The sequence below is a fragment of the Pseudomonas peli genome (genome assembly GCF_050563605.1).
GTDB classification, from domain to species: Bacteria; Pseudomonadota; Gammaproteobacteria; order Pseudomonadales; family Pseudomonadaceae; genus Aquipseudomonas; species Aquipseudomonas peli_A.
Window position 1 is genome coordinate 55,368 of record NZ_JBNXUH010000011.1, and the last position, 115,343, is coordinate 170,710.

The following is a 115,343-nucleotide window of genomic DNA, read 5'->3' on the forward strand; positions in this document are numbered from 1 at the left end:
ACTACGTGCAGCAAAAACTCGCCGAGCGCGCACGCTTGATGACCCTGCGCCAGCAGCTGGGCGAACTGATGAACAGCTTCAAAACCTGGATCGAGGACGGTTCGCCAGCCGATCAGCTGCCACAACCGCACGCCTACCCCTGGCTGCTGCGCATCTACCAATGCGACCGCCACGGCACCCAGCTGACCGCCAACCTGGAATGGCGCGAGCATAGCTGGCACAGCGATGCCCGCTATGTCGGGCATAACTGGTCCTGGCGGCCGTACTTCTATCAGCTGCTGGCCGAAGGCTGGGAAGAACGCCGGCTGATTCTCTCCAGCACCTACCGCGATGCCACCACCAACCAGTACTGCCTGACCGCTGGGCAATTTATCGATAACGGCAAACGGCTGCTGCTGATCGATATCGACGCTGCCGGTTTCTAGGCTCGCGCGAGCATCCCAGGGCATTGACGAATGCCCTGGCGTGGCCACAATCAAGGAAGGACATGCAACGCAGAGTGCAGCCCATTGAGGCTGCCGGGTGTTCCACCGCCCACGGCGACTCAGCATCATGCAAGCGGCCATCTCCAGCTTACTGCTTGTACTCATACTGCTGCCCCAGACGCTCAAGGCCGAGGGGCCATCGGTTTTGCGCCTGTGCTACCAGCTGCAGGATCACCCGCCGTTCACCCTCCCCGCGAACAACGCACAAGCGCCTGGCCCCGGCATTCTGCTGGAGCTTATTCAGGCTGCCGCGACCCAGACCGGGCTGACCATCGACTGGCAACGCCAGCCCTGGAAACGCTGCATCCTTGCCCTGCAAAAAGGCGAAGTGGATGGCATCTTCCCGGCCATCTGGCAGGCAGAACGCGACACCTGGGGCCAGTTCCCCGGCCGCGACCCGCAACGTGGCCAGCCAGTGCAGCGGGAGTATCGGCTCTGGCAGGTCGACTACCCGATTGCCTCCCGCCGCGACACGCGCCTGAGCTGGGATGGCCAGCGCTTCGCCAACCTCAAGTACGGCCTGAGCTCGCCGCTGGGTTATCTAACCCACCAGCGCTTGGCCGATCTGGGCGCCCTTAACAGCGTTTCACTGCAACCCGACAAAGCCCTGCTACTGGTAGCCAGCGGGCGACTGGATGGTTTCGTGATCGAACGCAATATCAGCCTGGCGCTGATCGCCGAACTGCAGCTGCAAGAACAGCTGCAGTTTCTCCCGCACCCCTTGCTCCAAGCGGACTGGCACCTGCCGCTGTCACAGCCGTTCTACCAACGCCACCCGCAGCTAGCCATGCGCTTCTGGCAGGCCCTTGGCCAACAGCGCGAAGCGCGTGAAGCCGAATTGCGTCAGCGTTATATGCCTTAGGTAACGGCAGCAAAATGGCGGGCCTCGTCAGGGTATAAATCGCTCAACTGCCTACGGCGTGCCTTGCATCATCGACATAGAACCCCGAAGCTAGCCGGCAAAAGCCAGGTAACGGCGAGGATCTATCTTGGATTGGCAAACCCTGCTCAACCGTGAACGACTCGGCAAGCCGACGCACAGCGTCGCCGAACTGGGCCGCACCCCGTTTCATAAAGACCATGACCGCATCATCTTCTCCGGCGCCTTCCGCCGCCTGGGGCGCAAGACCCAGGTGCATCCGGTGTCGAGCAACGACCATATCCACACCCGCCTGACCCATTCGCTGGAAGTCAGCTGCGTTGGCCGTTCCCTGGGTATGCGCGTCGGCGAGATGATTCGCGATGCCCTGCCGGACTGGTGCGAGCCGAGCGACCTGGGCATGGTCGTGCAGTCCGCCTGCCTGGCCCACGACATCGGCAATCCACCCTTTGGCCATTCCGGTGAAGACGCCATTCGCCACTGGTTTCAGCAGGCCGCCGGGCGCGGCTGGCTGGATTCGATGAGCGCCGCCGAGCGCGGTGACTTTCTCAGCTTCGAAGGCAATGCCCAGGGCTTTCGCGTGCTGACCCAGCTGGAATACCACCAGTTCGACGGCGGCACCCGGCTGACCTACGCAACCCTCGGCACCTACCTCAAGTACCCCTGGACCGCGCGTCACGCCGAAGCCCTGGGCTACAAGAAGCACAAGTTCGGCTGCTACCAGAGCGAGCTGCCGCTGCTTGAGCAGATCGCCGGCAAACTCGGCCTGCCGCAGCTGGAAGAACAGCGCTGGGCGCGTCACCCGTTGGTCTACCTGATGGAAGCGGCGGATGACATCTGCTACGGCCTGATCGACCTGGAAGACGGCCTGGAAATGGAGCTGCTCGATTACAGCGAAGTCGAGGCACTGTTGCTTGATCTGGTCGGCGATGACCTGCCGGAAACCTACCGTCAGCTCGGCCCAGACGACTCCAAGCGGCGCAAGCTAGCGATCCTGCGCGGCAAAGCCATCGAACACCTGACCAATGCCGCCGCCGAGGCCTTTGTCGAGCAGCAGGATGCCTTGCTCGCCGGCACCTTGCAGGGCGATCTGGTCGAGCATATGCACGGCACCGCCAAGCGCTGCGTACAAAGCGCCAAGGACATGGCCCGGCAGAAGATCTTCCAGGACAAGCGCAAGACCCTGCACGAGATCGGCGCCTACACCACCCTGGAAATTCTGCTCAATGCCTTCTGTGGCGCGGCGCTGGAACAGCATGGTGGGCGTACGCCGTCCTTCAAGAACCGGCGTATTCTCGACCTGCTCGGCAATAACGCACCCGACCCCAACTGGCCGCTGTACCGCTCATTCCTGCGCATGATCGATTTTATCGCCGGCATGACTGACAGCTACGCTACTGAAATGGCCCGCGAGATGACGGGCCGTTCAAGCCCGGTATAAGTCATGAATAGCCTACTGCGACAAACCTTCAGCTGGCATGCCGGCCCGCCCGCCTGGGGCCCGGCGATGGTCGCCGGCTTCGGCTGCGCACTGCCGTTGCTGCTTGGGCTGTTCAGCGCTCATCCGGGCTTTCTCTGGGCTTCGGCAGGCGCCTTTCAGGCGGCCCAGGCCAACCCACTGCACCGCCTGGGCATGCTGCGCATGCTGATGCTCTGCGGCCTGGGTGCCTGCAGCGCTGGATTGGGCTTCTGGTCCGCCAGCCATCCCTATGCCAGCTTTCTGATCTTCGCGGTATTCGGCTTTCTGCTCGCCTGGCTGCAGCGCTTTGGCAGCGAAGCCGGCAAGCTGGGCATCGGCCTGGCCATCTGCCTGTGCCTGGGCCAAGGCCAGCAGGGCCTGGGCTCGCTGAACAACCCCTACGCCATCGCCATGCTGTTTATCCTCGGTGGGCTGTGGGTGATGCTGCTGGCCTTCGGCCTACGCGGCATGCATGGCCTGCGCATGTGGCCGTACATGCCGCGCTTTATCAGCATCTTCAAGGTACTCAAACGCCACGCCAAACGCCTACCGCAACAGAAATGGCGACTGCATGCGCTGGGCTGCACCCTGGCCTTCGCCCTCTCCGGCTTGATCGTCAACCTGGCCGAACTGCACCGCGGCTATTGGCTGACGCTGACCGTGGTTACCACCTTGCAGCTGGATTTTCAGGGCAGCCTGGTGCGCGCCGTGCAATCAATCCTCGCCAGCCTGGGTGCGGCGGGGCTGCTGATTCTGCTTGGGCATAGCATGCAGAATCCGGCGCTGATGGTCGCCACATTACTACCACTGATCGCCCTTAGCCGCGCCCTGCAAGCCAACCATTACGGCCTGTTTGTGCTACAGACCACGGTGTGTTTCGTGTTGCTGGCCGAAAGCCTGGCGCATGACTGGCAACTGCCACAGGTGCGCCTGCTCAATAGCCTGATTGGCGTGGTGCTGGCCTTGCTGGTAGCCCTACTGGTGTATGGCCTGGAGCGCTGGCTGGAGCACCGGCACAACCTGCAAAAAGCCAAGCACGGCGCAGACCCAATTTAGAGCTGCTGCAGCGCAAAAAACCTGCATCCGCGCAACGGCAAAGCGCATAAGGCTCCACTATGCTTTGCGCTTAGTCAGGGCATACAAGGGCATGTGCGGATGCAGCAGACAGCAAGGTCTAAGGAACGACGTTTTTCGCTCCATATCCATATCAGCGTGCTGTTCACCCTGCTGCTGCTGGGCTCAGGGGTGGTGCTGGGGTACTTCAATTACCAGCAGACCAGCAACATCATCCTCAGCAGCAGCGACCAGCTGTTCACCCAAATGCGCAAGGAAGTCCAGGCCGATCTGCGCAATACCTACCAACCGATTCGCTACATGATCAACCTGCTGGCGCGTAACGAGCAGATCAACGGCCGTGACCGCCATGAACGAATGATCATGCTGCCGATTTTCAGCCAGGCCCTGCGCGATAACCCCAAGCTGGCATCGATCTATGTCGGTTATGGCGATGGCAGCTTCTTTATGGTGCGGCCGCTGCGCAGCGAGAAACTCCGGCAGATCTTCTTTGCCCCCGACAATGCCGCGTATCAGGTGTGGAGCATCGACCGCATCAGCGAGCAACGTCTGGATTCCGAATACCTGTTCTTCGACGCACAACTGCAACCCATCAGCCGCAGGCAGAACCTCAAGGAAACCTACGACCCGCGCAGCCGTCCCTGGTACAACAGCGCGCTGCAGAGCCAGAAGCACTTCACCACCGCGCCCTATGCCTTCTTCTCCACCCAGGAAATCGGCACCACCATCGCCCGCAAGAGCAGCGAAACTACGGTGGTGGCCGCCGACCTGACTCTCGACGACCTCTCCGCTACCCTGGCCGAACACCGCCTGACGCCCTCCACCGAAGTGGTGCTGTACAGCCCCGATGGCAGCGCGGTTGCCTATCCAGACAGCTCGCGCCTGATTATTCCGGGGGAAAAGCTGCAACTGGCGCAGGTCAAGGATCTCAGCCCGGTGCTCGCCGACTTTCTCAGCCTCGGCCTCGATGAGGATCGTCAGGGCGCCGTACGCCTGAACAAGCAGCGTTGGCAAATTTCTTACAGCCAGTTCAGCGAGGGCGGCCCGCAAGGGCTGCGCCTGGCCCTGCTGGCTCCGGAAAGCGAGCTGCTGGCCGATGCTTACCGCATCCGCTGGCAGGGCGCGATATTGACCCTGGGCATCCTGCTGCTGTGCATCCCAATTGGCTGGCTGCTCTCCAATATCCTGGTCAAACCACTGCGTCTGCTGGTGGGTGAAGCCGAAGCCATCCGCAGCTTCAATTTCGATTACCCAGCCAGCGGCCGCTCCTTCGTCAAGGAAGTCGATCAGCTGGCGGTGTCGATGGGACGGATGAAGGACACCATCTCCAGCTTCCTCGATATTGCCGCCACACTCTCGGCGGAAACCCGCTTCGATGCCCTGCTGCGCCGGGTGCTGCGCGAAACCGTCGACCTCAGCGAAGCCAGCGGCGGCCTGCTCTATCTGCGTGACAGCAGCAGCGGCCGCCTCGAACCGCACGGCCTGTTTATCAACGAGCTGCAGCACAATCTGGAAGAGCATCGCATCCCTAGCTTCGACCCGAATGACCCAGCCCTGCCCAGCTGGCTAGCGCAAACGGCAACCGGCGGCTCCAGCGTCACCGTGGCGCTCGGCTTCGAGCATGCCCAGGGCTTCCAGAGTTTGCTGCACACCCTCGACAGCCCGCGCGCGCACCTGGTCTGTACCGGCTTGCATAACCGCCAGGGCCAGACCCTCGGCGTGCTGGTGCTGCTGCACCGCGACACCGGTGATGAAGCCGATCTGGCCATGCTGCGTCCCGAGCGCATCGCCTATGTCGAGGCGGTATCCGGCGTTGCGGCGCTGTGCATCGAGAGCCAGCGCCTGCTCGATCAACAGAAGAAACTGCTCGACGCCTTTATCCAGCTGATCGCTGGCGCCATCGATGCCAAGAGTCCCTATACCGGCGGCCACTGCCAGCGCGTACCGGAGGTCACCCTGATGCTCGCCCGCGCTGCTGCGGCAAGCAACGAAGCGCCGTTCCGCGATTACCAGCCCACTGACGAGGAATGGGAAGCCCTGCATATCGCCGCCTGGCTGCATGACTGCGGCAAGGTCACCGTGCCCGAGTACGTGGTGGACAAGGCCACCAAGCTGGAAACCATCTGCGACCGCATCCATGAAGTGCGCATGCGCTTCGAAGTGCTCAAGCGCGACGCCTGGATCAGTTACTGGGAAAACCTCAGCCAGGGCGGCGAATCGTCCAACCTGGCTCAGGTGCGCGATGAGCTGCTCGCCACCCTGGATGATGAGTTCACCTTTATCGCCCGCTGCAACCTGGGCGGCGAGGCAATGGCCGAAGCTGATCTGCAGCGCCTGCGCAGCATCGCCGCGCGCACCTGGACGCGTACCCTGGATGATCGCATAGGGGTGTCCTGGGAAGAGAACCTGCGCCAATCGCGCACCCCGGCGCAGCCGCTACCGGTGCAGGAAACGCTGCTCAGCGACAAAGCCGAACACCTGATCGAGCGCCCCGAAAGCGAGCTGATCGCCGAGGACAACCCCTGGGGCTTCAAGCTGGAAGTGCCGCATTACAAACACAACCGCGGCGAGGTCTATAACCTCGGCATCGGCCGCGGCACCCTGACCAACGAAGAGCGCTTTATCATCAACGGCCATATGGTGCAGACCATCCGCATGCTCAGCCACCTGCCCTTCCCCGCGCACCTGGCCAACGTTGCCGAGATTGCCGGCGGTCACCATGAAAAAATGGACGGCACTGGCTACCCGAAACGCCTGAAGCGTGAGGACATGAGCCTGCCGGCCAGGATGATGGCGATTGCCGATATCTTCGAAGCGTTGACCGCCGTGGACCGCCCCTACAAGAAGGGCAAGCTTTTGTCCGAATCACTCAACATCATGGCCGGCATGTGCAAAGGCGCGCACATCGACCCCGAGCTGTTTGGGCTGTTTGTGCGGGAAAAGATCTACCTCAGCTACGCCGAACGCTTTCTACGTCGTGAGCAGATTGATCAGGTCGATAACGATGCGCTGCTGGCCAAGGCTGGTCTGAGCGGCTAGAGGAGTTATTGCGGAGGGAACAACAGCGGGACATGCGCGATGCATGCCCCGCTTGGAGCATCAGGCCTGATTGATCGAGTTGTCTGGGTACCAGACGTCGATCAGCGGGCTAGCGGTGAAATCCACCAGCTCGTCACGGCCTTTCAGCCAGGCTTCAACGGCAGCGCGCTGCTCTTCGTTGACCGAGCCACGCTTGGACAGGCATACCAGACCGAAGTCATCGCCGCCGACATAGCCCAGGCCGTTAACGGTCATGGCGTCACGCAGGAACTGCTCAAGAAAGCTGTCGATGGCCTCATCAGCCAGGTCTTGCTTGAAGTTCAGGTTCAGCTCAAAACCCAGCTCCTGGAATTCATCCACGCAGAGTTTTTTGCGCAGACGGCGGGAACGGTTAGTAGCCATGGAACAATCCTCAAAAGTGATAACGCGCGGCACTCTAGCAGTTTCGCGCCCTGCGCGCCCGCTTCGAAGACGACAGGTCGCTCGATTGCCCGCAGAAAAGCCCTGCCAATGGCATTTACTGCCACTCAGCCGGCCCTGTATTGGGGCATAATTGCCAACATCTTCTCAATCCGCGATGGAACCTCTTTACATGCCTCGCGTCACCTTTGTCCCTCAGCTGGAGGGTAGCCGCCCATGATCAAAACCCTACGCCAACTGGCCATCGCCGGCCTGCTGCTGCCTGTTTGCCTGCCGCTGGCAGCCGCCACGAGCGGTATTTCAAACAAGGTTCAGCAATCGCTGAAAGCCAACAAGATCAGCAGCCAATCGCTGTCGGTAGTCACCGTGCCGCTCAATGGCCCCGGCAATAGCACCTTTTTCAATGCCGATATCTCGGTCAACCCGGCCTCCACCATGAAGCTGGTCACCACCTACGCAGCGCTTGAGCTGCTCGGCCCGACCCACCAGTGGAAAACCGAATTCTTCACCGACGGCCAACTGAAGAACGGCGTGCTTAACGGCAACCTGTACCTCAAGGGCGGCGGCGACCCCAAGCTGAACATGGAAAAGCTCTGGCTGATGATGCGCGACCTGCGCGCCAACGGCGTGCTGCAAGTCAACGGCGATCTGGTGCTCGACCGCAGCCACTTCGTGCAGCCGCAACTACCCAGCTTTAACGACGATGGCGGCGACGCCAACAAGCCGTTCCTGGTGGCCCCCGACTCGCTGCTGGTCAACCTCAAGGCGCTGCGTTTTATCGCCCGCACCGAGGGCGGCAAGGTGCATATCGCCGCCGAGCCACCGATTGCCAATATCCGCATCGACAACCGCGTCAAAGCCCTGCCTGCAGCCAAATGCCCAGGCTGGCCGGATGTGCGCTACAACCCGGTGACCGAATTCGACGGCACCACGGTGATTGTCAGCGGCAAGCTGGCCGAGGGCTGCAGCTCGCAGACCTACCTGTCGCTGCTCGACCACCCGAGTTACGCCGCCGGTGCCATCCGCGCCATCTGGCAGGAACTGGGCGGCAGCATCATGGGCAAGGACCGCCTCGCGCCAGTGCCAGAGAAAGCCCGTCTGCTGGCCCGCGCCTATTCGCCGGACCTGACCGAGATCATCCGCGACATCAACAAATACAGTAACAACACCATGGCCCGGCAGCTGTTCTTGAGCCTCGGCGCGCAGTTTCGCAACTCCGCCGACCAGGACGACAGCAAGGCAGCACAGCGGGTAATCCGCAGCTGGCTGGCGCGCAAAGGCATCACCGCGCCGCACCTGGTGATGGAAAACGGCTCCGGGCTGTCGCGTGCCGAGCGCGTCAGCGCGCGGGAAATGGCCACCCTGCTGCAGGCGGCCTGGAAGAGCCCTTATGCGGCCGAATTTATGGCCTCACTGCCGCTGGTGGCGATGGACGGCACCATGCGCAAACGCCTGCACCGCACCCCGCTGGTGGGCGAGGCGCGAATCAAGACCGGTACATTGAACAATGTGCGCGCCATCGCCGGCTTTAGCCGCGACAGCAACGGCAACAGCTGGGCCGTAGTGGCCATCCTCAACGACCCACGCCCGTGGGGCGCCTCGTCGATTCTCGATCAGGTGCTGATCGATCTGTACAAGCAGCCCAAGCTCAGCGCCCAGCGCTAAGCCGGCGGCGCCGCGTCGACCTGGCGCGGCGTTTTATTCCATATCCCCACATAGCTGCGCCGCGCGTAACAACGCGGCGGTCAGGCTGTGGCGCTCCCACTCCTCCAAACCGGCAAAGCGCGCGACAAACTCCGGCGGCAGCAGGCTCGGCGCCTGTTGCAGCAGGGTGCGGCCCTGCTCGCTGAGTAGCAGCCATTGACGACGCCGATCCTGATCATCGCGCTGGCGTTGCAGCAGGCCGCGCTCCTCCAGCCGATCGAGCATCCCCGACAAAGTGGCGGCAGTGAGGCTGACACGGCCACTGAGGTCGCTGGCCGTCAGACGAGTCTCTCCCGCCAACACCTGCAGAATCATCAATTGCATCGGCGTCAGCCCACCAAAGCGACCGAGCCGTTTGGCATGTACTTCCCCGGCCTGCTGCAAACGCCGCAAGGCCTGAAACAGCGGCAGTTCGAAGGCCGAAACAGATGACAAATCTATTTCAGTAGAAACCTTTTTATCGACCATATACGCCTTTTAATTCGATATAAAACTTTGACATGAAAGCATTATTTTGTTTTGGTGTAAAAGGTTCGGCAACCCCGAACCACTCCCCAACGGCCATACCGGTAAGGAATTATGTGCGCAATCGCTGGAGAATTACGTTTTGATCAACGACCGGCCGACCTGGCTGCAGTCGAGCGAATCACCCACCACATGGCCGCCCGCGGCCCCGATGCCCACGGTTTCTTCAGCCAGGGTCCGTTAGCCCTCGGCCATCGCCGGCTGAAAATCATGGACCTGGCCGAAGCGTCCGGCCAGCCGATGATCGACAGCGATCTGGGCCTGACAATGGTGTTCAACGGCGCCATCTACAACTACCCGGAACTGCGCGAGGAGCTGAAAGCCCTCGGCTATCGCTTCTTCTCAGATGGCGACACCGAGGTGCTGCTCAAGGGCTATCACGCCTGGGGAACCGACCTGCTGCCCAAGCTCAATGGCATGTTCGCTTTTGCCATCTGGGAGCGTGACAGCCAGCAGCTGTTCATCGCCCGCGACCGTCTCGGGGTCAAGCCGCTGTACTTGTCACGCACTGGCGAACGCCTGCGCTTTGCATCCAGCCTACCGGCGCTGCTGGCCGGCGGTGATATTGGCAAGACCCTCGATCCCGTCGCCCTCAACCACTACCTGAACTTCCACGCCGTGGTGCCCGCGCCGCGCACCCTGCTGGCCGGGGTAGAGAAACTGCCGCCCGCCAGTTGGATGCGCATCGACGCCCAGGGCAACTGTGAGCAGCAGACCTGGTGGAACCTGACATTCGGCCCGATGCGCGAGGAAATCGCCTTCGGTCTGGAAGAATGGCAAGAGCGCGTGCTCGACGGCATGCGCGAGGCGGTATCGATCCGCCAGCGCGCCGCCGTGGATGTCGGCGTGCTGCTTTCCGGCGGAGTCGACTCAAGCATGCTGGTCGGTCTGCTGCGTGAAGCCGGGGTGGAAAACCTGTCGACCTTCTCCATCGGCTTTCAGGATGCCGGCGGCGAGCGCGGCGACGAGTTCCAGTATTCCGACCTGATCGCCGAGCACTTCGCCACCCGCCACCATCAGCTGCGTATCGGTGAGCACGAGATTCTCGAACAGCTGCCCGCGGCCTTTCGCGCCATGAGCGAGCCGATGGTCAGCCACGACTGCATCGCTTTCTACCTGCTGTCACGCGAGGTGGCCAAGCACTGCAAGGTGGTGCAGAGCGGCCAGGGCGCCGATGAGCTGTTCGCCGGCTACCACTGGTATCCGCAGGTGGACGCCGCCGAGGATGCCTTCGACGCTTACCGCGCTGCGTTCTTCGACCGTGATTACGAGGAATACGCCGCCTGCGTGCAGCCCGCCTGGCTGACCGGCGACATGGCCGGCGACTTCGTCCGTGAGCATTTCGCCCAGCCCGGCGCCGTGGCCGCTGTGGACAAGGCGCTGCGCCTGGACAGCACGGTGATGCTGGTCGATGACCCGGTCAAACGGGTCGACAACATGACCATGGCCTGGGGCTTGGAGGCACGCACGCCGTTCCTCGACTACCGCCTGGCCGAACTCTCGGCGCGCATTCCTGGGCGTTTCAAGTTACCGGATGGTGGCAAGCATGTGCTCAAGGAAGCCGCGCGCCAGGTGATCCCCAGCGCGGTGATCGACCGGCCCAAGGGTTACTTCCCGGTGCCTGGCCTCAAGCACCTGCAAGGTGCAACTCTGGGCTGGGTACGCGATCTACTGCTTGACCCGAGCCAGGATCGCGGCCTGTTCAACCCGGCCATGCTCGACCGCCTGCTGAGTGATCCGCACGGCCAGCTGACGCCTTTGCGCGGCTCCAAGTTGTGGCAACTGGCGGCGCTCAACCTGTGGCTCAACGAACACGGCCTATAGACCGCTGCGGTGGATGAGCACAGGCCCATCCACCGCCGTGTTTGAACCCTGAAATACGCAATCTGCTCACGGCAAAGGAAACTCTCCAATGCGTGCCACTGCCTTTAACCAACGCCTGCTGCGCGGCCAAGCCCCCTCCTACGAGCGCCTGCAGGCGCGCCTGGCCGAGGACCACAACGCCCCGCGCAGCGAGCCGCAAGCCGTGCACTGCGGCTGGGGCCGCCTGCTACTCGGCCACACCTACCCGGATGCCGCCGCCCTGGCCAGCGACCTGCTGACCGAGCAGCCCGGGGAACGCGATATCGCCCTGTATGTGGCCGCGCCGCATCAGGTGCTGGCGCAGGCGCCGCAGCAGTTGTTTCTCGACCCGTCCGATACGCTGCGCCTGTGGTTTACCGACTACCGCCCAGCGCGCCGCGGTTTTCGCGGTTACCGAGTGCGCCGCGCGCAGAATGCCGAGGACTGGCAGGCGATCAATGAGCTGTATCAACTGCGCGGCATGCTGCCGATCGACCCTGGCAAACTCACTCCGCGCCACCTGGGCGGGCCGGTGTATTGGCTGGCCGAGGATGAAGACAGCGGCGCGGTGATCGGCAGCGTCATGGGCCTCAACCACCACAAGGCCTATCAGGACCCGGACCACGGCAGCAGCCTGTGGTGCCTGGCGGTCGACCCACGCTGCAGCCGGCCAGGCGTCGGCGAAGTGTTGGTGCGCCACCTGATCGAACACTTTATGAGCCGCGGCCTGAGCTACCTGGACCTGTCCGTGCTGCACGACAACGCACAGGCCAAGGGGCTGTACGCCAAACTGGGCTTTCGCGAGCTGCAGACCTTTAGCATCAAGCGCAAGAACGGCATCAATGAAGCGCTGTTCCTCGGCCCTGGCCCGCATACACCGATGAACCCTTATGCGCGGATCATCGTCGATGAAGCGCTCCGCCGCGGCATCGAAGTGCAGGTCGACGACGCCGACGCCGGGCTGTTCACCCTGAGCAACGGCGGCCGACGTATCCGCTGCCGGGAATCGCTGAGCGACCTGACCAGCGCGGTCAGCATGACCCTGTGTCAAGACAAGCGCCTGACCCATCGCGCCCTGGCCCGCGCCGGCTTGCACCTGCCAGCCCAGCGCCTTGCAGGCAGCGCCGAGGACAACGCTGCGTTTCTCGCCGAGCACGGCAGCCTGGTGGTCAAGCCGGTGGACGGTGAACAGGGCCAGGGCGTGGCGGTAGATCTGCGCACGCCGCTGGATGTGCAGGACGCCATCGAACGCGCCAGCACCTTCGACAGCCGCGTACTGCTTGAGAGTTTTCACCCAGGCCATGACCTGCGCATTCTGGTGATCGGCTTTTCCGTGGTCGCCGCCGCCATTCGCCGCCCGGCCGAAGTGATCGGTGATGGTCAGCACAGTATTGGTGAGCTGATCGATGCGCAAAGCCGCCGCCGGCAAGCCGCCACCGAAGGCGAAAGCCGCATCCCCAAGGACGCGGAAACCCTGCGCACCTTGCACGCCGCCGGCGTCGACTACAGCAGCGTGATGCCGGCCGGCCAGCGCCTGGCCGTGCGCAAAACCGCCAACCTGCACACCGGTGGCAGCCTGGAAGACGTCACCGAGATACTCCACCCAGTGCTGGCCGATGCCGCAGTAAAAGCCGCCCGCGCCCTGGATATCCCGGTAGTCGGCCTCGACCTGCTGGTGCCCGCTGCTGATCAACCCGAGTACGTGTTTATCGAAGCCAACGAGCGCGCCGGCCTGGCCAATCACCAGCCGCAACCCACCGCCGAGCGCTTTATCGACCTGCTGTTCCCCTTGAGCCAGACACCTAGCTAACCCTTTCCCAGCCCCTCCCCGGTTACGGCCGAGGGGCGCAATCGCCGTAGAGGAGACTCCATGCAGCAACTCCCCGAACCCGACCTCGTCTATCTGCAGAAAGTGCTGCTGGAAATGCTCGCCATTCCCAGCCCCACCGGCTTTACCGACACCATCGTGCGCTACGTCGCCGAGCGCCTGGAGGAGATCGGCATTCCCTTCGAGATGACCCGGCGCGGCACCATTCGCGGCACCCTCAAAGGCAAGCAGAGCAGCCCAGATCGCGCGGTCTCGGCGCACCTGGACACCATCGGCGCGATCGTCCGCGAGCTGCAGGACAACGGCCGCCTTGGCCTGGCCGCAGTCGGCTGCTGGTCGAGCCGTTTCGCCGAAGGCAGCCGCGTCAGCGTGTTTACCGATCACGGTGTGATTCGCGGCAGCGTACTGCCGCTGATGGCTTCAGGGCACGCCTTCAACACCGCCGTGGACCAGCTGCCGATCAGTTGGGACCATGTCGAACTGCGCCTGGATGCTTACTGCAGCACCCGCGCCGACTGCGAGTCGCTGGGCATCTCGGTGGGCGATTTTGTCGCCTTCGACCCGCTACCCGAGTTCACCGAAAGCGGCCATATCAGCGCGCGTCATCTGGACGACAAGGCTGGCGTCGCTGCCTTGCTTACCGCGCTCAAGGCCATTAAAGAAAGCGGCCTGGAACCGGAAATCGACTGCCATCCGCTGTTCACTATCACTGAAGAAGTCGGCTCAGGCGCTGCAGCCGCGCTGCCCTGGGATGTCAGCGAATTTGTCGGTATCGACATCGCTCCGGTTGCCCCGGGCCAGCAGTCCAGCGAACACACCGTCAGCGTGGCCATGCAGGATTCCGGCGGGCCTTACGACTATCACCTGTCACGCCAACTGCTGCGCCTGGCCAGCGAAAATGAAATCCCGGTACGCCGCGACCTGTTCCGCTACTACCACAGCGATGCACAGTCGGCGGTCACCGCCGGCCACGATATCCGCACCGCCCTACTGGCCTTCGGCTGCGACGCCACCCACGGCTATGAACGCACGCATATCGACAGCCTCAAGTCTCTCAGCCGTTTGCTTGCCGCTTACGTGCTCAGCCCACCGGTATTCTCCAGCGATGCCCAGCCTGCGCAGGGCTCGCTAGAGCGCTTCAGCCACCAACTGGAGCACGATGCGCAGATGGAAAGTGATACCCGCGTCCCGACTGTAGATAGCCTGCTACGCCCACGCGATCAGGACGCTTGAAGGGCCGCGCGCATCCGGGCAAAGTGACGGCATGACGCGGGGCTGGATCAGGCCTCAGATAATAATATTGAGGTCGGTGAATGCCTCGGATTTGGCTGGCGGTGGTGCTGTTCTGGCTGTGCGGGCCGGCGTGGGCGCTGCTGCCTGCAACGCTGGACAACGCCGACCTGCGCCTGTCACTCGGCCCATCCATGGCCTACCTGGAAGACCCGCAGGGCGAACTGAGCATCGAGCAAGTCGGCGCCCTGAGCGATGAGCGCTTTACCCCAGTTAAGGGCGAGCACGCCAACCTCGGCAAGAATGATTCGGTCTGGTGGTTCAAGGTACGCCTGAACAACAGCCTGACGCAGAATCTGGCCGGCTACCTGGAGGTCAACTACCCACTGCTCGACCATCTGCAGGTATTTCTGGCCAGCGCCGATGGCCAGTGGCAGATGCAGGAAAGCGGTGATCGCTACGCCTTCTCCCAGCGCCCGGTACAAGTGCGCAACTTCTGGTTTCCACTTGAGCTAACACCCGGCGAAAGCACCCTGCTGGTGCGGGTCGAGACCACCAGTACGATCTTTATGCCGCTGTTCTTCAGCACCTACCAGGCCAGCGCCGCCGCCCAGGAAAACCTTATGGGCTTCAATGGCGCGTTCTACGGCGTGCTGTTTGCGATGTTCTGCTACAACCTGTTCCTGTTTATCTCCCTGCGCGAATCCGCCTACCTCTGGTACCTGGCCTACAACCTCAACGTCGGCCTACTGGCCGCCTGTTTCGACGGCATGCTGTTCAAGCTGCTACCCGAACATGTGGCGCTGCAGTCGGTGAGTATCTACATCCTGATGTACCTGCACTGCCTGACGGCCATTCAGTTCAGCCGGCATTTCCTGCATGCGCCGCAGTACTTTCCGCGCCTGGATACCGGCCTGCGCTTACTGATGCTGGCCTGCGCCGGCTGCCTGCTGTCGGTGCCGCTGATCGGCTTCAACGCCTGGAATATCCTGGCCAGCGTCACCGTCTCGCTGGTTTCCCTGGCACTGCTGCTCACCGGTCTCTACGTTTGGCGCCGCGGGGTGCGCTACGGCTCCTACTACACCCTGGCCTGGGCTATCTTGCTGTTCGCCTTTATCCAGGCCACCACCGGCTCGCTGGGGCTGGAAGTCTTTGGGGTGTTCGGCGCAACGGTGGTGAAGATCGGCGTAACCATCGAGTTGATTACCCTGTCTATCGGCCTGGCCGACCGCATCAACCTGCTCAAGGAAGAAGGCTTCCAGTCGCGCCGCGCCGCCGAGCAGGCGGAAATCGAGAACCAGGCCAAGAGCCGCTTTCTGGCCAAGATGAGCCACGAGATCCGCACCCCGCTCAACGGCGTGCTGGGCATGCTGCAGCTGCTCAAGGAAACCCCGCTGGACCGCAGCCAGCGCTTCTACGTCGACACCATTGCCAGCTCCGGCAGTTCGCTGATGGCGGTGATCAACGACATCCTCGATTACGCGCGCATCGAATCCGGCAAGCTCAGCCTGGAACATATCGAGTTCGATCTGGAAGAGCTGATTTCCGACACCCTCAGCCTGTTCACCGGGCAAGCCCTGGACAAGCGCCTGCGCCTCTACGTCAGCCTGGAAAGTGGCGTACCGCGCCGCGCCCAGGGCGACCCGACGCGGCTCAAGCAGGTGCTGATGAACCTGCTCAGCAATGCCCTGAAATTCACTGCCGAAGGCCATGTGGCGCTAAACGTCTGCCGGCGCAATGACTCGCAAGGCAAACCGCATCTGGTGTTCGCCATCAGCGACAGCGGTATCGGCATCAGTGACAAGGGCCTGACTCAGCTGTTCGAATCCTTCGCTCAGGGCGACTCCAGCACCACCCGCCGTTACGGCGGCAGCGGCCTGGGCCTGGCGATCAGCAAGGAGCTGGTGGAAATGATGGGCGGGCGTATCGAAGTACAAAGCACGCCAGGCCAGGGCACACGCTTCGCTTTCGATATTCCACAAGGGGATGACGCCCTGCCAGTCGACCCGCTGCACGAACTGCTCAAGGGGCGTACCGCCCTGCTCACCTCCCTCGACGGCCTCGGTCTGGATGCCCTCAGCCGCTTACTCGGCCGCTGGGGTATGCGCACCGAGCGCTGCCAAAACCCGGAAACCCTGCTCGGCTATCTGGAAGATTTCGCCGCCCCGCCGCTGCTGGTACTGATGGCGCCGTGGCCGGGCAGCATTCAGCACTGGCTGGACTCGCTGCGCCCGCTGCTGCAACCCGGGCAACGCGTGCTACTGCTCTGCGCGCCGGAGCAATGCCAGCAACTGCCCAGCTCCGCCGGCCTGCGCTTGCTCGGCCTGCCGCAGCCGCTGGCGATCAATGCGCTGCGCAGTGCACTGTTGGAACTCTACGAAGAGCCGCGCGTTGCGGAAATCAAACCGCTGCCGAAAACTCACACCGACACCGGTAACGCACCGTGCATCCTAGTGGCCGAAGACAACCCGGTGAATCAGTTGGTGGTGCAGGGCTTCTTGAAGAAGCGCGGCTATAACGTGCGCCTGGTGACTAATGGCCTAGCCGCCCTCAATGAATACCAGCGCGACCCAGGCGCAACACAACTTATCCTGATGGACTGCGAAATGCCGGAGATGGATGGCTTCGAAGCCACACGGCAGATCCGCCGCCTGGAACGTCAGCACAACCTGCCGGCCGTGCCGATCATCGCCCTGACCGCGCACATCCTCGATGAGCACCGCCAGCACGGGGTCGAGTCCGGTATGAATGACTTCCTCGGCAAACCCCTGGACAGCGCCAAGCTGTACAGCACCCTGGAAATCTACCTGCAGCCGGCAGAACCGCCCGCGCAGTAACGGCGCAGCAAACATGGCAAGCCAGGCAAGACAAGGCCCTACGGACTGTAAATGAGCATGACTCGTTTCACTCGCCCTCCGGGTCGCGCTAAAGCGCGTTAGCCGCAAGCGGCTTTCCGAGACCGTTTTTACGCAGTATTGCCGACGTAGGTAATTGTTCAACGGCCTGCTAGCATCCGCGCTGCGCTCTGGAGGCCTTACCGTGCTGATTCCTTATCACCTGCTCGAAGCTGAAACCCTGACCCGCCTGATCGAAGATTTCGTCACCCGCGACGGCACCGACAACGGCGACGAAACCCCACTGGATACGCGTATCGAACGGGTACGCCACGCGCTGAGCAAAGGCCAGGCAGTGATTGTCTTCGATGCGGAAAGCCAGCAATGCCAGCTGGCGCTGAAACGCGACGTGCCAAAAGAGTGGCTGGATGCGCTTGAGGGGCTCGAGGATTAAGGGACCGGCTAACCGCGCAGGCCGCCTTCGCGCTCCCAGGCGCAGCGCACGCGCAACTCACCTTCCTGCGGGCTGTGAAAGCCGTTATCCGACTCCCAGCGAAAGGTGTGCGTGCCGTTCAGCTCGGTTTCCAGATGCACCACCGCGCTGGCCCAGTACAGGCGCTTAAGCAACGCCTCGAACTGCTTGATCCACAGGCTCCACTCATACTCCACCGTGCGGTAGCTGGCGCCGAAGTGGATCACCTGCGTCTGGTACAGGCCGTCGCCCGGCTGCTCGCAACAGGCAAACATCTCCCGCCCAAGAAAACTCCAGGCATCGCCTGCCGGTAGCTCATCGAGCACCTGCCGGTTGATTTCGCGACGCAAACGGCTCTCCGCCGGACTGTCCGACGGCCAGTCACGGATGCAACCATAAACGATGGATTCGGACTCCACGCAGGCACTCCAGCAAATCAAGGCTGCCTTCTATCACAGCCGTCCTGGCCAAGGAAGGAACTGCTGCCAAATAAGAGTCAGCTGCGCGCGCGCTTCGGTCCGCGGCGCATCATCCAGGCCAGCAGCGTCATCAGCACCGCAAGCCCGGTCAGCACCATAAACGGCAACTGATAGTTACCCGCCAGGTCGCGCGCCAACCCGGTCAATACCGGCGTCAGACAGCCAATGCTGTAACCCATGCACAACATCATCGCCGTCCAGCGACTGACCGCCAGCGGCGAGCCTGCCTCGTACAACGGCAGCACCAGCGACAAGGCAAAGGAGCCGCCCAGACCAAAACCGATGGTGACCGCCCACAGTTCGGGTAGCACGGAGGGCTGAAAGGTGATCATCGCCAGGCTGATCGACGACAACAGCCCGCAGCCCACCAGCAGCAGGTAGCGGTTCTTGAAACGCTGCGCCAACCAGGGCAGCAAAAATGCGCTAGGCAGGCCCATGAGCATCGACACGCTGAACAGGCTGTTGCTGTGCATCAGACTCAGCCCCGCTTCGTGATAACGCGCCACAGCCCAGGTGGCGAGCGCGTAGAACAAGCCGGCCTGAATGGCAAAGAACGCACTGATCAACCAGGCACGCGGCTGCCGCCAGGGTAGGCCCATGCCGCCCTCCTCACTCTCGGTTTCGGCGCGGTTGGGCAGGCACAGCCAGAGCAGCAGCCCGACTACCGCCGGCAGCGCCCAGATGGCCAGACCGTAGGTCCAGTCATCACCCAGCCACTGTGTGGCCGGTACCGTGAGTACCGCACCACCGGCGCCACCAATCGCCATGCTCAGCGAATACCAGCCCACCACACTGCCCATGCGCCCGGCAAAATGGCGTTTGATAAAACCCGACAGCAAAGGTCCGGCAACCGCGATGGCAGCGCCCAACAGCACTGCACTGCCAATCAGAATCGCACTGGCATGCCCCACCGCGCGCAGCAGCAGCGCCACCGCGATGACCGCCATGCACAGGGCGATAGTGCGCTCCAGCCCCAGACGCATCGCCAAGCGCGGCGCAAACGGCGCCAACAGGCCCATGCACAACACGGGCAACGCAGTGGTAAGGCTGATCAGGCTGCGGCTCAAGGCCAGCTCTTCGGCAATCCGCTCGATCAGCGGCGCCAGGGAGGTGATGCCTGGCCGCAAGTTGATTGCAGCCAGGATCAGGGCCAGCAACAGCATGGCCCGCGGGAAAGGTTTCACAGTAAATCCATCAGTTTCGCGGCCATGCCGACATGACCGCAAACCTTAGAGCGCAAGCTCATCGCAGACAACCCCGAACGGCGATTAAGTTGACCGATAAATCAACTAATCCACATCACCCACGACCTGTCACTTGGCGCGCGGCGCACGCATCTTGTCAGCCATGGTGGTCATTTCGTTGTACAGCAACTGCGGGTTCTTCTGCTTCAAGGCCCAGGCCATGCGGCCCTGTTCGTGGGGCAGAATCATAAATTCGCCTTTGCCGATCTCCTGATAAATGTAGTCAGCAATATCCGCCGCGCTGATCGGTGAGCTTTCCAGCAGCTTACCGACCTGCGCCTTCATCGCTGGCGTCGGGCCGCGGAAGGAGTCCAGCAGGTTGGTCTGGAAGAACGATGGGCACACCACATGCACACCCACTTCATACATCTTCAACTCGATCAGCAGGCTTTCCGACAGCGCCACTACGCCGGCCTTGGCCACGTTGTAGTTGCTCATCGCTGGCCCCTGCATCAAGGCCGCCATGGAGGCGATATTGACGATCTTACCTTTGCTCTTTTCCAGCAGCGGCAGGAAGGCCTTGCAGCCCTTGACCACACCCATCAGGTTGATCCCGATCTGCCAATCCCAATCCTCCAGCGACAGCTCGCTGAAGAAGCCGCCGGAAGCAACACCGGCGTTGTTGACGATCACATCGATGCCGCCGAGCTTCTCCTCACAGGCCTGGGCAAAGGCCGTCAACTGACTGTAATCACGCACATCGCAGCGCTGGGTGAAACCATCACCGCCAGCCTCGCGAACCATCTGCAGGGTTTCCGCCAGGCCCGGCTCGTTGACATCCGACAGCGCCAACTGCCAGCCCTCACGCGCCCAACGCAGGGCAATCTCACGCCCCAAACCCGAACCCGCGCCGGTAATCATCATGCGATTTTGCATAGGAAAGCTGCCTTGTGATGCTGTGATAGATGGAGCCAGTGTAGCCGGGGAAATTATCTTGCCCGCATACCATCATCCGTCTGAATAAGGCGGCCTAAGCTCAACTCACGGCCGCCGCCAGCGCTGCCAAAGCAACACGCCATAAATCAGCGCATTGAGCAGCAGAACAAACACTCCCAAGCCAATCTGAATCTGCGGCGTCAATCCAGCCGGATAGATGATCGGCAGCAGATAGTGCTCAACGAAACCCCCGCTATAGCCCGCCTGCCCAGCAGCCAGACGCAAGCTGTGCTCCAACGGCGTCAGCGGGCAGGGCCAACGCATCAACTCCACCAATACACCCCACAAGGCCGCGGGCACATGCAGCCAGGCCAACCCGCGCCAACGCCACACCAGCAAGCCACCCAATACCGCAAATAGAATAAACAGCAGATGCACAACCACCACCGCATCTGCCGCCATCGCCAACCAAAACATAAAACGCCTCGCTGTTAATCCTCGCCCCTGTTTCCACCACTAACACGCAAATAGTATTAAAAACATGATCGCCAGAAAGCAAAAAGGCCGGTTAATAACCGGCCTTAATTAAAACAACTGAACGCGTCAGTTAATACTCAACTTGTCGCGATTCTTCTCCAGCGTTGCTTCGCCAATACCCTTAACTTCCAGCAACTCATCCACCGAAGCGAAGTCGCCATGCTCATCACGATAAGCAACAATCGCCTGCGCCTTGACCTCACCAATTCCCAGCAACTCACGTTGCAGAGTGGCAGCATCAGCAGTATTGAGATTGATCTTACCGACCGGGGCCACTTCAGCTGTTTCAACAACAGGTGCTGGCTGGGTCTGCGTTTCAGCGGCGAAAACCGCCAGGGACATAGAAGCAAGCAGAGCAAACAACAGAGACGACAGTTTGGCTTTTAGCATGTAGTGCATCCTTTCGTTAGTTTTCATCGACGTGGGATTTCCTCTCCACGCTCTGAAAACTAGCTGCTGCCATGCACTTGTCAAATAACTCTATGCATCACTGAATAGATCAGCACCAACCTGCTACTCATACCCCGCTCAACAAGGCTTTACGGCATGACTCTACGGCTCCAGCCGACGCTTCATATGTATCCAGTCAACGATCTCACCTTCCGGTTTGTAGCCGCTAACCGTCTCACGCAACAACTGGCGCACACATTCATAGTCATCACGTTCAACAGCATCCAGCAACTCGCTCAAACGCATCTTGAATTGCTCCCACGGTAGGTGCTCCTCATTGGCTCGCATGATCATGGGATGCTCCGTCGGGCTGACGTTATCGCCAATCAGCAACTCCTCGTAAAGCTTCTCGCCAGGCCGCAAACCGGAAAACTCGATGGCAATATCACCTTGCAGATTCTTCTCAGAGCGGACGCTCAAGCCACTCAAATTAATCATCTTCTCAGCCAATTCGGCGATTTTTACCGGCCGCCCCATATCTAGTACAAAAACATCTCCACCCTGCCCCATGGCACCGGCCTGAATCACCAACTGAGCGGCTTCAGGAATAGTCATGAAATAACGGGTAATGTTGGGGTGAGTCACCGTAACTGGGCCACCGCGACGAATCTGCTCATGAAACAGCGGGATAACCGAACCGGAAGAACCCAATACATTGCCGAAACGCACCATGGTGAACCGTGTTTTATTGACCTGATGAACACCTTCGTCATCCAGCAATACAGGCGCTTGCTCAGCACTCAACGCTTGCAACACCATCTCTGCCAAACGTTTGGTACTACCCATCACATTGGTAGGACGCACCGCCTTGTCAGTAGAAATAAGCACAAAATGCTCAACTCCCGCCTTCACTGCCGCTTGAGCGGTGAATGTTGTGCCCAACACATTATTCAGCACACCTTCGGCAATATTGTGCTCAACCATGGGAACGTGCTTGTAGGCCGCCGCGTGATAAACCGTATTGACGCTCCAGGTGCGCATCACATCGAACAGGCGCTCAGGATTTCGGATTGATCCCAAAATCGGCACCAACCGCACAGACAGCGAATCACGGCGAACACGCTGCTCCAGCTCGCGGTGAATGCTGTACAGGTTGTACTCACTGTGTTCGAACAGCAGGAGCGTAGTCGCACCGCTCGTGATGATCTGACGGCATAACTCAGAGCCAATAGACCCGCCAGCGCCGGTCACCGCCACCACTTGACCACGGATACAGCGCTCAAACAGGCCCTGTTGCGGTGGAACCGGATCGCGTCCAAGAAGATCACCAACATCCACTTCTTGGACATCCTCTACCTTTACACGGCCACTGGCCAGATCCATAAAGCCGGGCACAGTCCGAACATGCAGCGAATATTGCTCCAATGTCTCCAGTACTTGTCTTCTGCGCGCGCGGCTCACGGATGGCAAGGCCAGGAGAATTTCCACCACCCCAGTCTCATCGATCATCTGCTGGATGTGCTTGGGCGAGTACACACGAAGACCCGCGATCACCCGGTTAGAAATATTGTGGTCATCGTCGATGAAGGCAACAGGACGCATGCCCCGCCCCATGCGCAGAGCGGCTGCCAATTGATTACCAGCAGCCCCTGCACCGTAGATGGCCACCTGCGGCAACCGGCTATCACTCCCACCAAATCTCGATGACTGTTCAGGGAAAAACCAGCCCCCCGCAAAGTAGTGGCGCATGCACAGGCGCAAGCCACCGATCAACATGATGCTCAGCCACCAATAATTGAATACCATGGATCGAGGAATCATCGCGGGAGTATCGCGATACCAGTACACCGCCAGTGCCAGAACCAAGGTCGCCAAACTGACAGCTTTGACAATTGCTATAAGTGCATCGCTACCCAGATAACGCATAACCGCACGGTACATACCAAAGCAGGTAAATAGTGGAATAGAGACTAGCGGTGCGGCGATGAACAACCAGAGATGCCCGCTAAGTGGATGGACGCCATCAATACTCCCCAGACGCACCACGAACGCCAACCACAGAGCAGCCCATAGCAACACGATATCCATAGCTATCTGGATCAGCCGCTTATAGCGCCGTGGAAGACGCACCAAGCGCGCTCTGAGTTTGTCAGCTAACCTCAACACAACAACGACTCCTCTATCCTTTGAATGGCTAAAACCGTGAGAACATGTATCAAGCAAACATCGTCCACATAAGAATCTTAATTACGTCTTGGCACATGCCATACAAGACGAAAAGCCCAAATAGGGTTGAGAATCAGAACCTTCGAAAAACAACAAAGCAAAAGCCTGTTTATTTTCAAAACCTTGCAAATATTTCATTAAAGGCTTTTATAACGCGATTCTGCTCTCGCTCGCTCAAATTGGATCCGGAGGGCAGGCAAATACCATGAGCAAAAATCCGATCACTGACTGAATTCTCTTCCTCATGAGGGAAGTAAGGGCAATCTTCGAAGAGGGGCTGGAGGTGCAGCGGCTTCCATATCCGGCGGGCCTCGATGCGGTGCTCGGCCATCCGCTCGATGAAGCGCTGAGCATCGACTGCCCCTCCAGCATCGAAAACACCGCAGCTGAGCCAACGCGTCGAACGCCCCCAAGAAGCCTCTGGCATCCACCTGAAGTTTTCGCCACCTATGCCACTATCACGATAGCGCTCGAATACAGCACGTCTTTGATCAACTCGCTCTTCCAAAACCCGCAACTGGCCACGGCCAATGCCAGCCAATACGTTACTCATACGGTAGTTGAAGCCGATATTCGTATGCTGATACCAAGGTGCAGGATCTCTGGCCTGCGTCGCATAGAAACGCGCTTTCTCGATAAGGGCAGCGTCATTCGATACCAGCATGCCACCACCGGATGTAGTGATGATTTTGTTGCCGTTGAAGGAGTAGATGCCAAGTTTACCAAAGGTACCACTGGCTCGACCTTTGTAGGTGGCCCCTAAAGACTCGGCAGCATCTTCAATCAGCGGCACATTGTACTTTTCACAGATAGCGACGATAGGATCGAAATCCGAGCTCTGACCATACAGGTTGACGACGATTACGGCCTTAGGAAGGCATCCATCCCGAGCCGCACTCTCGAGGCCCCGCTGCAATGCGGCAGGCGACATATTCCAGGTTTCCGGCTCGGAGTCGATGAAAACCGGTACCGCCTTTTGATAGAGGATAGGGTTGGCGCTTGCAACAAAAGTCAGGCTGGAACAGAAAACCTTGTCCCCCTCTTTCACACCCAGAAGAATAAGCGCAAGGTGTATGGCTGCAGTACCTGAACTCAGTGCCGCCGCATGACCAATACCTACCTTTTCTGCCAGCTCTCGCTCAAAGGCATCGACATTGGGACCAAGGGGTGCGATCCAGTTGGTATCGAAGGCCTGATTGATGAACGACAACTCCTGATCACCCATATGGGGTGTAGACAGAAGAATAGGCAACTCAAGATCACGAGCGCGCACAAGCTTAACCGGGCGCCCCGTGTTGTCGAGCACTGGGATGTGGCTCACATCGTGCTGCTTCATAAGATCGAGAATCAGCTCTCGATCCGCCCCCTCGAGCACAGTAGTCGGCGCCTTCTCCGGCAGTTCAAGCTTCACTTCCTCCAGTGCCACCCCTGCGAGCAGTAAGCGGCGAAGATCACCATCGGTAATGGTTCGGACCAGGCGACCGTTTTCATCCACCAATAATAGAATTTCGGCACTGCCTTCATCCATCCGGGCAAGCAACTCTCGCAGACAAAGCCCTTGGCGAATAATGATGCGTTGTAGTTCAATCATCAAAAAGAAACCTTAGCTGGAACACCAATCAAAGTAGCGTCGGCAGGTGGACTACCCCCGCTCCGGCAGACATTTCCCGACCTTATAATGAGGCACGTTCAAATGCCTCAGGACTGACGCCACCCAAGTGACTGTGGCGGCGGGTTCGGTTGTAAAACACTTCGATGTAATCGAACACATCAGCCCTGGCCATGTCGCGGTTTTTGTAGATGCGCTTGCGGATGCGTTCTTTCTTCAAGCTGCTGAAAAAGGACTCGGCCACAGCGTTATCCCAGCAATTGCCCCGCCGACTCATACTCGGCTCTAGGTTGTTGGCGGCGCAGAAGCGTTTCCAGTCATCACTGCCGTACTGGCTCCCTTGGTCTGAATGGACGATAACTCTGCCTTTGGGTTTGCGCTGCCAAAGCGCCATGAGCAGTGCATCCAGCGCCAGCTCACGAGCCAGTGTCGGCTTCATCGACCAGCCAACCACCTTCCGCGCATAAAGATCCACCACCACGGCCAAGTACAGCCATCCCTGCCAGGTACGAATATAGGTGATGTCGGTCACCCAGGCCTTATTGGGGGCCTCGACAGTGAACTCTCGATTGAGATGGTTCGGTGCGATGATCGAAGGCCGCCCCGCGATTGGACGTGGCGCTTTATAGCCCCGTAGCGCCTTGATCTTGTGGGCACGCATCAGGCGGGCGACACGATGTTTACCGCAGCTTTCACCGGCTTCCCGTAGGTCACCAAAAACTCGGCGCGCACCGTAAACACCCCGGCTGGCGGCATAGGAGTCACGGATCAGCCGCCGCAATCGGTTATTTTCTTGCTCACGGTCAGAGATTGGCTTGTGCAACCACTGGTAGAACCCGGCACGAGCAACCTGCAATACCCGGCACATCGAGGTAATTGCATATTGATGGCGATGCTCGTTCATGAAGCGGTACTTCACCAGGGCTCCCTGGCAAAGTACCGCGCGGCTTTTTTAAAAATATCCCGCTCTTCTTCAAGGCGGCGCATCTGGGCTCGCAGTCGTAAGATTTCACTCTTGGCTTCAAGTAACTCACTGGCCTGCCTCTCGGACTTATCAGGGGGACGGCCTTCACCCATTTGTAGAGGCTGTGGGTAGATACTCCGAGGCGCGCGGCAATCTCTGCTACTGAATATCCTCGGTCAACGACCTGCCTGACAGCTTCAGCCTTGAATTCCGGGGTAAATCGTTGGGTGCTCATGACTTCCTCCTATGCTCAAAGCATAGGCCGGGGATGTCTACCAGAGCGGGGGTAGTCCAATTGGCTTTATCGGGAAAACCAGGCCGCATAGCTCCCGAATCATCAACACAATACGTCCAGTACGGATGCTGCTCGGCAACACTCACCCCAACTACGGCAGGCGAACCAAAATCCAGTAGCCTTTGAGCCTCTCGCCAACGACTCATCCGCCTAAAGGAAGTAGTAGGTTGTAGAACCGCCACTCGCTCGAAAAATTGCCCCCTTGCCTGACATTCCGACAGGCATGCAATACCACATCAACAGTCCTTGCCTCATCGGCCGCAAGTTCCGGTGACCTCATCTACGGCAAGGGCTTACCGCAGGTTTTAGCGACTCGGGCCACTTCCTGGCAATCTGTAGAAATCAATACCTCATCGAAACCCGGATAAGCACAGGCAAACTCGAGTGTCCACTGTATCAGCGACTTACCCGCAAAAACGCGGGTATTTTTTCCTAGTACTCTTTTCGAGCCTGCGCTTGCAGGAATGACGGCGAGTGTTCGGCTCATAAAACACAGAAACTCTTTACAACTTCAAGGCCGACAGCACCACTACGCTCGGGATGGAATTGAGTCGCCATAACGTTCTGGTGCTGCACTGCAGCGCAGAGCGCATGCCCGCCATAATCACACTCGGCCAACAGATCAACTTCACGCCCTGGTGTGGCGACGAACGAGTGAACAAAATAAACGGCAGGTGACAGGCCTTTGAGGGGCTCTAATAAAGAGCCAGTCCAATTACGACCGCGAGGCTCAGTCAGATGATTCCAACCAATGTGCGGGACACGTAATGGCTCTATTCCATTGAAACTAACTTTCGGAACAGCTAGCACCCGCCCAGGAAGAATGCCGAGCCCTAGATGCTCTCCAAACTCCTCACTGGCATCGAACAGTACCTGCATACCCACACAAATACCAAACAACGGACGGCCAGTGTCGACAAAACGCCTGATGGCATCATCAAAACCGCGCTCATGGATTTCACGCATGCTGTCGTGAAAAGCACCAACGCCTGGGACTACCAGTTTTTCTGCAAATGGCACCTGAGCGGGATCATCGGTTACCAGAACGTCAGCGCCACTGTGCTCGAAAGCACGAACAACGCTGAATAAGTTGCACATTCCATAGTCTAGAATTGTGATTTTATGATTAGGCATCTTGCATCATCGATGTGAGTTTTCGTACAGGAAGCCCAGCCTCGAGTGCGGAATCTCGTATCTGCTCCAAGGTTAAACGCTTGTAATGCAACACGTCCGCCATCGCTATACCGTCTGCCATCCCTTCGCGAGCGGCCTCAACGAAATGGGCAAGCGTCCCCATGCCACCGCTGGCAATCACAGGCACAGGCACTGCATTGCTGATTGCACGAATAAGATCGAGGTCGAAGCCCTGCCGCGTTCCCTCACGGTCCACCGACGTCACGAGTAACTCGCCTGCACCCAACTCGACTCCACGCATCACCCACTCCAACACATCCAACCCTGTCCGCTCACGTCCATTGTCGGTGTATGCCTCCCATTTAGAGGGGCCAACTTGTTTCGCTTCTACAGATAAAACCATGGCCTGAGAACCAAAGCGCCGTGATACAGCGCGGATCAGATCAGGATTGGCTACAGCCGCAGTATTGATCGCAACCTTATCGGCACCTGCGCGCAGAATTGCTTTGGCATCATCCACGGATCTAATACCGCCACCAACAGTGATCGGTACAAAAACGTCCTTGGCTGCCCGCTTGACAATATCATTCAAACTATTGCGCCCGTAAAGGCTGGCAACAATATCCATATAGATAAGCTCATCAGCACCTGACTCGTAATAACGAACAGCATGCTCTTGCGGATCCCCCATAACCCGCAAGCCTTCCAAGCGCACGCCTTTGATAAGGTTAGAACCCTTAATATCCAGACGCGGAATAATACGGAGATTTCTCATGCCTTGTCATGCCAGACTGAATGCCGAAGTTTCCACTGCCCATCTTCCCACTTCCACAAATGTGGCGAGCGGAAGCTATCTGTCAGTCGAGTGAAATACTCACGCGTGAGTATGGGTTGCTCGAACATTTTCGACGCTTCGGGAAACTCACTCTCCGGAATGCTCAGGTATTTGAATATCTCATCGGCAAAACGCTCCGGAAACTCGTGATCATAGCGTTTAACCAATGCAACACCCTCATCGCGCTCAATGTCACCGGAGCGGATTTCTTGGGCCGCGTCATAAGTGGCACGACCGATACCAAACTTGGTACCGGTTGTGTAGTAGTGAAAATCATCAATCCGATCATCAATGCTATTATATTTACTATATGTCCCTGGTGTTCTCTCTGGAGAGGCTTCAAAACCACCATGCTCGACAGAATAATAGTAGCAGGCCTGCGGATGCCAATTCAGATAATAGCCGAGATAATGAACCTCTGTATTTTTCTTCTCTATTTCCTCAGGATTAGCCGGCAAATAAGGCGCCAAATCATGCTGCTGCATGCCGAAGTGCGCCTTAAGGTCAGCAATTGAAACACCGCCAAGGCTAACTTTAGACTGATCCTGTGCTGTAAAATATGACCAGTCTCGTTTTGCCGATTCGGTATCCCCGATAGGATTACCGTACTCAGCCTCATTTTCGCCATAAATCACAAGAGGTATATTAAACAACAGCGACATTTTTGGAGCCAGAGCCTTCTGCCCAAACATGAAAGCCTGAAATGGATGGAACAAATTATCCACTGCCAACCGGGTCAATAAACGATGCGCACGACCATTGGGGGTCATCAAATAGTTGTCATGCCCTGCATGAATCCATCGCTGAAAGTTTCTCCAACCCCACTCAGTATAAATATGAGGCGCCCAGGTTACCGTAAGTGGATGCATACCATACTTATGCCGCAAGATGTGCGAAGCATAAAAACTATCCTTACCACCTGACCCAGGAACGATACAATCATAGCTGCCATCCTTGCTACGATGCCGATCTAGCAAATCTCGCAGCTGTCGCTCGCGCTCATCCCAGTCAATACCAGTTTTCTTTTTCTCAGCAAACCGACAAGCATCGCATATGCCGTACTCGTCAAAATGAATAGTTTTCTTTTTAGATTCTTTAGTATGTGAATATTCCACCGCAGAGTTTGGGCGCTGATTCGAAATCACACAGCGCTTGCAATAGATAACCTCACTAGGCAATCCATACTTAGGCTGTGATTTGACAACGTCACCCTCGTATTCAGACTTATCAATCTCTGCAGGCGCAGGAATCGGCTTCATGCTTTTCTCCAAATTCAAAACTAACTAACAATTAGTGTCTCAACAACACCGACTATGTTGCCGGTCGGACTTTTCATATAATCGACCTCACGCTGCAACCTTGAGTGCCGTAAATCCGAGGATGACAATTCTGAGATTTGACCAACAAGCGCACAGGGAGAGCACACCTCAGCCGCTATTCCCATTTGCCCATAAGGAGCATCTTCGCTGAAAATAGAGCCTGCTACCGAGACAACATGACACCCAGCCAGATACGCTTCAAGCCCTACGGTGGATGTCATTACAACAACGACATCAACGGCATGCAGGAGTACTGCTAAATCCTCGCCAGAAGAACTAAGGCCAACTCGCTCCTGGCCTGCGCTGAACTCCACACATTCGCTAGGATGATAGCGAACCACTAATCGAAATCTTTTATCCTTGGCTACCAGATGTCGCAGGCTCGATTCAATACGCCGCGGCATTGTAGAGTCACCACGCTTGCCCGAAACAAACGGATGCTCCCCTGGCTCAACCTGAGAAGCCCAAAGTACTACAATATCATCCTTACTCCACCCTTTTGAAGCGCGCATTTCTTGGCCACTGGCCCGCACGTCATCTAATTGAAGCCTCTCGAACGCTGGATTGCCCGTCACTACTATTTTCTCGGCCTGACATCCCTTATCGACGAACATGTTTTTAACATGCTCATTCAAAACGCAGATACGGCTGGCATAATGAGGGCTTTTGATCCATTCAATCTCTTGCATCCCGAAAAGGTCTACAGCGCATACTGACGGGATACCGAGCTTGCGTGCAGCTTCAAGCGCAGCGCGCTCACTACGAGGGGAGTTTGTAGCCAAAACAACTAGAGGAGATAAAATCTCAAACCAACAGCAAAATAAATCCACCGGAAGAAAAGCCTGGCGCCCTTCTTTTGCATACAAATCTGCTGCAGCATCTACCCCATGAGCCCTTACCAACTCACGATAATTCAATCCCATATAGGCTAGCGACTCAGCCTCTGGAACCAAACTACTCTTGGGCAAATTACGAGTAAGCATTCGCCCGATAGCAAGAACCTCCTCACTATCCGCCTCTGGCAAATGCCTATAGCCAATATAAGGGATACCTAGCCTGTCCAGATAAGCCCCTGCCGTAGTTAGCGCCAAGAACAGAACATTGTAATTTCTCGTTAATAACTCACGAGCGACAGGAGCCAGCATCGCGACGTGGCCACCACCATAAGCAACTAGCAGTACAGTTTTTTTATCGAGCGACATCAATGAAGAAACCGGGAAATTAAAAACCTTATCAACCATTAAAAATAAATATCCCATCTACTTATGGCACCAACCCAAGGCACGTAACCATGGACCGAAAAGCGTGGATTATCAGTCAAGGAATTGAGATAGCCGTACCCGCCACCATAGTTCAATTACCTGATGCCTGGCAGAAAAATCCTTTTCCCCTCCCCGCGGCAAACACCAACGCGACTAAAAAACGAAACCGCCAGCATCGACACCTTCAATCCTTTTTAACTACCGACAATTTTGCTCCCAATGCTCTAAAGCTATAAGAGCACGAATTTCCCGCGTCCTATTTTCTTCACCTGCAATATGTAACTCAACCATGCTGCTCACAGAATCGTAATCGAAAAACTGTCTAGGTACCTTGCTGCGACAATAATCAGCCTTACTCGTTTTAAACCACTCCCCTACAGGAACCGTGAACATCTGCTTTTTCCGATAAGCCAGATTTTCGCCAATCAACGGTGCCACAGCCTTTTTATAAAGATATTTTGTGACGCCTCCCTTGAGCTTTAGCTCGCCAGGCATGCGGAAGGCAAACTCCATCATGCGATAATCCAGAAAAGGAGTGCGAGCTTCAAGCGATACGGCCATCCCCATGCGATCAGGCTTGACCAGATTGTTGCCACTCAGCAGCAATTGCATATCGAGAAACAAGGCCTGATTGATCCGGTCCTGATGGGGGACAGCCTGGAAATATGGCGCTACTACGTCGAAGGAGTCGACACCTTGCAGACGCGCGGCCATCTCAGGCTTATAAAGCGCAGCTTTACCGGCATGACTGAATAAGGAAATACTCTCAAAGTAACGTCGCTGGAATTCATCATCCGTAAGTGTGGCCACGTCGGAGCTGGAGAAAAAGTCTCTATGCTTGTCATATCCGGCAAAAAGCTCGTCACCGCCATCTCCGGTCAATACTACCTTCACATGCTTTGCTGCAAGTGCGGAAACGCGATAGGTAGGAAGAAACGAGACATCACCATGAGGCTGATCACAGTGATAGGTCGCCATGGGCCACAGCTCCAACATGTCTGGCTCGACTCGCTGCATGATGTGCTGTGTACCAAACCGATCCGCAGCCTCCTGGGCGAACAGCGACTCGTCAAAGCGGGGATCGTCAAAACCAATGCAGAAGGTTTTTACCGGTTCGGTCATATGTCGCGCCATCAAACCAACGATCGTGCTGGAATCCACACCACCCGATAGAAAAGCGCCGAATGGAACATCACTTCTCAAGCGTAACCGTACCGCATCATCGAGTATCGTGTTGAATTCCTCTATCCAGTCAGCCTCGGATCGGCCATAAACAGGCTGAACGGCAGCGAGATCCCACCAACGCGATTCGGAAACACCATTACGCGTAATCTTCATTACATACCCAGGCATGATATGACGCACCCCTTGGTATAGGGTATATGGTGCGGGAACATAGTTGAACGTCAAATAGTGGTGCAACGCCTCCTCATCCATACCCGGACGAGGCATGCCGGCCTTGAGCAATGACTTAATTTCGGAACCGAACGTCAACTGATTGCCGTCATCGTGGACATAGAGGGGTTTGACACCAATTCGGTCTCGAACCAAATAAAGGGCCTGTTCCCGAGCGTCATAAATGGCGATTGCAAACATGCCATTCAGCTTGCTGATGAAGGAAATACCTTCTCGCTCATATAAGCGCAAAAGTACTTCAGTATCGGAGTGGGTACGGCATGCATGCCCGGTCCTGGCTAAATCTAGGGCCAGTTCGACATGATTGAAAATTTCGCCATTTTGTACCACGACGATCTGGCCATCGTCTGAAATGAACGGCTGATGGCCGCCAGCCAGGTCGATGATCGAGAGACGCTGGTTGCCCAGAGCAAGGCCTTGGGCACTGAAAACGCCCTGATCATCAGGCCCGCGATGCTGGATTGCATCGCCCATTGCGCGCAATGTTTCAGGAGCAAGGGAGCGTCCGCCCCTATGGAAATAGCCAAAGATACCGCACATTTCAGTTGCCGCCTTTTCCAAAAACCTGTTTGAAAGTCAGCAGAATGATCTGGATATCCTTGAACAGGGAAGCCTGTTGCGCATATTGCAGATCCAGTTCCTTGCGCTGAGTCTCGTTAGCGGCTGAACGCAGCGTTGCCTGAGCGAGACCGGTGATGCCAGGCCGGACGCTGTTGCGTAGTTGCCATTCAGCCTCAGTGTAAAGCGCGCGTTGCGCGGGGACGTCAGGGCGTGGTCCGACCACGCTCATCGAGCCACACAATACGTTGAACAACTGAGGTAATTCATCAATGCTGGTCCGCCGGATAAATCGCCCTACCTTGGTAATACGTGGATCACCATCAGCAGTGGAGTAGCCCCCCAATCTTTCGGCGTCTATCACCATGCTACGGAATTTATAGATAAAGAAATCCCGGCCGCCACGACCAACACGCCGCTGCTTGAATAGCACAGGTCCAAAATCAGAAAGATAGATAGCGACGGCAACTCCAATCAGGATTGGTGAAAAAACCATGATTGCAATAAGTGAGCTGAGGAAATCAAAAAATCGCTTCATTTCATGCCACGCTATTTCTGGGAGGCCGCATTATATAGAGACCTGCCGTGACGCTGATGACAAATGTTAGACCTGCCAATCCCAGGCGCCATATAGGCAAAGAGCCAACCCATTCGGGTTCAGCCGGCGTCAAAAAGACAACATCGACAAGCACGCCAACTAAAACGACAGCCCCGATGGCAGCTGCACTGCGCAAAATGGCATATGACATACCCCAGCATTGCCTGAGCCCCCTCAACCCCGCAGCTCGAATGAGGCTGATAGCGAACATCACGTGAAAAACAGGCAAGGCCCACATCAGGATCACAGGCTCTTTCAGCCAAAGCCCGGGAATGCAGAGCACCGGGAGAAACAACATGGTAATGACGGTACGCCGCAAGACCAATCCCGGCTGCCTTTGCGCATTCAGAGCGGCAGCAGCAAGGCTCGAGACGCCGACCCAGGGCACACTAAACAGAGCGATCTGGGTCAAAACTGTAATGTGCAGAAGGCCTGAAACCCCTACCCGACCAGCACCGAAAAGTATGAAAATCGCAGCGTCGATAAATGGGAAACCGCACAAGACGACAGCTATCGATAATACCAATGATCGCTGCAAAGACGTGTTCAAAAGCGCCTCAAAGGCGCCTTTTTCTTGCCGGTCATAGGATTCACACAGGCGAGGAAAGGCGACCGTGGCGAGGGTCGTGATGAGAATACCAAGCGGCAACTCGACCAACTTGATCGCATAGTTAAAAGCGGCTAGCTCGCCCTCGCCCAACCAGGAGGCCCCCGCACGTAAAATTACCGGCACCAAGACCAGCAATGAGGCTGAAGCAAGCCCTGCAAAAAAGCCACGAAGCAGGTGGCGATCAATCAGCCATCTGTGAGCACCTGCCTGCTCGTCAGTTAGGCGCTTGGTGTTGAGCGCCAGCAGCTGGCTAACCCAGCGCACTATCGCACCACAGATAATACCGACGCACAGCCAGGCTAGATATCGCTCCCCCTCGACCATGGCAAATACAAGCCCGCCAATGATACTGAGGTTGAATATCAACGTGCCGCAGCCCGCTACAAAGAAATGGTCCTTTGCATTCAGTGCTGCCGAGCTGACACCGGAAAGCGCAGTCAGGGGGATAGCGGCTGCGACGATATAAATCATCCAGCCATCAAGCCATCGCAGCGGATTGAGCATGCCGGGTGCAAGCAGCCATAACCAAGCTGCCGGCATCAATACGAACAGGACCGCAAGTGCAGCGAATATGCTACCCACTACCAGAGAGGCCTGCAAAAACAAGGCTGCAGCCTTGTCGGCAGTAGTCGATTTCAATGCTGGAATCAGCGCGACGCCTATTCCCCCCGACAACAGGAGGTTGACAAGAAGATCAGGCACAGTGAGAAGAATGATCGCGATATCCGCCTCAGCAGATAAGCCCAGCGATGAAGCGAGTAGAACTTCCCGGCCGAACCCTGCCAACCTCCCACCCATCAGAGCCAGACTCAAGAATAGTCCGGCACCAAGCAGACTCCGCTGCCCCTGGGTCATCATTACACCTTACGCGCCTTTATCGAGCCCACGATCACCTGCACATTCTTTTGAACGTCCCGATGGGCGGCCTGTAATTCCTCTGGACTACACAATGTACTATGCCGAAATGCCTCACGAAGTTTGAGAATCTCAGAGGAAAAATCCATTTGCTCCTTTATCTCAATGACGGATGAGGCCTGGCGATGGAAGGATCTAGACAGAATCGCAGCCGTCGAGCCGAGGCGTGCATGCTCGGCCAGCAACAGCTCTGCGGGCAGCAGCCCTTCGCCTACACGGGCGATACCACCAATACCAAAGGGTACTCCACTAGCACACAGTATCGCAGCCATGTCATCGACCAGCCCACTGGCCAGGGGCTCGAACATGAAGTCAAGTCCAAGCTCCAGATGGAGGTCATTGAGGCCAATATGCACCTCATTGACACCAGGTATCTCCAGGCACTCCTTTAAAACGGCAACTGCAGCCACGGTTTCGACAAGGAGATTGCAACGCACGCGCCCACCCACAGCCGCCGTGAACAACCTCACTTCGCTGGCACTCCGAAACATTGGCAGCATGAGAATATCAGCGCCCGCCGCAATCGCTTGCTCAATCTCTGCCTCGCTGCCTTCGTGAATTGGGTTGATCCGAACAAGCAACCGCCCCTCCGGCACGGACGACCTTATCCGTCGGACATCATCTAGGGTATGCCTGCTGATTACCGTATTAAGGTGCCCTTGACGCAAATCCTTACCAAGAATTTCGGTGTCGACGAATATACGGTCCACACCGCTATCGATGGCAAACCTCGCCAATTCGGAGCAATTGGTAATCATGAAAAACTTTATCGCGGGATTCGTCATCAAGTTTTTATACTTCAAGAGAATAATTAGATAGGAAATAAAAATCTAAAAAACTGGAGACACTCTAAAGCAACCATAATAAATTAGAAACCTCAACCACAACTGGATTTTAGAATGAAAGATCACTCAGAAATCATTCAACACAGACAAAACCCCAATCCTTTTAGCTATCACTCGTGGCCATCTCCCGTATTCAGCTGCACATCTCATGCATTCGTAAGGAAATATCAAAACACTACCCAAGCATTTCACAGAGTAAACAACATCATCTGCATCATATTTTCATTACCTGCGAAACACACAATGCTGACTTCCATCTTAGCTCTAATGCATCCCTGGATCACATTTTCTGCTCTTAATTCTTGGTGGAGTTGAACAAACAAATCAAAACGTGGCGTCAATGATAGTAACCCGACCTACCAACAGATCTGACCTGCCCCAAGGTAAGCGTTGCTCTCGCCCAGAATATCAATAGCAGCCCGTGCTTCTCCAGCAGGAGCTGAAAAGTAAAGAGCCGTGGTTCGCTAGGCACAAATTCAAGCACAACTCAGAAAGCTGGTACATGATGCTAGGGATGGTCTGAAGTAGCCACGTATTTCAGGCTGACTTCAGCCTCCGCTGATTTTGAAAGCCGCAGATCGATCAAAAACGATCAGATCACCCGCTCACGTTATTCGTTTTGGCCGCCGCAAGCACCTCGCAGCGGCTACTTTCCATATTACAGGCGCACCTCTCCCGTATTGGTCAATAAGTGCCGGCGTGCCATCCATAGGTTCGACAAGGCAAACAGCGTCACCAGTTGCGCGGTGTTCTTTGCCAGGCCACGGAAGCGCGTCTTCACATAACCGAATTGACGTTTGATCACCCCGAACGGGGGCTCGACCTTGGCTCGCACCTGAGCCCTGGCCTTCTCGATCTTGCGCTTGGCTTTGTACAGCGCGCTGCGCTTACTCAATTTTTTGTACGTACTGCGGCGGGCTGCGACCTGTCAGATCACCTCCTGACCTTTATGTTCCGAGCGTTTCTCTATGCCGGTGTAACCCGCGCCGGCACCAACCATGTTCTCCTCGCCGTGCAGCAACTTATCGACCTAGGTAACGCCTGCAACATTAGCTGCCGTGCCGACCACGCTGTGGACTAAACCTGATTCGTCATCGGCGCCAATGTGGGCCTTCATGCCGAAGTAATACTGGTTGCCCTTCATGGTCTGGTGCATTTCCGGGTCACGCTTGCCTTCCTTGTTCTTGGTCGAACTCGGCGCATTGATCAACGTCACATCGACGATGGTGCCTTGGCGCAGCGATAGACCTCGGTCGCCCAGATAACCATTGATGACAGCCAGAATGCCCGCAGCCAGTTCGTGTTTCTCCAGTAGCCGGCGGAAGTTGAGGATGGTGGTCTCGTACAGAGCCTCCTCCATCGCCGGGTCGCTGTAGCCGAACCAGTTCAGCATCAAATAAACCCGCAAAATCGCCATCAGCGGATAGGCTGGCCGACCACCTTCACCCTTGGGGTAATGCGGATCGATCAAGGCAATCAAGCCCTTCCACGGCACCACCCGATCCATTTCGATCAGGAACAGCTCTATTGCGGGTTTGCTTGCGCTGCCGGCTTACTCGGCGTCGGCGAAGGTCATCTGCTTCATTGGAAAACTCGGCGGGTGGAATCCGGATATTTTGCCAAAATCAGGAAGTCTTCTTCAGAGTTTCCTTAATCCTCAACCCAGTACTACATGAAGCGCAGTAGTTTTAATAAACACAATACGCAGAAAGCAAAAAGTCCGGTTAATAACCGGACTTAATTAAACAACTAAACGCGTCAGTTAGTACTCAACTTGTCGCGATTCTTCTCCAACGTTGCCTCACCAATACCTTTGACTTCCAGCAACTCATCCACAGAAGCAAAGTCGCCATGCTCATCACGATAAGCAACAATCGCCTGCGCCTTGACCTCACCAACCCCCAACAACTCACGTTGCAGGGTGGCAGCATCAGCTGTATTGAGATTGACCTTACCGACCGGAGCCACTTCCGCAGTTTCAACAACAGGTACTAGCTGAGTCTGCGTTTCAGCGGCGACAACCGCCAAGGAAATTGAAGTAAGAACAGCGAACAACAGAGAAGACAGTTTGGCTTTTAGTATGCTGTGCATCCTTTCGTTAGTTTTCATCAATGTGGGGGTTCCTCTCCACGATCTGAAAACCAGCTGCAGCCATATACTTGTCAAACGACTCCACGCATAACTTAAGGATGGTTTGAAGTAGCCGGTATTTCTGGCCAACTTCAGCTTTCACCGATTTTGAAAGCCGTCAACCGATCAAAAACGATCAGATTATCTGCTCATTTAGAGAGTTCTGAAAAAGCCCGAGCCTTACGAAATGGCAGCTCTGTAGGTCCCATGTTTACTGGCCTACAGTTTTCGAAGGCGGATTTTTTCAGACCGTCTTTAGTGGAATAACTCTATGGCTACAAACGGCGTTTCATGTGTACCCAATCAACAATCTCACCATCCGGCTTGTAACCACTCACCGCCTCACGCAGCAACTGACGCACTCGCTCATAATCATCGCGCTCCACCGCGGCCATCAACTCGGCCAATACCACCTTGAAACGTTCCCAAGGCCAATACTCTTCATTGGCGCGCATGATCATCGGATGCTCGGTCGGGCTGACGTTGTCACCGATCAGCAGCTCCTCATACAACTTCTCGCCAGGGCGCAGGCCGGTGAACTCGATAGCAATATCGCCATGTGGGTTCTTATCCGAACGCACGCTTAAACCACTAAGGTGAATCATCTTTTCTGCCAAGACGGCAATCTTCACCGGCTGCCCCATATCCAGCACAAACACATCCCCGCCCTGCCCCATGGCACCAGCCTGAATCACTAGCTGGGCCGCCTCAGGGATGGTCATAAAGTAACGGGTGATATTCGGGTGAGTTACGGTGACAGGCCCGCCCTTGCGGATCTGCTCATGGAACAGCGGAATCACCGAGCCGGAAGAACCCAGCACATTACCGAAACGCACCATGGTGAAACGAGTCTTATTGACGTGGTACACAGACTCATCGTCGCGGAACAGTAGAGGGGCAGACTCACGGCTCAGTGCCTGCAACACCATCTCCGCCAAGCGCTTGGTGCTACCCATCACATTGGTCGGGCGCACCGCTTTGTCGGTGGAAATCAGCACAAAATGCTCAACCCCTGCCTTTACAGCCGCCTGCGCAGTAAAGGTAGAACCCAGCACATTATTCAGCACACCTTCGGCAATATTGTGCTCAACCATAGGAACGTGCTTGTAAGCAGCCGCGTGATAGACCGTATTGACGCTCCAGGTTCGCATCACATCCAACAAGCGCCCGGCATTGCGGATCGACCCAAGGATCGGCACCAATCGAACAGGCAGCGACTCACGACGAATGCGCTGCTCCAGCTCGCGGTGAATACTGTAGAGATTGAATTCGCTGTGCTCGAACAGCAGCAAGGTAGTAGGCCCAGTCGCAACTATCTGACGACACAACTCAGAACCAATGGAGCCGCCAGCCCCAGTCACCATCACCACTTGGCCACGGATACAACGCTCAAACAAAGCCTGCTGCGGCGGAACCGCATCACGACCGAGCAAGTCGGCGATATCCACTTCTTGCACATCATCGACCTTGACCCGGCCACTGGCCAAATCCATAAAGCCGGGAATGCTACGCACATGCAGTGGGTAAGGCTCCAACAACCCCAGTACTTCACGACGTCGTGCACGGCTAGCCGAAGGAATTGCTAGCAGTATTTCGTCGGCACCTGTCTCATTGATCATCTGCTGAATGTGCTTGGGCGTATAAACACGCAGCCCGGCAATCACTCGGGTGGCAATATCGGAATCATCATCGATAAAAGCCACCGGCCGCATCCCTCGTCCCAACCGCAACGCAGCGACCAATTGGTTGCCAGCTGCGCCAGCACCATACACCGCTACTTTCGGTAAACCAGCATCTCGCGCGCTAAATTTGCTGGGCTGTTCGGAGGAGTACCAGCCGCCCATAAAATACTGGCGCATCAACAGGCGTAAGCCACCAATCATCACCAGGCTCAACCACCAGTAGTTGAATACCATGGAGCGGGGAATAACCTTGGGGGCACCCTGATTCCAATAAACACACAATGCCAGGAGCAAGGCAGAGATACTGATGGCTTTAACAATAGCGAGCAAAGCATCATTGCCGAAGTAGCGCACCACCGCCCGATACATACCAAACCGAACAAACAGGGGAATAGCTATCAGTGGGGCCAAAACAAAAAGCCAGGCATGCCCGGCAAAGGGCTCAATGTTGTTTGAATGGCCCAAGCGCACGACAAATGCCAGCCACAGCGCTATCCATACCAGTGCTATGTCCACGATTACCTGAATCAGTCGTTTGTAGCGTCGCGGCAACATCACCAGACGAGTACGCAGCTTTTCAGCAAGTCTTAACACAAAGCACCCTCAACATTTAAAGCTTATCGATCCATTCGATCAGCCAGCAATTTTCCAAGTAAAAACAGCCCTTGACTTGGTCTTGTCGCCTACCGCCTTGGTTGAGTGATCAGAGAAAGTTGCGATTATGGTCGCAGCGCCTTTCTTTACATAATTGACGACGAATTGACCTGGCACTTCCTTGCGGATACGGCGTGTATAACCCTGCTTCGCCAGGCTAGCAAATACTGCGCCCTCAACCCCCATCATGCCGTCCGTGGAATGCACGATATAGCGATCAAACTCGCCTTTTACATTCTGAACTAACTGATATTGGAAAATGCGCCCGTTGAAGGACACCTCAATGCCTTCCGGAAACATAACCTTATTTTTAACCAGTACAGTACCTGCAACGGGCTCTAGGCTAGGAGCTGCCCCAGAGGGGGACGAAGCAGGCTCGCAGCCAGACAGCAATGCAGCACAAACAGCAACTGCGAAAATAAATCCCTTCACACAACCTCCCAAAGAAAATTAGCCGAGTTTCCTTACAGCTCCCTGCCATGCATATGGTCAGGGGGATGCACATACAACATGTTGGTCTGACGCTTTTATCGAGCGGAAGCAACCATCACGTCAGCCAGCACCTGACAGGTCTTATCGATCTCTAGTGCAGTTAACGTGGGATGAACGAGAAACATTAGGCTGGTCTCGCCCAGCTCTCTAGCGGTGGGTAAGGGCTCATCTGGGCGCCAGTTGGTGTTATCGAAGGCCTTTTCCAGATACACCTCGGAGCAAGAACCAGAGAAGCAGGGCACCCCGTGAGCCACGATCTCGCTAAGAATACGGTCACGACTCCAACCCTCTTTCAACTGGGCAGGTTCGACGAAGACATAACACTTATAAGCGGCATGAGTAATAGCATCAGGCACTTGTGCAACTCGCAAACCCGGTAGCTTCTGAGCAGTCGACCAAATGCGCTCTGCATTGGCTAAGCGCCTCGCCTGCCAATCGCTCATACGCTGCAACTGGATTCGGCCGATGGCCCCCTGCACTTCCATCATCCGCCAGTTGGTACCAAAACTTTCATGCAGCCAACGAAAACCTGGGGCATGCTGCCGCTCATATACGGCCTCCCAGCTTTTACCGTGATCCTTAAACGACCACATTTTGGACCACAGCTCACGATCATTGGTCGTCACCATGCCACCCTCACCAGCAGTGGTCATGATCTTGTCCTGGCAAAAAGACCAAGCGCTAACATGACCAATAGACCCCACCGGCTTACCTTTGTATCGTGCGCCATGCGCTTGGGCGCAATCCTCGATTACCTTCAGGCCATGCTCTTCACCCAGCGCCATGATCGGGTCCATGTCGCAAGGCCAGCCGGCCAGATGCACGCAGATCACCGCACGGGTACGTGGTGTAAGCACAGCACGGATTGTATCGGCGGTGATGTTCTGCGAATCGCGATCCACATCGGCAAATACAGGAATGGCGCCCGCAGTGACTATTGACGAAGCGGAAGCAAGAAAAGTCCGAGAAGTAACTACTACTTCATCCCCAGGACCAATACCCAGAGCTTTCAGCGCCAAATCCAGTGCAACAGTTCCATTCGAAAGGGCAATGGCATATTCGGTGCCGGCCCAAATCGCGAACTCCTTCTCGAATTCACGACACTCCTGACCTGTCCAGTAGTTAACCTTGTTGGAAAGTATTACGTTACGAGCTGCCTCAGCCTCTTCATCAGTGAAGCTCGGCCAAGGGGAAAAAGAAGTACCTAACATACGCCCTGTGTTTACCTCATCCTAATTGCAGGAACGCCAGCAACAGTGGCGTTATCCTCGACATCCTTAACCACCACAGCGCCCGCGGCGACCATAACATTGGCACCGATACAGATTTGCTGACGGATCGAAGCCCCAATACCAACCCAACTGCCCTCGCCTACCACCACCTCTCCGGCCAAGCGCGTACCTGGCGAGATATGCACCCCATCAGCCAGAACGCAATCATGGTCGATGCTGGCCCCGGTATTGACGATGCAGGCCAACCCAACCCGAGCCGCCGCATTGATGACAGCGCTGGGCATGATAACCGATCCCGCCTCCACCCGCGCATAGCGACTGACACAGGCCGACGGATGAGTCAGCGTGACCAGATTCGCTCCTTCGTCACGCAATGAACGACTACACGCAAGACGTATTGCATTGTTACCAACCGCGACCACCACCCCCTCGAAACGCCCCAGTTGTGCAATCAAGTCCTGATAGCAACCCAACACAGGCCAAGTCAGATTAATGAACCCCAGCGGCTTGCTGTCGTCGAAGAAGGCAACCTCCCAGCCACAGCATTCGGCGATATCGGCGACAACCTTACCGTGGCCACTAGCTCCAAGAATGGCCAGTTTTTTCACTCTTTGTTCCCCTCAAAACGTACCGAAGTAGCATGTTCGTCAGTCGTGATGCCTTCGCGCTTGAAGACTTTGGCCACCGTCATCCACAAAATCTTCATATCTAACCAAAACGACTGATTTTCCACATACCAAATATCGAACTCGAATTTCTCCTGCCAGCTCAGGTTATTGCGCCCATTAACCTGAGCCCAACCGGTGATACCCGGCCTTACATCATGCCTGCGCATCTGACGCTCGTTATACAAGGGTAGATAGTCCATCAACAACGGGCGCGGCCCGACCAAACTCATCTCACCTTTGAGCACATTCCACAACTGAGGCAGCTCATCGAGGCTGGAACTGCGCAGCAAACGTCCCACTCGCGTCATGCGCGCAGCATCGCCCTCGTCCAACAGCCCTTCAGGGTTTGGTTCGCGCATGGTTCTGAATTTGTAGACCGTAATTGGCCGCCCCTTGTAGCCGGGACGTTGCTGGCGAAACAATACGGGAAAACCAAGATCAAAGTACACGATAAGTACCAAGACAAAAAGCAAAGGAGCAGATAAAGAAAGAGCCAGCAATGAAAAAATAAAACAAAACGCCCTAATCATGCTACCGATCACTCAAAGTAATAACCTAAATATGACCCCGAAGAATACAATCACGTATCCTCATAACGGAATTACCATCCTTTAAAAACCCTAACTCCCCCACCGAAAGTCGCCCGCCCCCCTCATCAATTCCAGCTTTCAAATCCAGGCTCGAAGAAAATACTGTAGCAACACCTAACTCACTCAGATCGAACGGGACATCATACCCCGATGATCTATACGTATAAACCGGCCTCCCAAGACAGAATGCCTCCATACCGGTAGTGCTAAAATATGTAACCACAGCATCTGACGCATTTATATTATTATATATATCTCCTCGCCCAATAAACGCCTTACCCTCGAGAATTAACTCAGAGAGAACTTCACGATACGCGCATTCATGCGAATGACTTTCATTAGGATGCATACTAACAGCAACAACCCAGCCACCATTTGATGATGCCACAAACTTGGCCACCTCGGAAACCATCCCCTCCATAAGTAGTAAGTTATAGGGCTGAGTAGCCACGCACAAAACTCTACTATTTAAAGAAGAGGGAAACAAAACACTTCTACTTTCCGCTTTACCAACACCACGAATACTCGAAAGCTTATAATCAATTCGCGGAGAACCTACAACCAAGACCCTACTAGACTCCACACCCAAATAATCAACAAATATCCCCCTAGAAAAACTATCATTTGCTAAAACATATCTAGACAAAGGCGCTTTAAACCTCTTAGATCTAGACCACGGACCACTCTGAACCTCAAAGCTCGAAACAGACTCGAAATACATAACAAGAAACTGCGATATAGGAAGACGCCCCGGCAGAGAAACTAGAGATCTTACACGATGAACAAAAACTGAAGAGTCCAAGTCCCGCATCAGACAATAGGAATCTCTGAGCAACCTGTGCAGCGCCGCCCTCGAACTAAGAAACAAATATGCAGAAAACAGTGGGGAATCACTGCAAGCAAAAGAGAAATTACACGAAACATCATCTATTGCACGATCAAATAACTCATTAAAAGCAAGTATCTCAACATCCAAATCCGCAGAAGCTTCGGGAGACACAACAATTACGTTATCATTTTCAAACACGCAATCAGAGGTATCTGCGTACGGGCTGAGTACAATCACTTTTCGCCCGCATGATGCCAAACTATTAACAATGGGCACGGCAGCCTCACGATATTGTGAAGCCTTCAGATTTCCAGCCAACAAACAGACTTCCTGATCAAGATTTGACAGCGAATCAAAATCATATCGAGTAACCTTAGTACCTTTAAATTTTCTAAAACTACCGGAAATAATATCTTCAATATTCACCTCAGCTTCAGCAGGCACGTCATCAAAACTCAAAAATCCAGAGTCAAGAAAAGAAGTAGAGTCCAAGGCCGGCAGAAGCAATCGCGAAGACGCTAACCTATTCGGAAGCACATAAAATTGAGAAATCCCCCTGCTCAAAATGAAGCTCTTCAGAAATAAATACCCTCTAACCCAAACGACTAAACGATCCGAAATAGAAACCCTCAGCGCCGGAAGATATTTTGAAAATCTAGAAAAAAACTCTGACCCTTCAAAATTGGCAATTAATAACTTAAGGAACTCGTCAGCCGCCTCATCCGCACCACAATAAATGGCCTCATCAAGCTCAGAATCTATACCGTCAACAAACAGTACACGTACACCAGCACAAGCCAAAGCATAATCACAAGAGCCTATAAAACTTAAATAATCACTTTTACTCCGAAATATCAAAAAAATATTTTCAGCGGCTAGAACTCTAGACAAGTCTCTATATCGGCCTACACAAGAATTACTTTCAACAAAAATAAGTGTAGGCTCATGAAACGGCAAGCAGAATTCTTGCAATGAAATATTACTTATACAATATTCATTTTTTTGACAAATAGAAAATATGCGCCTGACAATAGGCTTATCATTGCTCTGCTTGTGCAAACTAAATAGATTTGCCATTTCCCCTCTAATTTTAGAGGTGGCAGCGAGCAGGGGTAAAACCCGTATCTTATTTTTTTTCAGCACCAGTACTTTTAACTTAACGACTTGATCCTTGCTCCACTCACACAGCCTTAATAGGACTACCCTTACCATCCGCTTTTTCTCAGCGACCTTCAGCAAAGATGCTTTATTTCTTTCCCGCTCGCGTAGTCGGGTTAAAGCAAGTTTCTTATTATTTTCCAGCTTCAGTGCCTTTAACTTAACGGCCTTCTCCAACTGGACTGCCCTTTCTTTCCGCCTTTTCTCAGCGGCTTTCAGCAAGGATGCTGTATTTCTTTCTCGCTCGCGTAGTCGGGTTAAAGCAAGTTTCTTATTATTTTCCAGCTTCAGTGCCTTTAACTTAACGGCCTTCTCCAACTGGACTGCCCTTTCTTTCCGCCTTTTCTCAGCGGCCTTTAGCAGTGATACTTTCTTTCTTTCTCGCTCGCGTAGTCGGGTTAAAGCAAGTTTCTTATTATTTTCCAGCTTCAGTGCCTTTAACTTAACGGCCTTCTCCAACTGGACTGCCCTTTCTTTCCCCCTTTTCTCAGCAGCCTTTAGCAGAGATACTTTCTTTCTTTCCCGCTCACGCAGCCGGATTAAAGCCAGCTCCTTATTCTTTTTCTGCGCCAGTACTTTTAACTTAATGGCCTTCTGCCTGCTCCGCTCACGACGCCTTAATAGAGCCATCCTTTTTTTAACTTGAGAGTTTCTTTTATATCTTCTAACAAAACCAACAACCCACCTCTTACATCTAGACTTATAGCTGCGAGCCCTTCGCCTTAATAAATTAAACTTTCCTTTTAGCAAGTAGGGCAACTTTAGATAAAAAAACCTTAATATCAATATAACATCCCGCTTCAACTTATACGGGAGAGCCTTTTTAAAATATAAAAACAACCACATAATTACTCGCCCCACAATTATTGCACACCTGTATCAGTAGAAGATATCCTATCAATTACATCATCCGCTTTCACCGCATAGATAACCGCCCCAGAGGCTATGAAATCCGAAAAATAGTCCAATGCTTCTATTGAAATAACGACTGACTTTACACCCTCAAAATAAGCATCAACCACTGAACCGGACCAACCAGTTAGATGCACATCCACATATTTCATAATAACCTGAATAGGCATACTTGAAGGCTGCTCGACAAATACATTCGGATAATAACCACTCAAGTCACGATAGATAGAATTTTTTTCCAGCAAGAACCCCGGATGCATTTTTATAAGAAAGCAACAGTTTGTTTGGCACTGCTGGATTACATCGACAAACACCTGAGACAGTGTGCTGGACTGCATTGTGATCAGTATCTTCTTTTCATAAACGCTGATTTCTTTTAAAAAATCGGCCCACTGTCTTTCCGCCGTCGCTAAAAGTGAATTGGTCTGAACAAAGTCACGCCACATGCTTCCAACCACAATGGCCGTGTGCTGAGTTGTATTCTGTGCCCATTCAGTGATGGCCTCAGCATCGAACCTCGTCCAACAAAAGAACGTATCAGGCAGCGTCGTATATCCTTGCCTGGGCACTTTAAGCCAGCCAGCGTAAGCCCTCATGCTGCCGCCTCCCACGCCATGTTGTATATCCGTGATGGATATCCCCAACTGGCGGCAGGCAGCACACAGTGCCATGCCCAGCACGGAATAATAACAAACCACATAGGCTGTTTCGGGTTTGACTCGCCGTAGAATCATCGAAAATATCATTTTTGCCACCAGGCAAAAAAGAATGTTGCGATACACCTGTTTCCTCAAGGCTTTATAGCTTACGGCTCCTTCCCTGAGCATGGGCGCGGCGGCAAGGTCGTTGAAAACCCTTTCAATATAACGAGACAACCCGGGGATACATTTAATGACAAATGAAAATTTTGCTGCACCTGCTGCAAGCAACAACACGGCAAACACTGACCGACAATGCTCACGCCCAACAATAGACTTATCAACAAATAAATTCTGAAGAGCAATTATAGAAGTCTTCGAATTAAGTTTTGCCCCCTCACTGATTACATGTGAATCCTTCAAGTAAATCGAATCGGAAAATTTTGCTGAGAACTTGCTATCGGTAAGAATAAATACATTGGATCTCTTAAACGAAAGTAAATCCCTAATAGAGCTCACGACATCCATCACAGAAGCGCCAGCTATATTATAGCCTGCGCCAGCCCTTTGACTGGACTTAGGCAGCACCATGGATAGCAACGTAATTCTAATTATCGGCCAGCAATCGACCCCAGCAATATTATAGTTTAGATCATTGCATCTGGACTCAAAGCCCTTGACCCAATCGAGCGATTGTTTAGGCGTCACTACAGTCCACCAATTTCTTATAAACTATTTCTGACGGTAAATCAGATGCTGGGGTTGCATGACCAACTATTTGGTTGGCGAGCCCCACATAGCAGCTCTTTAAACGTAAGATTTCTCGCCAAACCGAGTCAATATCGTCAACAACATAACCGCCTTGACTCACTATCCAATCACGCTTGTTTTTGTCCAGAACTGCTTCACTGCCAACGTAAAAAGTAATTCGCCCAGTACGCAATGCAAGATCGCAAAGGTTGGAGAAAAACCCAACGACCACATGGGCCCTGGAAAGACCCTCACTCCAATCCTCGATAACTGAAAAGTCTGTCACCGCTGTACCGAAAAATGCTGAACCACGCGGGTGTGGTTTGACTTTAATACTTATCGCGGGATCATTATTGAGCGCCTGTAACATCGCATAGCAGGCTAACAAATACTCTTCACTGTACTCGCCACGCTGCTGCACGGGTTGATCGACAAAGACAACGCTCAACCTTTCTTCCTCAAGCAGTTTTTCACTGCATAATAAGCCCGTGTGGTATTCAAACTCCGGCGAACCCACAACCAGCATATGACTCACCCGCATGTCCAATTGCCAATACACCTGTGCGCTCAAATCGTCATAGACAAAAAAGTTGTCGACGTTATAACCGGCAAAATGCTGATGCTCTACTGAGGCTTGACCAAACTGCAACGCGCTAATAGCCGGCCCTGCGCCAACAAGATCGCGTCTAAACTTAAAGGCAGGAAGTTCAACACCCCCCGTAAGGCCCAACCAATTGCTGCAAGGCAGCGCGTCATAGATATCCTGAAATATCCTTATCCGTACCCGAGCAAGCGCGCAGAGGCATGCGAAATTCAATCGTTGGGCAAAATCGCCACGCAACTTCGCAAAATAAGTGACTACGTATTTAAGCGCCGATAGCCTTCCGGCACGCCAGGTTGCTGGCTTGATGAATAAAAGATTGAAACCTTCGTGTTGCAGATAATCCGCTAGGTAGTCGGAATAAATAAGCTCCGTATTTTTTGAATCCTTCTTCCCGAGCGCAACAATGACATTCACGCGCCGCCCCTCGTTCAAGCAGCAGCTAATAATCCTATAAAAACTCATCAACTTTTTCTGAACGCTGGCCTGCCTGACATCGGTCATCAGCACATTCAGAAAGATGGGCTCTGTAGACATAACTTTGCTGGAGTGAATGAAAACCCGCTTAAAGATACGGCCGAGCACACTCATCGCAGAGGGTTCCCTTGGTCACCCACCTTGCGTGCGCCAGCTAGCTGAAACAGAAAAACCAAGCGACTCAACCCAGGGATCAGAGCTAAAAAGCGTGTATGCGGTACCTGGTGCCAGTCACAACGCAGATCAGGAAAAGGAGGTACGTCTGCCGGCAGAAGATAATGCGAAACGAAGGTTACAGATTCAATAGCACTCCCTGCTGGCATCAATCGCTGTTGTATACACTCAAGCGCATTAAGGTAGCACTTTGCCTCTACTCGCAACTCTGACAAGCGCAGCGCACGGCGCATGAGTGTGGCGTCATCGCCCGCTCTGGCCACTTGCGATATATTTCGCTCAATGCAGCTTTCAACAATAGCAGACTCTTGCAGAGCATCTAATTGAGGGTTGGCCAAGCGGTAGCATGGTACGGGGAAGTCAGACAGCGTAATCTCACGGGCCGAAAAATGGTAAATACAATCCGCCTGCAAACCAACTAACTGCCAAGCCGCCATTAAATTTAGCGAACCCAGTACAAAAACCACCCTCATACCGCGTCCTTTTTAGCAATTACAACGCTATGGACTGCGGCAAGACTCTTATTGTAGGCACCTGCCCTCAGAATAATGCTGGCAAATGACTTTATTTGCAAAAAGGCAACACCGGTAAGAATAGCCATATTCCCAACTTGACTGCCATGTGAAGCGAAGTACATTTTTGTTGCAATAAGACTGAGCACTATTGAAATGGCAATTATTGCAATCAGCACCATCGTTATATAATGCGGTAACAGCAGTATCTTGTAAAAACCCAGATGCTCTTCACTGCCAACATAGCTGTCCAACTTATTACGAGTCGAAACCGGCTTGTAGCGCTTCGCAGAAAAACCCACACCTTTCTTGAGAAACCACACCCCAGAGAACAAAATAAAAAAAACCAATATCAATGTATAAGGTGTGATAAATGCCCATAATACTGAAACTGCAATTATCAGCCCTAGCGGCACAACGACATCCAGAACCGATATCATTAACTTTACAATATTTTTCAGATCCCCCTTGGTTACCACAACTTTGAGCGCAACGTTTTTCTCGACAACCAGGCGTTCAAACTTGAATGTTGCTTTCAACGCACATATTTTCGAAAAAAATGAAAATACTGCAGAACAAATAAACCCTAGTGAACCGATACAAGGATACACATAGGACTCTGCCGGCACTCCAACTAGGTCGACAACATGCTGATTGACATGTCCCCCTACCCAACCAAAAACAAACCAGATTGAGACGACCTGCATGGCAATAAATAAGAAGCGAAACCCCATACTTGCAAGCACAAGTATGGGGGCCGACCTTACAAAACTAACCAGCACAGGTGCCAGCTTACTTTTGTAGAGACTACGCATGCGTGGGGTAGCCTGCTATTTCGCAGAAATAAGGAAATTTCTGTTGAAGTTCGCTAATCGCGCACAGATCGCCGGCATTCGCTGACAGAAAGTGTTCGGTCTGACGATACAAGCCGGGCTTAAATGCTTTTTCTATTTTGTCGTCGAGCGTAATTTCCTGCTCGACCACTGTCCCTTTACGGGTTTCCAGCAACTTCTCCATCGGGCACAGGCGTAGTTTGCGTAGCGGTGTGAACAACTCAAGCCACCAGCGACCTGCCGAGCCCCAGTCGGAGCCATACGAGAAGAGCACGTCTTGCTGGCTGATGCCGGCACCAGAAAAGACCTTAGCGCTCGGGTGCCAGTCCAATGCGCCCGCTCGATACGCCGTCAGGGCCTTGGGCGTGCCTGCGAAGTGAAATGCCAGGTCGATCACATGGGTGGAGTTGGCCAGTAACCAGCGGGCCTTCTCGTGGGCGTCCTTCTCCAGCCCTTCGATTACATGGGCCCATTCGGTGAAGTCGAACTTAACCATTTCCAGGCCACCATCCGCCTCGATGATTTCGCGAGCGTTGATGACCGAACTGAAGAAGCGGCGGTTATAGGCAATAAAGACGTCCGCCGAGTTCTCTTGGGCCAAACGGCACGCGCTATCCAACTGTTCCTGGTCCAGCACAAAAGGCTTCTCGACCAAGATCTTTCTCGCGCCAGCATGCAAGAGGCTGCAGACGTTGTCGTACAGTTGCGTGACGTTGGTGGTAACGATGCAGTGGCTGAAACGGGCGATATCGAGTGTGGCGATATTGGCTTCCAGGCCTCCGCTTAGCGCCGCCAGCCCGGTTTCTCGCTCAAACGCCTGTGCACCACTGACACTTCGCCCCACAACCGTTACAGGTACGTCCAAGGCTTGCAGTACTTTGATGTACTCTTTGGCCATTGCCCCGCTGCCGACGAGCAAAACATTGTTTGTCATGTGATAGGCACCATTTTCATAGCGTTTTCTTTATATTTTGATGCGTACAAAGCATAGGCGGCTTCAATAAACGGTCGATGCAGGGCCATCGACTCGGAAAATACAGTCAACCCGCACTGTTGATGCTGAATGATTGCATCGACTAGCGGGCCTGTAAGTTCGCCCTGATACCGCTGACGGAAGCCCAGAGCTTCAGTGTTGCCGTCGCGATCCGTCACCTCGACGCGGCCGGCAACCTCATCAATCAGATACTCATTGATGGGCGTGACAATTCTGATCTTGAACTTGACCCCGCTAGTAGACTCACGGCAGTCAATCTTGAATTCGGGTCCGGACTCGAATGCTCCGCTAGCAACACCAAAGAACTCGATATAGTTGCTGCGCTTGCTAGGCACTATGTCCTGCACACCAGCCAGGCTTATGTCATAAACATGGCGCCCAGCTAGGAAGCTGAACAAGTCGATAAAGTGGATGGCATTACAGGCCATGCCGAAGTTTTCACCGACTACTTCAAATCGGCTAAAGCTCGCAGTCGCCAGTACCGAACGCAACTGGATATAAAACGGGTTTAGGCGACGTGGGCAGTTCACCCAGGCACGGGCCGCATGCTGCTCGACCAAGGCACCGGCCTGGTCAATATCAGACACGGAGTTGAATGTAACTTTTTCCAGCACTAGGTCTTTCGCGCCCAGAGCCAGTACCCGTTTGAGGATGATCAAGCGCCCTGTCGCAGGTGTCGCATCAATGACGATATCGATCGTCTGATCGATTTCATCTAACGAGCGATGAAAGCTGGCGACCTTCTCGGGCAGCTCACTAGCCGCTTGTTGAAAAGCTGTTTCGGCTAGTGCTCGCGCTTCGTCAAATGGCTCTACGACGAAAATCCGTATTGGTTTCTGGCTATTTTTCAGGCTTTGCAGATGTCGCCGTCCAAGATTGCCTGCACCGATCAATAGAACATTTTTCATCGAAGCACCTAGATTAAAGATTTCCAAAAGGTGGCCAGCATAAAGTCGTTATGGGTATCCACATCGGTCGATGAAGGGATATCCATTTCATAGGCGTAGGTTTTGTCGTTATAGAAAAACCCCGCGGCCGCGTTGAGTGCCTTTATGTCGTAGATGTATATGGCCCCGTTCAACCGGTAGCGCTGAACAAGCTCCTGGGAGCGCTTCTGCGTATTGAGCGTCTCGCCAAACTTCTCCATGCTGCCCTGCGGACCCAGTTCGGCGCACCATTCCAGTGGATGCTCAAGCTTGCATACCGATACCACCGCCTCAGCCTCGCGCTGTTCAAAGAGCGCGATGGCCTCTTGCAGGTGTCGTTCCGAACGCAACGGCGAGGTCGGCTGCAGAACGATAACGGCGTCATAAAGACTACCGCTGTCAGCAAACCACTGAATGGCATGCCTGACGACATCAATTGTCTTGGCGCTATCCGTCGCCAATTGCTCAGGGCGCATAAAGTGCACATACGGCCCGTAGCGCAGAGCTTCATCGACAATGGCCTGATCGTCTGTGGTGATGCAAATAGCACCGCTAAGTGCAGCACTCTTTGCGCAGAGAATTGCTCGACCGATGAGCGAGTGCTCATCAATTTTCATCAAATTCTTACCGGGCAAGCGCTTGCTGCCTCCCCGCGCCGGAATAACGACGAGATAGCGCTTGCTGCTGGCGTGATTCAAATGCTTTCCCCCACACCATAAGATTTTTGGGCTGGTTTGCCGAGTAAATCCCAGTACTGGTTGGGCAGCATGCCGGTTGCAGACCGCTTGATTTCGATATTTTCCTTGGTGAAGGCTTCGCCTGCGGCTATGTCTCTGGAGGCCACAAGATACTTGCGGGCCACTTCCAGATTTGCCAGCTCACGTTGCGTCGGTGCCTTGATTCTGGGTTTGAGTGCCTGTTCCAGGTTACGAATAGCCTGAACAAAAGCCTTGAACTCCTCCGGCGAAGCGGAAGCCGCATGGTCCGGGCCGGCCATACCTTTGTCCAGGGTGATGTGTTTTTCCAGGCAACTGGCCCCAAGGGCAACCGCCGCGCAGCAGGCCTCAATGCCCAACGAGTGATCCGAGTAACCTACTGCGAACTTGTAAGCTTCACGCAACTGGCGGATGGCGTCCAGATTCAGATCGCTTGCACGCGCCGGATAATCGGTGACGCAGTGCAAGATAGTCACCTTGCTTTTGATCTGCTCCATGGCTTCAGCCGTGAAGTAGTGATGCTTCAACCAGCGATAGCTGCTGGGCTGCATATCCGCAGCGGCCAAGTAGCCAAAAGCAAGCGCGGCGAGAGCATCTTCGACTTCAGACAGGGTTGCCATACCCGTGGAGATGATGATGTCGACGCCTGTTCGGGCATGTTCGATCAATAACGGAAGGTTGGTAAGGTCACCGGAACCAATCTTGAGTACCTTAGGTGCCGTACTCCTCACAATGACCTCAAGTGACTCGCTATCGAAGCATGTGGTCATAAAGTCGATTTCGTACTTCTTACACTCTTCACTCAACTCGACGAAGTCCGCATAGCTCAACTCGAGCTTTCTGAGCATTTCCGCTTGCGTGGTGCTGCTTGCATCATTTTCGTTTTGGTATTCGGCTTTTCTCGCAGTGCTTGTAACCAGCTTATTGGTAATGAAGGTTTGAAACTTTACCGCATCCGCTCCACACTCGCTGGCTACGCGCACCAACTCTTTGGCTAGCGCCAGCGAGCCATTATGGTTGACTCCTGCTTCTGCAATAACATAGACATTCATAGTTCAAATTCCAGATCAAAAAAAATTTTATCTAAACCGCCACGCCTGCTGAATTTTCGCAGTTCTGCAACAATGCTGCTTGATGGTGAGCGACCTTGGTATGGATTATCTACACTGACCAGTTGCAAGGCATAGGCTTCCGACAAGGCCGTACGCATGGTGCTTGCAATCTCTTGATAGTCCAACCGAACATCCAGTGTGGCCGAAGAGCGGATACGGCCTTTCTGCCGGTCACCAACATTGATGATCGGTCGCTTAAAGGTCGGCATTTCGATGATGCCTGATGAAGAGTTGCCAATGTACAGCTCGCAATGCTTCATCAGTGAAAGATATAAATCACGCGGCAATGACTTGATCAGCATGACTTCATCCGCAAAGCGCTCGGCAAAAGTCTGAATGGCCTCTATGATGTCTCGACTCATTATGTCAGAATTCGGATATATGATTAGTTTCTTGACATCTGGGTAGTCTGCCAATGCCTTTAGCAGCGCATCGATATTCTCGGATTCTTTATTGGTTTCAGGGTGGTAAACCACCAGAAAATATTTCTCCCTTGGTGTGAGCCCAATTTTTTCAGCTAGTTCTTCGCGCGGCACGATACTCTGTCGAGCCATAGATTCCAGCCCCAAAGCGCCGCAGTTGAATACCCGTTCGGGGCATTCACCCATTTGTATAACACGACGACGATAGGCCTCTGTTGAAACGAAATGCAGGCTGGCCAGTTTGCTGACCGCATGCCGCACCTTTTCATCCACAGCACCTTCAGTAATTTCACCGCCATGCAGGTGTACGATAGGCACTTTGGCGATCATCGCCGCTTCGCAAGCAGCCAACAGCTCAACTCGATCCCCGAGCACGATGAAGAAGTCAGGTTGTTCTCGTGCGAAATAATCCCCTAGCGCCATGGCTAGCATGGCCGATGAGCGGGTGATGGCTTGAGGCGAGTCTTCCGATATCAGGGTGGCAATATATTCAGTGGGCGTAAAACCGTCGGCGAGGATATCATTGACGGTATACCCATATTCATGCGAGAGGTGCGTACCCGTCACCACCAACTGCATTTCAAAGTCTTCACTCTCATGCAGTTCTTTTATAAGCCAGTAAAGTAGACCATACTCAGCACGCGTACTGGTAAAAATTGAAATTCTTTGCATTTCTTATATCCCTGAGCCTAATGGCCAACCATCTAATTTATATTCCCTAATGTCGGTAGAGCTATCAGGTAGCATTAAAGCAAGGCACTCGGGCATATGGCCTCCGCGCAAAGCTTTGTAAAAAGTTTTTCCCTTGAATAGTACTTTCTTGCCACAGTCAAAATATGCTCTTCCTTGAGTTGATCGAGCGTTTCTAAAAAAGCCAGCAAGCGCAGAGCACTGTCTTGTTTATTCTGTCCTAGCACCAGGCCTATGCCATTCTCTTCAATAACCTTAGCTTGCCAACCGCCGTGATTGATGATGATCGGCTTGCCTGCTGCCAGTGAATCAAAAAACTTGTTTGCCGAGTTGTTGTATAACTCCGGAACATTACGCACGATAGAAAGGCAGGCATCAGCAGCCTTTAAATAGCCGATGAGTTCACGCTTGCTAACAGCCGGCATGAAGATCACATACTCCTGCAATTCTTCCTTTACGATACGCTGTAACAGATGCTGCTTTTCCATGCCGTCACCGACCAGAATAAATTTAACTCGACCTGCACATGCTTTTATCTGCCCAGCCAGATCCAACAGATAGTCGAGGTTATTCACATACCCGAAAGTCCCGGCATAAATGCAGATACGCCACCCGACTAGGTTACGCAGTTCCTGAAACGGGTCAGCGACGGGGGTTGTGGCAGCAAACTCGTCTAAATCACAGGCATTAGGGATTACCACGATCTTTTCTGCTGCAACTTTCTTTATCAATAGTTCGTCGCGCATTCCACTGGACAAGACGACAACTTTCCTTGCTACGCGGTAAATATGACGCTCGAAGCCATACAGCAGTTTGATCAGAAATTTTGAACGGATCACGCCCATGGCAATCGGAATATCGGGCCATAGATCGCGCACCTCGAATACCATGGGGGCACGCTTGAATGCGCAATAAACCAGGGCTGGCACCGCGATAGTCAAGGGCGTACTGCTGGCATAAACCAGATTGCGACGTGGCAAACTCAGGGCATAGACCGATGACACCAGCATAAACAACAGAAAGGCCAGAATGCGCCTAGTAAAGCCCATGTGGTTGCCATATTCGACATGGATGGCATGCACCTTAATACCGTCGACATCGTGTTGGCTCACCCACCGCCACCAAGACCGACGTTGCACTGGAAAAAAGGCCGTGGAGGTGATCATATCCACCCCGTGACCGGCCTCCACGAGCCGCCTGGCAAACTGATAGGAACGCACACCGCCAATGTGCTCTGGGGTCGTAAAATACTGGTGCAAGTAGAGGATGTTCATTCAATAGACTTGGCTCAGCAATACTTTGGCACGCGCTTGCCAGGAGTATTCGTGCACGGGGTTTTTCCCCTCTTCGAAGCTCAATCCCTGTGGCAAACGCTCCAGTACTTGGCCAATGGCCATGGCAATACTGGCTTGGCTGGCCGGGTCGCAAGAGAACCCTAGAGTGCCCTCAGGATAGAGCCCATCAATCCCCTGCCCACGACTATATACCACCGGAACGCATTGGCTGATGGCTTCCAGATACGCAAGGCCAAAGGTTTCCATAAAGGACGGCATAACCAGTATCTGGCTTTGCCGCAGTAAGTCTCTGATACGCTGCTTATCCTGGGTACGCGGGATGAAATCGACCTTGCTCTGCAGCGATTCCGGCAGTTCTCCATATATGGCACGGAAGGCTGAGTAATCGCCGCCTACTACAGTGAAGCGCGCCTCGGCATGCTGAGACGCCTGAAAAAAGGCAAGGATGCCCCGCTTAATATTCTTATTGCTGTTGATTTCACCGATATATATACCTCGTCGAGCGACTGCAGCTGTGTGTACTGCGCGCGTCAAGGCATTGCAAATCCAATAATCGTCGAGCCCATTAGGCAATAACAGGGTCTTCGGCATGCAATCCGCATACTTGACCTCCATTTGTGCCTTGTGCGCGGGCGAGATAAAGATCAGGCAACGGGAATTACTGATCACACGGCGTGTCATAAATCGCCAATGGGGTAAATAGCGCTCAAACAGGCTGACATCGGTGGTCCTCACGCTTAGCACATAGGGCAACTGGTATTTACGGCTGAGCCAATAGGCCAGAAACCCATCGCTATAGAGCGTATGGGCATGGATCACGGTGCAGTCATCAAGCATCCTCATACACTGTGGCTGACGATGAAAGCAGTAGAACAGGCGAACCTGTTTATAAAAGAAGGACAAACGGGTCAGCAGACTCAGGCACTTGCTGTAGACAGTATGAATGCCTGGTTCGCTTGAGCAGTTGAGCCCCCATTGCCGCCTGCTCCGCACAGGCACCCAAATAGATTGCGCGCAAGACTGATCTTCACGAGTTAGTTGTTCGCAGAGATTCTTGTAGACGCGAGAGCCTATATAGTAAGAACACAAATGCAGGACTTTCATACCCCTCCGGCAGCTAGGCTGGTTAGCCCTAGCAACCTTGATTCCGCGTACGGAGGTTGGTGATATACCAAGGCATGGCCACCTGCAGCCCAGCCGCGATGCGGTGAGTCGGGCGGTAGCCAAGTTCTACGCCGGCCTTGCTGATGTCGGCTTGCGAATGTTTCACATCCCCGGGCCTGAAGTCCTTATAGCGAGGAGAGTGCGCATAGTGGACCCCCTGTTCGAGCAGGGCTTGCTTTATGCTGTCAAACAGCTCGTTGAGACTGGTTCGATCACCTAGTGCGATGTTGTATATCTCACTGCGCTCCAACTGCGGTATAAGAGCGGCTAACAGATTGGCCTGTACAACATTCTCGATAAAACAAAAGTCACGACTGGTCTGCCCATCCCCGTTGATAACCACCTCTTCATCATTGATCATTGCTGCCGTCCACTTGGGTATGACAGCGGCGTAGGCCCCAAAGGAATCCTGCCGAGGACCAAACACATTGAAATAACGCAAGCCGATGCTGTTGAAGCCATAACATTGGCCGTATACATCAGCATATAGCTCGTTGACATACTTGGTCACTGCATAAGGTGACAGTGGACGTCCGATATTGGGCTCTGTCTTTGGCAAGGCCGGGTGATCACCATAAGTGGAACTGGACGCGGCATATACCAAACGCGTCACGTTGGCTTCACGTGCTGCGTTGAGCACGTTGAGAAACCCGTCGACGTTGACTTGGTGGCTGGTGATGGGATCAGCGATTGAACGTGGAACCGACCCCAAAGCGGCTTGGTGCAGAACAAAATCAACTCCAGTAACCAGCTTGCGACAGAGCGGCAAGTCTCGAATATCGCCTTCATGAAAACGGAAGGCTTGCCATTGCTGCTCACTGACCGTGGCCTTGACTTCTGTCAGGTTATCAACCCGTCCGGTCGAAAAATTGTCCAGCCCAATCACCCGTTGATCCAGCTTGAGCAGCGCTTCAAGTAGGTTAGAACCGATAAAACCAGCGACACCGGTGATCAGCCAGACCCTCGGCCTGGCTCTGAGCTTGTCGCACTCCTTAGCGTAACTCTCCACGTCCACCCTTTACCCTCGACTCTCGACATATACAGCGACTAAAGGCGTAAATCCGCCCGATCCGCAGGCAATAAATGTTTCAGATCGTAGAGTACGTGATTGGGCTTGCCTAATCGATGAATCGCATCGCCCCCCATCGTGATAAAGGCTTGATGCGCCACAGCCAAGATAATTCCGTCATAACCCCCACTCTGAGGTTCAAGCACTAGGGAAAAACCATGCTCTTGCAGGGCATCTGCTGGCGACACCACTGGATCGTACACATCAACCACAACATTGTATTCCCGCAGCTCACTGACGATATCAACCACCCGGGTATTGCGCAGATCCGGGCAGTTTTCCTTGAAACTCAAGCCCATCACGAGAACGCGACACCCATCCACCTGGATACGCCGTTTGAGCATCGCCTTGATCATTTGGCCCGCAACATAGATACCCATGCCATCATTCAGCTTCCGCCCAGCCAATATGATCTCTGGGTGATAACCAATGGCTCGAGCCTTGTGCGTGAGATAGTAAGGATCGACACCAATGCAATGCCCCCCCACTAGTCCTGGGCGGAACGGCAGAAAGTTCCATTTTGTTCCCGCTGCCTGCAATACGGCCTCAGTGTCTATGCCCAGCTTGTTGAAGATAATAGCCAGTTCGTTGATCAACGCTATATTCAAGTCGCGCTGGGTGTTCTCTATGACTTTGGCCGCCTCTGCAACGCGGATGCTTGGTGCCATGTGCGTGCCCACTGTGACGATTTCACGGTACAACGCATCGACACGCTGAGCGATTTCCGGCGTAGAACCCGACGTAACTTTCTTGATTGTCGCGATGCGATGTTCCTTGTCACCCGGATTGATTCGCTCGGGGCTGTAACCAACATAGAAGTCTTGATTAAAGCGCAGACCGGACTCGTGCTCCAAAATGGGTACGCACTCCTCCTCCGTAGCACCGGGATATACGGTGGATTCATAGATCACAATATCCCCGACCTTTAGATAGCCTCCCAACATGCGACTGACCGCAAACAAGGATCCCAAATCGGGGCGCTTATGCTCGTCAATGGGGGTTGGCACAGTCACGATATAGGTATTACAAACCGCGAGATCCTTCGGGGCGGTGACAAGCACCAAACCTCGGGCGTCGGCTAGCTCTTCCTCGCTGACTTCTCCAGTGCGGTCCTTTCCTGCTGCCAACTCATACAACCGCTCTGCATTGGCGTCATAACCCAATACGCTTCTCTTATGTGAAAAAGCAACGGCCAGTGGTAAGCCGACATACCCCAGACCGATAACAGCCAGGCTCACATCTTTCAAATCAGGGCACATTATTCAGCTCTTCTAGAACGTTACGATATCGCGAAAAATACTCAACGCCCCACAACTCCAAAATCTCACACCTGCCAACGCAGGATCAAACGGCTGCTTTTCTTTTTGCCTCGCAAGATGACATCATAATTAGCCCTAAGGACAGGGAAGCCCTTCTTGCTGTAGACAACGACCAGCTGCTCCGGCTTGCTCGACACTAATTTTTTTCGATAACCGGCTTTTTTGAGTACTCCATACAGCGATGCATCAATGGACTGCAATTCATCATCGAATAGAACAACGACCCGGCGCGTACTGACACCGTTGTGCTGGGCAACATTGTCTCTCACGATTTTTCCGTTTAGCTCAATGCCGCTGCCATCGGTAAGGAAGAGGACATTTTCCGGAGTTCTAGACTGAGCACTTTCAGTACCTGCCCCCCCCCCTTTTTCGCTGTTTCCTGCTTGATCACACCCCACCAGCAGTACTGCAAGCAAACAACTGATTAGCACTTTCTTATTCATATATCCCACTGCCCTATGATGCCACTCCATTAACTCCATCCACCCAAACCAGCTGTTGCATAATTTACCCCCCTGACCACGCTACCGCCCCAGGATTTACCTTTGGTTTTCTGAGAACGTGGTTGCTTGAATTGTGCTGGCATTGCCAGGATATTACCTTGAACTCGGCCAACGCCGAGGTGCGTTCAGTTTTTCACGACACTTGCCAGCGGCACGCAGACCCGCTGCTGGCGGTTAAGCAGGTTCAGCAGCACGACGCGCTGCTCGCCCTCCCTAGCCATGAAAATGGCGTCCAGCTCGGCGAAGGCACCAGCGATAATACGCACCCTACCGCCTGCATGGAGCAATTGTTCTACGTCCGTCGTCGTGCGTTGCTGCAGCTACGCGATCAAACTGCTATCGACCACTAGCGGCATGCCGCCGAAACCGACTACCCGGCTAACCCCACGGGTGGAGCGTAATGGCGCCCAATTGTCACCGCTGGCAAGAGCAATAAATAAATACCCAGGAATAGCGACCCGTTAGCCCGCTGCGTGCAGCCGCTAACTGTGCGCTCAACGGTTTGCTGCGGACAGTAACAGACGTAACCTTGACGCGTCAGGCTGCCTTGCGCGCGCTCATCCTGACGCGGCTTGCATTGCACCAGATACCAGTCGACTGGCCTGGCTACAAGGATATGAGGGAAGTCCATCGGCTAATCCATTAACGCGGGAAAGTACATCCATGACTAAGGGCAGATGGCTATGCCAGATAAGCTGGCGACCCACCGCCGGCTCAGAGCGACAGCATTATGCCATGATTAAAACGTGATGCCAGTCTCGGATTAGCAGAACTCAGCACCTGGGAAATAACGGTATAAGATGCACAAAAGCCGCACTTCGCGGCTTAGGTTTGGTTATTCATCTTCATTAACCCGATCACGCAACTCCTTCCCAGGCTTGAAATGCGGCACAAACTTGCCATCTAGCCGAACCGAGTCGCCGGTCTTCGGGTTTCGCCCCACCCTAGGCGCGCGATAGTGCAACGAGAAGCTGCCAAAGCCGCGAATCTCGATACGGTCACCGGTCGACAGCGCCTGCGACATTTGCTCAAGCATGGTCTTGATCGCCAACTCAACATCCTTGGACGAGAGCTGCCCCTGATGGGTAACGATGCGCTCGATCAACTCCGACTTGGTCATGGTTTTCCCTTCTTTTTCAAGCGGCTAGATCACTAGGTAGAAAGGTTTTAGCATGCCTCGTCAGATTTGAACAGCCTATAAAACAACACCTTAGCGATTTTCAGGCACAAAAAAGGGCGACCGAAGTCGCCCTTTTTCTCTGGATTAACCGAACTTAGTTCTGTTTTTCCATTTGTGCGCGGAGCAGATCACCCAAGGTGGTCGGACCAGCAGTTTCAACTTCCTGCTTGCGCATTTCTTTGATGGCTTCTTTTTCGTCTTCAACGTCTTTCGACTTAACCGACAAGCTGATTACGCGGCTCTTACGGTCAACGCTGATGATCTTGGCTTCGACTTCTTCGCCTTCTTTCAGAACGTTGCGCGCGTCTTCAACGCGGTCACGGCTGATTTCGGAGGCTTTCAGAGTGGCTTCGATGCCTTCGGCCAGGGTGATGATGGCGCCTTTGGCATCAACTTCTTTAACGATGCCGCGCACGATGGTGCCTTTATCGTTAACAGCAACGTAGTCGGAGAACGGATCCTCTTCCAGCTGCTTGATGCCGAGGGAAATGCGCTCACGCTCCGGATCAACGGAGAGGATAACGGTTTCCAGCTCGTCGCCTTTCTTGAAGCGGCGTACAGCTTCTTCGCCTACTTCGTTCCAGGAGATGTCGGACAGGTGAACGAGGCCGTCGATGCCGCCATCCAGACCAATGAAGATACCGAAATCGGTGATCGACTTGATGGTGCCGGAGATCTTGTCGCCCTTGTTGAACTGACCGGAGAAATCTTCCCACGGGTTAGTTTTGCACTGCTTGATACCCAGGGAGATACGACGACGCTCTTCGTCGATATCCAGAACCATAACTTCCACTTCGTCGCCGACGTTAACGACTTTCGAAGGATGGATGTTTTTGTTGGTCCAATCCATTTCGGATACGTGCACCAGGCCTTCCACGCCTTCTTCCAGCTCTGCGAAGCAGCCGTAGTCGGTCAGGTTGGTTACGCGCGCAGTAACACGGGTGTCCTGCGGGTAACGCGCCTTGATGGCAACCCATGGATCTTCGCCCAGCTGCTTGAGGCCGAGGGAAACACGGTTGCGCTCGCGATCGTACTTGAGGATCTTGACGTCGATTTCATCACCAACGTTGACGATTTCCGACGGATGCTTGATACGCTTCCAAGCCATGTCGGTGATGTGCAGCAGGCCGTCGACGCCACCCAGATCCACGAACGCGCCGTAGTCGGTGAGGTTTTTGACGATACCTTTGACTTGCTGACCTTCCTGCAGGGATTCCAGCAGAGCTTCGCGCTCGGCGCTGTTCTCGGCTTCCAGCACGCTGCGGCGGGAAACGACAACGTTGTTGCGCTTCTGGTCCAGCTTGATGACTTTGAATTCGAGCTCTTTGCCTTCCAGGTGAGTGGTATCACGCACCGGACGGACATCGACCAAGGAACCTGGGAGGAACGCACGGATGCCGTTAACGTCGACAGTGAAGCCGCCCTTAACCTTACCGTTGATAACGCCCGTAACCACTTCCTCAGCGGCGAAAGCTGCTTCCAGAACGATCCAGCACTCGGCACGTTTGGCTTTTTCGCGGGACAGCTTGGTTTCACCAAAGCCATCTTCAACCGCGTCCAGGGCAACGTGAACTTCGTCACCGACCTTGATGGTCAGCTCGCCAGCGTCGTTGTGGAACTGTTCCAGCGGGATGAGGCCTTCTGACTTCAAACCAGCGTGAACGGTTACCCAACCAGCTTGGTAATCGATGTCGACGATGATAGCGGTGATGATCGAGCCAGCCTGAAGGTTCAGGGTTTTTAGGCTTTCTTCAAACAGTTCAGCAAAGCTTTCGCTCATTTTAATTCCTGTTGATTCAGGGCAGGGAATCCGCCCAAACCACATTCCAGACAATGTGGGTACGTTCATTTAAAAAGAGGCAAACGGGACTAGGACTGGGTTCCCGTACGCCTCCTTGCGAGCCGGTCAGCTTAAAGCAGCTGTGGCTCTTATCATCCGGCGAGATCGCGATTGGCGACTTCACTCAGAATTCGTTCAAGCACTTGTTCGATGGAGAGTTCAGTGGAATCCAGCTGGATCGCATCGGCTGCCGGCTTGAGCGGAGCCACTGCACGCTGGGTATCGCGCTCGTCGCGCGCCTGAATCTCATCAAGAAGACTCGCGAGATTAACATCATCGCCCTTGGCCTTCAACTGCAAGTAGCGGCGGCGGGCACGCTCCTCGGCGCTGGCGGTGAGGAAAATCTTCAACGGCGCATCGGGAAATACCACCGTACCCATGTCGCGACCATCAGCAACCAGCCCCGGCATTTCCTGAAATGCCTGCTGACGCTGCAGCAGAGCCTCACGCACGGCGGACAGCGAGGCCACCTGCGATGCACCGGCACCGACCTGCTCGTTACGAATCAGATCAGTGACCTCCTCCCCTTCGAGGATGATGCGCTGGCCATGGCCATCACCCGCAGCGATAAATTGCACATCCAGATGAGCGGCGAGCAGCTTCATCGCCTCTTCGTTGGTCAGATCGACGCCGTGGTTACCGGCAGCAAAGGCCAGCAAACGATACAACGCACCCGAATCCAGCAGATTCCAGCCCAGCTGTTTAGCCAGCAAACCGGCAATGGTGCCTTTGCCAGAACCACTTGGCCCGTCAATGGTAATAACCGGAGCGACGATCATGCCTTGCCCTCCTCGGCCACGCGGATGCCGACCTGAGCCGACAACGCCAGGAAGTTGGGGAACGAAGTGGCGACGTTGGCGCAATCATGGATGCGGATTGGCGCCGTAGCGCGCAACGAGGCCACGCTGAACGACATGGCAATGCGGTGATCGCCGTGCGCCCAGACTTCGCCACCACCGATGCTGCCGCCTTCGATAATGATGCCGTCCGGCGTTGGCTCGGCCTTGACGCCCAGCGCGATCAAGCCATCAGCCATCACCTGAATCCGGTCGGATTCCTTAACCCGCAGCTCTTCTGCGCCACGCAACACGGTGCGGCCTTCAGCCACCGAAGCGGCGACGAACAGTACCGGGAACTCATCAATGGCCAGCGGCACCAGGTCTTCGGGAATATCGATGCCTTTGAGTTTGGCACTGCGCACGCGGATATCCGCCACCAGCTCGCCACCGACTTCACGCTGGTTTTCCAGGGTGATGTCGCCGCCCATCAGCTTGAGGATATCGATCACGCCAGTGCGGGTCGGGTTGATCCCAACATGCTCTAGCACCAGCTCGGAGTCTTCGGCAATGCTGCCAGCCACCAGAAAGAAGGCTGCCGAGGAGATATCCGCCGGCACTTCGATATGGGTAGCAGTCAGCTTGTGGCCCGACGTGACGCTGGCGGTGCTGCCATCCACGCTTACCGGGTAGCCGAAGCCGCGCAGCATGCGCTCAGTGTGGTCGCGGGTCGGTGCAGGCTCGGTCACCGAGGTGGTTCCGGCGGCGTAGAGCCCGGCCAGCAACAGGCAGGATTTGACCTGGGCACTGGCCATGGGCATTTCGTAGTCCATGCCGGTCAGGCGCTGGCCGCCTTTGATATTCAGCGGCGGACGACCTTCAGGACCGGTCTCGATCACTGCGCCCATCTCGCGCAGCGGCTTGGCGACGCGGTTCATCGGGCGCTTGGACAGCGAAGCATCGCCCGTCAGGGTTGTATTGAAAGGTTGCGCGGCCAGCAGGCCGGACAGCAAACGCATCGAAGTGCCGGAGTTGCCCATATACAGCGGACCAGCCGGCGCTTTCAGGCCATGCAGGCCAACGCCATGCACGGTCACACGGCCGTGATGCGGGCCTTCGATGACCACACCCATATCGCGGAACGCCTGAATGGTCGCCAAGGCGTCTTCACCTTCCAGGAAGCCTTCAACCTGGGTGGTGCCGACAGCCAGCGAGCCGAGCATGATCGAACGGTGGGAGATGGATTTGTCGCCCGGTACGCGAATACGCCCGGAGAGTTTGCCGCCTGGGTTAGCCAGGAAAATCAGATCATTCGAGTGCATAGCGTCCACATAGGCCCTGCGGGCCAGAATTTTGCCGAAATGCTCACGGGCCACGCGGGCGCGGGTGAATACGCCCAGCAATTGATGCCCATCCCCAGCGTCGACCGCGTCGCGCAAGGCGTCGAGGTCGTCGCGAAATACGTCCAGCGTGCGCAACACCGCCTCGCGATTGGCGAGAAAGATGTCATGCCACATGACCGGATCACTGCCGGCAATTCGCGTGAAGTCGCGAAAACCGCCGGCGGCGTAACGAAAGATCTCCAGGTTCTCACTGCGCTTGGCCAGCGAGTCAACCAGGGTAAAGGCCAGCAAATGCGGCAGGTGACTGGTCGCAGCCAGCACCTGATCGTGATGCTCGACCTCCATATGCTCAACATCCGCGCCCAGTTCGTGCCACAGGGCGTCGACCAGCGCTAAGGCCGACTCATCACTCTGCTCGCAGGGCGTGAGGATGACCTTGTGGCGGCGGAACAGCTGCGCATTGGACGCCTCCACCCCGCTCTGCTCGGAGCCGGCAATCGGGTGGCCCGGCACAAAACGCACCGATTTACCGGTAAAGGCCAGGCGCGCAGCGCGCACCACATTGCCTTTGGCGCTGCCCACATCGGTGAGCACCGTCGTACCCAGGTCAAGTTTAGCCAGCTCTGTGAGCAGCTTTTCCATGGCCAGGATAGGCACCGCCAGCTGGATAATATCGGCACCCTGACAGGCGGCAGCCAGATCGATCTCACAGCGATCGACCACACCCAGCTCAACCGCCAACCGGCGCGACTCGGGATCGAGATCGACACCTATCACTTCGCGGCACAGGCCGCGCTCACGCAAACCCTTGGCGAAAGAGCCGCCAATCAGGCCCAGGCCGATAACCACCAGGCGGCCGAGCTTAGGGGCGACAGGTTGCACCTGAGTGACAGCAGATTTGGCTTCACTCACGCGTTCAGCACCCTGGCAAGGGCGTCGAGGAAGCGCGCATTCTCGGCAGGCAAACCAATCGAAACGCGCAGGAAATTTGGCATGCCGTAACCGGCCACCGGCCGCACGATCACCCCAGCACGTAGCAGCGCCTGGTTGATCGCAGCGGTATCACGACCAAAGTCCACGGCAATAAAGTTGCCTTTCGACGGTATCCAGCTCAGACCCAACTCGCGCAGGCCGGCTTCCAGCTGCGCCATGCCGGAATCATTGAGCTGGCGGCTTTGCGCCAGGTAATCGGCATCATCCAGCGCCGCACAGGCCGCCGCCAAGGCGAGGCTGTTGACGTTGAATGGCTGGCGTACACGGTTGAGCACATCGGCGATCTGTGCCGAGCTGAGCGCATAACCGACGCGCAGCGCCGCCAGGCCATAAGCCTTGGAGAAGGTGCGCGAGACCAGCAGGTTGTCATAGCGCGCCAGGTACTTGAGGCCATCTGGCAGCTCATCACCTTCGGCGAACTCGATATAGGCCTCATCCAGCACCACCAGCACATTCTGCGGTACGCGCGCGAGAAAGCGCTCAAGCGCGTCTGGGCTGAACCAGGTGCCAGTCGGGTTGTTCGGGTTGGCGATAAACACCACGCGAGTGTTTTCATCGATGGCCGCGAGCATGGCTTCCAGGTCGTGGCCGTAGTCCTTGGCCGGCACCACTTTGCCCTGGGCACCTACGGCCTGGGTCGAGATGGGGTAAACGGCAAAGGCGTACTGGCTGAACACCGCATTAAGGCCGGGAGCCAGATAGGCGCGGGCGACCAGATCGAGAATGTCATTGGAACCATTGCCCAGGGTGACCTGGTTGATCTGCACGCCGCAGCGCACAGCCAGACGGCTTTTCAGCTCGAATCCATTGCCATCGGGGTAACGGGTCAGCTCGGCCAACTCGCCGCGAATCGCTTCCAATGCCCTGGGGCTTGGACCTAGCGGATTCTCGTTGCTGGCCAGCTTGACGATGCTGGCCGGGTCAAGATCCAGCTCACGGGCCAACTCATCCACCGGCTTACCCGGCACGTAGGGCGACAGCTGCTGTACGCCTGGCTGGGCCAGGGCGAGGAAATCGGTCATAGCAAAGCCTCACGCTTAAAGCCGCAAGCCCCAAGTACAGCCCGGCGTCGATGCGCGTGTAGCTTGAGACCTGAGGCGTGCCGCAGCAGTTTTAAAGTACCGCTTTCGGGTAGGAACCCAGCACCTTGAGCGCCACGGCTTCCTGATTGATCTTTTCCAGCACGTCCTTGATCAGCGGGTCGCGGTGGTGACCAACGAAGTCGATAAAGAACACGTAGGTCCACTTGCCGCTGCGCGACGGGCGGGTTTCGATGCGGGTCAGGTCGATACCGTTGTTGTGGAACGGCACCAGCAGCTCATGCAGCGCGCCCGGCTTGTTGCGCATGGAGACGATGACCGAAGTCTTGTCGTCGCCGGTTGGCGGCACTTCCTGGCTGCCGATGATCAAGAAGCGCGTGGAGTTGTCCGGACGGTCTTCGATCTTTTCCGCCAGCTTGGTCAGGCCATACAGACTGGCCGCCATATCGCCGGCAATCGCCGCGCTGTTCCACTCGCTTTTCACCCGTTTGGCCGCGTCGGCGTTGCTCGACACTGCCACGCGCTCGACGTTGGGATAATGCGCATCCAGCCACTTGCGGCACTGCGCCAGGGACTGGGCGTGGGAATAGATGCGGGTGATCTTGTCAGTCTTGGTGGTTTCACCGACCAGCAGGTGGTGGTGAATGCGCAGCTCGACTTCGCCACAGATAACCATGTCGTGCTCGAGAAAGCTGTCCAGGGTGTGGTTGATCGCGCCTTCGGTGGAGTTCTCCACCGGCACCACACCGAAGTTCACCGCACCGGCGGCCACTTCGCGGAATACTTCATCGATAGCCGCCATCGGCACGCTGATCACCGCGTGACCGAAATGCTTCATCGCCGCAGCCTGGGAGAACGTACCCTCTGGGCCGAGGTAAGCCACCTTGAGCGGGTTTTCCAGGGCCAGACAGGAGGACATGATTTCGCGGAACAGCCGCGCCATTTCCTCGTTGCCCAGCGGCCCCTGGTTGCGCTCCATGATGCGTTTAAGCACCTGGGCTTCGCGCTCCGGGCGGTAGAACACCGGCTTCTCGCCTTCCGGCAGCGCCTTCATCTTCACCCGCGCGACTTCTTCGGCGCAGCTAGCGCGATCACTGATCAGCGCGAGAATCTTCTCATCGAGGTTGTCGATGCGCAGGCGCAGGGCCTGCAGTTCCTGCTCGGAAATTGGATCGGTCATCAGCCGTGTTCCTTCTCGAATTCCGCCATATAAGCCACCAGCGCTTCAACGGCGTCCAGGCCCACGGCGTTATAGATGGAGGCACGCATGCCGCCGACCGAACGGTGGCCCTTAAGGTTGAGCAGGCCGCGCGCATCGGCACCGGCGAGGAACGGCTTATCCAGCTTCTCGTCGGCCAGGCGGAACGGCACGTTCATCCAGGAGCGGGCGTTATGGGCAATCGGGTTGCTGTAGAAATCGCTGGTATCGATAGCCTTGTACAGCAGGTCTTTCTTGGCGCGATTGATCCGCTCCATGGCGGCCACCCCGCCCTGCTCTTTCAGCCACTCGAACACCAGGCCGGACAGGTACCAGGAGAAGGTCGCCGGGGTGTTGTACATCGAGCTGTTATCGGCCGCGATCTTGTAGTTGAGCATGGTCGGGCAGACGCTGCGGGCACGGCCGAGCAAGTCTTCACGGACGATGGTTACCACCAGGCCGCTGGGGCCGATGTTCTTCTGCGCGCCGGCGTAGATCAAGCCGAACTTCGACACATCGATAGGGCGCGAAAGGATATCGGAGGACATATCCGCCACCAGCGGCACGTCACCGACTTCGGGAATCCAGTCGAACTGCAGGCCACCGATGGTTTCATTGCTGGCGTAGTGCAGGTAGGCGGCATCTTTCGACAGTTGCCACTCGTTCTGCCCTGGGATGGCGAAGTAGTCATAGGCCTTGGCGCTGGCGGCGACATTGATGTGACCGTAGCGGCTGGCTTCTTCGATGCTTTTCTTCGACCAGATACCGGTGTCGATATAGTCGGCGACGCCGTCTTCGGGCAGCAGGTTGAGCGGGATTTCAGCGAACTGCTGGCTGGCCCCGCCCTGCAGGAACAACACTTTGTAGTCGGACGGAATCTCCATCAGGTCGCGCAGGTCCTGCTCGGCCTTTTCCGCGATGGCGGTGTATTCGTCGCTGCGGTGACTCATCTCCATCACCGACAGGCCTTTACCCTGCCAATCGAGGAGCTCCGCCTGGGCGCGTTGCAGAACAGCTTCAGGAAGCGCGGCCGGGCCGGCGCAGAAGTTAAAGGCTCGCTTGCTCACATCCACTCTCGCTCAAAAATGGTGGGCGGGCTGACATTGCCACCAGCCGCCAAATCCTACCAGGCTGTTGAAAAACTACCTGCGTTGGCATTACTGCGTTAAAAACAGGCTCGGAATGCTCATTTACAGCAGTAAACTCCGCTTCCTCGCCTGCTTTTGCCTTGTACTGCCTGCCTCGCCTACATTTTTCAACAGCCTGTTCGCCGTCAGGGGCGAGCGCACTCGCCCCGACAGATCACTCTTCGCTGATCGGGCTTTCGTCAGCTGCGGCTTCGGGTGCATCACCAGCATCCTCAACTACGCCGTCAAAACCCTCTTCACCTTCCAGCAGCTCTTCGTCATCTTCCGCCGAAGGCTCCTGCACACGCTCAAGACCAACCAGGGTTTCATCCTTGGCCAGCTTGATCAGGGTCACGCCCTGGGTGTTACGGCCGAGGCTAGAGACTTCGCTGACGCGGGTACGCACCAGGGTGCCCTGGTCGGAAATCAGCATGATTTCTTCGCCTTCAAGCACCTGCACGGCGCCCACCAGCTTGCCGTTACGCTCATTGCTGACCATGGCGATTACGCCCTGGCCGCCACGGCCGCGGCGCGGGAACTCGACCATCGCCGTGCGCTTGCCGTAGCCACGCTCGGAAGCGGTGAGAATCTGCGCTTCGGCTTCAGGAATCAGCATGGAGATGATTTCCTGGCCTTCCGGCAGACGCATGCCACGCACACCGCGAGCGGTACGGCCCATGGTGCGCACTTTGCTTTCCTTGAAGCGGATCACCTTGCCGCCATCGGAGAACATCATCACTTCGCGGGCGCCGTCGGTTACGGCAGCGGAGATCAGGGTGTCGTCTTCGTCCAGCTTGAGGGCGATCAGGCCCGAGCTACGCGGACGGCTGAATTGCACCAGCGGAGTTTTCTTCACCGTGCCTTTGGCCGTGGCCATAAAGATGTAGGCACCGGTCGGCTCATCCGGGGTTTCGTCGTCGGCGTCATCGCCTTCGGCCAGGTCTTCGACTTCTTCAGCCTCGACCACTACGCCTTCGATATCGTCCTGCTCGTCGCCTTCCGGAGCCTGCTGACGCAGAGCTTCGAGATCGACCTGGAGCATAGCGGTAATGCGCTCGCCTTCGTCCAGCGGCAACAGGTTGACCAGCGGACGACCACGGGCGGCGCGCGAGGCTTCCGGAATTTCGTAGGTCTTCAGCCAGTACACTTTGCCCTTGCTGGAGAACAGCAACAGCGTGGCGTGGCTGTTGGCGACCAGCAGATGCTCGATGTAATCCTCATCCTTCACGCCGGTGGCCGACTTGCCCTTGCCGCCGCGACGCTGCGCCTGGTAGGCATGCAGCGGCTGACTCTTGGCATAACCACTGTGGGAGATGGTGACCACACGCTCTTCTTCGGTGATCAGGTCAGCCAGGCTGAGGTCCAGACGGTTGTCGAGAATCTCGGTGCGGCGCTTGTCGCCGAACTCGGCCTTGACCGCTTCCAGCTCCTCGCGGATCACTTCCATCAGGCGCGTGGCGCTGGTGAGGATGCGGATCAGCTCGCCGATCTGGGTGAGGATTTCCTGGTATTCGGCCAGCAGTTTTTCATGCTCAAGACCGGTCAGGCGGTGCAGACGCAGCTCGAGGATGGCCTGGGCCTGTTCCGGCGAAAGGAAATACTTGCCGTCACGCAGACCGTATTGCGGATCGAGATCGTCCGGCCGGCAGGCGTCGGCACCGGCGCGCTCGACCATGGTTTCCACTGCACTGGATTCCCACGGTGTGGCGATCAGCGCCAGCTTGGCTTCGGCCGGAGTCGGCGAGGCCTTAATCAGAGCGATGACCGGGTCGATGTTGGACAGGGCAACCGCCTGGCCTTCAAGGATATGGCCACGCTCACGGGCCTTGCGCAGCTCAAATACGGTGCGGCGGGTAACCACTTCACGACGGTGCAGAATAAAGGCTTCGAGCATGTCCTTGAGGTTAAGGACCTTCGGCTGGCCGTCGATCAGCGCCACCACGTTGATGCCAAACACGCACTGCATCTGGGTCTGGGCGTAGAGGTTGTTGAGTACCACTTCCGGTACTTCGCCACGACGCAGCTCGATCACGATGCGCATGCCGTCCTTGTCGGACTCATCGCGCAGCTCGGTGATGCCTTCGAGCTTCTTCTCTTTAACCAGCTCGGCGATCTTCTCGATCAGACGGGCCTTGTTCAGCTGATACGGCAGCTCGCTGACGATGATCTGCTGACGGCCACCGACCTTGTCGATGTCTTCGATAATCGCCCGGGCGCGCATATAAATACGCCCACGGCCAGTGCGGTAGGCCTCGATGATGCCGGCGCGACCGTTGATGATCGCCGCAGTCGGGAAGTCCGGACCGGGGATGTACTGCATCAGCTCATCGACAGTCAGCTCGCCGTTGTCGATCAGCGCCAGACAACCATTGATCACTTCCGTGAGGTTGTGCGGCGGAATATTGGTGGCCATGCCCACAGCGATACCGCTGGAGCCGTTGACCAACAGGTTGGGCACCTTGGTCGGCATAACCGCTGGGATCATCTCGGTGCCGTCGTAGTTCGGCACCCAATCCACGGTTTCTTTATGCAGGTCAGCCAGCAGCTCATGAGCCAGCTTGGTCATGCGCACTTCGGTGTATCGCATGGCGGCGGCGTTATCGCCGTCCACCGAACCGAAGTTGCCCTGGCCGTCGACCAGCAGGTAACGCAGCGAAAATGGCTGCGCCATCCGTACGATGGTGTCGTAAACCGCGGTATCACCGTGTGGGTGGTACTTACCGATTACGTCACCGACCACACGGGCGGACTTCTTGTATGCCTTGTTCCAGTCGTTGCCCAACTCACTCATGGCAAACAGCACACGGCGGTGCACGGGCTTCAAGCCATCGCGTGCATCCGGCAGCGCTCGCCCGACAATTACGCTCATCGCGTAATCGAGGTAGGACTGCTTGAGTTCGTCTTCAATATTGACCGGGAGGATTTCTTTGGCCAGTTCGCCCATGAGTAGCCTTGTTCCTTTTTCTGGTGAAACTCCGCGCCGCTCGTCCTGAGTGGTGTGGAGCCTGTCGCCGTGCCTTGAGGCTCATAGCGACTCACGACAAATCAATAAGTTATGCCATGTATCTGCGCAGGTAAGAGGCCCATAACGGGCACCCCCGAAAACCGCCGGAGCTTACCACAATCACCGCGGCGCACCTATCCCCAGCGCCACCCTACCGACTAGGTGCGCGTACCCGCAGAAAAACTCAGTGCAGACGCTTTCGGCACATCAATTGCGCCATTTTTTCCGTATCCGGACGATCAACCACACCCTTCTCGGTGACGATAAAGTCGATCAGGTCCGCCGGGGTCACATCGAATACCGGATTGAGCGCTTCGATCCCACCGGCAATGCGCTGGCCGCCCAGCTCCAGCAGCTCGCTGGAGTCGCGCTCTTCCAGCACGATATCGTCACCGTGCTCCATGGCCATATCAATGGTTGAGCTGGGCGCGACCACCATAAAGCGCACGCCATGGTGCATGGCATTCACCGCCAGCTGATAGGTGCCGACCTTGTTGGCCACATCGCCATTGGCAGCGATGCGATCCGCCCCGACTATGACCCAGGTGATGCCACGGGTTTTCATCAGGTGCGCAGCAGCCGAGTCGACATTGACCGTCACTGGAATGCCGTCAGCCGCCAGCTCCCAAGCAGTCAGGCGCGAGCCCTGCAGCCAGGGCCGGGTTTCGTCGGCATATACCCGCTCAAGCAAACCATCGTGGAAGGCCGCGCGAATCACCCCCAGCGCCGTACCGAAGCCGCCTGTGGCCAGGGCGCCGGCATTGCAGTGGGTCAACAGGTTCTGCTGATTGCCTTGATGCTTGCGGATCAGATCGACACCCAACTGGGCCATGGTCAGGTTGGCTTCGCGATCGCTTTGATGGATACCGATGGCTTCGGCCTCCAGCAGCGCCAGCGGATCATCATGGTTTTTCAGCCGGCCCAGCCGCTCACGCATGCGCTCAAGCGCCCAGAACAGGTTGACCGCCGTCGGCCGCGAAGCCACCAGCAGGTCGAAATCCGCCTGCAACGCCGCACGCCAGTCACCGCCCTCCTGCAAACGAGCACGCGCAGCCAGCACAACTGCATAGCCCGCACTGATGCCGATGGCCGGCGCGCCGCGCACCACCATGCAGCGGATCGCCTCGGCCACATCCGCCGCCGAGTGATAGCTCAGCCAGGTTTCCTCGAAAGGCAGCGCGCGCTGATCAAGCAAGTGCAGAGCGCCGTCACGCCACTCGATGGCCCTGACCTTCTCTGCCGCTAGCAATTGCTCGCGCATTACACACCTCCGCCGGAAAAAGCCGACCATTATACGCACAGCACTCCGCACATCGCGCCAGATCAGCTGCATGCAGCTTCAAGCCTAGGGCGTTCCCCTATAAACTCGCCACTTTACTGACTGCCGGAAGCGCTCCCCATGCCCCAAGCCCCGCTCGACCTCCTGCTCCTGCCCACCTGGCTGGTCCCGGTCGAGCCTGCTGGTGTGGTGCTGCTGGAGCACGGCCTGGGCATCCGTGACGGGCGCATCGCACTGATCGCACCGCGCGCCGAAGCGCTCAAACACACTGCTTTACAGGTGCTTGAGCTACCCGGCCGCTTGCTCACACCAGGCCTGGTCAACGCCCATGGGCATGCAGCGATGACCCTGTTCCGCGGCCTGGCCGATGATCTGCCGCTGATGACCTGGCTGGAGAAGCACATCTGGCCGGCCGAGGCCAAATGGGTCAACGAGCAGTTTGTGCAGGACGGCACCGAGCTGGCCATCGCCGAACAGCTCAAGGGCGGCATCACCTGCTTCTCCGACATGTACTTCTACCCGGAAACCGCCAGCCAGCTGGTGCACAGCAGCGGCATCCGCGCACAAATCACCATTCCCGTACTGGATTTCCCGATTCCCGGCGCCCGCGACGCAGACGAGTCGTTGCGCAAGGGGCTGGCGCTGTTCGACGACCTCAAACACCACCCGCGCCTGAGCGTCGCCTTCGGCCCCCATGCGCCCTACACGGTGAGCGACGACAAGCTGGAAAACATCCGCATGCTCGCCGAGGAGCTGGACGCCGGCATTCATATGCACGTGCACGAAACCGCCTTCGAGGTGCAACAGAGCCTGGAGCAGCGCGGCGAGCGGCCACTGGCCCGCCTGGCGCGCCTCGACCTGCTCGGCCCGCGCTTCCAGGCCGTGCACATGACTCAGATTAATGATGAAGACCTGGCCCTGCTGGTGGAAAGCAACAGCAGCGTGATCCATTGCCCGGAATCCAACCTCAAGCTGGCCTGCGGCTTCTGCCCGGTGGAAAAACTCTGGCAGGCCGGGGTCAACGTGGCCATCGGCACTGATGGCGCAGCCAGCAACAACGATCTCGACCTGCTCGGCGAAACCCGTACCGCTGCCCTGCTGGCCAAGGCCGTGGCCGGCTCGGCAACGGCACTTAACACCCATAGCGCGCTACGCATGGCCACCCTGAACGGCGCACGCGCCCTGGGTCTGGACGAGCAGATCGGTTCATTGGAGCTGGGCAAGACTGCAGACATAGCGGCGTTCAACCTCTCCGGCCTGGCCCAGCAACCGGTCTACGACCCGGTGTCGCAGCTGCTTTATGCCGGTGGCCGCGCCTGCGTCGAGCACCTGTGGGTTGGCGGCAAGCAACTGCTCGACGCCGGCCAGCTGACGCGCCTGGACGAGCAACGGATCATCGCCAACGCCCGCGCCTGGGGCGCGAAGATCGCCGGAAAATAGCTGCAAGCCCAGAGAATGCGGGCACTGCGACAAACTGACATACATTGGACGCACAACAGGCGTCCAATCCACCCGGCGAAACTGGCAACATGAGCCTCTCGCCGCAGCCTGATCCAGGGATTTATATGAGCAACGTCGACCACGCCGAAATCGCCAAATTCGAAGCCCTCGCCCATCGCTGGTGGGACCGCGAAAGCGAATTCAAGCCGCTGCATGACATCAACCCGCTGCGCGTCAACTGGATCGACGAACGCGTCGGCCTGGCCGGCAAGAAGGTGCTCGACGTCGGCTGCGGCGGCGGCATCCTCAGCGAATCCATGGCTCAGCGCGGCGCCAGCGTCACCGGCATCGATATGGGTGAAGCACCGCTGGCCGTGGCCCAGCTACACCAGCTGGAGTCGGGCGTAAGCGTCGAGTACCGGCAGATCACCGCAGAAGCCCTGGCTGAAGAAATGCCCGAGCAGTTCGATGTGGTCACCTGCCTGGAAATGCTTGAGCACGTACCCGACCCGGCGTCGGTGATTCGCGCCTGCTACCGCATGGTCAAACCCGGCGGCCAGGTGTTCTTCTCCACCATCAACCGCAACCCCAAGGCGTACCTGTTCGCCATCATCGGTGCCGAGTACCTGATGCGCCTGCTGCCGCGCGGCACTCATGACTTCAAGAAATTTATCCGCCCTTCCGAGCTGGGCGCCTGGAGCCGCGAGGCGGGTCTTGAGGTCAAGGACATCATCGGCCTGACCTACAACCCGCTGAGCAAACGCTACAAGCTGGAAGCCGATGTCGACGTCAACTACATGATCCAGACCCTCAAGGAGGCGTGATGCGCTTGCGCGCGGTTTTATTCGATATGGACGGCACCCTGCTCGACAGCGCGCCGGACTTTGTCGCCATCAGCCAGGCCATGCGCGCCGAACGCGGTCTGCCGCCGATTAGCGACAAGATGATTCGTGATCAGGTTTCCGGCGGTGCGCGTGCCATGGTCGCCGCCAACTTTGCCATGGACCCCGAGGCCGTAGGCTTCGAAGCCCTGCGCCTGGAGTTTCTCGACCGCTATCAGAGCCACTGCGCGGTGCTGACCCGGCCATTCGATGGCATGAATGAGCTGCTCGATGACATCGAACAGGCCAAGCTGATCTGGGGTGTGGCGACCAACAAGCCGGTGCGCTATGCCGAGCCGATCATGCAGCAGCTCGGCCTGGCGCAGCGCTCGGCGGTGTTGGTCTGCCCGGATCACGTCAGCCGCAGCAAGCCCGACCCGGAGATGATCCTGCTGGCCTGCGCGAAGATGGGCGTAGAGCCCGCCGCCACCCTGTTTATCGGCGATGACGAGCGCGATATCGAAGCCGGCCGCGCCGCCGGCTGCAAGACCGCCGCCGTCACCTATGGCTATATCCACCCGCAGGACAACCCACGCAACTGGGGCGCCGATGTGGTGGTAGATCATCCGCTGGAACTGCGCGCCGTGCTCGAACGAGCCCTGTGCAGCTGCTGAAAATCGCCTGCGGAGCGCACCGACGCCACCCGTTTTTGAATTAATGAGGCTTTACCCATGCATGACTACTCCGCCCGTCCCGACCTGCTCAAGGGCCGCGTGATTCTGGTGACCGGTGCCGGCCGTGGCATTGGCGCAACCGCCGCCAAGACCTTCGCCGCCCACGGCGCAACGGTACTGCTGCTGGGCAAGACCGAAGAAAACCTCAGCCGGGTGTATGACGCCATCGAAGCCGCCGACCACCCGCAGGCCGCAGTTATCCCGTTCAACCTGGAAACCGCCCTGCCGCATCAGTACGACGAACTGGCAGCGATGATCGAAGCCGAGTTCGGCAAACTCGACGGCCTGCTGCACAACGCCTCCATCATCGGCCCGCGCACGCCACTGGAGCAGCTGTCCGGCGACAACTTCATGCGCGTTATGCAGGTCAACGTCAACGCCATGTTTATGCTCACCAGCACCCTGCTGCCGCTGCTCAAACTCTCGGAGGACGCCTCGGTGGTGTTCACCTCCAGCAGCGTCGGCCGCAAGGGCCGCGCTTACTGGGGTGCTTATGCGGTGTCGAAATTCGCCACCGAGGGCCTGATGCAGGTGCTCGCCGATGAAGTCGATAACATCAGCAGCGTACGCGCCAACAGCGTCAACCCAGGCGCCACCCGCACCGACATGCGCGCTCAGGCCTACCCAGGGGAAAACCCGCAGAACAACCCGTTACCCGAGGCAATCATGCCGGTCTACCTGTACCTGATGGGGCCGGATAGTACGGGCGTCAACGGCCAGGCATTTGACGCGCAATAAGCCCTAACAGCTGCCGCCGGTTTTCCGGCGGCAAGCGATTCATCTGGCATCAAATTGCCAGCAGCCCCGCCAGTTAACCGGCAAAGACTTGCCGCCAGTCTTTGCCACATAAACCTAAGCGCATGAAATAAAAGCACTTTTCGCACACTAACGCGCTTGGCATGAAATTCGCTCTACCTCTTCAAGTCGTCGCGTATCGCGTAAGAGGTAAGGCTTTATGGCCCCGCACAACCAGTCCAACACCATCGATTTCGACGCTGCAAAACTGCAGCGTCTCGGCTACGCCGGTCGCCTGCAGAAGAGCCTGAAACCGGTCAGCCTGGCGCAACTGCGCCAGCAACTGAGCCTGCGCCTGCAGACCTCGCTGGAAGCCGAGCGCATTCTCGAGTTGTTCTTCACTGAAGTGCAGCGCCTGGTGCCACTCAGCGCGCTGAGCTACCACCTGGCGTCCTGCGACCTGCGCCTGGATCTGGGCGAGCGCGGCAACCACTCGGCCGGCTACCGCCTGAATCACGATGGCGAGTACCTCGGTGAGCTGACCTTCCGCCGCAACCAGCGTTTCAGCGAGGATGAGCTGGGCCAGCTGGAATCGCTGCTCGCCAGCCTGCTGTTCCCACTGCGCAACGCCCTGCTCTACCGCTCGGCAGTACAAAGCGCACTGCGCGACCCGCTGACCGAAACCGGCAATCGCATCGCCATGCAGCAAACGCTCAAGCGCGAAGTGGATATTGCCCGGCGCACCCTGCAGCCGCTGTCGGTGCTGATGGTCGACATCGATCACTTCAAACGCATCAACGACAGTCACGGCCACCTGGTCGGCGATCAGGCGCTGAAGGCCGTCGCCACCGCGCTGAAAGACAGCCTGCGCAATGTCGACATGGTGTTTCGCTTCGGCGGTGAAGAATTTATGGTGCTGCTCTCCAACACCAGCCGCGAATCCGCCTCGATGGTCGGCGAGCGCCTGCGCATGTCGGTGCTGGGCATTCAGTACCTGGTCGAGAACCGCGCTATCGAACTGTCGGTCAGCCTCGGTTGCGCCACCCTGCTGCCGGGCGAGTCGATGGAAAGCCTGCTGCGCCGCGCCGACAGCGCGCTGTACGTGTCCAAGCGCGATGGCCGCAATCGTCTGTCGATGGCCGGGTAAAAACAGCACGTACAAAAAAATGTCCGGGAGACATTTTTAACGTCGCGCAGCGACGGCCCGCAGGGTGACCTCCATGGATGGCAGGACATAAAAAAGGCGACCCGAGGGTCGCCTTTTTTATGTCCATCGAAATGGATTACTCCGGCTTAGGACCGCGACCAAAACCTGGGCGCTGACCTTCACGGCTCGGCTGGCTGCGGCGCTTGACCGGCGCACCGGCTGGCTTGCGCGATGGACGCTCGCTCAACTCGACGCCTGGGCGCTGCACACCTGGCTTAGCCGGGCGCTTCTTGTTGACGTCACGCGGACGCTCAGCAACCGGCGTGCCCTTGCTCTGATCGGCACGCGGTGCACGTGGGGTGCGCACTGGACGCTCGCCACGCTCATCACCTTCACCACGGGCAGGACGCGAACGGCCCTGATCGCCAGCCGCTGCCGGGCCGCCGCCATGGGCTGGACGCAAGGTCCGCTCTGGACGGGCGGCACGCCCCACCGGCTTGGCCGATTTACGCTGCAGACGGTCGATCTTGTCGCGGGCTTTTTCCTTCATATCCGGCAAGGCGACCGGCTTGAGGCCGACTTCCTCGCTGAGGATATCCACTTCGCGCTGGCTCATTTCGCGCCAGCGACCCATGGTCAGGTCCGAGGTGATAAACACCGGGCCGAAACGCACACGCTTTAGACGGCTGACGACCAGACCCTGAGACTCCCACAGACGACGCACTTCGCGGTTACGGCCTTCCATCACCACGCAGTGATACCAGTGGTTGAAGCCAACACCGCCCGGTGCGACCTTGATGTCGGTGAACTTGGCCGGGCCGTCTTCGAGCATCACGCCGGCTTTCAGGCGCTCAATCATCTCTTCATCGACTTCGCCACGCACGCGCACGGCGTACTCGCGGTCCATCTGGAAAGAAGGGTGCATCAGGCGGTTGGCCAGCTCACCGTCGGTGGTGAACATCAGCAAACCGGTGGTGTTGATGTCGAGGCGACCGATATTGATCCAGCGGCCATCTTTCGGCCGTGGCAGACGGTCAAACACGGTCGGACGGCCTTCTGGGTCGTCACGGGTGCAGATCTCGCCCTCAGGCTTGTTGTAGATGATGACGCGACGAACGTTTTCGGCAGCTTCTTCGCGGCGGATCACCTTGCCATCGACAGCAATCGCATCGTGCAGGTCGACGCGTACGCCGAGGCTGGCGACTGCGCCGTTGACCTTGACGCGGCCAGCGGTAATCCAGGCTTCGATTTCACGGCGCGAAGCCAGGCCCATACGCGCCATGACTTTCTGCAGTTTTTCGCCTGCGGGGCTGTATTCTTCGATTTCTTCACTCATCTGGGCACCTCCCGGTGTTTTCTTTAGTGATTGGACGACTCGAGTCGTCGAAGGGTCGCGGAGCATACGCGAAACGCGGCGCTTACGCACGGGTTGAGGCTAGTCGCCTGATCGGTGGCCGTCAGCCTTTGCGTCGACCGATGGTCGCCAAACTCAGCAAGCGCATATCCGCTTCGGCCAGAACGGCACGTCGGGCAGGCTTGTCGAGCTTCTTCCAACCTTTGATCTCAGCCTTGCTGCGCCCGCAACCCAGGCAGATATCGCGCTCGAACTTGCACAGCTTGATGCAGGGGTCTTTCACCGCGCGAACGCCTTCATTGGTGCCACCAGCACTTCAGTCAGGCAGCTGCTCTTTATCCAGGGTTTCGTGAGGCTCTTCGGCATCGTCACGCTCATCGTCCTGTTCGGGTAAATCATCGAAGTCGGTCTTCAGACCCTGCTCCATCGAGTCGAGTTCAGCCAGCAGGCTGCTGAAACTGGTTTCCTCGCCCGCCTCAGCCGCTGGCTCATCAGTCAGGGCCAGATCGGCACGCGCCTGCAGGCTTTGCGGCGCTTCCAGATCATCTTCAAAAGCCAGCACCGGCTCGGGTTCCAGTTCGCGCAGGGCCGCCAGAGGCGGTAATTCGTCGAGGCTTTTCAGGTTGAAGTGATCGAGAAAGGCTTTGGTGGTGGCAAACATTGCCGGCTTGCCCGGCACATCGCGGTAACCGACCACGCGAATCCACTCACGCTCCAGCAGGGTTTTGACGATATGGCTGTTGACCGCCACACCGCGTACATCCTCGATCTCGCCACGAGTGATCGGCTGGCGGTAGGCAATCAGCGCCAGGGTTTCCAGCATCGCGCGCGAATAGCGCTGCGGGCGCTCCTCCCACAGCCGGCCGACCCAAGGAGCGAAACGCTCACGCACTTGCAGGCGGTAACCGGACGCCACTTCGATAAGCTCGAAAGCGCGCCCTTCGCAGGACTTGCCCAGGTGCGTCAGGGCCTTCTTGAAGACCACTGGCTCCGGCCGTTCGGCCTCCTCGAAGAGTTCGAACAGACGCTCCAGCGATTGCGGTTTGCCGGATGCCAGCAGAAAGGCTTCGAGCAGGCTGGCCAGCTCACGAGGTTCGTTAAGGTTCATGCTTATTCAGCTCGCGCACGCACATGGATTGGCCCAAAAGCCTCATTTTGCACCAGTTCAACCAGAGATTCCTTGATCAACTCGAGCACTGCCATAAAGGTCACCACCACACCGAGCTTGCCCTCTTCGGCGCTGAACAGGCTGACAAAGGGCACAAACGCGCCGCCCTTGAGGCGTTCGAGCACTTCGCTCATGCGCTCGCGGGTCGACAGCGCTTCACGGGTGACCTGGTGGCTTTCAAACATATCGGCGCGGCGCAGCACTTCAGCCATCGACAGCAGCACCTCTTCCAGGCTGACATCCGGCAGCAGCTTGCGCGCCCGCGCTTCGGGCGCGTCCAGACGCGGCACGGTAACATCACGGCCGACCCGGCTAAGGCCGTCGATACCTTCTGCAGCGGCCTTGTAGCGCTCGTACTCCTGCAGGCGGCGGATCAGCTCGGCGCGCGGATCGTCTTCCTCGGCTTCGACCTCACTGGAGCGCGGCAACAACATGCGCGACTTGATCTCGGCGAGCATGGCCGCCATCACCAGATACTCGGCCGCCAACTCCAGGCGCACCGACTGCATCAGCTCGACATAGCCCATGTACTGGCGGGTGATTTCCGCCACTGGGATATCCAGCACATCGATGTTCTGCTTGCGGATCAGGTACAGCAGCAGGTCCAGCGGGCCTTCGAAGGCTTCGAGAAACACCTCCAGGGCATCCGGCGGGATATACAGGTCCAGCGGCATTTCGGTGACCGCCTGGCCATATACCAGGGCAAATGGCAGCTCCTGCTGGGCATTGGCCTGATCCTGGGGATGGCTCTCGGGATGTTCCTGGGCTGGCACGCTGGACATGGTCACTCTCGAAGTTAGATTCAGCGTTAGGTTCAGCGGTAATTCAGGCCAAGGGCCAGGCGCACTTCACTCAGGGTTTCCCGCGCCTCGGAGCGCGCGCGCTCGGCGCCATCGGCGAGAATCTGCCGGACCAGATCAGGGTTGTCCTGATAATCCGCGGCGCGCGCCTGCAAAGGTTGCAACTCCTGCTGCAGCGCCTCAACCAAAGGCGCCTTGCATTCCAGACAGCCGATACCGGCGCTGCGACAGCCTTGCTGCGCCCAATCGCAGGTCTCGTTGCTGGAATACAGCTGATGCAGCGGCCACACCGGGCAATTCGCCGGGCTGCCGGGATCATCGCGATGCACCCGTGCAGGGTCGGTCGGCATACGGCGGATCTTCTCCTCGATCGCCGCACCGCTGTCACGCAGGAAAATCGCGTTGTTATTGGATTTGGACATCTTGCCGCCATCGAGCCCGAGCAGCTTGGGCGACTCGCCCAGCATGGCCTGCGGTTCAATCAGCAGAATCTTGCCACCGCCTTCCAGGTAACCGTAGAGGCGCTCTTTATCACCCAGGGTGATGCTCTGTTGATCCTTGAGCAGCGCCCGCGCGGTTTCCAGCGCCTCGGCGTCGCCCTGCTGCTGATAGGCCTTACGCAGGTTGTTGTAGAGCGTCGCGGTTTTCTTGCCCAGTTTGATGATCGCCGCTTCGGCCTTTTCTTCAAAACCTGGCTCGCGGCCATACAGATGGTTGAAGCGCCGCGCCACATCCCGGGCAAACTCGATATGCGCCAACTGATCACTGCCCACCGGCACCACTCCGGCGCGGTACAGCAGAATATCCGCGGCCTGCAGCAAGGGGTAACCGAGAAAGCCGAAGGTGCTCAGGTCCTTGCCGTGCAACTGTTCCTGCTGCTCTTTATAGGACGGCACCCGCTCCAGCCAACTGAGCGGGCAGATCATCGACAGCAGCAGGTGCAATTCGGCGTGTTCAGGGACTTGCGACTGGATAAACAGCGTCGCCGAACTGGGGCTGACACCGGCCGCGAGCCAGTCCACGGCCATGTCCATGACCCGCTGCGACAGCGGGCCGACATCATCGTAATCGGTGGTCAGCGCGTGTAGATCGACGATGCAGAAGAAGCATTCATAGGTGTGTTGCAGCTTCACCCAGTTCTTCAGCACGCCCTGATAATGCCCCAGGTGCAGCAGACCACTCGGGCGCATGCCAGACAGCACGCGGCGTTCAGCGTCAACAAGACTCAAAACGGATTACCTGAATAATCGAAAGAGCCCGATTATATATAGCCAGGCTCAAAGGTCATCCGTAAAAGGCGACGGATCACCGCAACCCACCCGAATCACCTCGGGCTCATCGTCGGTGAGGCTGACCACGGTGGAGGCCTCCAGCCCGCCGAAACCGCCATCGATAATCAGATCGACCTGATGCTCAAGGATCTGGCGCATTTCATAGGGATCGCTCATCGGTAGCGCTTCGCCCGGCAAAATCAGGCTGACGCTCATCAGCGGCTCATCCAGCTCGGCCAGCAAAGCCATGGCAATCGGGTGGCTGGGCACGCGCAGGCCAATGGTGCGGCGCTTGGCATGCAGCAGCATGCGCGGCACTTCACGGGTGGCATTGAGGATAAAAGTGTAAGGCCCTGGGGTATGGCTCTTGAGCAGGCGGAAAGCGGCGGTATCAACCTTGGCAAAGGTGCTGAGCTGCGACAGATCGCGGCACACCAGGGTGAAGTTATGCTTGTCATCCAGTTGGCGCAGGCGGCGAATACGCTCCACCGCGTTCTTGTCGCCGATGTGGCAGCCGACTGCGTAGGAGGAATCGGTCGGATAGATCACCACCCCACCGTTGCGGATGATTTCCACGGCCTGTTTGATCAGGCGCGCTTGCGGGTTTTCCGGATGAATCTGGAAGAATTGGCTCACGCTCGGACCCTGGTCAAATTGCAGTAGGCTGCTGGACATGTTGAAACCGTGCCCACAGGGGCGGTAGATCCTCGGGCACCGGGCGATAGACGCCCAGCTCAGACCACTGGCCTGGCGCGTGGAAATCACTGCCTGCGGTGACAAACATGCCGAACTCCCTCGCCAGAATTGCCAGACTGCCAACCTGCTCGGCTGGCTGCATACCGTTGACCACTTCCAGCGAATGCCCGCCGGCACCGACAAAATCGGCGATCAACTTGCGTCGTTTACTCCGAGTAAAGTCGTACTGCCAGGGATGCGCCAGACTGACCCAGGCATTTGCGCGGCGCAGGGTATCCACCGCCTGGGCCAGCTCCGGCCAGTGCTGTTTGATATCACCCAACTTGCCCGAGCCCAGCCACTTGCGAAACGCTTCGGCGCGATCCTTCACATATCCGCTGCGTACTAGAAAGTCAGCGAAGTGCGGCCGCGCTGGGGCATTGCCACTGTCACCCAGTTCTTGCTGCATGGCCCGCGCGCCTTCCAGCGCGCCCGGCATGCCTTTGGCTTCCAAACGCTTGCTGATCTCAGCAGCGCGCAACCAGCGCCCTTCATGCAGTTCGGCAATCGCCTGCTGCAAAGCCGGCGCATCACGATTGAAGGCGTAACCCAGCACGTGAATAGTCGCACCGCCCCAGGTGCAGGACAGCTCGATGCCATTGACCAGTTGCATACCCAAGGCTTGCGCTGCAGCGCCGGCCTCATCAAGGCCATCGAGGGTGTCGTGATCGGTCAACGCCAGCAAACGCACACCGCGCTCAAACGCCCGCGCCACCACCACAGCGGGCGCGAGCGCGCCATCTGAAGCGGTGCTGTGGCAATGCAAATCAACATCCATAAGGGGCGCTTTCCGAGTCATTTATGTTTGTTATTATGCCGCCAGATGTGGATTCTTGCTGGCTTGCGCCAATATTTCCTCGACTTTGCCTGATCAGGCTGCTTTTCTCCTCTGGCGCCGGCCCGCGCCAACCACCGTATTAAGGATTGAGATGCTCTACGCGATCATTGCCACCGATGTGGAAAATTCCCTGGAAAGCCGTCTGAATGCCCGCCCGGCGCACCTGGCACGCCTGGAGCAGCTGAAAAGCGAAGGCCGCCTGATCCTCGCGGGCCCGCACCCTGCCGTCGACAGCAATGACCCAGGTCCCGCAGGCTTTTCCGGCAGTCTGATCGTCGCCGAGTTCGAGTCCCTGCTGGCCGCGCAACAGTGGGCCGATGCCGACCCCTATCGCGCCGCCGGCGTGTATGCCTCGGTACTGGTAAAACCCTTCAAGCTGGTCTTGCCTTGAGCCAATACCTTCGCTGAATAACCCATAACAACAATTACAAAAATAGGAGTTCCGATGCGTACAGGCCCGCTGTTTCTACTCTTGACCCTGTGCTTGCCAGCCGTCACCCAGGCCGAAGAAAGCCCGCCGCAGCCATTGGCAGAAGCCACCTCGGCGCAGACGCAGATCGATGAATTGGAACAGCGCCTGGCGCTCAGCGAAGAACAGCGCGAAGCCCTCAGCGCTGAACTGCAAAACAGCAGCAGCGAACGTGAAACAGTGCAACTGCAGCGCCTGCGCCAGGAAAACCAGCGCCTCAAGCTGCAGCTGAAAAAAGCCCAGGCCAGCGCCCCGCAGCCGCTGATCAGCGAACAGCAGATGTGGTTTGCCACGGGCGCCGGGGCGAGTTTGCTCGGGGTGATTATCGGCGCCCTGCTGCGCCGTGGTCGCCGCTCCCGCAGCGAGTGGCTCAACTAGCCCATGAGTGATCTGCTGTTAATCGACGATGACGTCGAACTCTGCGAACTACTGACCAGCTGGCTGACCCAGGAAGGCTTTCAGGTCAGTGCCTGCCATGACGGCAGCAGCGCGCGCCTAGCCCTCACCAAACACAGCCCGGATGCGGTGGTACTGGATGTGATGCTGCCCGATGGCAGTGGCCTGGAATTGCTCAAGCAGTTGCGCAGCGATCACCCCGAACTGCCGGTGCTGATGCTTTCAGCCCGTGGCGAACCGCTGGACCGGATTCTCGGCCTGGAACTAGGCGCCGACGACTACCTGGCCAAACCCTGCGACCCTCGCGAGCTGACCGCCCGTTTGCGTGCCGTCTTGCGCCGCAGCCTGCCTGCCACGCCCAGCAGCCCGCTCGATCTCGGCGACCTGCATTACAGCCAGGCCCGCGGCACCGTGACCCTCGGCGAACAGGAAGTGCTGCTGACCCTCTCGGAAAGCCGCATCCTCGAAGCTCTGCTGCAACATCCGGGCGAGCCAGTGGACAAACAGGAACTGGCGCAACTGGCCCTGGGCCGCAAGCTGACCCTGTATGACCGCAGCCTGGATATGCATGTCAGCAACCTGCGTAAAAAGCTCGGCCCGCACGCCGACGGCCGCCAGCGCATTCTTGCCCTGCGTAGCCGCGGCTACTACTACAGCGTTTAAAACCTGCTGCGCGTCGGCCCTGCTGCGTTAAAAACCAGCTCGGGTGCGAGCCCAGTCGGAATGCTCATTTACAGCAGTAAACTCGCGTGCGAGCCCAGTCCGCTTCCTCGCCGTTTTGACCAGCCGGAGGCTGTTACTAACGTAGCGCCTTGCATGACTCTAGCTCGCGAGGTTTTGCACAGTTTTTAAGTAAATCAGTTCAGCCGCGCTCTTTACCTAAGCTTTACCTTGCCCTGACGGCCCTTGACCTTGACCGCCCTAGACTGGGCTCATCCGGTGTTTACCGGTTTCAGACAAGGAGACACACCATGCGCAAGACCCTTACCGCAGTACTGCTCGCCCTGACCCTGCCGACCCTGGCTATGGCCATGCCCGAAGGCGGCTCACGGCACGGCGGCCATCATGGTGAGCATGGCTCCCGCATGTTCAAAGAACTCGACCTGAGCAAAGAGCAGCACCGCGAAATCCGTAAGCTGATGGGCGAGCAGATGCAAGGCCGCCATGAGATCACCAAGCGCTACCTGGACAAGCTGCCGGCCGCCGAACAGAAAGCCATGCAGGACGAACTGAAGGCCGCCAAGGACAAACAGCACAGCGCCATCCGCGCCCTGCTCAAGCCCGAGCAGCAGAAGGCCTTCGACGAGCACCAGAAAAAGATGGAAGAGCGCCGCGCCGAGCGTCAGGCATTCAAAGCCTGGCAGGCCGAGCAGGCGAAAAAGAACTAACTCAGGCACTGTTGCCTTTACGCCCATCAGGCTGCAAAGCCTGATGGGCGTATGCATTTCCACCAAAGCCACTACTACTAAGGAGCCACCGTGCGGTCACTGTTCTGGCGCATCTTTGCCAGCTTCTGGCTGGCTATTGCCCTGGTTGCCGGGCTGTCCATGCTGCTTGGGCGTATGCTCAATCAGGACGCCTGGTTGCTCAGCCAACATCCCGGCATGGATGACCTCGCCGAAAAGTGGACCCAACGCTACGAGAAGAAAGGCCCAAGTGCCGCCCAAGCCCTGCTTGAGCAACGCAAACGCAAATTCCGCATTGATGTGCAAGTGCTTGATGACAGCGGCCAAGCCGTGGTCAAGGGCACCTTCCCGCCCCGCGCGGCAGCCTTTGAAGCCCGCCACCGCAATGAAAAGCGCCTGCCATGGCGTCGCCTGAGTGTCGACTACACCAGCCCGCACAGCGGCGAAACCTACCTGTTTATCTACCGCATCCCGAACCCCGAGGTCGCCGCCTGGCAGCGCGAAAGCCTGCTCTGGCCGCTGAGCGCACTGGGTATCGCCATGATGGTACTGACCCTGTTCAGCCTCTGGCTGACGCTCTCCATCACCCGCCCGCTAAATCGTCTGCGCGGCGCCGTGCATGACCTGGGGCAAACCGCTTATCAGCAGAACAGCCTGGCCAAACTGGCCGAACGACGCGATGAACTCGGCGTGCTGGCGGCCGACTTCAACCGCATGGGCGAACGTGTACAGGGGCTGATCAGCAGCCAGCGCCAGCTGTTGCGCGATGTGTCCCATGAGTTGCGTTCACCATTGGCGCGCCTGCGTATCGCCCTGGCGCTGACCGAGCGCGCCGATGCTGCCGAACGGGAAAAATACTGGCCGCGCCTGAGCCAGGAGTGTGACCGCCTGGAAGCGCTGATCAGCGAAATCCTCGCCCTCGCCCGCCTCGACGCCGACCCAGGCGCGGCACAACCGATCAACTTGGACGAACTGCTGCACAAACTGCAGGACGACGCGCACCTAGACGCGCCAGAGCAACAGATCGAGATTCAGCTGGAAAGTGGCCTGCAGCTCAACGGCTGGCCAGACATGCTGCAACGCGCGATGGATAACCTGTTGCGCAATGCCCTGCGCTTCAACCCGGTTGGTCAGCCCATCGAATTGACGGCCAGCAAAAATGCCGAGCAGCTATGCCTGAGCGTGTGGGATCACGGCCCTGGTGCTGCGCCTGAGCTGCTGGCACGTCTTGGTGAACCCTTCTACCGCGCCCCCGGCCAGACCAGCAGTGGCCACGGCCTGGGCCTGGCCATCGCCCGCCGCGCCGCCGAGCGGCATGGCGGCCAGCTGGAACTGAGTAACCATGCGCAAGGCGGCTTTATCGCCACCCTGCGCCTGCCACTCACTCCACCGCAGGCCAGGCCCTGACAAAATCACTGACCTGCACCTGCGGCACCGCGCGCAATTCGCGCTCCGGCGTACCGAGGTAGAGGTAGGCAATAATCTGCTCATCCGCGCTCAGCCCCAAGCCGGCGGCAACCTGCGGGTTGTAGGCCATATCACCAGTGCGCCAGACCGCACCAATGCCTTGCGCATGGGCAGCCAACAGAATCCCGTGGGCGGCGCAGCCAGCGGCCAGCACCTGCTCCTGCGCCGGTACTTTCAGGTTGGCCTGCACACGGGCAATCACCACCACCAGCAACGGTGCACGCAGTGGCATGGCGCGCGCCTTGGTCAGCGCTTCGGGGCTGGCATCGGCCGGCAAGGCACTGGCAAACAGCTCGCCCAGCTGCGTCAGCGCTTCGCCTTCAACCGTGAGAAAACGCCAGGGCCGCAGCTGGCCATGATCAGGCGCACGCAGAGCGGCGCGAAACAACAGCTCGCGCTGCGCAGCATCAGGGGCCGGCGCGATCAGGCGCGGCGCGGAAACACGGTTTAGCAACGCATCAAGAGCGTCCATCAGCCACCTCGGCAATTGAAACAGACGGCCATTCTAGTGCTTGTGCGCAGCTGAGGGGCAATCCACACAGGTTCTCAGGCCACCCGTTCAGGCGAAACACTCGGCAGTACGGGTGGCATCAACGGCGGCAAGCCGTGTGCACTGCGCGCCGCATCGCAATGCGGGTTGTGCTCGCCATTGACCCAAGAGGCCTCGAATTCGCGGCAGGTGCTGGAACGCTGTTCATACAGCGTACAGCGCACTCCCTGGCCGACTTCACCGAGCAGGGCCGTGCAACGCACGGGCTTGTGCTCCGTGCCGCGCATGGCGACGCGATGCGGGGTGATTAGCACAACCTGATCATCGGGCACTACACCACCCGCCGATTGGCACTCACCCCAGAAAAATGACACACGAAAATGCGCGCAGCAGGCGCCACAGCTAAGACAAGGATTGCTATCGGACATGATTTGGCGGGCTCAGAAACCGGCAAGGGCCGGCACCTGGCGGCTATTCTATGCAGCGCCAAGCGCTTGTAAAGCGCGCATTACGGCGGCTGTACAGCGGCTGCAGCGCGCGTAGAATAACGCCCCTTTGCCCCATCAGAGCCCGAGCCGAATCCATGTCATTGCCGACACTGCGCATCATTGCTTTTATTCTCGGCATATTCCTGATCACCCTGGCCGTCAGCATGTTGATCCCCATGCTGACGCTGCTGCTGTATTCGCGCACAGACGACCTCAACGCCTTTCTCTGGTCCAGCCTAGTAACCGCCGCCGCGGGCATCGCCATGGTCATCCCTGGACGACCGAAAGAGGCGCAGCTGCGCCCGCGCGACATGTACCTGTTGACCACCGGCAGCTGGCTGGTGGTGTGCATCTTCGCCGCCCTGCCGATGGTGCTGATCCACCATATCAGCTACACCGATGCCTTCTTCGAGACCATGTCCGGCGTCACCACCACGGGTTCAACCGTGCTCGCAGGCCTGGATCACGCCTCCCCCGGCCTACTGATCTGGCGCTCAATGCTGCAATGGCTGGGCGGTATCGGCTTTATCGGCATGGCGGTGGCGATTCTGCCGCTGCTGCGCGTCGGCGGCATGCGTCTGTTCCAGACCGAGTCCTCCGACTGGGGCGAGAAAGTCATGCCGCGCTCGCATATGGCGGCTAAATACATCCTGTTTATCTACCTGAGCCTGACCCTGATCGGCTTTCTCGGCTTTTGGCTGGCGGGCATGACGCCCTTCGATGCGATCAATCATGCAATGACCTCGATCTCCACCGGCGGCTACTCGACCTCGGACTCATCCCTGGCCAACTGGAGCCAGCCGGCCGTGCACTGGGTGGCGGTGGTGCTGATGATCTTCGGCGGCCTGCCCTTTACCCTGTATGTCGCCACCCTGCGTGGCAACCGCAAAGCACTGTTCAAGGACCATCAGGTACGCGGCTTTCTCGGCTTTCTGCTGGCCACCTGGCTGGTGTTCGGCACCTGGCTGTGGCTGCATTCGGATAACAGCTGGCTGGATGCGTTTCGCATCGTCGCAGTGAATGTCACCTCGGTGGTCACCACCACCGGCTATGCCCTCGGCGATTACACCACCTGGGGCAGTTTCGCCGTGCTGCTGTTCTTCTACCTGACCTTTGTCGGCGGCTGCTCGGGTTCCACTTCCGGCGGCCTGAAGATCTTTCGCTTTCAGGTAGCCTATGTGCTGCTGCGGGCCAACCTGCAACAACTGGTGCACCCGCGCGCAGTAATCAAGCAGCAGTACAACAATCACAACCTCGATGAAGAGATTGTTCGCTCGCTGATTACCTTTTCATTTTTCTTCACCATCACCATCGGCGTGATTGCCCTCGGCCTGACGCTGCTTGGCCTGGACTGGGTAACCGCGCTGACCGGCGCGGCCACCGCGGTATGCAACGTGGGGCCCGGCTTGGGCCCGATCATCGGCCCGGCGGGCAACTTCTCCAGCCTGCCGGATGCGGCCAAATGGCTGCTGACTATCGGCATGCTGCTCGGTCGCCTGGAAATTCTTACCGTACTGGTGTTGGTAACTCGGGCATTCTGGCGACATTAAGGACGTATTGGCCGGGCGATTAGCACGCAAGCCCGGTCATACACCCTAGACTCTTGCTATTACTGGAACGGAACCCGCTTAGATGGCTTGGCCGACCTTACGGATCATCGCGTTTATCAATGGCATCTTTCTTCTGACCCTAGCGATCAGCATGGCCGTTCCCATGCTGACCCTGGTGCTGTTTGCACGGCCTGACGAACTCAACGCTTTTCTCTGGTCCAGCCTGATCACCTTTATCGCGGGCATCGCGATGATTGCCCAGGGCCGGCCCAAGGATGTGCAACTGCGCCCACGCGACATGTACCTGCTGACGGTGTCCAGCTGGATACTGGTGGGGCTGTTCGCCTCCCTGCCCTTTATGTTCTCCCAGCATCTGGGCCTGACCGACGCGGTGTTTGAAAGCATGTCGGGCATCACCGCCACCGGAGCCACGGTGCTGACCGGGCTGGATAGCATGTCGCCGGGCATTCTGATCTGGCGCTCATTACTGCACTGGCTCGGCGGTATCGGCTTTATCGCCATGGCCGTGGCGATTCTGCCGATGTTGCGGATCGGTGGTATGCGCCTGTTCCAGACCGAGTCATCGGACCGTTCCGAAAAGATCATGCCGCGCTCGCATATGGTCGCCAAGTACATGGTCGCGGCCTACGTGGGCATCAGCCTGCTCGGCTGCCTGGCCCTGTGGACGGCAGGCATGGGGGTGTTCGACGCAATCAACCACACCATGTCGGCCATCGCCACCGGCGGGTTTTCCACCTCAGACCAATCGGTTGGCAAATGGACCGAGCCGGCGGTGCATTGGGTCACCATCGTGCTGATGATCCTCGGCAGCGTGCCGTTCGTGCTGTTTGCCTCGATGCTGCGCGGCAACTACAAGGCCTTGATCAGGGACCAGCAGGTACGCGGTTTTCTCGGCATTTTGCTGAGCACCTGGCTGCTGCTCGGCACCTGGTATTACCTGAGCACCGAACTGCACTGGCTCGAAGCCATTCGCCACGTGGCGTTCAACACCACCTCGATCATGACCACCACCGGCTTTGCCCTCGGCGATTACACGCTGTGGGGCGGCTTTGCCGGCATGCTGTTCTTCTACCTGGGGTTTATCGGCGGCTGCTCGGGCTCAACCGCAGGCGGGCTGAAGATCTTCCGCTTCCAGGTGGCCTACGTGCTGCTCAGGGCCAACCTGATGCAGCTGATCCACCCGCGCGCGGTGATCAAGCAGCAATACAACCGCCATCACCTGGATGAAGACATCGTCCGCTCGATTCTGACCTTCTCGTTCTTCTTCACCATCACCATCGCCGTGCTGGCCCTGGGCCTGACGCTCTGTGGGCTGGACTGGATCACCGCACTCAGCGGCGCGGCCAGTACCGTTTCCGGCGTCGGCCCCGGCATGGGCCCGATCATCGGTCCGGCGGGCAACTTCTCCAGCCTGCCGGATACCGCCAAGTGGCTACTGACCTTCGGCATGCTGCTCGGCCGCCTGGAAATCCTTACCGTGCTAGTGCTGATGTTGCCGGCGTTCTGGCGACACTAAGAATCTATTTACGATCTGCTGCGCGTCGGCCCTGCTGCGTTAAAAACAGGCTCGAAATGCTCATGTACAAAAGTACACTCCGCTTCCTCGCCTGTTTTCGCCTTGCATGGCTCTAGCTCGCGAGCTCGTAAACAGATTCACGGACGTAATTACAGACGCGCGCGATACTCACCCGGTGTGGTGTCAAACCAGCGACGGAAAGCTCGAAAGAAGTTGCTCGGGTCGGAGAAACCCAGCAAGTAGGAAATTTCCAGCAAGGTCAGATTGGCCTGGCCCAGATACTGACCGGCCAGTTCGCGACGTGTGTCGTCGAGCAGATGCTGATAGCTAGTGCCTTCATCCTGCAAACGCCGCTGCAAGGTGCGCTCGGACAACAGCAGCGCCTGCGCCACCGCTTCGCGCTTGGGCTCGCCCTGAGGCAGCAAACGGCATAACACCTGACGTACTTGATGAGTCACCCGCGTACCGGAAAAACGCGCCAGGTAGTCGCCGGCAAAGCGGTCATGCAGCTGCGCCAGCGCCTCGTTGGCCGACGGCAGCGGCGCATCCAGATCGGCACGCTCAAACAGCAAGGCGTAATGCTCTGCATTGAATTTCAGCGGGCACTGGAACACTTCCTCATAAGGCGCCAGATCCTCCGGAGCCGGCCCCATCAGGCTCACTAGGCGCGGGCGCAGCGGCTTGCCGGTCAGCCAGCGGCAGAATGCCAGAGAATGCGCCAGCGAGGCCTCGGCGCTTTGTCGCGCCGACGGCAGCCGGTCACCGTGAATCGCCAGAAGCATTTCATAGCCTTCCGGGGTGGGATGAAAACTGAGGTCGGCACCTTCGCCGATAATCCGCTGATAACGAACCAGTCGGGCAAAGCCTTCCTGCAGATTGCGGCTGCTCATCACCGCATATCCAACCACGTTAAATGATGATGGCCGCAGAATCTTCGCCATATTCAGGCCGATGGCCGGATTGCCAGAGGCTTCAACGGCCAGGTGCCAGAGCCGGGTCATGGCGTCCTGAGCAAAGCGCGCGTCGGAGTCGCTCAAGGCTGCATAGTCGAGCCCCAGCTGGGCAAACAGACTGCGGCAATCAACACCGCCAAGCTCCAGGGCCGCGACAATGCCCGAGGCCCAGCTGGATGAAGTGGTACGTTCGCTCATGACTTGTTCTTATTGGGGTCTAGAGGGCGACGGAAGGATACTAAACTGGCACCTAATGTCAGTGGCCCAGCGCGTCAGTCGACCTAGACTGCAAGTAAGCCGCCATCGCTGCAACCCTGGCGGTTGGCAAAAGAATAAGAGGAGGCCCCTGATGACCACTGAAACCCAAGAGCGCTACAGCAGCTTCGCCGAGTTCTACCCCTATTACCTGCAGGAGCACAGCAACGCTATCTGCCGCCGCCTGCACTATGTTGGCAGCCTGCTGGTGCTCTGTGTGCTGGGCTATGCCCTGGCCACTCAGCAGTGGCTCTGGCTGCTGGCCATACCGCTGATTGGTTACGGATTTGCCTGGGTCGGCCACTTTGTTTTCGAGAAGAACCGCCCTGCTACCTTTGATTACCCGCTCTATTCGCTGATGGGCGACTGGGTAATGCTCAAGGATGCCTTTACCGGGCGCATCAAGTTCTAATCGCGCGACCGCTGGCACAGGCGGCGCTGCCGTTCGGCTGCCGCGCTTGGCGGTTGCGGTGGGCTTGGTTATGATCCCTGGCTTATTTTGCGCAGCCGGCACGGTGCGCCACCCAGGCACCCAGCAGAGGTGCCAGACGAGCAGCAGGGATTGTCCCATCGGATGAATGTCAAAAGCGCCCCCCGAATTTCCGCACTACCGGCACCGCCGCTGCGTGAGTACTACTCCCGCGTTTTGGCCTATATCGCCATCGCCGCCAGTATTGCCGCAGGCACTTACACCCAGCATTTCGGTTACGACATCCTCTGGATGGTGCCTTACGCCCTGCTCTATCCGCACCTCGCACACCATCTAAGCCTGCGTTTCAAGCGCGAGCATCCACAACGCACCACCCTCAGCCTGTTATTTATCGATGCATTGCACTCCGGCGGCGCACTGGCCCTGCTCGGTTTCTCGGTAGTTCCCAGTCTGATGTCACTGCTGATCCTGCTGTTCAGCTCGCTGGTAATCGGTGGCGTGCGTCACCTGGCTCTGGCATCGCTGATTGCGCTGAGCGGCGCGGTGTTCTGCGCAGCGCTATTCGAAGTCAAACTGAACATCGACACCCCGCCCCTGGTTGCGTTTATTAGCATCTTTTTCACCACCCTCTATATCTGCATCACCGCCTACTTCGTGCACCAGCAGGGCCTGCGCCTTGCACAGGTGCGCAGCGAGATCACCCTCGAACAGGAAAAAGCCGCACGCCTGGCGCGCAACCTGGCCAAGTACCTGTCGCCACAGGTGTGGGAATCGATCTTCACCGGCAAGAAGAGCGTGCGCCTGGAAACCCAGCGCAAGAAGCTCACGGTGTTTTTCTCCGACATCAAGGGCTTCACCGAGCTGTCCGAAGAACTGGAAGCCGAAGCCCTGACCGATCTGCTCAACACCTACCTCAATGAAATGTCGAAGATCTGCCTGAAATACGGCGGCACCATCGATAAATTCATCGGCGATTGCGTGATGGTGTTCTTTGGCGACCCCAGCAGCAAAGGCGCGAAGAAAGATGCGGTGAATGCCGTCTCCATGGCCATCGCCATGCGCAAACATATGAAGGTGCTACGCCAGCAATGGCGTGCCCAGGGCATCACCAAACCGTTGGAAATCCGCATGGGGCTGAACACCGGTTACTGCACGGTGGGCAACTTCGGCGCCGATACGCGTATGGACTACACCATCATCGGCCGCGACGTGAACCTCGCCAGCCGCCTGGAAAGCGCGGCCGAATCCGGTGAGATCCTGATCTCCCACGAGACCTACTCGCTGATCAAGGACGTGATCATGTGCCGCGACAAGGGCCAGATCAACGTCAAGGGCTTTACCCGCCCGGTGCAGATCTATCAGGTGGTGGATTTCCGCCGCGACCTCGGCGCCACCTCCAGCTATGTCGAGCATGAGCTACCGGGCTTTTCCATGTACCTGGATACCAACGGCATCCAGAACTTCGACAAGGAAAAGGTTATCCAGGCCCTCAGTCAGGCAGCAGATAAGCTGCGTGACAAGGTGATCATGTAGCGCCCACTTGGGCCTGCAAGCACAGCTCACCATCCAGCAGCGGCTGCTGCGCCAGAAACTCCAGCGCTGACGCCCGCCAGGATTGCCGCGCGGCAAGCTCGGCGCAACGCTCGCGATCGAGGACCAAGGCCGCCACACAGGCCGCGCGCAAGTCCTTATTCATTTCCCCGCTAACGCCCGCCTGCAACACATCCAGCGGTCCGGCCACCGGGAACGCCGCCACTGGCGTGCCGCAGGCCAGGGCCTCAAGCATCACCAAGCCGTAGGTATCGGTCCGCGAAGGGAACACCAGCACGCTGGCGTTCTGAAACGCTTCGGCCAGGGCCTGACCATGCTGATAACCGAGAAAGCGCACCTGTGGGTAGGCCGCCTGTAATGCCTCACGCTGCGGGCCATCGCCGACCACGCACTTATCCCCCGGCAAATCGAGGGCCAGGAAGGCTTCAATATTTTTCTCCGGGGCAATCCGCCCGACATATAGAAATACCGGCTCCGCCACGCTCGGCGGCGTCACGGGTGGGCGAAACAGCAGCGTATCAACACCCTTGCGCCAAAGCACCAGGCGCTTAAAGCCCCAGCCGGCAAACTCGTCGCGCATACGCTCGGTGGTCACCAGCACCGCCTGGCTCGGCCGATGGAACGCCCGCAGAAAGGCATAACCCCAGCGCAGCGGCACCCAAGGCCAACGCGTATGTACGTATTCGGGAAAACGCGTGTGGATGGCGCTGGAGTAAGCCAGACCGCGCTTGCTCAGCCAGCGTCGCGCTGCCCAGCCCAGCGGGCCTTCGGTGGCCAGGTGCACACAGTCCGGCTGAAAGGCACGAATGGCAGGGCCAACCCGCCAAAGGTTCCATACCAATGGAATCTCCGGATAACTGGGGCATGGCAGCGCACTAAAATCCGCCGGCGACAGCAGCTTCACCTGATGGCCGAGGCCGCGCAGTTCGCTGATCAGCGCCTGCAGACTGGTCACCACACCATTGACCTGCGGTGACCAGGCGTCGGAGACGATCAGAATCCTCACAGGGCCGGCTCAGCGGCCACAACCGGGGCTGCTTGCAGCTGGCGCGCCTGATCATCGGCCAGACGATATAGCTCGATGCTGCCATCCAGATGCTCGATCAGTGCCGTGCAGGACTCCACCCAATCGCCGCAATTCATGTACTCGACATCGCCCATCGGGCGAATTTCGGCATGGTGAATATGCCCGCAGATCACACCATTGAAGCCACGCCTGGCGCACTCATGGACGATGGCCTCTTCAAAATCGCTGATGAAATTCACCGCGCTCTTGACCTTGTGCTTGAGGTACGCCGACAGCGACCAGTAGCCATAGCCATAACGGCTGCGCCAGAAATTCAGCCAACGGTTGAGGGTCAGGGTGAAGCCATAGGCCGAGTCGCCGAGAAAGGCCAGCCAGCGGTGATAACGGGTGATCACATCGAACTGGTCACCGTGAATCACCAGCAGGCGGCGGCCATCGGCGGTGAGGTGCTCGGCCTCGTCGACCAGCTGGATATTGCCGAGCATCAGGCTGGAGTAGCGACGCAGGAATTCATCGTGGTTACCGGTGACGTAGATCACCTCGGTACCGCGCTTGCTCATGGTCAACAGGCGGCGGATCACGTTGCTGTGCGACTGCGGCCAATACACCCCGCTGCGCAGCTTCCAACCGTCGATGATGTCGCCGACCAGATAAATCTTGTCAGTCTGATAGCGCTTGAGAAACGCTGCCAGGTGTTCGGCCTGGCAATCCCGGGTGCCCAAGTGCACATCGGAAATCCACAGAGTACGGACACGTTGCTTGCGGCTGGGCTTGGCGAGCTGGGCGCTGGTCATGGACGACCTCCGGCTGGGTTTGCTCGAGTCTGCGCAGCGCCAGTGAAATAGCCATGACAGCCGCGTGGCAGTTCAATGACAGCGCACCAGCCTTATCTAAGAATCTGTTTACGATCTCGCGAGCTAGAGTCATGCAAGGCAAAAGCAGGCGAGGAAGCGGAGTTTACTGGTGTAAATGAGCGTTCCGAGCCTGCTTTTAACGCAGCAGGGCCGACGCGCAGCAGATCGTAAATAGGTTCTGCGGGTAGACTTAGCGCCTGAAAAGGAGCCCACCATGTCCTCGCTGCTCTCGCTGCGTCACTACAGCCATGAACTGCTCAGCCACAGCCATTACCACGCGCAGCTGGTTTTTGGCCTGAGCGGCTTGCTGGAGTTCGAGGTGGCCGGCCAAGGCAGCCAGGTGAAACGCCAGACCCTGGCCGTGGTGCCCAGTGATGCGCAGCACGCCTGCGGTAGCAAAAACGGCAGCCACTGCCTGGTGCTCGACGTACCCGAAGACAGCTGGCTGCAACAACAGCTGGGCCGGCATCTGAATGCCACCCGCCGCCTGTTGGAAAAACCCGCTGCCGTCAGCCTCAATCCCGCGCAGAGTCAGTTGGTCAGCTGGCTAGCCGCTAGCCCGATAAATGATCCGGTGATTGCCCAACAAGGCGCCGCCCTGCTCTTGGCCAGCCTGGCCAATGCTGATACGTCCGCCCCGACAAGCAACTGCCTGCCGCTGGCGGCATTGGATGCCCATATAGACCAGCATGCCGCACACCCGCTGCAGGTTGCCGATCTGGCGCGCCTGGCCGGCCTTTCGGCTGCGCGTTTTCACGCACGCTTTCTCGATGAGACCGGGCAAACGCCGATGGACTATGTGCGCAGCCGCCGCCTGCAACTGGCGCGACAACTGCTACAGGGCAGCACCCTGGCAATTGGTGAGATCGCCGCACGGGTTGGCTACAGCTCACAAAGCGCCTTCAGTGCCGCCCTGTTGCGGCATCTCGGCGTTACGCCTCGGCAACTGCGCCGCATGTACTAATTCAACCGCGCCTACCGACGAGAGCCTGGCGACAAAACCCGCGATTCCTGAGACAGACAAGCGCACAGCAAGGCACCTAGACTGCCCGGCAGAATCGAGGAGTCGCCTATGCAAAACATCGAATGGCAGGATTTCGAAAAGGTGGAGCTGCGCGTCGGCACCATTCGCGCAGCCCGCCCCAATGAGAAAGCAGTAAAACCCGCCTACGTGCTGGAAGTGGATCTTGGCGAGTTGGGCATCAAGACCTCCAGCGCCCAGCTCACCGCCCACTACAGCTGCGAGCAACTGCTCGGCCGCCAGGTGCTGTGCGTGTGTAATTTCGCTGCAAAACGCATCGCCGGTGTGCGCTCCGAGGTGCTGGTGACCGGCGTGTATGACGCCGATAACAAAGTAGTGCTGGCCGGATTCGACAAACCGCTACCCAACGGCGCACGCCTGGCATGAATCAACGTAATGCCCTCTGGGCCATCCATCTGGGCGCCCTGCTGTTCGGCTTGTCCGGCATATTCGGCAAGCTGGCGAATACCACGCCACAGATGATCTCCGCCGGCCGCGCCATCTTCGCCGTGGCGGCCCTGCTGCTGTTCGCCAAACTGATCAGCAACGCTCGCCTGGTCCGCCTCGGCTTGCGCCAAACCAGCCTACTGGCCCTTGGCGGCCTGCTGCTTGGCGGTCACTGGTGGAGTTTTTTCGAGTCCGTGCATATCTCCGGCGTGGCCATCGCCACCCTCGGCTTTGCCAGTTTCCCGGCCTTTACCGTACTGCTCGAAGGTTTGCTGTTCCGCGAACGCACACGGCCGGTCGAATACGCCATGGTGGCGCTGGTGTGCCTGGGCCTGGTGCTGGTCACCCCGGATTTCGACCTCAGCAGCCAGGCCACAAGCGGCCTGCTCTGGGCAGTGCTGTCCGGCCTGCTGTTCGCCCTGCTGTCGCTGCTCAACCGCGCCAGCACCCGTGGCGTCGAGCCGGTACAGGCGGCGCTATACCAGAACCTAACCGTACTGCTGGTATTTATGCCGCTGGCCTGGCCAACCCTGCCCAGCGTGCAGGCGCAAGATTGGCTGTGGATGGCCATGCTCGGGATCTTCTGCACGGGGCTGGCACACAGCCTGTTCGTCGCCAGCCTGCGGGTACTCAAAGCGCGCACCACGGCGGTGATTTTCGCCCTGGAGCCGATCTACGGAATTGCCTTCGCCTGGCTGCTGTTCAGTGAGGTGCCAACCCTGCGCATGCTTGCCGGCGGCCTGCTGATTGTCAGCGCGATTTTTATTTCAGCGCGGATGGCCAAGTGATCCAAACGTTCCTCAACAACGCTCAGCGGTCGTTGTGGCCCAGATCCCGCGCCGGATCGATCTGATCGCGCAAGCGCTGCTTGAGCACCTTGGCCTCGGGGAAACCACCATCGGCCTTGCGCTCCCATATCTGCACGCCATCGCAGGTAATGCGAAACACCCCGCCAGTACCGGGCTCCAGGCAAACCCGGGACAGATCATCGGTAAAAGTCGACAACAGCTCCTGGGCCAACCAGGCGGCGCGCAGCAGCCACTGACATTGTGTGCAATAGGTGATGACCACTTCGGCTTTAGGGCTGGACATTGGCAGGCTCACGACGGATGAAAAGCCGATGATAACGCGCAGTGGCCTTAGCCTGGCGCACCAAGAAAAACGCCCGCGTACCAGAGGCACGCGAGCGTTGAGCGACAGCGTCTTGTATCAGGCGATTTTGGCCAGCAGCTGACGCGCTTCCTGCTTCTGCTCTTCATCGCCCTCGTTGATCACTTCATTGAGGATCTGGCAGGCGCTGTCCAGGCTGCCCTGCTCGATATAGGCCAGGGCCATGTTCAGTTTGGACAGGTTGTCGTGGTTGCCGGCCAGCTCATCAAGATCATCCAGCAGTGCCACGTCGAGCACGTCACCGCCCCAGCCATCGTGGGAGGTTTCTTCCACCAGCATCGACTCGGCATACGGACTGCGGGCATCGCGGCTACCCGACAGCCCGAAGATATCCGAGCTCTTGCGCTTGGCCGCGGCACTACTCTCAGCCTTGTCCGTCAGTTTTTTTGGCGCAGTAGGGGCAAAGGGGCTGACCAGATCCCAGTCGGCGTCCAAGGACATATCGTCCAGATTGAGCTGGCCATCATTGGCGGCTTCTTCAAACGGCTGCGCCTCAACCTCGTCCAGCTCCAGCACCACATCGTCCAGCAGACTGCTCGGCGGCGCGCTGAACAGCTCGGCATGCCGAGCCTTCAATTCATCAATCCGCGCCGGGGTAAATCCGGATGCCCGCACCAAGGCTTCATGGGCAACAAAGCCTTGGGCATCGCCCAGCAAGGCCAGCACTTCCAGCAGGCGGAAACCGATATCACTGCGCTGCGGCTGCGCCTCCCAGGCCTTGCGCAAGGTGCTAGCGGCCTCACTCAAGCGGCCGTAAGCGATATACACATTGGCGCTTTTCAGAGCATCTTCGCCCGCCGCCGGCCATACCGGGCCGCCACGCGGCGCATCGCGCACGTTGAGTGCCACTGCGGCTGCCGGTGCGACTGGTAACGCCGGTGCAATGCTTTGCGCCTTGGGCATGCTAGCAGCTCGCGCCGGTTGGGCAGGTACCGGCGCAGGCTCGACAGGTTTTCTGCCACGCCAGAACAGGCCGGCCACTCCAGCCAGTAACAGCGCCAGCAGACCGGCAATAATCGCCAGCCAGTTGCTGCCTGACTCAGCCGTAACCGGCGGCGTTTCCGCGACCGGAGCGAGCACAGGAGCAGCGGTTGCTTCGGCACTCGCCCGGCGGGCGGCCAATTCGGCCTGCAGGCCGGCAATCTGCTGATCCCGCGCTTCCATCTGCTCCTGCAGCTGCTGAACCTGTAGGCCCAGCTGCGCCAGGCTCTGCTGCAATTGCAGGGTCTCGCTAATCTGGCTGGCCAACTCCTGCTCGACGCGGGCCTGCTCCTGGATCAGTTGCTCGGCCGGCGGGTCAACCGGCAGTTCAGCACTAGGCGCAGCCACAGTCTCTGGCGAGGCCGTTGCTGCGACAACAGGCGCGGCTACTGCAGACGGCACACTCGCAACTCTGTCAGGCAATAACAATTGCGCACCAGCACGCAGGCGATTGATATCGCCATTGATAAAGGCCTGAGGATTGAGCGCATGGATGTCGTTTATCAGCGCCTGGGGCGCCACCTGTCCGGCATCGGCGGCCAGACGCGTGGCAATCTTCCACAGGCTATCGCCGCTGACCACGCTGTAGCGATTACCCTGCTGCGTGGCGGGCAATACTGCCGGGCGCGCAGGCGTTGCAGTGGCTACACGCGGCGCAGTCGCTACGACAGCTGGCGCGGCAGATGCTGCAGGCGCAGCCAGGCTGCGGTAGGCAGCAGAGCTGGGCGGGTCGAGCAGCACGGTGTACTCGCGGTACAACTGGCCATTGGGCCGTACCACTTCGACGATAAAATTCAGATAAGGCTCGCGCACCGGTTGGGTCGACACCACGCGAATCACGCTCTTGCCGCCCCGCAGCAGCGGGGTAAAGCGCAGGTCATTGAAGAAATACAGGCGGTCGACGCCGGAACGACTAAACACCTCAGCGGGCGCCAGGCGCACGCGCATGTCGGCGTCGGTCAGGTCGCCCACATCAAACAATTCGATTTCGGCATCCAGCGGCTGACTAAGCGCCGAATGCAGGGTGATTTCGCCCAGGCCAAGCGCTGGAACCAGCCCCGAATACAGGGCCGAGCCGGACGCCAGGCCGATCAGTAATTGACGAACCTTTGCCATAAAAAACGCTCCCGGTGAATCCGCCTCTGCACTCTCGCCACTACACGTCATGGACGTGCGCTTCCAGCGCTTGCGAGAGTATAGAAGACGGCAAATGCGGCCTTGGGACTACGTTCCGTGTTTAACCCGGCTGGTGCATGGCAATAATTACGGCGCACTGAATAAACAAATGCTCACCGCCGTTCGGCAAAAAGCCATCACAGGTGCAAGCATAGGCCCACAGCCAAGAAAATGACAACTGCGTCACACAACCGATTAGCTGTCAGCGCTTTGTCGATTTGACGCCCCAGGCAGCCAAAACCGTGACAGCGAACACCCCAGCCACCAGCCAGAAACTCTGTTTAAAGGCGAGCATCTCTGCGACGTGATCGCCGCCTTCGGCGCTGTGCCGCCACTCCAGAAAGAAGGTCAGCAGATTGACCCCGAACGCCCCGCCCAGCTGGCGGACGAAGGTAATGGCCCCTGCGCCTTGGGCCAGCTCCTCAGGGCTAAGGATATCCAGCGAACCGGTACTCAAGGCCGGCAGCAACACACCCAGACCAATGCGCCCGACACAGGCCCAGAAACACAACTGAATAAACGAGGCGCCCTGCTCGACCCAGGCCAATCCTGCCGCCGACAGCGCAAAGATCAGCAGACCGGCACTCAGCAGCACGGCTGCAGACAGCCGATCACTGAGCCACCCCCCAAGAAAGGACGCCATGCCCATCAATATCCCGGCCGGCAACAGCAGCAGGCCCGAGCGTCCGGCGCTGAAGCCTTCGACGGTTTGTAGATACAGCGGAATCAGGTAGGTCGAACCATACAGGCCAAGCCCCAGGGTCAACGCGACCCAGCTGGCACTGCGAAACCCGGCGTGCCGCCACAGCGCCAAAGGCAGCAACGGATGGGCGGCGCGCCGGCTGCGCAGGATAAATGCCATGCCTGCCAACAACGCCAAACAGCCGGGTAACCAGACCCTCGGCGCCGACCAGGCAAAGCGCTGCGCCTCGGCAAGAAACCCAAGCGCGGCAAATATCGCCACACACAACCAGGCAAAGGCCTGAATATCTAAACGCGGCGTGCTGCGCTCACGTTCACTGGGCAACAACCATTGCCCAGCGAGCATCGCCAGCAGACACATTGGCAGCGGCATCCAGAAGATTGACGGCCAGCCGAAATGATCGACCAGGTAACCGCCAATCCCCGGCCCCAACGACGGCGCCAGCATCACCCCCAGGCCATATATGCCCAACGCCATGCCGCGCCCGCCATCGGCGAACACGCGGAAGATCAGCACCATGGCCAACGGCTGCACGACTCCCGCGCACAGCCCCTGCACGATGCGCAGGGCGATCAGCTGCCAGGCTGTGTACGCCACCAGCGCCAACAGTGAACTGAGGATAAACAGCAGCAGGCCGAATTGCGCCGTACGCCGCGCGCCAAAACGCGCCTGGGCCCAAGCGGCCAGCAGCAAACCAGCGGTCATGGCCGCGAGAAAGCCGGTGGACAGCCACTGCGCCAGCGGCCGACCGATGGCGAAATCCGCCATGATCGCCGGCAAGGCGACGTTGATACTGGTGGAGGCCAAGACCATGGCCATGCTGCCGACCATCAGCAACGCCAGCAGCCACTGCGGGTAACGCGGGCCGAAACGTTGCTGCAGGGCCTGCAGGTCGTCACGCATCAGCGTTTTTCCAGGTTACTCAATACCTGGGCGTGGACCTTCTGGCAGCGGCGCAATTCGTCTTCATCAATTCCAGCGAACACTTCCTGGCGCAGTTGCGCGGAGATCGCTTCGATCTTTTCAATCAGCGGGCGGGCCTGTGGGCTGAGGGCAATCTTTTTTGCGCGACGGTCTTCAGGCACCGCCTGACGGCTGACCAGGCCCTGAGCTTCCAGGCTGTCGAGCAGGCGCGCCAGGGTTGGCCCTTCAACGCCGACGCTCTGCGCCAACTCGCGCTGGGTCGGCAATTCAGCAAAGCGCCCCAGGTGCAGCAGCACCAGCCAGCGGGCCTGGGAAAGCCCCAGGCCGACCAGACGGCGATCCAGTTCGGCGCGCCAGGCGCGGGAGAGTTGGGCAACTTGCATGGCAAAACGGTGTTGATCGGTATGCGACATGGACAGCGGCTCTTAACTATAAAAAACTAATTATTAGCCAGCTAACCATAACCCTTTTAACGAGGCAAGCCTGTAAAAGGCCTAGCAAGTCGTTGAAACGTAGGCGAGGCCGGCAAGACAAGGCAAAAACTGGCGAGGAAGCGGAGTTTACTGGTGTAAATGAGCACTCCGAGCCTGTTTTTAACGCAGTATTGCCAACGCAGGTAGTTTCAACGGCCTGCTAGTCACCACTTTACATACTGATCTTCAACAAAGCCCCAGAGGTTGTCGATGCGCACTTCGGGCCGGCCAATCGGGCGCAGCACGCCGGTGAACTGGCCGAAAATCTGTTTGAAGTTGCTCGCCAGCAGCCCCACGTTCAGCCGTTCCTTGTGCAGACCACGCCCCTCGAAACGCAGCTCCACCTGGCCGTCATAGGAGTTGATCAACCAGGGCTGCAACGGTTGATCACGATCAAAAGCAAAGCGCACCGTATCGACCTTGAGCAGCTCGCCATCCAGCCAGAAGCAGTTCTCGGTAAAACTGCTTTCATTGACCCCGCAGGACAGGTTCAACCCCAACCGCTGCTCACCCGCCTGACCGGACAGGCAAGCCCAGTTCCAGTGGGTTTCAGGCCGCATATAACCGGCCGACCAGTCGTGGTGAGCGAAAGCGCCAATCTGCGCCAGATCGAAATCCCCCAGCGCGCTGCGCACCTGCCCCGTGCAGCGTACCCCCGCCACTTTTTGCGCATAAACCCAACCATTGACCGCCGTCGGCGTGTTGATGCACATCGGCTGAAACGCCGGCACAGCCTCGGAGAAACAGGCGTCGATACGGGTGCCGTCATCCAGCTCCACCAGCAAGCGTTTTTCCTTAGATACGGCGCTGTTCTCCAAGCGCAGTAGATTGCCGCCGCTGCGCACCTCGCACACGCCCTGATCCGGGGTCTGCGAGAACTGGCTGCCAAAGCCCAGCGGCAGCTTGAACTGACGTTCGATCATCCGCCCGCTGGCAGGGTGGAACAGATAGACAAAACCCACACCCAGCAGGCTGAGGTTGGCCAGCGCGCAGCCGCCAATCAGCTCATCACTAATCAGGCCGAAATACTGGAATTGGTGAAAGCGCCGCCACTTGGCCAACGCACCCAGCTTGCGCCCCATGGGTGAGCGAAAGTCAAAATCGCGGTAATTGATCAGCCCCGGCGCGGCGGGAAAGATGCCGTAATGCGGCTGGCCGTTGGCCTGAATCAGTCGATCCATCGGAGCAATCACTCAAGGAGAAAACCTCAGCGATGCTAGCACCGCGACTTCGCTGCGGGCATTCACCGCAGGCGCCAAGCACAGCGGCAAAATCGGCCACCGCCTCCTAGATTCTCAGGCCACGACCTGATTGCGGCCAAACGCCTTGGCTTCATAAAGCGCGCGATCCGCATGCTCGTAAAGCTGCGCCAGCGCGCCACCTGCGGCAGGTTGAATGCAGGAAATACCAATCGACATGGTCAGCATGCTCGCCGTAGCAGAGCCGGCATGCTCGATATTCAGGGTCTGCAGGGTCTGGCGCAGCGCTTCGGCGTGATGCCGTGCTTCGGCTTCACCGATGTCGTAGAGCAGCACGGCAAATTCTTCGCCGCCCAGGCGCACAGCCATGTCCAGCGGCCGCCGCGCCGCGTCCTGCAGCAGGCTGCCAATGCGCTGCAACACTTTATCGCCGGCCTGGTGGCCGTAGTGATCGTTGTAGGCCTTGAAGTGATCTACATCGCACAGCAGCAGCGCCAGGCTGCGATGTTCACGCTGCGCCTGACGCCACAGGCGCTCGAACTGACGGTTGAAGCTGCGACGGTTGTGCAAGCCGGTCAGGCTGTCGTGATCGGCCAATACGCGCATCAGCCGACTGATCAGAAAATGCTCGCGCAATTTGAATTCCAGCAGGTAACACCCCACCGCGCCCATTACGTTGCCGAACAGGAGAAACAGGGCGTTATTAGCCAAGCGCGATACAGGCAAGCTGGCCACCAGCAGCTCGACACAGACGTAGACCACTAGCACCAGCAAAGAGCAGCTGAGCGCTTCGATCAAACGCAAACCCACCAGAAAATAGGCGGCCATGCAGACCAGCAACAACCCCTCATAGGGATAACTGGGGTCAACTCGATGGGCGATGCCGACCACCAAGGACGCCGCCACGCCAAGCGCCAACAGGCTGACCAGGCTTAGCGGCTGCAGCAGGTGGATGTGCTTGCGCTGAACCAGCAGCCAGCCAAACAGGCACAGCAACAGCAAGACCACCAGGCGTATGGCGAGCATCCACCACACCTCAGGCGCTTTGATCAGGAAAAAATCGAACGCGGCAAAAGCCAGCCACACCAGAATGCCCACGCCCAGGGCGATGCGTTTCAACTCAAAGGTGTCTTCACGCAGGGAGTCGCGGTACTCCTGCTCCAGTGGGCGGGAGAAGCGCAGCAGGCGAAAGCCCAAGGCGAGCTGATCCGCGTAGGGACTGGGGCGAACATCGTCTAGCCAGGCATGGGAAAGCGGCACCGGAACCTCTACAGCTGGGTGGCTGACAACACCTTAGTCGCTCACTCCCCACGTCACAAGCCGCAGTACTGCCAAGCGCGACAGCCCATACGGCGCCACTCAGGCCTCGAATTCCGCCTGCAATGCAGCCCGCACGCAATGCAGGATGCCCAGCTCAACGCGCCCGGCAAACTGCTCGCTGATCGCCGCTACCGGCGGCAGCTCGCCCTCGCCATCGAGGAAGGCATCCTGGATTTCACCCAGCAATGCTTCGGGCACATCCAGCGCCTGCTCCAGGGACAACTGCTGACGGCCAATGGCTTCGGCTAGCAGGCCGTAGACATTCTTCTCGCTGCAGCTGAGCTGACTGGCGATCTGCGCTGGGGTCATGCCGGCACGGGCCAGACTGACCAGTTCGTGGCGCAGATCAACCACCGCACGCGGTGCTTCATCATCCGCACCGAGCACGGCCAGGAAGGCCTCGCCATAACGCTCCAGCTTGCGCGCGCCGACACCACTGACCCGCGCCATCTCGGCCAGGGTACTGGGCTTGCTGCGCAGCATCTCTAGCAAGGTGGCATCCGGGAAGATCACATAAGGCGGCACGCCATGCTCTTCTGCCAGCTTGCGGCGCAAGGCGCGTAGCGCTTCCCATTGGCCACGTTCCTCACCACGCACCAGTTGGCTGGCGGCGCTGCTGGAGGCCTTGGCGCTTTGTTGCGGTTTCAGATCACGGCGCAATTGCAGCGTCACCTCTCCCTTGAGCAAGGGACGGCAACTGTCGGCCAGGCGCAGGCCACCAAAGCCTTCGAGGTCGACATCGGCCAGACCGCGCGCCACCAGTTGGCGGAACAGCGAACGCCATTCGCCCTCGGCCAGCGCCTTGCCGATGCCGAACACCGCCAGATGCTGATGCCCCACGCCGCGGATTTTTTCGTTATCGCGGCCAAGTAGCACATCGACCAGATGGCCGACGCCATAGCGCTGGCCGGTGCGATAGATCGCCGACAGCGCCTGGCGCGCCGGCTCGGTGGCATCCCAGGTCTGCACGCCATCGATGCAGTTGTCGCAGTGTCCACAGGGTTGCGGCATGTCCTCATCGAAATAAGCCAATAACGCCTGGCGCCGGCAGCGGGTCTCCTCACACAGCGCGAGCATGGCATCGAGCTTGTGCTGCTCAACGCGCTTGTGGCGTTCATCGCCCTCGGAGTTGTTGAGCATCTGCTTGAGGAAAATCACATCCTGCAGGCCGTAGGCCATCCAGGCATCCGCCGGCAGGCCGTCACGGCCGGCGCGACCGGTTTCCTGGTAATAGGCTTCCAGGGATTTCGGCAGATCAAGGTGGGCGACAAAACGCACGTTAGGTTTGTCGATGCCCATGCCGAAGGCGATGGTCGCCACCATGATCAGCCCTTCCTCGTTGAGAAAGCGCTTCTGGTGATAAGCGCGCAACTCATTGGCCAAACCGGCGTGGTACGGCAATGCCGGGAAACCCTGCTCGGAAAGGAACGTGGCGACCTCCTCGACCTTCTTGCGCGACAGGCAATAGACGATGCCGGCATCGCCCTTGCGCGCGGTCAGGAAGCTCAGCAGCTGCTTGCGCGGCTGCTCCTTGGGCACGATGCGGTAGAAGATATTCGGCCGATCGAAACTCGATAAAAAACGTTCGGCATTCTGCAGATGCAGACGCTGAACGATTTCTTCACGGGTGCGCATGTCCGCGGTGGCGGTCAGGGCGATGCGTGGCACATTGGGGAACAGCTCGGCGAGCTGGCCCAGCTGCAGGTATTCCGGACGGAAATCGTGCCCCCACTGCGACACGCAATGCGCCTCATCGATGGCGAACAAGGCAATATCGAGGTTCTGCAGAAAGCTCAGCATGCGCGGCTGCACCAGCCGCTCAGGGGCCAGGTAGAGCATCTTGATCTCGCCGCGCTTGATCCGCTCGGCAATCTCACGCTGCTCATCGGCGTTCAGCGTGGAGTTCAGCGCTGCGGCAGCCACACCCAGCTCGTCGAGGGTCGCAACCTGATCGTCCATCAGTGCGATCAACGGTGAAACCACCACTGCCAGGCCTTCGCGCAGCAGGGCCGGCACCTGAAAGCACAGCGACTTGCCGCCACCGGTGGGCATCAGCACCAGGGCATCGCCGCCACTGGCCACGCGCTCGATAATCGCACCCTGACGGCCACGGAAGCTGTCGTAGCCGAATACGTCTTTGAGGATGCGTTGCGCGTGCTCGAGCATGAAGGGTCTCCGAAACAAGCCGCGCATTATACGCAAGTGCCGCGCGGGCACGCGCAGGCGTGGCGGAGTTTGATCCGATTTTCACCCGCCATGGCCTGCGGCTATGGCCGCTGTGGCTGCGGTCGACTAGAATCGACCCTCGTTTACTCCTTCAAGGTAGCCCCCGATGTCCTTCGCCGAGCAACTCTCCCGCCTGCAAGCCTTCCTCGATGCCGATGAGCTGCATGAAGAGGCCCTGGACTACATCGCCGCCCACGGCTACCTGACCGCCCTGTCGATCTGCCCACAGCCGGTGCCAGAGCGCGAGTGGATTGACGCACTGTTCTCCGAGCCGCCGCACTACCGCAGTGATGCCGAGCGCGAAGAGATCGAAGCCACCCTGATCCAGCTGCAAAGCCATATCGCCCGCCAACTGGCCAGCGACGATGAACCCGACGTACCGTGCGAACTCGACCTGGGCGAAGAGCCGGACGATTCCGACCTGCGCGGCTGGTGCATCGGCTTTATGGAAGGGGTGTTCCTGCGTGAAGCAGTGTGGTTCGACGACGCCGAAGATGAAGTCAGCGAGCTGCTGCTGCCGATCATGGTCGGTTCCGGCCTGTTCGATGAGCAACCCGAATTCGCCGAAATCGCCCGTGACCGCGACTTGGTCGACAGCATGGTTGAGCAGATCCCTGAACTGCTGACTGCGCTGTTCCTGCTGTGCCATGCGCCGGAAGAAAAGCCGGCCCTCCTGAAGCCCCGCCACCACTAAGCACGCGCCATGGCGCGTGAGATTCGGGTGCCGCCTGTTCAAGAGCAGCGCAACCCCGCTATTCGCTACGTTCTGCTGGCCATCGGCTGGCTGAGCGTGGCGCTGGGGGTAATCGGCATATTCCTTCCTGTGCTGCCCACCACGCCTTTTCTGCTGCTGGCTGCCGCGTGCTTTATGCGCAGCTCGAAGCGTTTCTACCTGTGGCTGGTCAATCACCGCCAGCTTGGCCCGTGGATCGTCGACTACCTCGAAGGCCAGGGCATTCCGCTCAAGGGCAAGGTCTACGCCATCAGCCTGATGTGGCTGAGCATCGGCCTATCGTGCTACCTGGTGCCGCTGTTCTGGGCCAGAGCTTTTATGCTGACCAGCGCGGTGCTGGTTAGCCTGTATATCCTCAGCCAGAAAACTCGGGTCAAACCCTAAGCAACACGCCAGCCGACATTCGGTATATTCAGCGCGGCAAAAATCAGCAGCACCACCTAGACTTTCCCAATCCCCGGCCGAGGCGCGGTACATGCCACCCCGTCAGCTTACTCATGGATGGTTCAAGCGCCTCAACCGAGCGTTGCTAGGCGGCTGCATCCTGCTGATCGGCCTGGCCAGCGCCCTGGCCAACTGGGACTTCGGCGTGATCCTGCAAAATGCCGAAAGCCGCTACGGCAAACTCGGCGCCGCCAAGCAGCGCATCCAGGCCTGGGAAGCGCAAATCAAGGCCAGTGGCAGCAGCAGCGAAAGAGACAAGCTCACCGAGGTCAACCGCTTCTTCAATCGGCAGATCCGCTTTACCGACGATATCCGCCTGTGGAAACAGAACGATTACTGGGCCACGCCCATCGAGATGCTGGTCAAGGGCGAAGGCGACTGCGAAGACTATTCAATCGCCAAATACTTCACCCTGCGCCGCCTCGGCATTCCCAGCGACAAACTGCGCATCACTTACGTTAAGGCGCTCAATTACAACCAGGCGCACATGGTCCTGACCTACTACGCCAGCCCCGGTGCCGAGCCACTGGTGCTGGACAACCTGATCAATGAAATAAAACCTGCCTCGCAACGTAAAGACCTGCTGCCGGTCTATGCATTCAACGCCGAAGGCCTCTATCTCCCGGGTTCCACCAGCAGAAAGAGCGATTCCAAGAAGCTCTCGCGCTGGCAGGACATCTTGAAAAAAATGCGCACGGAGGGCTTCGCCATCGGCGAAGGCTAGGAGGAACCTATGTCTCTACTCAAGCAGCTATTTCTCGCCATCTGCCTGTTCCTGGTAGTGGCCTTTACCGGCAGTTTTATCGCCGGGGTGGAAAGCTCGCGTGAGCAATTGCTCAGCCAGCTGCGCTCCCATGCCCAGGACGCCGCGACCGCGCTGGGCCTGTCGATGACCCCGCACGTGGATGACCCGGCGATGATCGAGCTGATGGTCAGCTCGATCTTCGACAGTGGCTATTTCACTAGCATCCGCGTGGTGCGCATCCCTGATGATGAGGTGATTGTCGAACGGCGCAGCGACGATGCCAGTGCAGAAACCGTGCCCGCCTGGTTCAGCGAGCTGGTCGACCTGCAACCCCAGGGCGGCGATGCGCTGATCATGCGCGGCTGGGAACAGGCCGCACGGGTCGAAGTGCTCAGCCACCCGCAATTTGCCCTGGCCAAACTCTGGGACAGCGCCATCGGCAGCCTGATCTGGTTGCTGCTCTGCGGCCTGGTCAGCGCCATACTCGGCGGATGGCTGCTGCGCACCCAGTTGCGCCCACTGGACAACATGGTGCAACAGGCTCAGGCCATCACCCGCCGCGAATTCCTCACCCTGCCCAAGGTGCCGCGCACCCCGGAACTTAAACGCGTAGTCACCGCCATGAACCAGATGGTGGAAAAGCTGAAAACCCTGTTCGCCGAAGAAGCCGCACGCAGCGAGAAACTGCGTGAAGAGGCCTACCAGGACAGCATCACCGGCCTAGCCAACCGCCGCCTGTTCGATATCCGCCTGGCCCACCAGTTGGTGGTCAGTGAGCAGAATGCCGAAGGCTATTTGCTGCTGCTGCGGGTAAACGACCTTGGCGGGCTCAACCAGCGCCTCGGCGGCCAGCAGACCGACGCCTTGATTGCCGCCATCGGCGAACTGCTCAAGCGCCTGCTCAACCAGACCAACCGCTCAGACTGGCTGGCCTCACGCAGCCGTGGCGGCGAGTTCAGTCTGCTGGCCCCGGGCATTGGCAGTGAAGAAGCCGACCTACTTGCCGGTGAGCTGCACACCGGCCTGGAAAGCCTGCGCCAGACCGGCGCCAGCGACTGCACGCCCGTGGCGCATATGGGCATTGCCGCCTTCCGCCCTGGCGAAGAACCCGGCCAGGTCATTGGCCGCGCCGATCAGGCCCTGGCGCAAGCGCAGAACGACCCTAGCCGCCACTGGGTGCGCCTGGACGACTACAACGCACAACCAACTCAGGGCCTGCACGACTGGCGCACCTGGATCGACGATGCGTTGAACAAGCGCAAGCTGCAGCTGTATTTCCAGCCGGTCACGCAATGCGTCGACCGCAACCGGCTGCTGCATCACAAGGTGCTGGCGCGCCTGCTTGATCCGCAAGGCGAAGCGATTGCCGCTGGCCGCTTTCTACCCTGGATCGAGCGCCTGGGCTGGACCGCCCGCTTCGACCTGGCCATGCTCGAACACAGCCTGGCACATCTGAACCAACATGCAGCGCCACTGGCCCTCAGCCTATCGGCCGCTACCCTGCGTGACACCGAAACCCTCAAGCGCATGTTCGAAATTCTAAGGCAACACCCACAGCAGGCCAGCCTGCTGACCCTGGAAGTGGACGAGCGTCATCTGCCGCCTGCGGCCGAGCTGGAAGCGCTTAGCCAGGGCGTCCGTGACACCGGCTTCAGCCTGGGCCTGCAACACTTTGGCGGACGCTTCAGCCTGATCGGTAACCTGACCCACCTGGGCCTGGCCTACCTGAAACTCGACGGCACCTATATCCGCGCCATCGATCAGGAAAGCGACAAGCGCATGTTTATCGAGGCGGTGTTCCGCGCCACTAACAGCATTGACCTGCCGTTGATTGCCGAAATGGTGGAAACCGAGGGCGAGCTGGCAGTGCTCAAGGAGCTGGGGCTGTACGGCGCAATGGGCCGCCTACTGGGCGCGCCAGAACCCTGGAAAGACTGATCCGCTGACGCAAACGGGGTAGTCCGATTACGGCCTACCCCGATTCAAGTACAGCGCTCAGAGCCCAGCCAACAGCGGGCTCAGCTGGCAAACAGATAGCCTTCCACATCCATCCCGGCATCACGCATCTGCGCCAGCTTGTAGCGCAAGGTGCGCGGGCTGATGCCCAGGCGCTCGGCGGCTTCCTTGCGACGGCCACGCTCGGCACGCAGGGTATCGATAATCATCTGAAACTCATGCCGACGCAGATCATCGCCCAAAGCACCCGCCTCTGCCGGCGAGGCGTCCTGCGGCGCAGGTGCGCTATTGACCACCACCGCCAACAACGGTTGCACGGACGGCGCAACCGCCGAGCCAATGGGCGCCAGCAGGCAGAGGTCCTGCGGCTGAATCAGGCCGCCCTGCTGCAGAATCAGAGCGCGTTGAATGGCGTTATCCAGCTCGCGCACATTACCCGGCCAACTATGGCTCATCAGGCTCATCTGCGCCTGAGGGGAAAGACGAATAGGCGCGTGGTTCATTTTCTTCACGTACTTGGCCAGCAAGCGCTCGGCCAGCGGCACGATATCCGCAGGGCGCTCACGCAGTGGCTGCCAGGCTAGTGGAAATACCGACAGGCGATAGTAGAGGTCTTCACGGAAGCGCCCCGCCGCCACTTCCGCAGCCAGATCGCGGTTACTGGTGGCAAGCACGCGAATATCCAGGGTAATCGGCTTACGCGCGCCAACCCGCTCCACTTCGCGCTCCTGCAGCACGCGCAGCAGCTTAGCCTGCAGGCCCAGTGGCATCTCGGAAATTTCGTCGAGCAGAATGGTACCGCCCTCGGCCAGTTCGAACTTGCCCGGCGCGCTGGCAATCGCACCGGTAAATGCACCCTTCTCGTGACCGAACAGCGTGGCTTCGAGCATGTTGTCCGGAATCGCCGCGCAGTTAATGGCAATAAAGGGTTTGCTGCCGCGTGGCGACTGCTGGTGGATAAAGCGCGCCAGTACCTCTTTACCGGTACCGGATTCGCCAGTGATCAATACCGTGGAATCGCTCTGCGCCACCCGCGTGGCCAGGGCCAACAGCTGCACGCTGGCTGGTTCCTCGGCGACCGGGCCGTCCTGCTCACTGACAGAAACCCGGCCCAACGCATGCCGGTCAACCAGCGTCAGCAAGGCTTTCGGCTCGAATGGCTTGACCAGATAATCCGCTGCGCCTTGGCGCATGGCATCAACCGCCCGCTCCACCGCGCCGAACGCAGTCATCAGCAGCACCGGCAGTTGGGGCTGACGCTGACGAATCTGCGCGAGCAACTGGTGGCCATCCATGCCGGGCATGTTTACATCGCTGACTACCAGGCCAAAAGGCTCTTCGGCAATCGCCAACAGCGCCGCTTCGGCGCAATCCACCGCACGGTAATCATGCCCACCCAGCGCCAGGGTATCAGCCAGTGCCTCGCGCAAGGCGCGGTCATCTTCGACCAACAGAATTTTGCTCGCCATGGATGGTTACTCCTGAATCAAAGGGTGCGTAGCACCAAGCAGCGGCAAGGTGAGAATGGCGCAGGTGCCACGCCCCGGCCGCGAACGCAGCTGCACATCGCCCTGATGGGCGCGCGCCACTGCCTTGACCACGGCCAGGCCAAGCCCGGTGCCGGTGGTTTTGGTGGTAAAGAAGGGTTCGCCAAGACGCGCCAGTGTCGCGCTGTCTATGCCT

At 57.7% G+C, this 115,343-nt stretch carries 101 protein-coding genes and 3 pseudogenes (2 of these 104 cut by a window edge); 32 read left to right on the forward strand and 72 right to left on the reverse strand.

Annotated features, from left to right (window positions below):
- The 5 genes from ACQ4LH_RS14550 to ACQ4LH_RS14570 all read left to right on the forward strand — a co-directional run.
- Positions 1–425, forward strand: partial view of an EAL domain-containing protein gene (locus tag ACQ4LH_RS14550; protein ID WP_430697805.1) — the end only. It extends 739 nt beyond the left edge of the window; 425 of the gene's 1,164 nt are visible here — the last part of the coding sequence; its start codon lies off the left edge, out of view; it ends in the stop codon at positions 423–425.
- A 127-nt stretch (positions 426–552) separates the two neighbouring features.
- Positions 553–1,347: a substrate-binding periplasmic protein gene (locus tag ACQ4LH_RS14555; RefSeq protein WP_430697806.1), complete on the forward strand. Its 795-nt coding sequence runs from the start codon at positions 553–555 to the stop codon at positions 1,345–1,347.
- Between the two features lie 127 nt (positions 1,348–1,474).
- Complete coding sequence (locus tag ACQ4LH_RS14560) at positions 1,475–2,806, forward strand: deoxyguanosinetriphosphate triphosphohydrolase (protein ID WP_430697807.1); 1,332 nt, start codon at positions 1,475–1,477, stop codon at positions 2,804–2,806.
- Between the two features lie 3 nt (positions 2,807–2,809).
- Positions 2,810–3,880: an FUSC family protein gene (locus ACQ4LH_RS14565; RefSeq protein WP_430697808.1), complete on the forward strand. Its 1,071-nt coding sequence runs from the start codon at positions 2,810–2,812 to the stop codon at positions 3,878–3,880.
- Between the two features lie 99 nt (positions 3,881–3,979).
- Complete coding sequence (locus tag ACQ4LH_RS14570) at positions 3,980–6,937, forward strand: HD domain-containing phosphohydrolase (RefSeq protein WP_430697809.1); 2,958 nt, start codon at positions 3,980–3,982, stop codon at positions 6,935–6,937.
- 60 nt (positions 6,938–6,997) lie between these two features.
- On the opposite strand, the gene ACQ4LH_RS14575 is transcribed toward ACQ4LH_RS14570, so the two are convergent.
- Positions 6,998–7,339, reverse strand: a complete 342-nt coding sequence (locus ACQ4LH_RS14575; protein ID WP_397494295.1) for a YggL family protein — start codon at positions 7,337–7,339, stop codon at positions 6,998–7,000.
- A gap of 234 nt (positions 7,340–7,573) precedes the next feature.
- On the opposite strand from ACQ4LH_RS14575, the gene dacB reads away from it, so the two are divergent.
- A complete protein-coding gene (gene dacB / locus ACQ4LH_RS14580; protein WP_430697810.1) occupies positions 7,574–9,022 on the forward strand; it encodes a D-alanyl-D-alanine carboxypeptidase/D-alanyl-D-alanine endopeptidase in 1,449 nt (482 codons plus the stop codon).
- 33 nt (positions 9,023–9,055) lie between these two features.
- Here dacB and ACQ4LH_RS14585 read toward each other — a convergent pair whose 3' ends face one another.
- Positions 9,056–9,529 carry a MarR family winged helix-turn-helix transcriptional regulator gene (locus tag ACQ4LH_RS14585; RefSeq protein WP_430697811.1) on the reverse strand — a complete coding sequence of 158 codons (474 nt, stop codon included), beginning with the start codon at positions 9,527–9,529 and terminating at the stop codon, positions 9,056–9,058.
- A gap of 111 nt (positions 9,530–9,640) precedes the next feature.
- Here ACQ4LH_RS14585 and ACQ4LH_RS14590 point away from each other — a divergent pair, with 111 nt between their 5' ends.
- The 5 genes from ACQ4LH_RS14590 to ACQ4LH_RS14610 all read left to right on the forward strand — a co-directional run bounded on the left by ACQ4LH_RS14590 (position 9,641) and on the right by ACQ4LH_RS14610 (position 17,774).
- Positions 9,641–11,410, forward strand: coding sequence for an N-acetylglutaminylglutamine amidotransferase (locus ACQ4LH_RS14590; RefSeq protein WP_430697812.1), 1,770 nt, complete (start codon positions 9,641–9,643; stop codon positions 11,408–11,410).
- 88 nt (positions 11,411–11,498) lie between these two features.
- The gene (gene ngg, locus ACQ4LH_RS14595) at positions 11,499–13,238 is read left to right on the forward strand and encodes an N-acetylglutaminylglutamine synthetase (protein ID WP_430697813.1); all 1,740 of its coding nucleotides are present in this window, start codon (positions 11,499–11,501) and stop codon (positions 13,236–13,238) included.
- A 60-nt stretch (positions 13,239–13,298) separates the two neighbouring features.
- On the forward strand, positions 13,299–14,489 hold the full coding sequence (locus tag ACQ4LH_RS14600; protein ID WP_430697814.1) for an osmoprotectant NAGGN system M42 family peptidase: 1,191 nt from the start codon (positions 13,299–13,301) through the stop codon (positions 14,487–14,489).
- A gap of 80 nt (positions 14,490–14,569) precedes the next feature.
- Positions 14,570–17,323, forward strand: coding sequence for a 7TM diverse intracellular signaling domain-containing protein (locus ACQ4LH_RS14605; RefSeq protein WP_430697815.1), 2,754 nt, complete (start codon positions 14,570–14,572; stop codon positions 17,321–17,323).
- Between the two features lie 202 nt (positions 17,324–17,525).
- Positions 17,526–17,774, forward strand: a complete 249-nt coding sequence (locus ACQ4LH_RS14610; RefSeq protein ID WP_430697816.1) for a YheU family protein — start codon at positions 17,526–17,528, stop codon at positions 17,772–17,774.
- A gap of 8 nt (positions 17,775–17,782) precedes the next feature.
- Here ACQ4LH_RS14610 and ACQ4LH_RS14615 read toward each other — a convergent pair whose 3' ends face one another.
- The 49 genes and pseudogenes from ACQ4LH_RS14615 to mtnA all read right to left on the reverse strand — a co-directional run bounded on the left by ACQ4LH_RS14615 (position 17,783) and on the right by mtnA (position 74,208).
- Entirely contained in the window at positions 17,783–18,211 is a 429-nt protein-coding gene (locus ACQ4LH_RS14615; protein ID WP_257778120.1) for a hypothetical protein, read from the reverse strand.
- A 77-nt stretch (positions 18,212–18,288) separates the two neighbouring features.
- A complete protein-coding gene (locus ACQ4LH_RS14620) occupies positions 18,289–19,455 on the reverse strand; it encodes a CynX/NimT family MFS transporter (RefSeq protein ID WP_430697817.1) in 1,167 nt (388 codons plus the stop codon).
- A 129-nt stretch (positions 19,456–19,584) separates the two neighbouring features.
- Entirely contained in the window at positions 19,585–20,391 is an 807-nt protein-coding gene (locus tag ACQ4LH_RS14625; RefSeq protein WP_430697818.1) for an SDR family oxidoreductase, read from the reverse strand.
- A 105-nt stretch (positions 20,392–20,496) separates the two neighbouring features.
- On the reverse strand, positions 20,497–20,868 hold the full coding sequence (locus tag ACQ4LH_RS14630; RefSeq protein WP_430697819.1) for a DUF2784 domain-containing protein: 372 nt from the start codon (positions 20,866–20,868) through the stop codon (positions 20,497–20,499).
- A 126-nt stretch (positions 20,869–20,994) separates the two neighbouring features.
- The gene (locus ACQ4LH_RS14635) at positions 20,995–21,318 is read right to left on the reverse strand and encodes a ComEA family DNA-binding protein (protein ID WP_430697919.1); all 324 of its coding nucleotides are present in this window, start codon (positions 21,316–21,318) and stop codon (positions 20,995–20,997) included.
- Between the two features lie 162 nt (positions 21,319–21,480).
- A complete protein-coding gene (locus ACQ4LH_RS14640) occupies positions 21,481–23,406 on the reverse strand; it encodes a polysaccharide biosynthesis protein (RefSeq protein WP_430697820.1) in 1,926 nt (641 codons plus the stop codon).
- A gap of 253 nt (positions 23,407–23,659) precedes the next feature.
- The gene (locus ACQ4LH_RS14645) at positions 23,660–25,135 is read right to left on the reverse strand and encodes an aminotransferase class I/II-fold pyridoxal phosphate-dependent enzyme (RefSeq protein WP_430697821.1); all 1,476 of its coding nucleotides are present in this window, start codon (positions 25,133–25,135) and stop codon (positions 23,660–23,662) included.
- Positions 25,136–25,217: 82 nt separating this feature from the next.
- Positions 25,218–26,352: pseudogene (locus ACQ4LH_RS14650) on the reverse strand (IS3 family transposase).
- A gap of 340 nt (positions 26,353–26,692) precedes the next feature.
- Positions 26,693–26,899 (reverse strand): cytidylyltransferase domain-containing protein, encoded by a 207-nt coding sequence (locus ACQ4LH_RS14655; RefSeq protein WP_430697822.1) that lies wholly within the window; start codon positions 26,897–26,899, stop codon positions 26,693–26,695.
- Positions 26,896–27,546: an imidazole glycerol phosphate synthase subunit HisH gene (hisH, locus tag ACQ4LH_RS14660; protein WP_430697823.1), complete on the reverse strand. Its 651-nt coding sequence runs from the start codon at positions 27,544–27,546 to the stop codon at positions 26,896–26,898. Before hisH ends, ACQ4LH_RS14655 begins: the two co-directional genes overlap by 4 nt.
- The gene (gene hisF, locus ACQ4LH_RS14665) at positions 27,539–28,321 is read right to left on the reverse strand and encodes an imidazole glycerol phosphate synthase subunit HisF (protein WP_430697824.1); all 783 of its coding nucleotides are present in this window, start codon (positions 28,319–28,321) and stop codon (positions 27,539–27,541) included. Before hisF ends, hisH begins: the two co-directional genes overlap by 8 nt.
- Positions 28,318–29,640, reverse strand: coding sequence for an N-acetyl sugar amidotransferase (locus ACQ4LH_RS14670; protein WP_430697825.1), 1,323 nt, complete (start codon positions 29,638–29,640; stop codon positions 28,318–28,320). Before ACQ4LH_RS14670 ends, hisF begins: the two co-directional genes overlap by 4 nt.
- 20 nt (positions 29,641–29,660) lie before the next feature.
- On the reverse strand, positions 29,661–30,959 hold the full coding sequence (locus ACQ4LH_RS14675) for a hypothetical protein (RefSeq protein ID WP_430697826.1): 1,299 nt from the start codon (positions 30,957–30,959) through the stop codon (positions 29,661–29,663).
- A gap of 201 nt (positions 30,960–31,160) precedes the next feature.
- Complete coding sequence (gene asnB, locus ACQ4LH_RS14680; RefSeq protein WP_430697827.1) at positions 31,161–32,918, reverse strand: asparagine synthase (glutamine-hydrolyzing); 1,758 nt, start codon at positions 32,916–32,918, stop codon at positions 31,161–31,163.
- Between the two features lies 1 nt (position 32,919).
- Positions 32,920–33,474 (reverse strand): sugar transferase, encoded by a 555-nt coding sequence (locus tag ACQ4LH_RS14685; protein ID WP_430697828.1) that lies wholly within the window; start codon positions 33,472–33,474, stop codon positions 32,920–32,922.
- Position 33,475: 1 nt separating this feature from the next.
- On the reverse strand, positions 33,476–34,999 hold the full coding sequence (locus tag ACQ4LH_RS14690) for a lipid II flippase MurJ (protein WP_430697829.1): 1,524 nt from the start codon (positions 34,997–34,999) through the stop codon (positions 33,476–33,478).
- A gap of 2 nt (positions 35,000–35,001) precedes the next feature.
- A complete protein-coding gene (locus tag ACQ4LH_RS14695; protein WP_430697830.1) occupies positions 35,002–35,847 on the reverse strand; it encodes a hypothetical protein in 846 nt (281 codons plus the stop codon).
- A 715-nt stretch (positions 35,848–36,562) separates the two neighbouring features.
- A pseudogene (locus ACQ4LH_RS14700) lies at positions 36,563–37,432 on the reverse strand (IS5 family transposase).
- A 230-nt stretch (positions 37,433–37,662) separates the two neighbouring features.
- Positions 37,663–37,986 carry a ComEA family DNA-binding protein gene (locus tag ACQ4LH_RS14705; RefSeq protein ID WP_430697920.1) on the reverse strand — a complete coding sequence of 108 codons (324 nt, stop codon included), beginning with the start codon at positions 37,984–37,986 and terminating at the stop codon, positions 37,663–37,665.
- 323 nt (positions 37,987–38,309) lie between these two features.
- Complete coding sequence (locus tag ACQ4LH_RS14710) at positions 38,310–40,271, reverse strand: polysaccharide biosynthesis protein (protein ID WP_430697921.1); 1,962 nt, start codon at positions 40,269–40,271, stop codon at positions 38,310–38,312.
- Positions 40,272–40,349: 78 nt separating this feature from the next.
- A complete protein-coding gene (locus tag ACQ4LH_RS14715) occupies positions 40,350–40,802 on the reverse strand; it encodes a hypothetical protein (RefSeq protein ID WP_430697831.1) in 453 nt (150 codons plus the stop codon).
- Positions 40,803–40,897: 95 nt separating this feature from the next.
- A complete protein-coding gene (locus ACQ4LH_RS14720) occupies positions 40,898–42,073 on the reverse strand; it encodes a DegT/DnrJ/EryC1/StrS family aminotransferase (protein ID WP_430697832.1) in 1,176 nt (391 codons plus the stop codon).
- 11 nt (positions 42,074–42,084) lie between these two features.
- A complete protein-coding gene (locus ACQ4LH_RS14725; RefSeq protein ID WP_430697833.1) occupies positions 42,085–42,702 on the reverse strand; it encodes an acetyltransferase in 618 nt (205 codons plus the stop codon).
- Positions 42,699–43,292, reverse strand: coding sequence for a sugar transferase (locus tag ACQ4LH_RS14730; RefSeq protein WP_430697834.1), 594 nt, complete (start codon positions 43,290–43,292; stop codon positions 42,699–42,701). Before ACQ4LH_RS14730 ends, ACQ4LH_RS14725 begins: the two co-directional genes overlap by 4 nt.
- Positions 43,293–43,317: 25 nt before the next feature.
- Entirely contained in the window at positions 43,318–45,969 is a 2,652-nt protein-coding gene (locus ACQ4LH_RS14735) for a hypothetical protein (protein WP_430697835.1), read from the reverse strand.
- A gap of 233 nt (positions 45,970–46,202) precedes the next feature.
- The gene (locus ACQ4LH_RS14740) at positions 46,203–47,597 is read right to left on the reverse strand and encodes a hypothetical protein (RefSeq protein ID WP_430697836.1); all 1,395 of its coding nucleotides are present in this window, start codon (positions 47,595–47,597) and stop codon (positions 46,203–46,205) included.
- Positions 47,587–48,831, reverse strand: coding sequence for a hypothetical protein (locus ACQ4LH_RS14745; protein WP_430697837.1), 1,245 nt, complete (start codon positions 48,829–48,831; stop codon positions 47,587–47,589). Before ACQ4LH_RS14745 ends, ACQ4LH_RS14740 begins: the two co-directional genes overlap by 11 nt.
- Positions 48,828–49,364, reverse strand: a complete 537-nt coding sequence (locus tag ACQ4LH_RS14750) for a hypothetical protein (RefSeq protein ID WP_430697838.1) — start codon at positions 49,362–49,364, stop codon at positions 48,828–48,830. Before ACQ4LH_RS14750 ends, ACQ4LH_RS14745 begins: the two co-directional genes overlap by 4 nt.
- Positions 49,361–50,218, reverse strand: a complete 858-nt coding sequence (locus tag ACQ4LH_RS14755; protein ID WP_430697839.1) for a hypothetical protein — start codon at positions 50,216–50,218, stop codon at positions 49,361–49,363. The genes ACQ4LH_RS14750 and ACQ4LH_RS14755 overlap by 4 nt, the downstream gene beginning before the upstream one ends.
- Positions 50,211–51,170 (reverse strand): Gfo/Idh/MocA family oxidoreductase, encoded by a 960-nt coding sequence (locus ACQ4LH_RS14760; RefSeq protein ID WP_430697840.1) that lies wholly within the window; start codon positions 51,168–51,170, stop codon positions 50,211–50,213. Before ACQ4LH_RS14760 ends, ACQ4LH_RS14755 begins: the two co-directional genes overlap by 8 nt.
- Complete coding sequence (locus tag ACQ4LH_RS14765) at positions 51,167–52,138, reverse strand: Gfo/Idh/MocA family oxidoreductase (RefSeq protein WP_430697841.1); 972 nt, start codon at positions 52,136–52,138, stop codon at positions 51,167–51,169. Before ACQ4LH_RS14765 ends, ACQ4LH_RS14760 begins: the two co-directional genes overlap by 4 nt.
- Positions 52,139–52,146: 8 nt before the next feature.
- Positions 52,147–52,854: a cytidylyltransferase domain-containing protein gene (locus ACQ4LH_RS14770; RefSeq protein WP_430697842.1), complete on the reverse strand. Its 708-nt coding sequence runs from the start codon at positions 52,852–52,854 to the stop codon at positions 52,147–52,149.
- Entirely contained in the window at positions 52,851–53,924 is a 1,074-nt protein-coding gene (neuB, locus tag ACQ4LH_RS14775; RefSeq protein WP_430697843.1) for an N-acetylneuraminate synthase, read from the reverse strand. Before neuB ends, ACQ4LH_RS14770 begins: the two co-directional genes overlap by 4 nt.
- The gene (gene neuC, locus ACQ4LH_RS14780; protein WP_430697844.1) at positions 53,921–55,078 is read right to left on the reverse strand and encodes a UDP-N-acetylglucosamine 2-epimerase; all 1,158 of its coding nucleotides are present in this window, start codon (positions 55,076–55,078) and stop codon (positions 53,921–53,923) included. The genes neuB and neuC overlap by 4 nt, the downstream gene beginning before the upstream one ends.
- A gap of 74 nt (positions 55,079–55,152) precedes the next feature.
- Positions 55,153–56,370: a glycosyltransferase family 4 protein gene (locus ACQ4LH_RS14785; protein WP_430697845.1), complete on the reverse strand. Its 1,218-nt coding sequence runs from the start codon at positions 56,368–56,370 to the stop codon at positions 55,153–55,155.
- On the reverse strand, positions 56,371–57,495 hold the full coding sequence (locus tag ACQ4LH_RS14790; protein WP_430697846.1) for a glycosyltransferase: 1,125 nt from the start codon (positions 57,493–57,495) through the stop codon (positions 56,371–56,373).
- Between the two features lie 28 nt (positions 57,496–57,523).
- The gene (locus tag ACQ4LH_RS14795; protein WP_430697922.1) at positions 57,524–58,564 is read right to left on the reverse strand and encodes an SDR family oxidoreductase; all 1,041 of its coding nucleotides are present in this window, start codon (positions 58,562–58,564) and stop codon (positions 57,524–57,526) included.
- A 38-nt stretch (positions 58,565–58,602) separates the two neighbouring features.
- Entirely contained in the window at positions 58,603–59,883 is a 1,281-nt protein-coding gene (gene tviB / locus ACQ4LH_RS14800; protein WP_430697847.1) for a Vi polysaccharide biosynthesis UDP-N-acetylglucosamine C-6 dehydrogenase TviB, read from the reverse strand.
- A 65-nt stretch (positions 59,884–59,948) separates the two neighbouring features.
- Positions 59,949–60,386: a hypothetical protein gene (locus ACQ4LH_RS14805; RefSeq protein ID WP_430697848.1), complete on the reverse strand. Its 438-nt coding sequence runs from the start codon at positions 60,384–60,386 to the stop codon at positions 59,949–59,951.
- Between the two features lie 185 nt (positions 60,387–60,571).
- Positions 60,572–61,077, reverse strand: a pseudogene (gene rfaH, locus ACQ4LH_RS14810) (transcription/translation regulatory transformer protein RfaH).
- A gap of 204 nt (positions 61,078–61,281) precedes the next feature.
- A complete protein-coding gene (ihfB, locus tag ACQ4LH_RS14815; RefSeq protein WP_090387490.1) occupies positions 61,282–61,566 on the reverse strand; it encodes an integration host factor subunit beta in 285 nt (94 codons plus the stop codon).
- Between the two features lie 154 nt (positions 61,567–61,720).
- A complete protein-coding gene (gene rpsA, locus ACQ4LH_RS14820) occupies positions 61,721–63,406 on the reverse strand; it encodes a 30S ribosomal protein S1 (protein ID WP_339409884.1) in 1,686 nt (561 codons plus the stop codon).
- Positions 63,407–63,558: 152 nt separating this feature from the next.
- Entirely contained in the window at positions 63,559–64,245 is a 687-nt protein-coding gene (cmk, locus tag ACQ4LH_RS14825; protein ID WP_090248169.1) for a (d)CMP kinase, read from the reverse strand.
- Complete coding sequence (locus tag ACQ4LH_RS14830) at positions 64,242–66,497, reverse strand: bifunctional prephenate dehydrogenase/3-phosphoshikimate 1-carboxyvinyltransferase (RefSeq protein ID WP_430697849.1); 2,256 nt, start codon at positions 66,495–66,497, stop codon at positions 64,242–64,244. The genes cmk and ACQ4LH_RS14830 overlap by 4 nt, the downstream gene beginning before the upstream one ends.
- The gene (gene hisC / locus ACQ4LH_RS14835; protein WP_430697850.1) at positions 66,494–67,600 is read right to left on the reverse strand and encodes a histidinol-phosphate transaminase; all 1,107 of its coding nucleotides are present in this window, start codon (positions 67,598–67,600) and stop codon (positions 66,494–66,496) included. The genes ACQ4LH_RS14830 and hisC overlap by 4 nt, the downstream gene beginning before the upstream one ends.
- A gap of 91 nt (positions 67,601–67,691) precedes the next feature.
- Positions 67,692–68,798, reverse strand: a complete 1,107-nt coding sequence (gene pheA, locus ACQ4LH_RS14840; RefSeq protein ID WP_167141464.1) for a prephenate dehydratase — start codon at positions 68,796–68,798, stop codon at positions 67,692–67,694.
- Positions 68,798–69,883 carry a 3-phosphoserine/phosphohydroxythreonine transaminase gene (gene serC / locus ACQ4LH_RS14845; protein ID WP_430697851.1) on the reverse strand — a complete coding sequence of 362 codons (1,086 nt, stop codon included), beginning with the start codon at positions 69,881–69,883 and terminating at the stop codon, positions 68,798–68,800. The genes pheA and serC overlap by 1 nt, the downstream gene beginning before the upstream one ends.
- Positions 69,884–70,118: 235 nt before the next feature.
- On the reverse strand, positions 70,119–72,887 hold the full coding sequence (gene gyrA, locus ACQ4LH_RS14850; RefSeq protein WP_430697852.1) for a DNA gyrase subunit A: 2,769 nt from the start codon (positions 72,885–72,887) through the stop codon (positions 70,119–70,121).
- Positions 72,888–73,131: 244 nt separating this feature from the next.
- Positions 73,132–74,208, reverse strand: coding sequence for an S-methyl-5-thioribose-1-phosphate isomerase (mtnA, locus tag ACQ4LH_RS14855; RefSeq protein WP_430697853.1), 1,077 nt, complete (start codon positions 74,206–74,208; stop codon positions 73,132–73,134).
- 138 nt (positions 74,209–74,346) lie between these two features.
- On the opposite strand from mtnA, the gene ACQ4LH_RS14860 reads away from it, so the two are divergent.
- The 5 genes from ACQ4LH_RS14860 (at position 74,347) to ACQ4LH_RS14880 (ending at position 79,103) form a co-directional block, all read left to right on the forward strand.
- Complete coding sequence (locus tag ACQ4LH_RS14860) at positions 74,347–75,666, forward strand: TRZ/ATZ family hydrolase (RefSeq protein ID WP_430697854.1); 1,320 nt, start codon at positions 74,347–74,349, stop codon at positions 75,664–75,666.
- A gap of 125 nt (positions 75,667–75,791) precedes the next feature.
- Complete coding sequence (gene ubiG / locus ACQ4LH_RS14865) at positions 75,792–76,490, forward strand: bifunctional 2-polyprenyl-6-hydroxyphenol methylase/3-demethylubiquinol 3-O-methyltransferase UbiG (RefSeq protein WP_275961333.1); 699 nt, start codon at positions 75,792–75,794, stop codon at positions 76,488–76,490.
- Positions 76,490–77,161, forward strand: coding sequence for an N-acetylmuramic acid 6-phosphate phosphatase MupP (gene mupP, locus ACQ4LH_RS14870; protein ID WP_430697855.1), 672 nt, complete (start codon positions 76,490–76,492; stop codon positions 77,159–77,161). The genes ubiG and mupP overlap by 1 nt, the downstream gene beginning before the upstream one ends.
- A 57-nt stretch (positions 77,162–77,218) precedes the next feature.
- Positions 77,219–77,959, forward strand: coding sequence for a YciK family oxidoreductase (locus ACQ4LH_RS14875; RefSeq protein ID WP_430697856.1), 741 nt, complete (start codon positions 77,219–77,221; stop codon positions 77,957–77,959).
- A 217-nt stretch (positions 77,960–78,176) separates the two neighbouring features.
- Complete coding sequence (locus tag ACQ4LH_RS14880; RefSeq protein WP_430697857.1) at positions 78,177–79,103, forward strand: GGDEF domain-containing protein; 927 nt, start codon at positions 78,177–78,179, stop codon at positions 79,101–79,103.
- Between the two features lie 136 nt (positions 79,104–79,239).
- Here ACQ4LH_RS14880 and rluB read toward each other — a convergent pair whose 3' ends face one another.
- The 7 genes from rluB to ACQ4LH_RS14915 form a co-directional block, all read right to left on the reverse strand.
- A complete protein-coding gene (gene rluB, locus ACQ4LH_RS14885; RefSeq protein ID WP_430697858.1) occupies positions 79,240–80,439 on the reverse strand; it encodes a 23S rRNA pseudouridine(2605) synthase RluB in 1,200 nt (399 codons plus the stop codon).
- Positions 80,440–80,560: 121 nt separating this feature from the next.
- A complete protein-coding gene (locus ACQ4LH_RS14890) occupies positions 80,561–80,740 on the reverse strand; it encodes a DUF1289 domain-containing protein (protein ID WP_090248187.1) in 180 nt (59 codons plus the stop codon).
- A 33-nt stretch (positions 80,741–80,773) separates the two neighbouring features.
- The gene (gene scpB / locus ACQ4LH_RS14895; protein ID WP_430697859.1) at positions 80,774–81,565 is read right to left on the reverse strand and encodes an SMC-Scp complex subunit ScpB; all 792 of its coding nucleotides are present in this window, start codon (positions 81,563–81,565) and stop codon (positions 80,774–80,776) included.
- A gap of 2 nt (positions 81,566–81,567) precedes the next feature.
- The gene (locus tag ACQ4LH_RS14900) at positions 81,568–82,266 is read right to left on the reverse strand and encodes a segregation and condensation protein A (protein WP_305589233.1); all 699 of its coding nucleotides are present in this window, start codon (positions 82,264–82,266) and stop codon (positions 81,568–81,570) included.
- A gap of 173 nt (positions 82,267–82,439) precedes the next feature.
- On the reverse strand, positions 82,440–83,654 hold the full coding sequence (locus tag ACQ4LH_RS14905) for a tryptophan--tRNA ligase (protein WP_430697860.1): 1,215 nt from the start codon (positions 83,652–83,654) through the stop codon (positions 82,440–82,442).
- Positions 83,655–83,702: 48 nt separating this feature from the next.
- Entirely contained in the window at positions 83,703–84,332 is a 630-nt protein-coding gene (locus tag ACQ4LH_RS14910; protein ID WP_430697861.1) for an L-threonylcarbamoyladenylate synthase, read from the reverse strand.
- A gap of 13 nt (positions 84,333–84,345) precedes the next feature.
- On the reverse strand, positions 84,346–85,209 hold the full coding sequence (locus ACQ4LH_RS14915) for a PHP domain-containing protein (protein ID WP_430697862.1): 864 nt from the start codon (positions 85,207–85,209) through the stop codon (positions 84,346–84,348).
- A gap of 151 nt (positions 85,210–85,360) precedes the next feature.
- Between ACQ4LH_RS14915 and ACQ4LH_RS14920 the strand changes: the two genes are divergently transcribed.
- The 5 genes from ACQ4LH_RS14920 to ACQ4LH_RS14940 all read left to right on the forward strand — a co-directional run bounded on the left by ACQ4LH_RS14920 (position 85,361) and on the right by ACQ4LH_RS14940 (position 88,947).
- Entirely contained in the window at positions 85,361–85,660 is a 300-nt protein-coding gene (locus tag ACQ4LH_RS14920; RefSeq protein WP_430697863.1) for a YciI family protein, read from the forward strand.
- A 54-nt stretch (positions 85,661–85,714) separates the two neighbouring features.
- Positions 85,715–86,116 (forward strand): translation initiation factor 2, encoded by a 402-nt coding sequence (locus ACQ4LH_RS14925; RefSeq protein ID WP_430697864.1) that lies wholly within the window; start codon positions 85,715–85,717, stop codon positions 86,114–86,116.
- Positions 86,117–86,119: 3 nt separating this feature from the next.
- Positions 86,120–86,797, forward strand: coding sequence for a response regulator transcription factor (locus ACQ4LH_RS14930; protein WP_430697865.1), 678 nt, complete (start codon positions 86,120–86,122; stop codon positions 86,795–86,797).
- Positions 86,798–87,105: 308 nt separating this feature from the next.
- Positions 87,106–87,522, forward strand: coding sequence for an LTXXQ domain protein (locus ACQ4LH_RS14935; protein ID WP_430697866.1), 417 nt, complete (start codon positions 87,106–87,108; stop codon positions 87,520–87,522).
- Between the two features lie 90 nt (positions 87,523–87,612).
- The gene (locus ACQ4LH_RS14940) at positions 87,613–88,947 is read left to right on the forward strand and encodes an ATP-binding protein (RefSeq protein WP_430697867.1); all 1,335 of its coding nucleotides are present in this window, start codon (positions 87,613–87,615) and stop codon (positions 88,945–88,947) included.
- On the opposite strand, the gene ACQ4LH_RS14945 is transcribed toward ACQ4LH_RS14940, so the two are convergent.
- Entirely contained in the window at positions 88,922–89,479 is a 558-nt protein-coding gene (locus ACQ4LH_RS14945) for a nitroreductase family protein (RefSeq protein ID WP_430697868.1), read from the reverse strand. The two genes, ACQ4LH_RS14940 and ACQ4LH_RS14945, sit on opposite strands and share 26 nt — an antisense overlap.
- A 74-nt stretch (positions 89,480–89,553) precedes the next feature.
- Positions 89,554–89,925: a YkgJ family cysteine cluster protein gene (locus tag ACQ4LH_RS14950; protein WP_430697869.1), complete on the reverse strand. Its 372-nt coding sequence runs from the start codon at positions 89,923–89,925 to the stop codon at positions 89,554–89,556.
- Positions 89,926–90,080: 155 nt separating this feature from the next.
- Between ACQ4LH_RS14950 and ACQ4LH_RS14955 the strand changes: the two genes are divergently transcribed.
- Both ACQ4LH_RS14955 and ACQ4LH_RS14960 read left to right on the forward strand, forming a co-directional pair.
- A complete protein-coding gene (locus tag ACQ4LH_RS14955) occupies positions 90,081–91,535 on the forward strand; it encodes a TrkH family potassium uptake protein (protein ID WP_430697870.1) in 1,455 nt (484 codons plus the stop codon).
- 82 nt (positions 91,536–91,617) lie between these two features.
- Entirely contained in the window at positions 91,618–93,072 is a 1,455-nt protein-coding gene (locus tag ACQ4LH_RS14960; protein WP_430697871.1) for a TrkH family potassium uptake protein, read from the forward strand.
- 149 nt (positions 93,073–93,221) lie between these two features.
- On the opposite strand, the gene ACQ4LH_RS14965 is transcribed toward ACQ4LH_RS14960, so the two are convergent.
- On the reverse strand, positions 93,222–94,223 hold the full coding sequence (locus tag ACQ4LH_RS14965; protein ID WP_430697872.1) for an AraC family transcriptional regulator: 1,002 nt from the start codon (positions 94,221–94,223) through the stop codon (positions 93,222–93,224).
- A gap of 151 nt (positions 94,224–94,374) precedes the next feature.
- Between ACQ4LH_RS14965 and ACQ4LH_RS14970 the strand changes: the two genes are divergently transcribed.
- Both ACQ4LH_RS14970 and ACQ4LH_RS14975 read left to right on the forward strand, forming a co-directional pair.
- Positions 94,375–94,692 carry an Mpo1-like protein gene (locus tag ACQ4LH_RS14970; protein ID WP_430697873.1) on the forward strand — a complete coding sequence of 106 codons (318 nt, stop codon included), beginning with the start codon at positions 94,375–94,377 and terminating at the stop codon, positions 94,690–94,692.
- A gap of 162 nt (positions 94,693–94,854) precedes the next feature.
- Entirely contained in the window at positions 94,855–96,243 is a 1,389-nt protein-coding gene (locus tag ACQ4LH_RS14975) for an adenylate/guanylate cyclase domain-containing protein (protein WP_430697874.1), read from the forward strand.
- Here ACQ4LH_RS14975 and ACQ4LH_RS14980 read toward each other — a convergent pair.
- Entirely contained in the window at positions 96,236–97,267 is a 1,032-nt protein-coding gene (locus ACQ4LH_RS14980; protein ID WP_430697875.1) for a glycosyltransferase family 4 protein, read from the reverse strand. The two genes, ACQ4LH_RS14975 and ACQ4LH_RS14980, sit on opposite strands and share 8 nt — an antisense overlap.
- Complete coding sequence (locus tag ACQ4LH_RS14985; protein ID WP_430697876.1) at positions 97,264–98,082, reverse strand: UDP-2,3-diacylglucosamine diphosphatase; 819 nt, start codon at positions 98,080–98,082, stop codon at positions 97,264–97,266. Before ACQ4LH_RS14985 ends, ACQ4LH_RS14980 begins: the two co-directional genes overlap by 4 nt.
- 274 nt (positions 98,083–98,356) lie before the next feature.
- Here ACQ4LH_RS14985 and ACQ4LH_RS14990 point away from each other — a divergent pair, with 274 nt between their 5' ends.
- From ACQ4LH_RS14990 to ACQ4LH_RS15000, 3 genes are all read left to right on the forward strand, one after another.
- A complete protein-coding gene (locus ACQ4LH_RS14990; RefSeq protein ID WP_430697877.1) occupies positions 98,357–99,106 on the forward strand; it encodes a helix-turn-helix domain-containing protein in 750 nt (249 codons plus the stop codon).
- A gap of 108 nt (positions 99,107–99,214) precedes the next feature.
- Positions 99,215–99,550, forward strand: coding sequence for a tRNA-binding protein (locus ACQ4LH_RS14995; RefSeq protein ID WP_430697878.1), 336 nt, complete (start codon positions 99,215–99,217; stop codon positions 99,548–99,550).
- Complete coding sequence (locus tag ACQ4LH_RS15000) at positions 99,547–100,398, forward strand: DMT family transporter (protein ID WP_430697879.1); 852 nt, start codon at positions 99,547–99,549, stop codon at positions 100,396–100,398. The genes ACQ4LH_RS14995 and ACQ4LH_RS15000 overlap by 4 nt, the downstream gene beginning before the upstream one ends.
- Before the next feature lie 22 nt (positions 100,399–100,420).
- Here ACQ4LH_RS15000 and ACQ4LH_RS15005 read toward each other — a convergent pair whose 3' ends face one another.
- The 7 genes from ACQ4LH_RS15005 to recQ form a co-directional block, all read right to left on the reverse strand.
- The gene (locus ACQ4LH_RS15005) at positions 100,421–100,702 is read right to left on the reverse strand and encodes a SelT/SelW/SelH family protein (RefSeq protein WP_430697880.1); all 282 of its coding nucleotides are present in this window, start codon (positions 100,700–100,702) and stop codon (positions 100,421–100,423) included.
- Between the two features lie 117 nt (positions 100,703–100,819).
- On the reverse strand, positions 100,820–102,877 hold the full coding sequence (locus tag ACQ4LH_RS15010) for a FimV/HubP family polar landmark protein (RefSeq protein WP_430697881.1): 2,058 nt from the start codon (positions 102,875–102,877) through the stop codon (positions 100,820–100,822).
- A 262-nt stretch (positions 102,878–103,139) separates the two neighbouring features.
- The gene (locus tag ACQ4LH_RS15015) at positions 103,140–104,543 is read right to left on the reverse strand and encodes a DHA2 family efflux MFS transporter permease subunit (protein WP_430697882.1); all 1,404 of its coding nucleotides are present in this window, start codon (positions 104,541–104,543) and stop codon (positions 103,140–103,142) included.
- On the reverse strand, positions 104,543–104,977 hold the full coding sequence (locus tag ACQ4LH_RS15020; RefSeq protein ID WP_090248226.1) for a MarR family transcriptional regulator: 435 nt from the start codon (positions 104,975–104,977) through the stop codon (positions 104,543–104,545). Before ACQ4LH_RS15020 ends, ACQ4LH_RS15015 begins: the two co-directional genes overlap by 1 nt.
- Before the next feature lie 224 nt (positions 104,978–105,201).
- On the reverse strand, positions 105,202–106,218 hold the full coding sequence (locus ACQ4LH_RS15025) for a DUF2804 domain-containing protein (protein ID WP_430697883.1): 1,017 nt from the start codon (positions 106,216–106,218) through the stop codon (positions 105,202–105,204).
- Positions 106,219–106,332: 114 nt separating this feature from the next.
- Entirely contained in the window at positions 106,333–107,496 is a 1,164-nt protein-coding gene (locus ACQ4LH_RS15030; RefSeq protein ID WP_430697884.1) for a diguanylate cyclase domain-containing protein, read from the reverse strand.
- Positions 107,497–107,595: 99 nt separating this feature from the next.
- The gene (gene recQ / locus ACQ4LH_RS15035; protein WP_430697885.1) at positions 107,596–109,722 is read right to left on the reverse strand and encodes a DNA helicase RecQ; all 2,127 of its coding nucleotides are present in this window, start codon (positions 109,720–109,722) and stop codon (positions 107,596–107,598) included.
- Between the two features lie 166 nt (positions 109,723–109,888).
- Between recQ and ACQ4LH_RS15040 the strand changes: the two genes are divergently transcribed.
- From ACQ4LH_RS15040 to lapD, 4 genes are all read left to right on the forward strand, one after another.
- Entirely contained in the window at positions 109,889–110,476 is a 588-nt protein-coding gene (locus tag ACQ4LH_RS15040) for a UPF0149 family protein (protein WP_430697886.1), read from the forward strand.
- Positions 110,477–110,485: 9 nt separating this feature from the next.
- Positions 110,486–110,899, forward strand: coding sequence for a YbaN family protein (locus ACQ4LH_RS15045; RefSeq protein ID WP_430697887.1), 414 nt, complete (start codon positions 110,486–110,488; stop codon positions 110,897–110,899).
- 91 nt (positions 110,900–110,990) lie between these two features.
- Positions 110,991–111,683 carry a cysteine protease LapG gene (gene lapG / locus ACQ4LH_RS15050; protein WP_090248236.1) on the forward strand — a complete coding sequence of 231 codons (693 nt, stop codon included), beginning with the start codon at positions 110,991–110,993 and terminating at the stop codon, positions 111,681–111,683.
- 9 nt (positions 111,684–111,692) lie between these two features.
- Positions 111,693–113,642 carry a cyclic di-GMP receptor LapD gene (gene lapD, locus ACQ4LH_RS15055; protein WP_430697888.1) on the forward strand — a complete coding sequence of 650 codons (1,950 nt, stop codon included), beginning with the start codon at positions 111,693–111,695 and terminating at the stop codon, positions 113,640–113,642.
- 80 nt (positions 113,643–113,722) lie between these two features.
- On the opposite strand, the gene ACQ4LH_RS15060 is transcribed toward lapD, so the two are convergent.
- Together ACQ4LH_RS15060 and ACQ4LH_RS15065 are read right to left on the reverse strand one after the other, a co-directional pair.
- Positions 113,723–115,129, reverse strand: coding sequence for a sigma-54-dependent transcriptional regulator (locus ACQ4LH_RS15060; RefSeq protein ID WP_430697889.1), 1,407 nt, complete (start codon positions 115,127–115,129; stop codon positions 113,723–113,725).
- 6 nt (positions 115,130–115,135) lie between these two features.
- On the reverse strand, positions 115,136–115,343 hold the end of the coding sequence (locus tag ACQ4LH_RS15065; protein ID WP_430697890.1) for a sensor histidine kinase. 1,001 nt of this gene lie beyond the right edge of the window; the window shows 208 of its 1,209 coding nt (coding positions 1,002–1,209); the start codon falls outside the window, past its right edge — the gene reads right to left on this strand; the stop codon is at positions 115,136–115,138.

Coding starts and splice junctions, on each gene's coding strand:
- ACQ4LH_RS14555 (WP_430697806.1), top strand. CDS start 553: ATGCAAGCGGCCATCTCCAGCTTACTGCTTGTACTCATACTGCTGCCC.
- ACQ4LH_RS14565 (WP_430697808.1), top strand. CDS start 2,810: ATGAATAGCCTACTGCGACAAACCTTCAGCTGGCATGCCGGCCCGCCC.
- ACQ4LH_RS14570 (WP_430697809.1), top strand. CDS start 3,980: ATGCAGCAGACAGCAAGGTCTAAGGAACGACGTTTTTCGCTCCATATC.
- ACQ4LH_RS14575 (WP_397494295.1), bottom strand. CDS start 7,339: ATGGCTACTAACCGTTCCCGCCGTCTGCGCAAAAAACTCTGCGTGGAT.
- dacB (WP_430697810.1), top strand. CDS start 7,574: ATGATCAAAACCCTACGCCAACTGGCCATCGCCGGCCTGCTGCTGCCT.
- ACQ4LH_RS14585 (WP_430697811.1), bottom strand. CDS start 9,529: ATGGTCGATAAAAAGGTTTCTACTGAAATAGATTTGTCATCTGTTTCG.
- ACQ4LH_RS14590 (WP_430697812.1), top strand. CDS start 9,641: ATGTGCGCAATCGCTGGAGAATTACGTTTTGATCAACGACCGGCCGAC.
- ngg (WP_430697813.1), top strand. CDS start 11,499: ATGCGTGCCACTGCCTTTAACCAACGCCTGCTGCGCGGCCAAGCCCCC.
- ACQ4LH_RS14600 (WP_430697814.1), top strand. CDS start 13,299: ATGCAGCAACTCCCCGAACCCGACCTCGTCTATCTGCAGAAAGTGCTG.
- ACQ4LH_RS14605 (WP_430697815.1), top strand. CDS start 14,570: ATGCCTCGGATTTGGCTGGCGGTGGTGCTGTTCTGGCTGTGCGGGCCG.
- ACQ4LH_RS14625 (WP_430697818.1), bottom strand. CDS start 20,391: ATGCAAAATCGCATGATGATTACCGGCGCGGGTTCGGGTTTGGGGCGT.
- ACQ4LH_RS14630 (WP_430697819.1), bottom strand. CDS start 20,868: ATGTTTTGGTTGGCGATGGCGGCAGATGCGGTGGTGGTTGTGCATCTG.
- ACQ4LH_RS14635 (WP_430697919.1), bottom strand. CDS start 21,318: ATGCTAAAAGCCAAACTGTCGTCTCTGTTGTTTGCTCTGCTTGCTTCT.
- ACQ4LH_RS14640 (WP_430697820.1), bottom strand. CDS start 23,406: ATGGATATCGTGTTGCTATGGGCTGCTCTGTGGTTGGCGTTCGTGGTG.
- ACQ4LH_RS14645 (WP_430697821.1), bottom strand. CDS start 25,135: ATGATTGAACTACAACGCATCATTATTCGCCAAGGGCTTTGTCTGCGA.
- ACQ4LH_RS14655 (WP_430697822.1), bottom strand. CDS start 26,899: ATGAGCCGAACACTCGCCGTCATTCCTGCAAGCGCAGGCTCGAAAAGA.
- hisH (WP_430697823.1), bottom strand. CDS start 27,546: ATGCCTAATCATAAAATCACAATTCTAGACTATGGAATGTGCAACTTA.
- hisF (WP_430697824.1), bottom strand. CDS start 28,321: ATGAGAAATCTCCGTATTATTCCGCGTCTGGATATTAAGGGTTCTAAC.
- ACQ4LH_RS14670 (WP_430697825.1), bottom strand. CDS start 29,640: ATGAAGCCGATTCCTGCGCCTGCAGAGATTGATAAGTCTGAATACGAG.
- ACQ4LH_RS14675 (WP_430697826.1), bottom strand. CDS start 30,959: ATGGGATATTTATTTTTAATGGTTGATAAGGTTTTTAATTTCCCGGTT.
- asnB (WP_430697827.1), bottom strand. CDS start 32,918: ATGTGCGGTATCTTTGGCTATTTCCATAGGGGCGGACGCTCCCTTGCT.
- ACQ4LH_RS14685 (WP_430697828.1), bottom strand. CDS start 33,474: ATGAAGCGATTTTTTGATTTCCTCAGCTCACTTATTGCAATCATGGTT.
- ACQ4LH_RS14690 (WP_430697829.1), bottom strand. CDS start 34,999: ATGACCCAGGGGCAGCGGAGTCTGCTTGGTGCCGGACTATTCTTGAGT.
- ACQ4LH_RS14710 (WP_430697921.1), bottom strand. CDS start 40,271: ATGTTGCCGCGACGCTACAAACGACTGATTCAGGTAATCGTGGACATA.
- ACQ4LH_RS14720 (WP_430697832.1), bottom strand. CDS start 42,073: ATGTTAGGTACTTCTTTTTCCCCTTGGCCGAGCTTCACTGATGAAGAG.
- ACQ4LH_RS14730 (WP_430697834.1), bottom strand. CDS start 43,292: ATGATTAGGGCGTTTTGTTTTATTTTTTCATTGCTGGCTCTTTCTTTA.
- ACQ4LH_RS14735 (WP_430697835.1), bottom strand. CDS start 45,969: ATGGCTCTATTAAGGCGTCGTGAGCGGAGCAGGCAGAAGGCCATTAAG.
- ACQ4LH_RS14745 (WP_430697837.1), bottom strand. CDS start 48,831: ATGAGTGTGCTCGGCCGTATCTTTAAGCGGGTTTTCATTCACTCCAGC.
- ACQ4LH_RS14750 (WP_430697838.1), bottom strand. CDS start 49,364: ATGAGGGTGGTTTTTGTACTGGGTTCGCTAAATTTAATGGCGGCTTGG.
- ACQ4LH_RS14755 (WP_430697839.1), bottom strand. CDS start 50,218: ATGCGTAGTCTCTACAAAAGTAAGCTGGCACCTGTGCTGGTTAGTTTT.
- ACQ4LH_RS14760 (WP_430697840.1), bottom strand. CDS start 51,170: ATGACAAACAATGTTTTGCTCGTCGGCAGCGGGGCAATGGCCAAAGAG.
- ACQ4LH_RS14765 (WP_430697841.1), bottom strand. CDS start 52,138: ATGAAAAATGTTCTATTGATCGGTGCAGGCAATCTTGGACGGCGACAT.
- neuB (WP_430697843.1), bottom strand. CDS start 53,924: ATGAATGTCTATGTTATTGCAGAAGCAGGAGTCAACCATAATGGCTCG.
- neuC (WP_430697844.1), bottom strand. CDS start 55,078: ATGCAAAGAATTTCAATTTTTACCAGTACGCGTGCTGAGTATGGTCTA.
- ACQ4LH_RS14785 (WP_430697845.1), bottom strand. CDS start 56,370: ATGAACATCCTCTACTTGCACCAGTATTTTACGACCCCAGAGCACATT.
- ACQ4LH_RS14790 (WP_430697846.1), bottom strand. CDS start 57,495: ATGAAAGTCCTGCATTTGTGTTCTTACTATATAGGCTCTCGCGTCTAC.
- tviB (WP_430697847.1), bottom strand. CDS start 59,883: ATGTGCCCTGATTTGAAAGATGTGAGCCTGGCTGTTATCGGTCTGGGG.
- ACQ4LH_RS14805 (WP_430697848.1), bottom strand. CDS start 60,386: ATGAATAAGAAAGTGCTAATCAGTTGTTTGCTTGCAGTACTGCTGGTG.
- ihfB (WP_090387490.1), bottom strand. CDS start 61,566: ATGACCAAGTCGGAGTTGATCGAGCGCATCGTTACCCATCAGGGGCAG.
- rpsA (WP_339409884.1), bottom strand. CDS start 63,406: ATGAGCGAAAGCTTTGCTGAACTGTTTGAAGAAAGCCTAAAAACCCTG.
- cmk (WP_090248169.1), bottom strand. CDS start 64,245: ATGATCGTCGCTCCGGTTATTACCATTGACGGGCCAAGTGGTTCTGGC.
- hisC (WP_430697850.1), bottom strand. CDS start 67,600: ATGACCGATTTCCTCGCCCTGGCCCAGCCAGGCGTACAGCAGCTGTCG.
- pheA (WP_167141464.1), bottom strand. CDS start 68,798: ATGACCGATCCAATTTCCGAGCAGGAACTGCAGGCCCTGCGCCTGCGC.
- gyrA (WP_430697852.1), bottom strand. CDS start 72,887: ATGGGCGAACTGGCCAAAGAAATCCTCCCGGTCAATATTGAAGACGAA.
- mtnA (WP_430697853.1), bottom strand. CDS start 74,208: ATGCGCGAGCAATTGCTAGCGGCAGAGAAGGTCAGGGCCATCGAGTGG.
- ACQ4LH_RS14860 (WP_430697854.1), top strand. CDS start 74,347: ATGCCCCAAGCCCCGCTCGACCTCCTGCTCCTGCCCACCTGGCTGGTC.
- ubiG (WP_275961333.1), top strand. CDS start 75,792: ATGAGCAACGTCGACCACGCCGAAATCGCCAAATTCGAAGCCCTCGCC.
- mupP (WP_430697855.1), top strand. CDS start 76,490: ATGCGCTTGCGCGCGGTTTTATTCGATATGGACGGCACCCTGCTCGAC.
- ACQ4LH_RS14875 (WP_430697856.1), top strand. CDS start 77,219: ATGCATGACTACTCCGCCCGTCCCGACCTGCTCAAGGGCCGCGTGATT.
- ACQ4LH_RS14880 (WP_430697857.1), top strand. CDS start 78,177: ATGGCCCCGCACAACCAGTCCAACACCATCGATTTCGACGCTGCAAAA.
- rluB (WP_430697858.1), bottom strand. CDS start 80,439: ATGAGTGAAGAAATCGAAGAATACAGCCCCGCAGGCGAAAAACTGCAG.
- scpB (WP_430697859.1), bottom strand. CDS start 81,565: ATGAACCTTAACGAACCTCGTGAGCTGGCCAGCCTGCTCGAAGCCTTT.
- ACQ4LH_RS14915 (WP_430697862.1), bottom strand. CDS start 85,209: ATGGATGTTGATTTGCATTGCCACAGCACCGCTTCAGATGGCGCGCTC.
- ACQ4LH_RS14920 (WP_430697863.1), top strand. CDS start 85,361: ATGCTCTACGCGATCATTGCCACCGATGTGGAAAATTCCCTGGAAAGC.
- ACQ4LH_RS14925 (WP_430697864.1), top strand. CDS start 85,715: ATGCGTACAGGCCCGCTGTTTCTACTCTTGACCCTGTGCTTGCCAGCC.
- ACQ4LH_RS14930 (WP_430697865.1), top strand. CDS start 86,120: ATGAGTGATCTGCTGTTAATCGACGATGACGTCGAACTCTGCGAACTA.
- ACQ4LH_RS14935 (WP_430697866.1), top strand. CDS start 87,106: ATGCGCAAGACCCTTACCGCAGTACTGCTCGCCCTGACCCTGCCGACC.
- ACQ4LH_RS14945 (WP_430697868.1), bottom strand. CDS start 89,479: ATGGACGCTCTTGATGCGTTGCTAAACCGTGTTTCCGCGCCGCGCCTG.
- ACQ4LH_RS14950 (WP_430697869.1), bottom strand. CDS start 89,925: ATGTCCGATAGCAATCCTTGTCTTAGCTGTGGCGCCTGCTGCGCGCAT.
- ACQ4LH_RS14955 (WP_430697870.1), top strand. CDS start 90,081: ATGTCATTGCCGACACTGCGCATCATTGCTTTTATTCTCGGCATATTC.
- ACQ4LH_RS14960 (WP_430697871.1), top strand. CDS start 91,618: ATGGCTTGGCCGACCTTACGGATCATCGCGTTTATCAATGGCATCTTT.
- ACQ4LH_RS14965 (WP_430697872.1), bottom strand. CDS start 94,223: ATGAGCGAACGTACCACTTCATCCAGCTGGGCCTCGGGCATTGTCGCG.
- ACQ4LH_RS14970 (WP_430697873.1), top strand. CDS start 94,375: ATGACCACTGAAACCCAAGAGCGCTACAGCAGCTTCGCCGAGTTCTAC.
- ACQ4LH_RS14975 (WP_430697874.1), top strand. CDS start 94,855: ATGAATGTCAAAAGCGCCCCCCGAATTTCCGCACTACCGGCACCGCCG.
- ACQ4LH_RS14985 (WP_430697876.1), bottom strand. CDS start 98,082: ATGACCAGCGCCCAGCTCGCCAAGCCCAGCCGCAAGCAACGTGTCCGT.
- ACQ4LH_RS14990 (WP_430697877.1), top strand. CDS start 98,357: ATGTCCTCGCTGCTCTCGCTGCGTCACTACAGCCATGAACTGCTCAGC.
- ACQ4LH_RS14995 (WP_430697878.1), top strand. CDS start 99,215: ATGCAAAACATCGAATGGCAGGATTTCGAAAAGGTGGAGCTGCGCGTC.
- ACQ4LH_RS15000 (WP_430697879.1), top strand. CDS start 99,547: ATGAATCAACGTAATGCCCTCTGGGCCATCCATCTGGGCGCCCTGCTG.
- ACQ4LH_RS15005 (WP_430697880.1), bottom strand. CDS start 100,702: ATGTCCAGCCCTAAAGCCGAAGTGGTCATCACCTATTGCACACAATGT.
- ACQ4LH_RS15010 (WP_430697881.1), bottom strand. CDS start 102,877: ATGGCAAAGGTTCGTCAATTACTGATCGGCCTGGCGTCCGGCTCGGCC.
- ACQ4LH_RS15015 (WP_430697882.1), bottom strand. CDS start 104,543: ATGCGTGACGACCTGCAGGCCCTGCAGCAACGTTTCGGCCCGCGTTAC.
- ACQ4LH_RS15020 (WP_090248226.1), bottom strand. CDS start 104,977: ATGTCGCATACCGATCAACACCGTTTTGCCATGCAAGTTGCCCAACTC.
- ACQ4LH_RS15025 (WP_430697883.1), bottom strand. CDS start 106,218: ATGGATCGACTGATTCAGGCCAACGGCCAGCCGCATTACGGCATCTTT.
- recQ (WP_430697885.1), bottom strand. CDS start 109,722: ATGCTCGAGCACGCGCAACGCATCCTCAAAGACGTATTCGGCTACGAC.
- ACQ4LH_RS15040 (WP_430697886.1), top strand. CDS start 109,889: ATGTCCTTCGCCGAGCAACTCTCCCGCCTGCAAGCCTTCCTCGATGCC.
- ACQ4LH_RS15045 (WP_430697887.1), top strand. CDS start 110,486: ATGGCGCGTGAGATTCGGGTGCCGCCTGTTCAAGAGCAGCGCAACCCC.
- lapG (WP_090248236.1), top strand. CDS start 110,991: ATGCCACCCCGTCAGCTTACTCATGGATGGTTCAAGCGCCTCAACCGA.
- lapD (WP_430697888.1), top strand. CDS start 111,693: ATGTCTCTACTCAAGCAGCTATTTCTCGCCATCTGCCTGTTCCTGGTA.
- ACQ4LH_RS15060 (WP_430697889.1), bottom strand. CDS start 115,129: ATGGCGAGCAAAATTCTGTTGGTCGAAGATGACCGCGCCTTGCGCGAG.